The sequence below is a fragment of the Vibrio sp. SALL6 genome (assembly GCF_002002385.1).
In the GTDB taxonomy this organism is placed as follows: domain Bacteria; phylum Pseudomonadota; class Gammaproteobacteria; order Enterobacterales; family Vibrionaceae; genus Vibrio; species Vibrio parahaemolyticus.
The window spans coordinates 229,009-344,351 of the sequence record NZ_MQVK01000006.1 but is presented as its reverse complement, the minus strand read 5'-3'; the positions used below and the strand labels follow the sequence as shown (position 1 = coordinate 344,351).

Annotated in this window: 89 protein-coding genes and 1 riboswitch (1 of these 90 running past the window's edge); of the genes, 47 read left to right on the top strand and 42 right to left on the bottom strand. The window is 46.6% G+C overall.

The features are described 5' to 3' along the window. Positions 1–75: 75 nt before the first annotated feature. On the bottom strand, positions 76–1,158 hold the full coding sequence (locus tag BIW15_RS03455) for a type I restriction endonuclease (RefSeq protein ID WP_024701019.1): 1,083 nt from the start codon (positions 1,156–1,158) through the stop codon (positions 76–78). 118 nt (positions 1,159–1,276) lie between these two features. Continuing rightward, positions 1,277–1,747 (bottom strand): GNAT family N-acetyltransferase, encoded by a 471-nt coding sequence (locus BIW15_RS03450; RefSeq protein WP_077280580.1) that lies wholly within the window; start codon positions 1,745–1,747, stop codon positions 1,277–1,279. Between the two features lie 132 nt (positions 1,748–1,879). Between BIW15_RS03450 and BIW15_RS03445 the strand changes: the two genes are divergently transcribed. From BIW15_RS03445 to BIW15_RS03395, 10 genes are all read left to right on the top strand, one after another. Continuing rightward, positions 1,880–3,070, top strand: coding sequence for an MFS transporter (locus BIW15_RS03445; protein WP_077280579.1), 1,191 nt, complete (start codon positions 1,880–1,882; stop codon positions 3,068–3,070). Then, positions 3,045–4,013 (top strand): HTH-type transcriptional regulator YidZ, encoded by a 969-nt coding sequence (yidZ, locus tag BIW15_RS03440; protein WP_020841488.1) that lies wholly within the window; start codon positions 3,045–3,047, stop codon positions 4,011–4,013. The genes BIW15_RS03445 and yidZ overlap by 26 nt, the downstream gene beginning before the upstream one ends. A gap of 141 nt (positions 4,014–4,154) precedes the next feature. Continuing rightward, on the top strand, positions 4,155–5,024 hold the full coding sequence (locus BIW15_RS03435) for a DMT family transporter (RefSeq protein ID WP_025587794.1): 870 nt from the start codon (positions 4,155–4,157) through the stop codon (positions 5,022–5,024). 388 nt (positions 5,025–5,412) lie between these two features. Continuing rightward, positions 5,413–7,587, top strand: coding sequence for an FUSC family protein (locus tag BIW15_RS03425; protein ID WP_077280578.1), 2,175 nt, complete (start codon positions 5,413–5,415; stop codon positions 7,585–7,587). Positions 7,588–7,597: 10 nt separating this feature from the next. Then, positions 7,598–9,241 (top strand): TolC family protein, encoded by a 1,644-nt coding sequence (locus BIW15_RS03420; protein WP_005462727.1) that lies wholly within the window; start codon positions 7,598–7,600, stop codon positions 9,239–9,241. Further along, complete coding sequence (locus BIW15_RS03415) at positions 9,241–9,444, top strand: DUF1656 domain-containing protein (protein ID WP_005462724.1); 204 nt, start codon at positions 9,241–9,243, stop codon at positions 9,442–9,444. The genes BIW15_RS03420 and BIW15_RS03415 overlap by 1 nt, the downstream gene beginning before the upstream one ends. 12 nt (positions 9,445–9,456) lie before the next feature. Further along, entirely contained in the window at positions 9,457–10,347 is an 891-nt protein-coding gene (locus BIW15_RS03410; RefSeq protein ID WP_005499907.1) for an HlyD family secretion protein, read from the top strand. A 16-nt stretch (positions 10,348–10,363) separates the two neighbouring features. Further along, positions 10,364–11,050, top strand: a complete 687-nt coding sequence (locus BIW15_RS03405) for a potassium channel family protein (RefSeq protein WP_005462716.1) — start codon at positions 10,364–10,366, stop codon at positions 11,048–11,050. After that, entirely contained in the window at positions 11,043–12,188 is a 1,146-nt protein-coding gene (locus BIW15_RS03400; RefSeq protein WP_005484213.1) for an AI-2E family transporter, read from the top strand. Before BIW15_RS03405 ends, BIW15_RS03400 begins: the two co-directional genes overlap by 8 nt. A 278-nt stretch (positions 12,189–12,466) precedes the next feature. Further along, positions 12,467–13,138: a DUF2057 domain-containing protein gene (locus tag BIW15_RS03395; protein ID WP_021450537.1), complete on the top strand. Its 672-nt coding sequence runs from the start codon at positions 12,467–12,469 to the stop codon at positions 13,136–13,138. Positions 13,139–13,171: 33 nt separating this feature from the next. On the opposite strand, the gene BIW15_RS03390 is transcribed toward BIW15_RS03395, so the two are convergent. Both BIW15_RS03390 and BIW15_RS03385 read right to left on the bottom strand, forming a co-directional pair. Beyond that, positions 13,172–13,660 (bottom strand): RDD family protein, encoded by a 489-nt coding sequence (locus BIW15_RS03390; protein ID WP_005462711.1) that lies wholly within the window; start codon positions 13,658–13,660, stop codon positions 13,172–13,174. Positions 13,661–13,811: 151 nt separating this feature from the next. Continuing rightward, on the bottom strand, positions 13,812–14,576 hold the full coding sequence (locus tag BIW15_RS03385; RefSeq protein ID WP_005480112.1) for a ferredoxin--NADP reductase: 765 nt from the start codon (positions 14,574–14,576) through the stop codon (positions 13,812–13,814). A 210-nt stretch (positions 14,577–14,786) separates the two neighbouring features. Between BIW15_RS03385 and BIW15_RS03380 the strand changes: the two genes are divergently transcribed. Next, positions 14,787–15,239: a thioesterase family protein gene (locus BIW15_RS03380; protein WP_005480116.1), complete on the top strand. Its 453-nt coding sequence runs from the start codon at positions 14,787–14,789 to the stop codon at positions 15,237–15,239. A 111-nt stretch (positions 15,240–15,350) separates the two neighbouring features. Here the strand turns inward: BIW15_RS03380 and BIW15_RS03375 are convergent, their stop codons facing one another. Then, positions 15,351–15,569, bottom strand: a complete 219-nt coding sequence (locus BIW15_RS03375; RefSeq protein ID WP_005396617.1) for a VF530 family DNA-binding protein — start codon at positions 15,567–15,569, stop codon at positions 15,351–15,353. A 150-nt stretch (positions 15,570–15,719) separates the two neighbouring features. On the opposite strand from BIW15_RS03375, the gene BIW15_RS03370 reads away from it, so the two are divergent. Then, positions 15,720–16,643 carry a LysR family transcriptional regulator gene (locus BIW15_RS03370; protein ID WP_020838235.1) on the top strand — a complete coding sequence of 308 codons (924 nt, stop codon included), beginning with the start codon at positions 15,720–15,722 and terminating at the stop codon, positions 16,641–16,643. Here the strand turns inward: BIW15_RS03370 and BIW15_RS03365 are convergent. Next, positions 16,640–16,930 carry a putative quinol monooxygenase gene (locus BIW15_RS03365; RefSeq protein WP_017634435.1) on the bottom strand — a complete coding sequence of 97 codons (291 nt, stop codon included), beginning with the start codon at positions 16,928–16,930 and terminating at the stop codon, positions 16,640–16,642. The two genes, BIW15_RS03370 and BIW15_RS03365, sit on opposite strands and share 4 nt — an antisense overlap. A 69-nt stretch (positions 16,931–16,999) precedes the next feature. Continuing rightward, on the bottom strand, positions 17,000–17,653 hold the full coding sequence (locus BIW15_RS03360) for an oxygen-insensitive NAD(P)H-dependent nitroreductase NfsB (RefSeq protein WP_005480118.1): 654 nt from the start codon (positions 17,651–17,653) through the stop codon (positions 17,000–17,002). 167 nt (positions 17,654–17,820) lie between these two features. Here BIW15_RS03360 and BIW15_RS03355 point away from each other — a divergent pair, with 167 nt between their 5' ends. Then, positions 17,821–19,284: an AraC family transcriptional regulator gene (locus tag BIW15_RS03355; protein WP_179115216.1), complete on the top strand. Its 1,464-nt coding sequence runs from the start codon at positions 17,821–17,823 to the stop codon at positions 19,282–19,284. Between the two features lie 129 nt (positions 19,285–19,413). Beyond that, complete coding sequence (locus BIW15_RS03350) at positions 19,414–22,071, top strand: alpha-amylase family glycosyl hydrolase (RefSeq protein WP_179115215.1); 2,658 nt, start codon at positions 19,414–19,416, stop codon at positions 22,069–22,071. 84 nt (positions 22,072–22,155) lie between these two features. Here BIW15_RS03350 and BIW15_RS03345 read toward each other — a convergent pair whose 3' ends face one another. Next, positions 22,156–23,313, bottom strand: a complete 1,158-nt coding sequence (locus BIW15_RS03345) for a D-alanyl-D-alanine carboxypeptidase family protein (RefSeq protein WP_077280577.1) — start codon at positions 23,311–23,313, stop codon at positions 22,156–22,158. A gap of 210 nt (positions 23,314–23,523) precedes the next feature. On the opposite strand from BIW15_RS03345, the gene BIW15_RS03340 reads away from it, so the two are divergent. After that, a complete protein-coding gene (locus BIW15_RS03340) occupies positions 23,524–24,819 on the top strand; it encodes an alpha/beta fold hydrolase (protein ID WP_077280576.1) in 1,296 nt (431 codons plus the stop codon). A 75-nt stretch (positions 24,820–24,894) separates the two neighbouring features. On the opposite strand, the gene BIW15_RS03335 is transcribed toward BIW15_RS03340, so the two are convergent. Next, positions 24,895–25,383, bottom strand: a complete 489-nt coding sequence (locus BIW15_RS03335) for a GNAT family N-acetyltransferase (RefSeq protein WP_005462686.1) — start codon at positions 25,381–25,383, stop codon at positions 24,895–24,897. A 325-nt stretch (positions 25,384–25,708) separates the two neighbouring features. On the opposite strand from BIW15_RS03335, the gene BIW15_RS03330 reads away from it, so the two are divergent. Both BIW15_RS03330 and gbpA read left to right on the top strand, forming a co-directional pair. Beyond that, positions 25,709–26,689, top strand: a complete 981-nt coding sequence (locus BIW15_RS03330) for a rhodanese-related sulfurtransferase (protein WP_005499922.1) — start codon at positions 25,709–25,711, stop codon at positions 26,687–26,689. A gap of 426 nt (positions 26,690–27,115) precedes the next feature. Continuing rightward, a riboswitch (cyclic di-GMP riboswitch) is annotated at positions 27,116–27,220 on the top strand. A gap of 100 nt (positions 27,221–27,320) precedes the next feature. Further along, a complete protein-coding gene (gbpA, locus tag BIW15_RS03325; RefSeq protein ID WP_020841500.1) occupies positions 27,321–28,784 on the top strand; it encodes an N-acetylglucosamine-binding protein GbpA in 1,464 nt (487 codons plus the stop codon). Positions 28,785–28,854: 70 nt separating this feature from the next. Here gbpA and BIW15_RS03320 read toward each other — a convergent pair whose 3' ends face one another. Next, a complete protein-coding gene (locus tag BIW15_RS03320; protein ID WP_005484185.1) occupies positions 28,855–29,727 on the bottom strand; it encodes a patatin family protein in 873 nt (290 codons plus the stop codon). A gap of 181 nt (positions 29,728–29,908) precedes the next feature. Continuing rightward, complete coding sequence (locus tag BIW15_RS03315; protein ID WP_005458325.1) at positions 29,909–30,550, bottom strand: MarC family protein; 642 nt, start codon at positions 30,548–30,550, stop codon at positions 29,909–29,911. 195 nt (positions 30,551–30,745) lie between these two features. Here BIW15_RS03315 and nfsA point away from each other — a divergent pair, with 195 nt between their 5' ends. After that, positions 30,746–31,468, top strand: coding sequence for an oxygen-insensitive NADPH nitroreductase (gene nfsA / locus BIW15_RS03310; RefSeq protein WP_077280575.1), 723 nt, complete (start codon positions 30,746–30,748; stop codon positions 31,466–31,468). Positions 31,469–31,537: 69 nt separating this feature from the next. On the opposite strand, the gene BIW15_RS03305 is transcribed toward nfsA, so the two are convergent. Further along, a complete protein-coding gene (locus BIW15_RS03305; protein WP_021484121.1) occupies positions 31,538–32,437 on the bottom strand; it encodes a hypothetical protein in 900 nt (299 codons plus the stop codon). 454 nt (positions 32,438–32,891) lie between these two features. Here BIW15_RS03305 and BIW15_RS03300 point away from each other — a divergent pair, with 454 nt between their 5' ends. From BIW15_RS03300 to BIW15_RS03290, 3 genes are all read left to right on the top strand, one after another. Next, positions 32,892–34,010: a polysaccharide export protein gene (locus tag BIW15_RS03300; RefSeq protein ID WP_077280574.1), complete on the top strand. Its 1,119-nt coding sequence runs from the start codon at positions 32,892–32,894 to the stop codon at positions 34,008–34,010. 128 nt (positions 34,011–34,138) lie between these two features. Beyond that, the gene (locus BIW15_RS03295; protein ID WP_023584497.1) at positions 34,139–34,579 is read left to right on the top strand and encodes a protein-tyrosine-phosphatase; all 441 of its coding nucleotides are present in this window, start codon (positions 34,139–34,141) and stop codon (positions 34,577–34,579) included. Between the two features lie 53 nt (positions 34,580–34,632). Beyond that, the gene (locus tag BIW15_RS03290; protein WP_077280573.1) at positions 34,633–36,804 is read left to right on the top strand and encodes a polysaccharide biosynthesis tyrosine autokinase; all 2,172 of its coding nucleotides are present in this window, start codon (positions 34,633–34,635) and stop codon (positions 36,802–36,804) included. Positions 36,805–36,868: 64 nt separating this feature from the next. On the opposite strand, the gene BIW15_RS03285 is transcribed toward BIW15_RS03290, so the two are convergent. Further along, on the bottom strand, positions 36,869–37,240 hold the full coding sequence (locus BIW15_RS03285) for a hypothetical protein (RefSeq protein ID WP_025520864.1): 372 nt from the start codon (positions 37,238–37,240) through the stop codon (positions 36,869–36,871). Positions 37,241–37,247: 7 nt separating this feature from the next. After that, positions 37,248–37,556 carry a monooxygenase gene (locus tag BIW15_RS03280; protein ID WP_005499937.1) on the bottom strand — a complete coding sequence of 103 codons (309 nt, stop codon included), beginning with the start codon at positions 37,554–37,556 and terminating at the stop codon, positions 37,248–37,250. Between the two features lie 109 nt (positions 37,557–37,665). Here BIW15_RS03280 and BIW15_RS03275 point away from each other — a divergent pair, with 109 nt between their 5' ends. The 3 genes from BIW15_RS03275 (at position 37,666) to BIW15_RS03265 (ending at position 41,813) form a co-directional block, all read left to right on the top strand. Continuing rightward, the gene (locus tag BIW15_RS03275; RefSeq protein ID WP_015313639.1) at positions 37,666–38,556 is read left to right on the top strand and encodes a LysR family transcriptional regulator; all 891 of its coding nucleotides are present in this window, start codon (positions 37,666–37,668) and stop codon (positions 38,554–38,556) included. A gap of 280 nt (positions 38,557–38,836) precedes the next feature. Next, positions 38,837–40,108 (top strand): DUF1835 domain-containing protein, encoded by a 1,272-nt coding sequence (locus BIW15_RS03270; protein ID WP_077280571.1) that lies wholly within the window; start codon positions 38,837–38,839, stop codon positions 40,106–40,108. A 400-nt stretch (positions 40,109–40,508) separates the two neighbouring features. Further along, positions 40,509–41,813 (top strand): dicarboxylate/amino acid:cation symporter, encoded by a 1,305-nt coding sequence (locus tag BIW15_RS03265; protein ID WP_005458380.1) that lies wholly within the window; start codon positions 40,509–40,511, stop codon positions 41,811–41,813. Between the two features lie 104 nt (positions 41,814–41,917). On the opposite strand, the gene BIW15_RS03260 is transcribed toward BIW15_RS03265, so the two are convergent. From BIW15_RS03260 to BIW15_RS03245, 4 genes are all read right to left on the bottom strand, one after another. Then, positions 41,918–42,292, bottom strand: a complete 375-nt coding sequence (locus BIW15_RS03260; protein WP_077280570.1) for a YkvA family protein — start codon at positions 42,290–42,292, stop codon at positions 41,918–41,920. A gap of 171 nt (positions 42,293–42,463) precedes the next feature. Further along, entirely contained in the window at positions 42,464–43,588 is a 1,125-nt protein-coding gene (locus tag BIW15_RS03255; protein ID WP_047706266.1) for a M20 family metallopeptidase, read from the bottom strand. 9 nt (positions 43,589–43,597) lie between these two features. Continuing rightward, complete coding sequence (locus tag BIW15_RS03250) at positions 43,598–44,065, bottom strand: YjiG family protein (protein ID WP_077280569.1); 468 nt, start codon at positions 44,063–44,065, stop codon at positions 43,598–43,600. Then, positions 44,065–44,802, bottom strand: a complete 738-nt coding sequence (locus BIW15_RS03245; RefSeq protein ID WP_005480162.1) for a nucleoside recognition domain-containing protein — start codon at positions 44,800–44,802, stop codon at positions 44,065–44,067. The genes BIW15_RS03250 and BIW15_RS03245 overlap by 1 nt, the downstream gene beginning before the upstream one ends. 448 nt (positions 44,803–45,250) lie before the next feature. Between BIW15_RS03245 and BIW15_RS03240 the strand changes: the two genes are divergently transcribed. Next, a complete protein-coding gene (locus BIW15_RS03240; protein ID WP_029834638.1) occupies positions 45,251–45,538 on the top strand; it encodes a hypothetical protein in 288 nt (95 codons plus the stop codon). 96 nt (positions 45,539–45,634) lie between these two features. Next, positions 45,635–46,351, top strand: coding sequence for a DsbA family protein (locus tag BIW15_RS03235; protein WP_077280568.1), 717 nt, complete (start codon positions 45,635–45,637; stop codon positions 46,349–46,351). Between the two features lie 67 nt (positions 46,352–46,418). Here the strand turns inward: BIW15_RS03235 and BIW15_RS03230 are convergent, their stop codons facing one another. The 5 genes from BIW15_RS03230 to BIW15_RS03210 all read right to left on the bottom strand — a co-directional run bounded on the left by BIW15_RS03230 (position 46,419) and on the right by BIW15_RS03210 (position 56,703). Then, positions 46,419–48,479 (bottom strand): alpha-amylase, encoded by a 2,061-nt coding sequence (locus BIW15_RS03230; RefSeq protein ID WP_077280567.1) that lies wholly within the window; start codon positions 48,477–48,479, stop codon positions 46,419–46,421. A 180-nt stretch (positions 48,480–48,659) separates the two neighbouring features. After that, positions 48,660–49,337: a monofunctional biosynthetic peptidoglycan transglycosylase gene (gene mtgA / locus BIW15_RS03225; protein ID WP_077280566.1), complete on the bottom strand. Its 678-nt coding sequence runs from the start codon at positions 49,335–49,337 to the stop codon at positions 48,660–48,662. Between the two features lie 151 nt (positions 49,338–49,488). Further along, on the bottom strand, positions 49,489–51,684 hold the full coding sequence (glgB, locus tag BIW15_RS03220) for a 1,4-alpha-glucan branching protein GlgB (RefSeq protein ID WP_373270240.1): 2,196 nt from the start codon (positions 51,682–51,684) through the stop codon (positions 49,489–49,491). Between the two features lie 267 nt (positions 51,685–51,951). Then, a complete protein-coding gene (gene malQ / locus BIW15_RS03215; protein WP_005480181.1) occupies positions 51,952–54,132 on the bottom strand; it encodes a 4-alpha-glucanotransferase in 2,181 nt (726 codons plus the stop codon). Between the two features lie 117 nt (positions 54,133–54,249). Then, entirely contained in the window at positions 54,250–56,703 is a 2,454-nt protein-coding gene (locus BIW15_RS03210; protein WP_077280564.1) for a glycogen/starch/alpha-glucan phosphorylase, read from the bottom strand. 753 nt (positions 56,704–57,456) lie between these two features. Here BIW15_RS03210 and malT point away from each other — a divergent pair. The 9 genes from malT to BIW15_RS03160 all read left to right on the top strand — a co-directional run bounded on the left by malT (position 57,457) and on the right by BIW15_RS03160 (position 67,572). After that, entirely contained in the window at positions 57,457–60,165 is a 2,709-nt protein-coding gene (gene malT, locus BIW15_RS03200; protein WP_021450511.1) for an HTH-type transcriptional regulator MalT, read from the top strand. A gap of 590 nt (positions 60,166–60,755) precedes the next feature. Next, positions 60,756–61,673, top strand: coding sequence for a DUF368 domain-containing protein (locus BIW15_RS03195; protein ID WP_077280562.1), 918 nt, complete (start codon positions 60,756–60,758; stop codon positions 61,671–61,673). 246 nt (positions 61,674–61,919) lie between these two features. Beyond that, on the top strand, positions 61,920–62,345 hold the full coding sequence (locus tag BIW15_RS03190; protein WP_031818437.1) for a hypothetical protein: 426 nt from the start codon (positions 61,920–61,922) through the stop codon (positions 62,343–62,345). 9 nt (positions 62,346–62,354) lie between these two features. After that, entirely contained in the window at positions 62,355–62,969 is a 615-nt protein-coding gene (locus BIW15_RS03185) for an SCO family protein (RefSeq protein ID WP_029810164.1), read from the top strand. Then, positions 62,959–63,420, top strand: a complete 462-nt coding sequence (locus tag BIW15_RS03180; protein ID WP_025607727.1) for a copper chaperone PCu(A)C — start codon at positions 62,959–62,961, stop codon at positions 63,418–63,420. The genes BIW15_RS03185 and BIW15_RS03180 overlap by 11 nt, the downstream gene beginning before the upstream one ends. Before the next feature lie 176 nt (positions 63,421–63,596). Then, on the top strand, positions 63,597–63,893 hold the full coding sequence (locus tag BIW15_RS03175) for a glucose PTS transporter subunit EIIB (protein WP_005480175.1): 297 nt from the start codon (positions 63,597–63,599) through the stop codon (positions 63,891–63,893). A 313-nt stretch (positions 63,894–64,206) separates the two neighbouring features. Further along, positions 64,207–65,283, top strand: coding sequence for a ribosome small subunit-dependent GTPase A (gene rsgA / locus BIW15_RS03170; protein WP_077280561.1), 1,077 nt, complete (start codon positions 64,207–64,209; stop codon positions 65,281–65,283). 355 nt (positions 65,284–65,638) lie between these two features. Then, positions 65,639–66,856, top strand: a complete 1,218-nt coding sequence (gene sstT, locus BIW15_RS03165) for a serine/threonine transporter SstT (protein ID WP_077280560.1) — start codon at positions 65,639–65,641, stop codon at positions 66,854–66,856. Positions 66,857–67,077: 221 nt separating this feature from the next. After that, positions 67,078–67,572 carry a hypothetical protein gene (locus tag BIW15_RS03160; RefSeq protein ID WP_053302374.1) on the top strand — a complete coding sequence of 165 codons (495 nt, stop codon included), beginning with the start codon at positions 67,078–67,080 and terminating at the stop codon, positions 67,570–67,572. Positions 67,573–67,621: 49 nt separating this feature from the next. Here BIW15_RS03160 and pdxY read toward each other — a convergent pair whose 3' ends face one another. From pdxY to BIW15_RS03130, 6 genes are all read right to left on the bottom strand, one after another. Next, positions 67,622–68,491, bottom strand: a complete 870-nt coding sequence (gene pdxY / locus BIW15_RS03155) for a pyridoxal kinase PdxY (RefSeq protein ID WP_005499985.1) — start codon at positions 68,489–68,491, stop codon at positions 67,622–67,624. A 101-nt stretch (positions 68,492–68,592) separates the two neighbouring features. After that, positions 68,593–68,781 (bottom strand): AbrB/MazE/SpoVT family DNA-binding domain-containing protein, encoded by a 189-nt coding sequence (locus BIW15_RS03150; RefSeq protein WP_005458312.1) that lies wholly within the window; start codon positions 68,779–68,781, stop codon positions 68,593–68,595. 147 nt (positions 68,782–68,928) lie between these two features. Further along, the gene (potE, locus tag BIW15_RS03145) at positions 68,929–70,239 is read right to left on the bottom strand and encodes a putrescine-ornithine antiporter (protein WP_005374814.1); all 1,311 of its coding nucleotides are present in this window, start codon (positions 70,237–70,239) and stop codon (positions 68,929–68,931) included. A gap of 61 nt (positions 70,240–70,300) precedes the next feature. Further along, positions 70,301–72,481: an ornithine decarboxylase SpeF gene (gene speF / locus BIW15_RS03140; protein WP_011106546.1), complete on the bottom strand. Its 2,181-nt coding sequence runs from the start codon at positions 72,479–72,481 to the stop codon at positions 70,301–70,303. A gap of 410 nt (positions 72,482–72,891) precedes the next feature. Then, a complete protein-coding gene (locus tag BIW15_RS03135) occupies positions 72,892–73,338 on the bottom strand; it encodes a helix-turn-helix transcriptional regulator (protein WP_005458369.1) in 447 nt (148 codons plus the stop codon). A gap of 697 nt (positions 73,339–74,035) precedes the next feature. Further along, positions 74,036–75,232, bottom strand: coding sequence for a tetratricopeptide repeat protein (locus BIW15_RS03130; RefSeq protein ID WP_077280559.1), 1,197 nt, complete (start codon positions 75,230–75,232; stop codon positions 74,036–74,038). A gap of 543 nt (positions 75,233–75,775) precedes the next feature. Here BIW15_RS03130 and pulA point away from each other — a divergent pair. Continuing rightward, on the top strand, positions 75,776–79,765 hold the full coding sequence (gene pulA / locus BIW15_RS03125) for a pullulanase-type alpha-1,6-glucosidase (protein WP_077280558.1): 3,990 nt from the start codon (positions 75,776–75,778) through the stop codon (positions 79,763–79,765). A 113-nt stretch (positions 79,766–79,878) separates the two neighbouring features. On the opposite strand, the gene BIW15_RS03120 is transcribed toward pulA, so the two are convergent. The 5 genes from BIW15_RS03120 to BIW15_RS03100 all read right to left on the bottom strand — a co-directional run bounded on the left by BIW15_RS03120 (position 79,879) and on the right by BIW15_RS03100 (position 86,574). Continuing rightward, the gene (locus BIW15_RS03120) at positions 79,879–81,495 is read right to left on the bottom strand and encodes an endonuclease (RefSeq protein ID WP_077280557.1); all 1,617 of its coding nucleotides are present in this window, start codon (positions 81,493–81,495) and stop codon (positions 79,879–79,881) included. 345 nt (positions 81,496–81,840) lie between these two features. Then, a complete protein-coding gene (locus BIW15_RS03115) occupies positions 81,841–83,451 on the bottom strand; it encodes an alpha-amylase family glycosyl hydrolase (RefSeq protein ID WP_077280556.1) in 1,611 nt (536 codons plus the stop codon). Between the two features lie 121 nt (positions 83,452–83,572). Next, on the bottom strand, positions 83,573–84,079 hold the full coding sequence (locus BIW15_RS03110) for a hypothetical protein (protein ID WP_005500002.1): 507 nt from the start codon (positions 84,077–84,079) through the stop codon (positions 83,573–83,575). A gap of 313 nt (positions 84,080–84,392) precedes the next feature. Continuing rightward, on the bottom strand, positions 84,393–85,202 hold the full coding sequence (locus BIW15_RS03105) for a MalM family protein (RefSeq protein ID WP_077280555.1): 810 nt from the start codon (positions 85,200–85,202) through the stop codon (positions 84,393–84,395). 100 nt (positions 85,203–85,302) lie between these two features. After that, complete coding sequence (locus BIW15_RS03100) at positions 85,303–86,574, bottom strand: maltoporin (protein ID WP_023623778.1); 1,272 nt, start codon at positions 86,572–86,574, stop codon at positions 85,303–85,305. Positions 86,575–87,018: 444 nt separating this feature from the next. Between BIW15_RS03100 and glgX the strand changes: the two genes are divergently transcribed. The 3 genes from glgX (at position 87,019) to BIW15_RS03085 (ending at position 91,104) form a co-directional block, all read left to right on the top strand. Further along, positions 87,019–89,010: a glycogen debranching protein GlgX gene (glgX, locus tag BIW15_RS03095; RefSeq protein ID WP_025506352.1), complete on the top strand. Its 1,992-nt coding sequence runs from the start codon at positions 87,019–87,021 to the stop codon at positions 89,008–89,010. 244 nt (positions 89,011–89,254) lie between these two features. After that, positions 89,255–89,899 (top strand): recombinase family protein, encoded by a 645-nt coding sequence (locus BIW15_RS03090; protein WP_025626438.1) that lies wholly within the window; start codon positions 89,255–89,257, stop codon positions 89,897–89,899. Then, positions 89,896–91,104 carry a multidrug effflux MFS transporter gene (locus BIW15_RS03085; RefSeq protein WP_077280553.1) on the top strand — a complete coding sequence of 403 codons (1,209 nt, stop codon included), beginning with the start codon at positions 89,896–89,898 and terminating at the stop codon, positions 91,102–91,104. The genes BIW15_RS03090 and BIW15_RS03085 overlap by 4 nt, the downstream gene beginning before the upstream one ends. Before the next feature lie 80 nt (positions 91,105–91,184). On the opposite strand, the gene BIW15_RS03080 is transcribed toward BIW15_RS03085, so the two are convergent. Continuing rightward, positions 91,185–92,912 (bottom strand): hypothetical protein, encoded by a 1,728-nt coding sequence (locus BIW15_RS03080; protein ID WP_053806328.1) that lies wholly within the window; start codon positions 92,910–92,912, stop codon positions 91,185–91,187. A gap of 473 nt (positions 92,913–93,385) precedes the next feature. On the opposite strand from BIW15_RS03080, the gene BIW15_RS03075 reads away from it, so the two are divergent. Both BIW15_RS03075 and BIW15_RS03070 read left to right on the top strand, forming a co-directional pair. Continuing rightward, positions 93,386–94,339 (top strand): M23 family metallopeptidase, encoded by a 954-nt coding sequence (locus BIW15_RS03075; RefSeq protein WP_005455166.1) that lies wholly within the window; start codon positions 93,386–93,388, stop codon positions 94,337–94,339. Beyond that, entirely contained in the window at positions 94,243–94,695 is a 453-nt protein-coding gene (locus tag BIW15_RS03070; RefSeq protein ID WP_020838276.1) for a polymer-forming cytoskeletal protein, read from the top strand. Before BIW15_RS03075 ends, BIW15_RS03070 begins: the two co-directional genes overlap by 97 nt. Before the next feature lie 57 nt (positions 94,696–94,752). Here BIW15_RS03070 and BIW15_RS03065 read toward each other — a convergent pair whose 3' ends face one another. Next, entirely contained in the window at positions 94,753–97,500 is a 2,748-nt protein-coding gene (locus BIW15_RS03065) for a pitrilysin family protein (RefSeq protein WP_077280552.1), read from the bottom strand. A gap of 415 nt (positions 97,501–97,915) precedes the next feature. Between BIW15_RS03065 and BIW15_RS03060 the strand changes: the two genes are divergently transcribed. Next, positions 97,916–99,802, top strand: coding sequence for a methyl-accepting chemotaxis protein (locus tag BIW15_RS03060; RefSeq protein WP_077280614.1), 1,887 nt, complete (start codon positions 97,916–97,918; stop codon positions 99,800–99,802). Positions 99,803–99,920: 118 nt separating this feature from the next. Here BIW15_RS03060 and fecE read toward each other — a convergent pair whose 3' ends face one another. From fecE to BIW15_RS03030, 6 genes are all read right to left on the bottom strand, one after another. Further along, positions 99,921–100,685 carry a Fe(3+) dicitrate ABC transporter ATP-binding protein FecE gene (gene fecE, locus BIW15_RS03055; protein WP_023623782.1) on the bottom strand — a complete coding sequence of 255 codons (765 nt, stop codon included), beginning with the start codon at positions 100,683–100,685 and terminating at the stop codon, positions 99,921–99,923. 2 nt (positions 100,686–100,687) lie between these two features. After that, a complete protein-coding gene (locus tag BIW15_RS03050) occupies positions 100,688–101,659 on the bottom strand; it encodes an iron ABC transporter permease (RefSeq protein WP_077280551.1) in 972 nt (323 codons plus the stop codon). Continuing rightward, a complete protein-coding gene (locus BIW15_RS03045; RefSeq protein ID WP_370685978.1) occupies positions 101,656–102,615 on the bottom strand; it encodes a FecCD family ABC transporter permease in 960 nt (319 codons plus the stop codon). The genes BIW15_RS03050 and BIW15_RS03045 overlap by 4 nt, the downstream gene beginning before the upstream one ends. A 74-nt stretch (positions 102,616–102,689) precedes the next feature. Then, positions 102,690–103,613, bottom strand: a complete 924-nt coding sequence (locus BIW15_RS03040) for a Fe(3+) dicitrate ABC transporter substrate-binding protein FecB (RefSeq protein WP_021484635.1) — start codon at positions 103,611–103,613, stop codon at positions 102,690–102,692. Positions 103,614–103,713: 100 nt separating this feature from the next. After that, positions 103,714–105,852 (bottom strand): TonB-dependent siderophore vibrioferrin receptor PvuA, encoded by a 2,139-nt coding sequence (pvuA, locus tag BIW15_RS03035; protein WP_077280550.1) that lies wholly within the window; start codon positions 105,850–105,852, stop codon positions 103,714–103,716. A 122-nt stretch (positions 105,853–105,974) separates the two neighbouring features. After that, the gene (locus BIW15_RS03030; protein ID WP_077280549.1) at positions 105,975–108,011 is read right to left on the bottom strand and encodes a TonB-dependent siderophore receptor; all 2,037 of its coding nucleotides are present in this window, start codon (positions 108,009–108,011) and stop codon (positions 105,975–105,977) included. Positions 108,012–108,258: 247 nt separating this feature from the next. Here BIW15_RS03030 and BIW15_RS03025 point away from each other — a divergent pair, with 247 nt between their 5' ends. The 5 genes in view from BIW15_RS03025 to BIW15_RS03005 are tightly spaced (at most 6 nt apart) and all read left to right on the top strand, a layout consistent with a single transcriptional unit that may run on beyond the window. Further along, entirely contained in the window at positions 108,259–109,470 is a 1,212-nt protein-coding gene (locus BIW15_RS03025; RefSeq protein ID WP_077280548.1) for an acetyl-CoA carboxylase biotin carboxylase subunit family protein, read from the top strand. Further along, entirely contained in the window at positions 109,467–111,299 is a 1,833-nt protein-coding gene (locus tag BIW15_RS03020) for an IucA/IucC family protein (protein WP_077280547.1), read from the top strand. The genes BIW15_RS03025 and BIW15_RS03020 overlap by 4 nt, the downstream gene beginning before the upstream one ends. Positions 111,300–111,305: 6 nt before the next feature. Beyond that, on the top strand, positions 111,306–112,511 hold the full coding sequence (locus tag BIW15_RS03015) for an MFS transporter (RefSeq protein ID WP_054575387.1): 1,206 nt from the start codon (positions 111,306–111,308) through the stop codon (positions 112,509–112,511). After that, positions 112,483–114,312 (top strand): IucA/IucC family siderophore biosynthesis protein, encoded by a 1,830-nt coding sequence (locus tag BIW15_RS03010; protein ID WP_077280546.1) that lies wholly within the window; start codon positions 112,483–112,485, stop codon positions 114,310–114,312. Before BIW15_RS03015 ends, BIW15_RS03010 begins: the two co-directional genes overlap by 29 nt. After that, positions 114,305–115,343, top strand: partial view of a type III PLP-dependent enzyme gene (locus tag BIW15_RS03005; protein ID WP_077280545.1) — the 5' portion only. It continues 164 nt past the right edge of the window; 1,039 of the gene's 1,203 nt are visible here — the first part of the coding sequence; it begins with the start codon at positions 114,305–114,307; its stop codon lies off the right edge, out of view. Before BIW15_RS03010 ends, BIW15_RS03005 begins: the two co-directional genes overlap by 8 nt.

The window sequence follows — 115,343 nt, the reverse complement described above, 5'->3', positions numbered from 1 at the left end:
TGAATAATAAAAAAGCCCCAACACAAACATCAGAAAAATCATGTGTTGGAGCTTCATTTGCATTTCTATGTAAGTCTATTCGTAAAGTGCTGGCGTACTTTGTAATTGCTCACTAAATTTGAAAATATCATCAATCGAGTCGATTGGATGACGGGTTTCTGTTTTAGCTTCATCAAAGAGGCCAATGTACTTTTGTTTGGTATTGAACCAAAGGCGACATAATGGCTTCCTATTGTTGTCATCAAGCAGGATACCAAAATAACTTTGCGTATCACGGGCACACACTCGCTGTACATCAACTTGTTGTCGTAATATCGCTTTAACGACATTAAAACCCTCGATCTCTTCATCTGTCGTTTGAACTTTGGGTTTATCTTGAACGGGTTCAACAGATTCTTCAAAGGTGTTAACGCTATCGTCAACCTTGATCGGTGCTTTATCATCTCCACCAATTGCAGATTTCAATCGAGCATTAATGCTGTCGTTCAAGAATTGTTTTAGAGCCTTCGTTGTAATATCCATGAACTGTGCTTTGACTTTTGCGGTTTGGACGCCATCGTACACTTTTGAAGTAAAGAATTTTACAAACTCCTCTTCAGGGTTCTGAAACTGTTCATGAAGTGCTTTTTTAATTTGATTGAGGTACTTGAGCTCACCGGCAGCATCAACTACAGACTCAACATCAAAAGAAGACTTGGTAAGCTTTTTCACTTCGGGAATTACGTGCTCATCAAGATTGGCAAGATCCAAAGTCAAAAACGGCTTTTCATCCATTTTATTTGGAGCGTCTAAGTCCGTAAAAAACTGATATTCAGATCCATTAGTTAAAATCGCAATACGTGCATTGGTTACTGAAAAATACCGAAACAATTGATTAGCATGTTTAGTGGCCAATGGCTCACCAAATTTTTTACACTCGATAAGAATTTGTACAACCCCATCTTTAATCAGCGCGTAATCTACTTTTTCTCCCTTCTTCGTAGCAATGTCAGCAGTAAACTCAGGGATAACCTCATTTGGATTAAAGACATCATAACCTAATACAGAGTGCAAAAATGGCATTACTAATGCGTTTTTTGTTGCTTCTTCTGTAGCTAAACTCGCTGATACTTGGGGAATTTTTTTGGAAAGAGCTTGAACTCGTTCTATAAAATCCATAAGACACTCCATCATATTGTTCATTTAAACACTTAAAGTATATATGACACTGGTATCTTAAAATGTTGTGTAGTTAAAAGTTTGAATGCCATATGCAAACACTCACCCAACAGCGAACTTAAAGCGGTTGTCTCATAATGTGCTGCGGTCCAACGGGGCCGCCGTGGTAAAGCTCATTGGTATCTTCAAACCCTGATTTTAAATAGCACTGATAAGCAGGTATGTTGCGGCAATTCACGGTGAGATAAAGCGCCTCAAACTCGGGATAATGGCGTTTGGCGAAATCGGCAAACTGTTGAATGGCTTGCTTGGCGATGCCTTTGCCTTGATGACGGTGATCCACCAGCAAAGCACGTACGCCTAAACTGTTTTTAGGGCAAAAATCGTATTTCTCGCTGTAAGCTGCATCAAATAGAAAAAAGCCAACCACGTCATCGTCCGCCAGGATCAGATGCGGAAGCTCTGTAGGTTCAAGACGTGTAAGCATTTCACCCACATCCGAGACCGTAAACTGCGATTGCTCTTCTAGCACGCTAAGTTCGCAAGTTTGTTCATGTCGCTCAGGCGAATACTTTTCAATAGTAATCATAATCTTCCTTGTTGTTTTTATGCTCAATTCATACAGGGTATGTCGTAAATAGAAATACCTAGTGTCGTATTTCCCACTCGCAGGCAAACGTTTAGCCCTCTATTATCCTCGCCATTCGATAGAGAGGTTTCCATGTCCCGTTTTTTACTTTGTAGTTTTGCATTCGTTTTACTCTACCCTACTGCCATTGATTTGTATCTTGTTGGTTTGCCTCAAATTGCGTCAGATCTCAACGCCAGTGAATCTCAGTTGCATATTGCGTTTTCGATCTATTTAGCTGGCATGGCTACCACCATGTTATTCGCGGGGAAAATTGCAGACTCTGTGGGACGAAAGCCTGTTGCCGTCGTCGGCGCGATGATCTTCGTGCTCGCATCTTTTCTCGGCGGGATGGCTGAGCAACCAAACGCTTTCTTGATTGCTCGCTTTTGCCAAGGCATCGGGGCTGGATCTTGCTATGTCGTCGCGTTCGCGATTTTACGCGACACGTTAGACGATGAACGCCGAGCGAAAGTATTGTCGATGCTCAATGGCATCACCTGTATCATTCCAGTGATCGCACCCGTGATTGGTCACTTGATTATGCTGAAATTTCCTTGGCCGAGTTTGTTTACCACGATGGCAGGAATGGGCATTCTCGTCAGTGTATTGGCCATTTTTGTGCTCAAGGAATCACTACCCAGCCAACAAGGTGAAGAACAGACAGCGCCAGAGATCCATCAAGAGACTTTCTTCGAGCGATTTTTTATCAGTAGACTGATCATTACTGCACTTGGAGTGACCACCATTCTGACCTTTGTTAACGCTTCACCAATTGTCGTGATGAGCATGCTTGGTTTTGATCGCGGTGGCTATTCTTCCATCATGGCTGGGACTGCGACGATCAGTATGTTGATTTCGTTCTCGGCGCCATTGGCATTGGGGATTTTTAAGCAGCGAACCTTAATGATGACCTCTCAAGTATTGCTCGCTTGTGCAGCCATCGTGCTCAGTGCTGCCCATTTCCATGATGGACAATCTCATTACTATGTATTCGGACTTGGGCTGATTTGCGCTGGCTTCGCTTGTGGCTTTGGCGTGGCCATGAGCCAAGCGCTCAGCCCATTCTCTCAACAAGCTGGCATGGCAAGCTCGTTACTGGGCATTGCTCAAGTTTGTAGTTCAGCGTTCTATATTTGGTTTATGGGTTTCATCGGCGTGAGTGCACTGAATATGTTGGTGTTTATCTTAGTGTTAGGTAGCGTAATCAGCCTTGCTCTAATACTATTGATTCCAAAGCCTGTTCACGATGCCCATTATGAAGAAATCCCTAGCGCGACTTGATTTAAACTTACTGTTCACTCTGCAATTATTGTTGCAAGAGCAAAGCGTCTCGAAAGCCTCGAAAAAGCTGAACGTTACGCCCTCTACCGTAAGTAAGTCGCTCAACAAACTTCGTCATTGGTTCGATGATCCTTTGTTTGTCAAAACACCTAAAGGTCTTGCGCCAACGCCTTTGGCGCAAAGCATGGAGCAAGATCTTGCAGAATGGCTGCAAATTGGCAGCCAGATTGCAGAAAAACGCAGCGATATTACGCCTAAAGGAGTGCGTTTTGATATCACGATTGAGTCGCCATTAGTGCTCACGGTGCTGGACAGACTCATCGTCGCTATCCACCAGCGATACCCTGAAGCGAAAGTAAAAACCAGTAACTGGGATTACGATTCACTCGACGCCATCATTCGAGGCGAGGCGGATATCGGTTTTACCGGCCGAGAAAGTCACCCGAGATCGAAAGAGTCGTTGGATCTTCTGCCGTATTTTTTGGATTTTGAGATTCTTTTTTATGACCTGCCGATGGTGTATTTACATAAAGATCATCCGGCATTACAGCAAGAGTGGAATCTCGAGACCTTTCTGAGCTACCAACACATCAATATTGTTTGGGAAAAAAGTGAAACTTGGGCGTTGGATGAAGTGTTAACGGAACTAGGGCTACAGCGCTCTATCGGGCTGACGATGTCCAACTTTGAGCAATCCCTTTTTATGGCTGCGCAGCCGACGCATGGCATGATCACCACCGCGCCGCACTATTGCAAAAGCTACACAGAAAAGCTGCATCTCGATTTGGTGTGCTTGCCAATTCCGTTAGACCAAGCTCAACAAGACAAGTTACTGATTCCATTTACCATGATTTGGCATAAACGCAATGCGTACAATCCCAAATTGCTATGGTTGAAAAACACCATCAAGTCATTGTATGAACAACCTTCCCTACCACAGTAACACTTAGGCTAAGGTCAGGTTTTCTCTGGTGATTTTTGATGATTTTCTCACTCTGACAGCTATAACTAATCACTTTATCAACTAATGAAAAAGGTCGTTTGACGCTACACTCAATCCATATTTCTGCGTTAAGGGCCAAGGATGTCGACCTTTTTACTCACTGCTATTACGATGCTGGCGTTCGCCGCCAATTCATTATTGTGCCGACTTGCATTGGCCGAAGGGTTGATTGATGCAGGAAGCTTCACTCTCGTTCGATTGATATCTGGCGCGATTACCTTAATCGCATTGCTTGTCGTGAGAGGTCAGTGGAAAACCGATCGGCCAACTTCTCGCTTTCGCTTTTTTGCTGGCGTGGCGTTATTTGGTTACGCTGCCCTTTTCTCTTTCGCGTACTTACAACTGGCGACAGGAACCGGTGCTTTGCTTTTGTTTGGTGCCGTGCAACTTACGTTACTGGCCATCTATTGGTGGCAAGGTGAGCGCTTTCAGTTTCTCGAAATCATCGGTATCGGCCTTTCGATTGTTGGCTTTGTTTGGTTAATGTTGCCATCTGCCACTCGCCCCGATATCAGTTCTGCACTTCTCATGTTGATTTCTGGCGTTTGTTGGGCTGCGTTTACTGCGCTCGGCAAACAAGCGCCTTCTCCAAGTAGTGGCATCACATGGGGGTTTATCGCTGCATCTATGATTGGCATACTCCTATCACCGTTGATGCTGTCCTCAATTTATCTCTCTTTGAGCGGAATCTTGCTCGCTATCACGTCTGGCGCCATTGCATCTGGCCTTGGGTATACGCTTTGGTATCAAGTCATGCGTAAGCTCTCTTTACTTCAAGCCGCCGTCAGCCAACTTTCCGTGCCAGCCATTGCTTTGCTACTAGGTACCGTCGTACTCCACGAACCTCTTTCGCTGCATACACTTTTAACCAGTGGCATCATTCTTGGTGGTATCGCTTTGGTTTTTTTATCTCGATCCAAAAAAACAAGCGAACAATCGGCAAGCCGATAAAAAATAATAACTTTCCCTCTCAAATACCCATTCATCATCTATGCTTTTTAAAGCAGCAAAGCTCATTGCAGATGGTACGAGTGGCCTGCTTTAGTATCAGGCGAAGGATATAAGGTGAGAATTGGCTCACGCAACACGACGATTTTGTTTCAAAAGTGAGAATCGTCACAGATCGCGATTTTGCTCGTTTTAGGCGTTTCGTCAATAACGCCAAGGGCTAGCGCGAGATCGAGCCAAATACGCACTTTGTGTTTTGACAAAGGGTTTACAAAGCACACTTTTTCACCCGCTATATTCCGCCCCCCGAATTTATTCAGAACAAGATTCTGATTATTCACATAAGAAATTCATCAACTTATAACGATAAGCCTGAGCAAACTTTGACACTATGAACGACAAAATAAAATTCGCTATTAAAGTATCGCTTAGCCTGACTCTGGCTTATCTGATCCCGTTTGCCATGGGTTGGCCGCAAGCATCGACGGCCGCAACCACAGTGATGCTGATTGCATCCACAGGCAGTCGTCGTGAATCCCTCGCCAAAGGTACCTTACGCGTGTTCGGTACGTTGGTTGGCGCCGTCGTTGGCTTGTTACTGGTGGGATTGTTTGCTCAAGACCGCTTGCTGTACATGCTGAGCGTGTCGGTTGTGGTCTCTTTCATTTTTTACTTCCGTAATGCCTATCAAAAAGATCCAACGCTACTCATGCTGACCGGTGTGATGACGCTGATGATGTCCAATGGCGGTGACGCAGAGGGTGCGTTTCTTTATGGCGTTGACCGCGCTTATATGACGGTGTTTGGAGTGGTGGTTTACACACTCGTGGGGACTTTCTTATTCCCGACCAAAACAGAACAAAATCTAAGACAGCTCATCGAACAACTCAACCAAGCACAACGCGCGCTGTTCACCGCTATCTTGCAAAATTTCGAGCAAAAATCGGCAGGGCAAGTCTCTACTCAAGAAGAGGGAGAAGAAAATCCAGAAGCAGGAGAGCCACAACCCAGCGTGGATTCTCTTATCGAACAGATGTTCGCCGCCCAAAACGCGCTCGAACAGCGTTTTGCCACAGTCAGTGTGGAATGCAGCGACGTGTCGGCCTACATGAAAGAGTGGCGCTTGGCGGTTCATTTGAACAAGCAGGTAACGCAACAATTGACCGTTGCGGCGCACAGCCACTTTAGCCACCAGCAAGACCGTGAAAGCATCAGCAACTTTGATCAAGCCGTTGCGGAAATTGACACGCTATTTGATACCTGCCAACAAGTCTGGGACGAAAAAGATCCCGCTTTTCGTGCTCAAGAGTTCAAAGTCGAATACAACCAAGCGTTGCTTGAAGACGCAGCGCACCTAGAGAAAGGCTCTGCGCTTATGCTGGGGCACCTCTTGGGGCTCATGCATCAAAACTTGTCGCGTTTAGCGGAGAGCATTAGCTGCATTGACTCTGTGACGAACAATGTCTCCTTTGACGTACCGCTGCCGAAACCGAAAGGCAAGTTTTTATGGTGGGACGCAGAAAACTTTAAAACCGCGGTCAAAACCTTTGTCACTTATTGGGTTACAGGACTGATTTGGATTTATTTCAATCCACCAGGCGGCTACTCGTTCGTGGTCTTCTCGACCATGTTTATGTCTTTGCTGTCGTTCGTGCCTGTGCACCCGATTTTGTTGCTTGTGCTGTTCACTTTCGGTTTTTTGTTCGCGGTACCTTCTTACGTCTTCATTCTTCCCCAATTGGATCTCGGGTTAGAGCTTGGCCTATTCATCTTTATCTACACTTTTATCGGCTTTTATCTGTTTAACGGGCCAGTGACGATTTTCTACATGGTGGGCTTGTTTGTTCTTGGTTTAGACAACAACATGTTCTATCACTTCGGGATCCTCATGACGATCATGCTGCTGTTCTACATGGTGGTATTCATGATCATTTTCGCGCACTACTTCCCGTTTAGCTCACGACCAGAACACCTCTTTTTGACCATAAAAGAGCGCTATTTTAGGCACACTCGGGATCTGTTTGACTCCTATCAGAAGCAGTCCAGCTCGATTATCACTCCGCTCAAACGGGCCTTGCACTTGGTGACGCTCAACGTTTCATCGAAAAAGCTCAAGGTGTGGGGTTCGAAAATCAACCACAAACACTTTGACAAAACCACGCCAGAAGCGATTGGCGCGTTTAGCAAAGCGTGTGATGTACTCAGTAATCACATCAACATCTTAATGGCCGCCGAGAAAAAGTTGATGACCAATCCGCTGATTACTCAGCTTCGCCAACAACACCGCGATTCCATCATTCCTTTGATGGCGGGCGCTTTAGCCAGCCACCAAGCAACACAAGAACTCGACTCCGTATTCGACCAATACAGTCAGGATTACCAAACATTCGAAGATAAACTGGAAGATTTTTTTAGTGAGTTGGATTTATCTGACTACGCTTATTCTGAGATAGCCGGTTTTTATATCTTGCTGAATTTAAAACGGAACGTGTTCGAAGCAATCAAGCATTGCAAGCAAACCTACGAGGATATCGATTGGGTGAACTTACAACAGAAGCGGTTTTAAAGGTGGGGATATGATGCTTCCAAAACTAACCAAACCAAGCCTCGCCATACTTTCCCTGCTCGGGCTCAGTGCGTGTACCACTGTGGGGCCAGACTACGTCCACCCACCGCAAACGCCATTGCCAAGCGATTGGTCGGTGCAAAAAGCCGCCAAAGATACGCAGCAATCCGAGCAACAATTACAACAGTGGTGGCAGCAGTTTAACGACCCGACGCTCAATCGATTAGTCGAGTTGGCGAATGAGCAAAACCTAGACATAGAAGCCGCGGGGCTGCGCATTGTCCAAGCTCGTTCATTACTTGGCATTTCGACCGGCTTGCAATACCCGCAAGTTCAAACCGTGTCAGGAAATCTAGCGCGTGCCTACGTGAATGATCAGGGTGTAAACAACGCCGCTCTGTCGTTTGATGCGGCGTGGGAAATGGATATTTGGGGCAAATACGCTCGTGGTATCGAATCTGCAGAAGCTGGTTATTACGCATCCATCGCGTCGTATCACGACATCATGGTCACCATCACCGCCGAGGTGGCGCGCAATTACATCAACTATCGCACATTCCAAGAACGTATTTTGCTGTCTCGCCGCAATATCGAAATTCAAGAACGCGTTGTGCACATCACCCAAGTTCAGTTTGATTCCGGCAACGTAACAGAGCTAGACGTACAGCAAGCGAAAAACCAGCTTTACACCACAAAAGCCGCGCAACCAAGCCTAGAAGTCGCGATGAAGCAATCGCGCACGGCACTGGCTTTGTTACTGGGCGTACTGCCTGAAGAAGTAGAGAAATTGCTGCAATCGGACGGTTTGACGCAGCAAATTGCTGACTATGAAGCGCAGTTCAAATCGACAGGCAGAAAATCGGCGCTATCGGGTACCGACGAGCACTCCATTGTGCCGCGCCCACCGCTGTTGGATACCCAAGTGGACGCGAACTTAGTGATGCGCCGTCCGGATTTGCAAGTCTCTGAGATGCAAGCTCGCGCGCAAAGTGCGCAGATTGGCGTGGCGGAAACGGCTCTGTACCCAAGCTTTTCGTTGTTCGGTTCCATCGGTATCGACAGTACGGTTCCCGATGGCAGCAGTTTCAGTTTTAGCGATTCGCTCACCATGGTGGTTGGCCCAACGTTCAGTTGGAACATTTTCCAATACGGACGCGTGAAAAATAACATTCGTTTCGAAGATGCTCGTTTCCAAGAAACGCTGACCAACTACAACAAAAAAGTGCTGCAAGCCGTGAACGAAGTGACCAATGCCATCGAAGCGTATGACCTGTATTTGCAGCAAAAAGATTTACGTTTGCAATCGGTCAACTCTTCCATTCGTGCGTTCAACATCTCCATGACGCAGTACGAAAACGGCCAAATTTCTTTTGAGCGACTGCTCAACTCAGTCGAAAAAATGACCCGCGCGGAAGACAGTTACGCGCAAATTAAAGGCAATGTCGCGAACCAAGTAATAGCGCTGTACAAAGCGTTGGGCGGCGGCTGGCAGGCACAAACGGGGAAACCATTCCTTGAAGAATCCATCGCCAAGCAGATGCAAGATCGTACCGATTGGGACGGTTATCTGGATGAAGAAAACCGCACGTTGCCACCTTTGCCTATCGAAACACCGACGGAAAACGGCGATAAGAACAAAACGGAGGATCTCTAATGCCTCATGAACTCTCTTGGGGAGACATTTACTTTTCTCCCACGCTACTGGTGCTCTTTCTCGCCGTCACGGCAACGTGGATAACGGTGATGATATTGAACAAGACACGTTTGTCGCGCTTCATCGCTTTTCCGTCTCTGACGTTTATTGCCATCATGGTCGGTTATGTGGTGGCCATCGACAGCTTTTATATTCAATTTTAGGTGCCAAACAAGATGAAAAAACTATTCGTAATCGCACTCAATCTTGTCATTCTTGGTGGCGCAGCTTGGCTCGGCTATCAAAAATTTGAAGAGTATTTTAATAACCCATGGACACGCGATGGCCAAGTACGCGCGAACGTCATCAAGGTCGCACCGCGAGTGTCTGGCCCAATTGTGAATGTTTCGGTGCAAGACAACCAAGAAGTGAAAACGGGCGATTTACTGTTTGAAATCGACCCAACCACTTACGAAGTCGCACTATCTCAAGCCGAAGTGGCGTTGGAAAAATCCATCGTGAGCTCTCGCGGTAAAAAAATCGAATACGATCGCCTTAAAGACATTCGCGCGAAAGACCGCGGCGCTGTTTCTCACAAGGATCTGATTCGTCGTGAAATCGCTTACGAGGAATCGCTACTGCAAATCAAATCTGCAGAAGAGCAATTAAAGTCAGCGCGCCTTAACCTCAGTTTCACCAAAGTTTATGCGACCGTCGATGGTTTTGTGTCTAACCTCGATATTCGAAACGGTACACAAGCGGTCGCAAACCAACCGCTGCTCGCACTGATCGACAAAAACAGTTTCTGGGTATTTGGCTTCTTCCGCGAAAACCAACTCGCGCAAATCGAACCGGGTAGCCAAGCACGTGTCACCTTGATGTCTCACCCAGACACGCCTATCGACGCGACCGTTGACTCTATCGGTTGGGGTATTGCGCCAAAAGACGGCACGGTCGGTTACAACCTTCTTCCAAACGTGAACCCTGTTTTTCAGTGGATTCGCTTAGCACAACGTATTCCGGTACGAATCTCCATCCAAGAGCTTCCTGAAGATGTTGATCTTCGATTCGGGCTTTCTGCGTCCATTATGGTGATGAAAGATTCATCGGCAGAAAATGAACAGTAACTAAGTGAGAAGAACCATGGTCATTGGTAAAAAACTCAAAAACATTAATGAAGAAAACAACTTCTTCTATCTAACCTTAGCGCTGGTGATTTTGTTGCTAGGGAGTGCGATGGCACAAGTGGTGGGTGAAGGGACGATTGAACACATACTGCAGGCGTTCACGGTTCTCACGTTCATTGTCTGTTTTGCCAGCCTTCGCTTTGACAAAACGTGGTCTCGATTCCTCTATACCCTGTTTGGTGTTTGGGTACTGGTGATTGTGATCAAGACCGTTTTTAACATCCGCGAGATGAATGTGGTGATGCTTGCTCTCACCTTCGCGTTCTTTTTCGGCACTTTTAAATCCATCGCAAGACAGATTCTTTTCACTGGCCACGTCAACAGCAACAAAGTGATTGGCTCGGTCGCGCTTTTCTTGCTGCTTGGTCTGATGTGGGCGATTGCCTACCTCATTCTGCTTGAGTTCTCGCCTGAAGCCTTTACCGGTATGGAAGCGATTTCTTGGGGGCAGAACTTCTCCAATGCGGCGTATTTCAGTTTCGTCACCTTAACCACGCTCGGTTATGGCGACATCAGCCCTCTAACGCCACTGGCTCAAGTCGTGGTGTATTTAGAGGCCATTACAGGTGTGTTTTATATGGCGATTGTTGTTTCAAGTCTCGTCAGTTCCAACATTGATCATCAGGTAAACAAAAATGGATAAACAATCGGAAAGAAATGAAAGTAAGCTTTTCATCAGTAACATGGTGGAATCAGCGATACGTATTGGCTTGATCTTCGTATTGCTGATGTTTACGTACGACATCATCAGGCCTTTCATCCTTCCAGTGATTTGGGGTGCCATCATCGCGGTAGCGCTACTACCACTGACCAAAAAACTGCAACGCGCTTACGGCGGTAGACGCGGCTTGGCTGCCACGACAATCGCACTGCTGGGTATCGCCCTGCTGGTAACGCCACTAGTGATGGTGTCGGGCTCTATCGTGGATGGTGCAACACACGCGTTGGACGTACTGCAAAATGGTCAGGTAAAAATCCCTGGACCTAAAGCTTCTGTTGCTGATTGGCCTCTTGTGGGTGACAAACTTTATGAAGTATGGACGCTCTTTGCGACTAACTTAGAGCAAGCAATACAAACCTTTATGCCACAAATCAAGTCAGCATTAACCTCTTTGCTTGGCATGGTTGGCGGCGTGTTAGGTAGCTTGTTGCTGTCTATCTTGTCACTGGCTATCGCTGCTGGCTTTATGACGTATTCAGAGTCGTTGGCATCAGGCCTACAAACTATCGCGATCCGTACCGCTGGCGAAAACGCGAAAAGCTGGACAACACTTATCGCCGCGACCATTAAAAGCGTGCTGCTGGGCGTAGTTGGTGTGGCAGCGATTCAAGCGCTATTGATCGGTGCTGGCTTCTTTGTGTTTGGCGTTCCTGCTGCTGGTTTGCTCACTCTGATTCTGATGATTTTATGTATCGCTCAGCTTCCTGCGCTGCTTGCCGTATTGCCAGTGATTGGCTACATGTACATGACGCAAGACAGCACAACCGCGACCATGTTTACCGTGTGGGCGGTTGTCGGTGCGCTGTCTGAGAACTTACTAAAACCAATGTTTATGGGCCGTGGTGTAGACGTACCAATGCCAGTGATTCTGCTTGGGGCCATCGGCGGTATGCTTTTCTACGGTATCGTTGGCCTGTTCCTAGGTGCGGTTATTCTGGCGATTTGGTATGAGTTGTTCGTTTGGTGGTTGAGCATCGAGAAAGCACAACAGCAAGAAGAAATGGCTGAACTCAAAGAAGAAGAGGAACAAACAGAATCTGGACATGGTGCCGGCATTTAAATTACCAAGGTAATGCCTTCTCTTTGACCGAATAAAACAAACCGTTGCCCTGCAGCGGTTTGTTTCTATTTAACCTTAGCTCACAGTTTCATCGCAACGGATGAGATAAAAATGACGTTCTTGTTAAATTTTCATACTTCTTACACTTGAGAGTTGCAATCAAGCACTTAACGATGCAATCTCGTTGATCGCTATACCCAAAGAATTCCAAGATCCCCCTACATTTGAGCGACCGATCTTGACGAATTGGGACAATTACAAAGCTTAGGATAAAAACAATGAAATTGATCAAGCCTTTAACTTGCGCGCTTGCTCTAGCAATGAGTGGCATGGCATTCGCAGACGTTACGGTTAGCGTTCCTGACGACGTTTCAGTATTGGCAGCAAACGGCGAAAAAGCGAAACTTTCTGGCGGTTTTTTTGCATCTGAAAAAACATTGACGCTACCGGATGGCGTAAACCAAGTCGTTTTCCGCTACGCACCTTACTTCAACCAAGGTAATGACCGTCTAAGCGTAGAAAGCGACGTTATTGTGGCACGCTTCGATACTGCAAATGCAGAGTTGACGATTGAAGTTCCAAAATACCGCAACATGCGTGACGCGGAAGAAAACATCAAAGATCTCGATTGGAAACTGGTTGATGGTTCAGGCAAAGCAGTCGCAGTTGACCAAGACAAGCTGATCAAACCGGGTATGCAAATCGGCCGTGATTACGTGCGTGAAATCGAAGATTACAACCGTGCTGGCGGTACAGCAGCCGTCGCTTTTGCTGGCGCAGCGACCATGCAACCAGTCACGCTTCCTGCAAAGATTCCTGAAGACATGAAACAAGCGCGTGCAACCGCAGTGAAAGCAGATTCTACGGCAGAAGAAATGCTGCACTTCTGGTATCAAAAAGCAGACGCAGAAACAAAAGCGCGCTTTAAAGCGTACATCAATCAGCAATAATCGTTGATTGACTGACCTGATTTTAAAAGCCACTTAATGTGGCTTTTTTTGATCATGCAAAATAGACAGCAGCAAGTCAGGTGCTTGCACAACTTTTGTCTTGGTGAGGAAATCATGCAACAAACGTCGCTCTGGATGAAAAACAAGCAACACAAGGTTCACCAACGGAACGCCAGGAATAAACATTTCGAGTAGATAGCTAATGCCAAGCCGGATGGAAACCGTCACTTTGGTCGCGGCACGACCATTTTTCATCACCACTTTGATACCAACAAAACGCATGCCGATGGTTTGCCCTTCCTTCAACCAATACCAGTTAATCACGAGAAGAATGGGAACAGTAAGGAGGTACACCGCGTGGGTGTCGTAAACAAGCGTGAAGTTTTCTTGCAGGGATAAACGGAAGTCATAGAGCCAAAAATTGATACCCAACGCGATAACAACGACAACGCTAATGACGACGAACAGATCAACGAAACCGCCTATAAGCCGCTGCATTTTGCTCGCAATTGAAGAGTACATATAACCACCTACAACAACAGTGAACGCAGTCTAGGCATTGTTGTATATGTGCTCAATTGATAAGTCTATAAATTCGTATCATGTCTCAAAAGTGATTTTTAATTTACACCGATATAACTTAGTTATCTCGGTTTCAGCGATGAGTGGATACTTACCAATAACGCTCATAGATAACGTGACCGCCTGTTCGAGTTCGATACTTTTCTAACCCTAACTCTTGCAGTACCGGCAAGGTATCTTTAATCATCTCTGGGTTACCACACAGCATCACAAAGCTGCTTTGCGGAGAGAAAGGCACATCCACTTTATTGGCAAGCTCACCAGACGCAATCAATTCTGGGATTCGACCTTGCAGTTTTCCGAGTGACAATTCACGACTCACGATTGGCACGTACTTTAAGCGTCCTTCATATCGGAATTGAAGATGCTCAATCAGGTATTTGTAGACCAAATCTTTTTCGTAGCGAACACCATGCACCAGCACGATACGATCATTGTGAGGAAGCAGGTTAATGTCATCCAGCAAAGATAGAAACGGGCCAATGCCAGTCCCTGTCGAAAGCAACCATAGATCACTCGCTTGCTTAGGAATGGTGTCGTGAATGAGATCGCCATGCGCGGTTTCACCCACATAAATCGGGTCACCCGCTTTTAGCTTTTGCAACCTTGGAGAAAGTTGCCCTTGAGGATCTGCCACAATGAGGAATTCGAGCCACTCGTGTTGCTCGCTTGGTGCATTAACCACAGAGTAAGCACGGCTGATAGGCTTGCCCTCATCATCTAGCAAAGCAAGCTTGGTGAACTGGCCAGCTTTAAAGGTAAGAGGCGCGCCTGAGACCCTTAAACTGAACAGCTCGCCAGTCCAGTCAATGCGTTTTTCCACCTTGGCTAGATTGAAACCTTTCAGCTCAGTCATAAGACACCTCCTGTTTGGTTACTCTTAGTTAAACTTACGCTTTCAACTCGATTATGTAAAGTTTCTAGTTTACATAATAAGATTGCCATTTCATTTCACATTTTAAAAACAATTTTATTACATATTAAATGATTACATCTAGAATAAATGCTCAAAGTGATAAGTCGCGTCGCAATTTGTGGCAATGCAGATGAAAAAGGAGCACTAAAAATGGACACACTGTTAAAGGACTTTCCCGTTATCACAGAGATCAAAGTCGCATGGGGTGAAATGGATGCTCTGCAACACGTCAATAACGTGGTCTATTTCCGCTACTTTGAGACGGCGCGTTTAGATTACTTCAACAAAATTAATCTGCTGGTCGACCTGCAAACCTCGCAAATTGGGCCAGTACTCAGCGAGACGCAATGTCGCTACAAACTGCCTGTCACTTACCCAGACACGTTGCTGGTCGGCTCGCGCGTGATCGACATGCAAGAAGATCGCATCACTATGGAATATCAAGTATTGAGTAAAAAATGGGGCAAGATTACGACGGTCTCAACCGCGACAGGCGTGATGTTCGATTTTAAAAACAACGAGAAAGCGGCCATTCCTGACCATGTGCGCCAATCTATTCTTGAGTTAGAAAGCACGGTTGGCAGTACGCATCATTTGGAATAAATCGGCAGCGGACAGTAAAAAGTCAGCGAAGAAACAAGTACAGTTAGAAAACAAAAAGGTGGCTCATGACCACCTTTTTTGATTCGGATTTTTTAGCTGAAAGCGTAACGCTTAGCAAAACGTCTCGATATACAGCGCTTCGACTTTGTCTCGCGCCCATTGCGTTTTACGCAAAAACTTCAGAGAAGATTTGATCGACGGATCTTTCTTAAAACAGTTCACTCGAACGCGCTCATACAGGCCATTCCAACCAAAGTGTTCAACTAGTCGGGTGACGATTTTTTCTAAACTCAACCCATGCAGAGGGTTATTCGGCTGTTCGTTGCTCATGTTGTTGATCCAGTAACGATGTAAATGGCGGGCTAATCTAACTCAAAGTGACCACTTAACCTAATGTTTTCACCTTCCAAGGCGTTTAGCTTGAATTACTTTGCTCATCTCCCCTATAGTAGCTCAAACTTCACAAACATCCTTTTCACGATGAAAGCCCTCAACGACCTCAATATTTTTGTCGAAACCGCGCGCCAAGGCAGCTTTTCAAAAGCCGCTAACAGCATGGACATGACACCTGCCGCCATTAGCGCATCGATTAAGCGTCTTGAAGGGCAAATCGGTTTCCCGCTGTTTGTGCGTTCCACCCGAAGCCTGCGTTTAACCTCAGAGGGCGAACTGTTTTTAGACAAAACCACGCAAGCATTGGCTACATTGCAAGAGGGGTTGGATCAGATCTCAAGTGCGCGTGGTGAGTTATCTGGTCAACTGCACATTACTGCGCCCTCCGATTTTGGTCGCAATATGTTGCTCGATTGGGTGGATGAGTTCATCGATCTCTACCCAAATGTTTCCATCAAACTAGAGCTGTCCGATAGCTTGACGGATATGTACACCAAGCCTGTCGATATTGCGATTCGCTACGGCGAGCCGGCCGACTCCAATCTGGTCGTGTTGGCATTGTGTGGGGCAAACGAGCGGATCTTATGTGCATCGCCAGAGTACGTAGCCACACATCCAGAACTCACCTCTCCTGCCGATTTAACGCAACACAACTGCTTGTGCTACATGGTCGCGGATTCGGTCTACAACAAATGGACGCTCACGCGTGACGGCGAGAAAGAACAAGTCGTGGTCAGCGGTAACTTGATGAGCAACGATAGTGACTTGCCACATCGGTTAGCGATCAAAGGCAAAGGCATTGCGAATAAATCGTTGATGGACATCAGCCGAGACTTAATCGAGGGAAGATTGGTGCGAGTGTTACCAGAGTGGGATTGCGGTCCAGTACCGCTCTACATGGTGTGCGCCGATCGTCGCTTACTGACGCCAACGATTCGGACTTTCCGCGACTTTATCCAACAAAAATGCTGCCAGCAACGCGCCAACGTGCTGGCAACCTTCTGTCATTAGGCGATAAATCGTAGAGGACGAATCTGGGTATACTCAACCCAATCGTTCTCTTCCAATGTTTCAAGAAACGTCGCCATGTGTGGGCTTTGCAAATGCTTATCCAAGGCCTCTTGCGATGCCCAAATTTCTTGGAACATAAATAGGCCATCAACTTTTTCGTCGAGATACAACTCGTATTGGCAACAGCCTTCTTCTTGACGAGTTGGCTCTAGTAAACCAGCAAGCAAATTCACCACCTGATCCTTGCTGTCTGGATAGGCTTTCACTTCTGCAACTAAGTGGATCATCGTTTTATCACTCTTTTGCGATTTATATATTGATTACAGGGTTCTACGTAACCAGCAAGTAAGCTCGAATTAGATCTCGGTGAATACGGTTTCTGCGTCCCAGCGAGACTTTGGCGTTTTCGCGTTGAAGTCATCTTCCGCGTGGTAGCCCAGCGGCACGATCACAACGCTGGTGTAACCTTTTTCACGCAAGCCAAATTCTTCATCCAGCACTTTGGGATCAAACCCTTCAATTGGCACTGCATCAATTTCTAGCGTCGAAGCACCCAACAACAACGTACCCACGTTGAGGTAAACTTGTTTCTCCATCCAATGATTCGCATCTTTCAGATCAAAGCGGTGCATGTTCACAAAGTAGCTACGACCACCACGCACAGCCGCTTTCGCTTCTTCGGTTGGGAATCGGCCATCTTTTTCTTCTTGCGCCATTAGCGCTTCAATGTAGTCGTTATCAATGCCTGTTTTCGCACAAAACACCAATACGTGAGAAGCGTTGAGAATCTTCGCCGCGTTAAACGCGTAGTTCTCTTGCGCCGCTTTAGCGATGCGCTGTTTGCCTTCTTCTGTGCTTGCCAGAATGAAATGCCAAGGCTGGGAGTTCACACTCGATGGACTAAAACGAATCAGCTCTTTAACTGCGTCGATTTTTTCTTGAGGTAGCTTGCGTGTTGGGTCAAACACTTTCGTTGAGTAACGAGATTTTGCAGCTTGTACGATATCCATGAGGTTCTCCAATTAATGAACTTAAGCTGTGTAACAGCATAACCTCATGAGATAAAGGGAAAAACCGATTTCGATTAAAAACATTTTCAAAATAAATTTGAAAATAAAACGATAAGAAAGGCTTTGAGCGTTCTCACTGAACTTCTTCATCTTTTCGGCAATAATGCATGTTTGCTCGCAACCAAACTCAACTCATGCAGCCTCAAGATAACGTTATTACATCCTTTCTGTGCAAAAAGCTCGGTCACAATCATCTGAGAATTGCCGGCGAATATTGGCACATTGAGAAGTTGGTTGCCTTGCAATGCATGATGTTGAAAGAAGCGCCTAACCTCCAAGAAGGGCTGCTTTGGTGGAGTAAAAGTGTTTCATTATTCGACCGCCGTTTGTACGTCACATTTCAACATGGTGATGCCCAAATCCATCTGCAAGTCGAATGCAGAACGGCCGATATGCCAAATTGGGCGGAGTCGGTGTTTGGCTTGCTCAAAATGCAATTGGAAATGCTTGAGCTAAGCGAATCAATACAGGTACAAGTTCAAGCCAGCAATCCACTCGCGGCCGATATTTTTCTAGGGGAAACGCGAGATTCTAAAACGAGTTCAAGCGTGTTTGACCTGGTGAAACATGTTTATTTGCTGCTTTCTCACCAGCCAATTGAGCAACCAGAATTACTGAGTGTTTTGAACGCCTTGTTCATCAAAAACAGCAATTACGCGCTCAAGTTAGAGCAAGCAGCAAGGCAACTGGGCGTCTCCAAACGCACCTTGCAACGTCGACTGCAAGAGAAGCAAATGAGCTACTCTCAATGCGTTGATTTCGCTAAAAGAAAGCAAGCACTCACTTTGCTTGCCGACACCCAACTCACAACGCAGCAAATCGCCTATCAACTCGGTTATGAAGAACCATCGAACTTTCACCGCACTTTTCGTCGTTGGTATCCGTTTTCACCCATGCAGTATCGCCAACAATGTTTGGATAACCGAACTCAGCTAAATCAGCAACCGATCCGCTTGTACTACGCCAAAGCCAATACCTTCGACGATAATCACATCGACCAACCTGTCGGCAAAATCTGGATGGAAGTGGACAATATTGCGTTTGAAAAAGTGGTCTCGGTAGAATGCCGTGACCGTGATGGCGCATGGCGGCGCTATCCCGCCTTCTTCGAGCGTTTTTTAAGTCATGGCACCGAGCTCTGGGCAACGACCGAACTTCCGGTGGCGCATCCCCTTACCTTTCGCCTGTGTTATGAAGTCGATGGAGAACGTTACATTGAGAACAACCACCAGCGTGATTATGTGGTTTCTAAAGGGCTTTTAATTGGCGCAGCGGAATATATTGTCCCGACTCGGCAACTTATTAACATTGGGGCGCAATATACGCTCTTTATCGAACTGGCATGCCGACTTGAAAACGTTGCGAGGATTGACTGTTACGCCGATGATGACCCCACACCTCACGCAATGCGCTTGACCCAACACTCGCAACATTATGCTTGTTGGGTGCTGCAATTATCGCTCACTCAAACTGCAAAGCAGTGCCGTTTCCGCCTTTATGATGAATCCGGCAACGAGCTCGCGAAAGAGCATTACCCGATACAATATCCTATTGTGCAACCGCTCAATTAAAACTGTCGGTCAGATCAAAACCATCACTTCGTGACATCATTTCACGTCTTTTTTGGCGTGAAATGACACTCTCAATTTCAAACCTTTGCTTTATCGTTTCTGCATTGCTGCATAACGGAGGCAAAAACTGTGTTTGAAACTCTACCTAACCCAATGAATAAAATAAAAATACTTCCTTTAGCGATCGCTCTTGCTCTTTCTGGCTGTGGAAGCGACGAAACCACACCAGTCGATACAGGCAGCCACGTGGCATCTCCTGATTGGCAAGATCAAATCATTTACTTCCTGATGATCGACCGTTTTAACGACGGCGACAGCACTCTTAATGATCAAGGGCAAAACGAATTCGATCCGACTTCGGATAAAAAATTTAGCGGCGGCGACCTCGTTGGTGTGAGTGATAAGTTAAGCTACATCGAAGATCTCGGTGCCACATCGATCTGGATTACTCCGCCAGTTGCTAACCAATGGTGGGATGCAGAGCAAAACTACGGCGGCTACCACGGGTACTGGGCGCGCGATTTCCAAAAAGTGGATGAACACTTTGGTGACATGGAAAGCTACCAAGCGTTAGCACGCGAAGTGCATGCGCGTAACATGTTCTTAATTCAGGACATCGTGACCAACCATGTAGGCAACTTCTTCACCTACGATGATCCTTACAGTTATGATCCAAGCCTACCTTGCCAAGGCTTCCGTTTGATAAAAAATGCACTACCCGCCGGGCAAGAACTGCCGTACCCACTCAACATGAACGAGTGTAAAACAGACGGCACAGGCAGCTACCACTGGACGCCAACCATCACCGACCACAACGATCCGGTACAAGAAAAAACCTGGCAGCTCTCTGATTTGGATGACCTTAATACGTCCGATCCTGAAGTACGCGCTTATCTAAAAGAGAGCTACCGAAAATGGATTCGCGAAGTCGGCGTCGACGGATTCCGTATCGATACGGTGAAGTTTGTTGAACACGACTTCTGGAACGACTTCCTACATGCCGACGATGGTGTGATGACGCAAGCGGTTGATACCGGTCGTGACAACTTCCTCACTTTTGGTGAAGTATTCGAAACATCTACGCCTTACCACACCGAAGGCGAAGAGAAGATGCTGACTTACATCGGTGAAAGTGGTTCGCCGAAACAGCTAACCTCGGTACTGAACTTCCCATTGCAAGCGACCATGACGCGCGTATTTGCATCAGGACAACCGACCGACTATTTACGTTTCCGTCTTGAGAAAATGATGGAGATGTTCCCAAATCCATACATCATGCCGAACTTCATTGATAATCACGACATGCCGCGCTTTCTGTCGCAAGGTAGCGTGAATGACATGAAACAAGCACTGATCACCATGATGAGCGTACCTGGTATTCCTGTGATTTACCAAGGTACAGAGCAAGCAATGTCAGCGGCGCGTGATGCGATGTTCGCCGGAGGGTATCGTGAAGATGGCAACTACGTAGACTCGTTCGACCAAAACAGTGAGATGTACTTGTTTATTCAAGAACTTGCCAAGCTACGCACTGAAAACAAAGTCATGACACGCGGCGAAATGAAAGTGATTGGCAGCGATAAAGCGGGCGCGGGCGTGTTCGCCTTTACTCGAACGTTGGATAACGACGAAGTCTTGGTTGTGATGAATACATCCAACTCGCCGATGTTGATGAACCAACTCGATGTAGAACAAGTTGGCGGCACCGTCTTCCAACAACAAATCATGTCGAACTGGGCAGAAGCTCCAGAACAGTTAATAGCAGATGAAAATGGTCACGTAACCCTTGAGCTACCAGCCAAGTCTGCAGTGATTTACTCAAAAACAAGCAGCAACCAATCTGTAGATACGCCAGACCTCAACATCCAATTGGCGCAAGATTGGGAAGGACAAACCATCACTGGTGATATTGTTATCGCGGGTAGTGCGAACGCCAACGAGAAGTTGAACCTTGTCGTCGATGGTAACTTGGAAACAGCGCAAGCCATTACTGTAGGCGCTGATGGTCAGTTTAGCGTCACGCTGTCGACTCGTCACTTTGCTATTGGCGAACAACAGCACCGCTTCGCGATTTATTCCACCGAGAAAAAAGCAGGCATCGAGGACGTGAATTTTGTCTCGAACCTAAGCTGGTCAAGCTCGCCAGACGACACTATTGATGACGCGGGTGATGCGCAAGATGGCATGGGCGGTCCTAACGGTAACTATTCGCTACCAACGGATCCAACATTCGATAAAAACAATAGCCAACTCGCAATCAACAAAGCTGAGGTATTTACCGTTGGCAGTAACGTACGTTTGACCTTCACCATGGACAAGATCACCGACACTTGGTTACCACCAAACGGCTTCGACCACGTAGGTTTCACCATCTTCATTGATTTACCTGAAGAAGCCGCAACCAACTTGTCTGAGCTACCGAAGATCAACGCTTCTATGCCAAGCGGAACCTGGAGTCGCAATGCGGTTGTTTTTGGCTGGCAAAGCTCTATTTACAACACCAAAGGAGCAAATGCGACGACATGGGGAGAAGCCGTAACGCCAGCACCAACAGTGACAGTAGACAAAGCCAACAACACCATTTCAATGGACTTTGCTAGCGATGCACTAGGCCGCCCAGATTCGCTCGATGGTATCCGCTTCTATGTCACAACTTGGGACTTAGACGGCCTTTCGGCAACTTACCGTCCGCTAGAACAAGACAAAGGCCCTTGGAACTTCTCCGGTGGCGCATCGGATGAAAGTAAGATTTGGGACGATTTACCAATCATCACCTTGTCGGAATAAACCGTTAAATAAAACACCGCCCAACGTTTAGCTGGGCGGCCATCAACAAAAGAATGCAGAAAGACACTTCTGCTCGTTTTTATTCTAGTTAAAGAACGATTTCACCCACAGCACCAGACTGTCCCAAAGCTGACCGAACCACGAGCCCTCTTCTACCGCTTGGCTGCTGACCAAGGGATAACTCGCCACGGTACTGTCATCGCTTTTCCAAACGACCTTACCAATCTCATCTCCTTGCGCGATCGGCGCAATCAACGGTTCATTTAGCACCACACTCTTATCAAGCCCAGCCGTCATTGAACGAGGCAGAGTGAGATAGGCATCTTTAGCGAAGATCGCTTCAACTTGATTAGCATTTCCCTTCCAAACGCGAACTTTAGACTCAACTTCTCCCTGTTTAGCAACTTGCTTGGTGTCATAAAAGCGAAAACCATAGCTGAGTAGATTCTTCGATTGGCTGATCCGAGCCTGTTTACTTGGCGTGCCCATCACCACCGAAATAAGGCGCATTCTTCCTTCTTTGGCCGAGCTCACCAAGCTGTATCCGGCATTGCTGGTGTAGCCGGTTTTGCCCCCGTCGACATCAATGGAATTGTCCCACAACAACTTATTGCGGTTGTACTGCGTAATGTCGTTCCACTTGAAGACTTTCTCACTGTATAGCGCGTACACATCAGGAACATCGCTGATGATCGACTGCATGAGTTTTGCCATATCGGTTGGTGAGGTTTGGATGCCATCACTATCAAGACCATGGGAGTTCACAAAATAGGTGTCTTGCAGTCCTAATTTCTCCGCCCAACCATTCATCAAGGCGACAAAGCCGCGTTCGCTGCCTGCAACGTGCTCAGCCAGTGCAACGCACGCATCATTTCCTGATTGGATGATCACGCCGCGCATTAAGTTCGCAACACTAATTTCATCTTTCGGTTTGATGAACATTTTAGAAGAACCGGGAAACTTGGCCGACCACGCGTTTTCGCTCACGGTGACAACATCATCCCATTTCAAACGCCCCGCTTTGATTTCTTGTCCAACTACATAAGCGGTCATCAACTTGGTTAAACTCGCTGGAGCAAGGCCTGCTCGCCCGTTATGCTCGGCAATAACGGCACCGGATTGAAAGTCCATTAATACGTAGCCTTTTGCCTGTAACTGAGGTGGGTTGGGCGTAACAACGGCAAAAGTAGGTACGCTTATTAAACAAGTCACAATTATCCATCGAGCCAGTGACACTTTCATCCGACTTCCTCCATGCTCTTACTTTGTCGCAACTCTATTGAGCATAGCTCACTCAACCAGTTGCACCAGTCGCTAATCGTTTCATTTTCTTGAACTTACATTGATTTGACCAAGGTATAGAACTGAAGAGGCGATTGGGAAATAGCATTGGTTCTTCATGCCATTCGCAGTAAAGTAGCGCTACCCCTCAATAAGGAAATAAAGATAACAATGAACGCTCAATCATTTATCGACGCAGGATTGCATTACACTCCCCACAGCTTTACCGTTCCTCTGGATTACCAAGACGCGAGTAAAGGCACCATTGAAGTCTTCGCCCGTGCGGTTTGCCTAGTCGGCGATGAAGAATCGACCAAACCTTGGTTGGTTTACTTTCAGGGCGGGCCGGGCTTTCCCTCTCCGCGTCAAAACGGCAATAGCGGTTGGGTAAAGCGCGCGCTGCAAGAGTACCGAGTTTTGCTCCTCGACCAGCGCGGTACGGGCAATAGTTCGGTGATTAATCATCAGACTCTGGCTCATTTCACACCGCAGCAACAAGCAGACTACTTGAGCCACTTCCGCGCAGACAACATTGTTCGCGACGCGGAGTACATTCGTGAGCAATTTGGCGTCGAAAAATGGGCGATCTTAGGTCAAAGCTTTGGTGGTTTTTGCTCCCTCACCTATTTGTCTTTGTTCCCAGACCGCTTGCTACAAAGCTACATCACAGGTGGCATGCCATCAGTCTCGCGTCATGCCGACGATGTGTATGAAGCCACCTTCAAACGCACCATGGAGAAAAACCAAGCGTTCTTCCAACAATTTCCAAGTGCGCAACAACTTTGCCAAAACATTGCGAATCACTTGCTGGAAAATGAAGAGTACCTACCAAATGGTCAACGCTTCACGGTGGAGCAATTTCAACAAATCGGCATCAACTTTGGTGTGAGTGATACTTTCTTGCCAACTTACTATTGGCTAGAAAGCGCGTTGATTGAAGTGAACGGCAAACCACAACTTCGTTATGAGTTCTTGAACGATATGTTGGCGCAGCAAAACTTCCAAACCAACCCGATCTACGCCATTTTGCATGAATCGATTTACTGCCAAGGCTTTGCGTCGAATTGGAGTGCACACCGTGTTCGCCAAACTCGACCAGAGTTTAATTATGAACCTGGCCAGCCATTTTACTTTACGGGGGAAATGGTCTTCCCGTGGATGTTCGACCAATACGTCAACCTCAAGCCACTAAAAGACGCCGCAGAAATATTGGCCGCGAAAGACGATTGGGCTGCGCTGTACGATCAAACACAATTGGCTCAAAATAAAGTGCCTGTCAGTTGCGCCGTTTACGCCGATGATATGTTTGTTGAAATGGATATCAGCCGAGAGACGCTCGCGTTAATCCCAAATTCAAAAGCATGGATCACCAACGAGTACGAGCACAACGGTTTGCGTGCCGACGGTGAACGCATTCTCGACAGGCTCATTGCCATGGGAAAACAGACCGCAGCTACGTTGAAATAAGCACGACAGACGTTAAAAAACGCCTTTTTAGTATTTGGTGAAAAGGCGTTTATAGCGGCTTATGAACTATGGCGATCAGTCTTTCACTCTTTTGCTCATCATTTTGGTCATCACGCGATAACCCATCTTATGATAGAAATCTTCACCTTCATGATTAAACGATGCGACGGTTAAACCAATTTCTTCAATACCTTGATTGCACAAATCGCTTTCGATTTTATCCATGAGCGACAAGCCTATTCCTAAGTTACGATGACTTTCCGAGACCACCAACTCGTTAACGAAGCCAACGCGCTTTGCAACAGAAACCATCGAGTCAATATCTCGAACGGTACCAGAGATAAATCCAACGACTTGTCGATGTGAGCAAGCGATAAAGGCGATCATGCTGTCATCGAAATACTTGTCAAAGACGCCACGTTCTTCCCTTAGCTGCGCCATTTCTTCGGGTGATCGGTAGAAGTTAGGCTCGGCTTCATAGTGAGAGGTATCGAGCTCTACCAATAATCCTTTGAGTAAAGGGATATCTTCTTCTCTCAGCCTTCTGATGTGAAACTGCTGCATGTCCTTTTCCTGCTAACTGATGGTTTTATTGTCATTTTGGCTTTCGCTCATAACCTATTTAGGTAGAAATATAAAGCATAGCCACAGTACAAATTTCAACCAACCATGTCGAGTTTGATTTCCCTTTCCTCCTTTTGTTTTTGCCAAGAGTTTGAACACATACCGGATTTGTCTCGCTGCCGAGCGCTTTGCCATCCAGCATCGCCTCTCTTCTGACAATAATATCCGTAAATTTTGTCCGTATTTCCGACTAATTTACTCAGGTATACTCCGAGCCGCTAAAATTTAAAGGTCATCGACCACCTGTTTTTATAAAGGAAATCTCATGAGTCAGTATGTAGTCTGTGCGCTGTACAAGTTTGTGGAGCTGAATAACTATCAAGAGCTACGCGAGCCATTACTTGCGTTGATGGAAAAACACCATATTCGCGGCACGTTACTGCTGGCTGGGGAAGGTATTAATGGTACGGTCGCCTCTGACCGCGCGGGTATTGATACGCTGCTTGAGTGGCTAAATACTGAGCCTCGTTTAACGGGCACGGTCTACAAAGAATCTTACTCTGAAACGCAACCATTCAACCGCACCAAAGTGAAGCTGAAAAAAGAGATCGTGACATTGGGTGTTGAAGGCATCGACCCTCGCCATGTGGTAGGTACGTATGTGAAACCTCAAGATTGGAACGATTTAATCGCTGATCCAGAAGTGTTTGTGGTGGATACTCGCAACGATTACGAAATCGAAATCGGCACCTTCAAAGGGGCTGTAAACCCAAATACTGAAACGTTCCGAGAGTTCCCAGACTATGTGAAAGAAAACATGGATCCGGCAAAACACAAGAAAGTTGCGATGTTCTGTACAGGTGGTATCCGATGTGAGAAATCAACCGCTTACATGAAAGAGCAAGGCTTTGAGGAAGTTTACCACCTAGAAGGCGGCATTCTTAAATACCTTGAAGAAGTACCACAAGAAGAGAGCATGTGGGAAGGCGATTGTTACGTGTTTGACGGTCGTGTGGCTGTCAACCACCAGCTTGAGAAAGCCGATTACGATTTGTGTAACGCTTGTCGATTACCGATCACAGACGAAGACAAGCAGTCTGAATTGTTCGAGCAAGGCGTGAGCTGCCCGAAATGTCACGGCAAACATTCAGAAGAGCAAGTTGCGCGATTCCGCGAGCGCGAAAAGCAAGTTTCATTAGCCGATCAACGAGGCGAGCAGCACGTTGGTGGTGAAAGTGCTAAGCAACGTGCGCAGCGACGCGAAGCAAAGCTAGCGAAAAAAGCAGCTCAACGTAAACAAGCTTAAGTGACTCAATAGGCTTTCGGCGGGCCGTAACCCATACGGCTCGCCCTCTTTTTTACAATCACTATTTATTCACTTCCCCACTAACATTCAAGCAAAACATTTACGTTTCAAATCGAACTCGACAACAGTAAATACACCTAAAAAACCTCACCAAGAGCACAATCGCACTTAGCCCTGAGCACTTCCCCCTCTTCAGTGTTAGCAGCAAAACAAACTCAAAAACCATACCAATAGAATGCCCAGAATTTCATTCATAAAATCAATAACAAATACCTAAAAACAAACATTTTCAGATAGTTAAATTACACACGATTACAAAGGTCATTCGTTTATTTAGCAAATAGATATTAAATTGCGAGAACGATTCCACAAGGAGATGAATTATTTTTATTTGCGCAGATTCATACGCTACATTCCGAGTGCTCAATCACATTTCGGCAAACCATTCGAAAGGATGGGACGCAAAGCTTCCGGTCTTCCAGCACTGCTTAACTAGTCAACACTAGTGCTTAAGATAGCGGGGTTGCCACTTTCTATCTGTATCTAATGAGTTCCAATCAGATGCGGACGAGAGTGCTCTGCATGCGCCGAGTTGTGGCATTCATTTGTCAGCCAAACAAGAGGACGTGTAATGAAATCATTCCCTAATAAATCGCTCGTTGCCCTTGCTATCGCAAGCATGAGCTCTGGTGTCTTAGCACACGGTTACGTATCGGAATCCAACGACGGCGTCGCAGCAAGTCGTGCAGCGCTGTGTAAGTACCCAACATCGGATACCAATGAAAGAAACACTAACTGTGGCGCAATTCAATATGAACCACAAAGCGTCGAAGGCCCAGATGGCTTCCCAGAAACAGGCCCTCGCGACGGTAAAATTGCCAGTGCAGAAACGGCTCTAGCAGCTGCACTAGACGAACAAACCGCCGACCGCTGGGTAAAACGTCCGATAAAATCTGGTACACAAACGTTTGAATGGACTTTTACAGCAAACCACGTGACTCGTGATTGGAAATACTACATCACAAAACCGAATTGGAACCCGAACGCTTCATTGTCACGCGACTCGTTCGATCTCAACCCTTTCTGTGTAGTTGACGGCAATATGGTTCAACCACCAAAACAGATGAGCCACCAATGTAACGTGCCTGAACGCGAGGGGTACCATGTCATCCTTGCGGTATGGGATGTGGGTGATACCGCAGCATCATTCTACAACGTTATCGATGTCAAATTTGATGGTGACGACCCTGTGATTCCTGAGTGGACTCAAGGTGGCCAAATCATCCCTACTATGAATCTAAAGGTTGGCGATTCGGTTTACACTCGCGTGTTTGATCAATCTGGTGAGAACGTTGCGTACCGCACTGAACTAGCAATTAGTAACGACGCACTCACTCAAGCGAAAAACTGGTCTTACGCCTTGGCGAGTAAAATCAACCAAGAGCAAACTAAGCTTCAAGCTGGTCAATATTCGGAAGACAAGTTCACGCCAGTGTACGGCACGAACCCAATTTACCTGCAATCAAACAGTGGCCTTGAGCGTGTTGAAATTGGCTACAACATTGAAACGCCAGTACCTGACTATTCACTCACGGTTGATGGTCTTGCTAGTGAGTACATAATTGGTACAGAGCCAACCGCTTTAGACCTCACTCTTACCGCAGAGGGCGACTTAACCGCCGAGTTAACGGTTTACAATCATCATCGCGAACCACTAGCAAGTTGGACGGGTTCAATTCAAGATGGTGCAAGCGAACAAGTAGAACTCACGCTGAGCAAATCAGAACCAGGGCACCACATGTTAGTAACCCGCATTAAAGATACCGATGGCAACCTTGTCGATCAGCAAACTCTGGATTTCCATCTAAAAAGTGAGGAAGTCACCCCACCACCATCAGGCGAATACGACTTTGTATTCCCTGAGGGGCTTTCTAGCTACACAGCAGGTACAAAAGTGTTAGCAAGCGACGGCGCGATTTATCAATGTAAACCATTCCCTTACTCTGGCTACTGCGTACAGTGGAGTGAGAGTGCAACACAATTTGAGCCAGCGACAGGCTCACACTGGGAAATGGCTTGGGATAAACTGAACTAATCTCGCGGACGATAAACGTAAAGAACCCCGCCAATCGCGGGGTTCTTTTTACTTTATCAATCACTGCGAGTTAAAGACAAAAGTGGCAGTTTTCTCGACTTAAACCATAACCACCAGACAGATTGGTGATATGAGTTCTGCCTTCGTGAAGCCCCATTTCATACCCTTCGAGTAGAACGGATTGGCGCATCGACAAGCGTTGCACATGAAATTCATCCGGCGGTGCAATCACTCTCACACGGGTTCCTTGTGGGGGATTGCGGATAAATTCCAAGGACTCATTGTAGTTCTCTGAACGATGCAACATCGCTTCTGCCATTTTGGGATGTTCAGCAAACAACTTGTTCATTAACCAAGTATTTTTTACTGGTTTTTTGGAGTAATTCAGCGGGTGCGATAGCACAACCGTGATGTCTCGCGCTCCTCTTCGGTAAGCTTCTCGAACCGGAATAGAATCCGCCACACCACCATCGGTATAACAACCACCAGAAAAACACGGAGTATGTTTGTAAGCAATCGGCAATGCTGTTGTCGCTTCTATCGCATGATGGAAATTTTCTCGCGTCACTCGATAGTAGTCCGCTTTACCTGTGTCCACATTCGTGGTGGCCGCAAAAAAAGGAATGCCTTCAAAAAGCTTTTTCTCATCGACGGGATACAAACGGTTGGACTCTTCAAACAGCCATTTTACATCAATCAAATCGCCACCTTTGAGGAAACGGGTCGGATCGAAAAAGCGCTTGCTGGTCGCGAGCTTTGTAATCACATTTATACTGCGATGCGGGTAATCGGTCAGATAACCAATCAAATTAGATGCGCCTGCCGACACACCAATCGCAAAATCAAATGGCTTATAATCTCGCTCTAGAAATGCGTCCAACACGCCACTGGCAAAGACGCCGCGCATCGCTCCACCTTCCACTACAATTGCTTTCGTTGCCATGTTTCCCCCATTAATTTCTCGGAAAAGAGTAATGAAATTCGTGCATTAGCAACAATTGGTTATTCTTATTATTGAGATAGGTGAAGTCTATGTATTTCTGCCTTAGAAAGTGAAAACTAAAGATCAAAAAATCCACACTTATGACGCAACACAAGTGTGGATTTGGGAAATATAGGAAGAGTTAGGCAAATACGGTTTTGTAGGCTTCGCCAGCACCATCGATGAACATTTGGGTGCCGATAACTGCCAAAATCAGGCCCATCATTTTTGTCACCACATTCAAAGCACTAGGCCCTACCGCTTTGACCAGTTTGTCCCCAAACAGGAACAATATGTAGGTGATGATACAAAGAACCGCAAATGAAACGATGGTAATAATGGTTTGGTCAAAACCACCTGTGGTCGCAAAGTTCATCGCTGTCGCAATCGTACCCGGCCCCGCGAGTATTGGCATCGCCAACGGTGATACGGCAATACTCAAGGCTGCCTGTTGCTGCGCAGGCGAATACGCTTTTTCCTTGGTTTTTTGATGCGTGGAATCTCCTTGCAACATATTAAAACCTATCATGAAGACTAAGATTCCCCCAGTAATACGCAACGCATAAAGGGTGATACCAAAGAGGTCGAAAATCACTTTTCCTGCGATGGCAAAAATAGCCACGATGACAAAAGCAATAAACACCGAACGAAGTGCTATTGATCGAACGGTCTCTTTATCTTCATCCGCCGTGAGGCTCAAAAAGATAGGAATATTGGCAATGGGATTCATAATCGCAAAGAAGCCCATGAACACCGTGACAGTATGAAGTATCAGCTCTTTCATCTTTCCAACGCAGATAAACTATTGATTCTAAAAACAGTATATACCTTCACAAACAGAATGCGCGCCGTTTCCCCAGTCTGAACTCAAACTTATGCTCTAAGGCACAGTTTTTCTTTCGCGATAGTTTACCCATTCATTAAATACCGCTAAGGTGAACGCTCAGCCTAAAAATAGAACAAAGGATGTTAAGTCATCATGAACAGTACGATCCAAACCATTCTTGGCCACCGTTCCATTCGTAAATTTACCTCACAGCCTATCGATAAAGAGCAACTGGAAACCATCCTTCAAGCGGGTCTTGCCGCATCCTCATCCAGTATGTTGCAGGTAGTATCAATTGTTAGAGTCACGGACACAGAGAAGAGATCGCAACTAGCGAAATTTGCAGGGAATCAAGCATACGTTGAAAGCGCAGCAGAGTTCTTGGTGTTCTGTATCGACTACCAGCGTCACACCAGTATTAATCCTGATGTTCAAGCCGATTTCACAGAGTTAACGCTAATAGGCGCCGTAGACTCTGGAATCATGGCTCAAAACTGCTTACTGGCAGCAGAATCGATGGGTTTGGGAGGCGTATACATTGGCGGCTTAAGAAACAATGCCCAACAAGTGGATGAGCTACTGGGGCTACCCCAGAATACCGCCATCCTATTTGGTATGTGTTTGGGCCATCCAGATCAAAACCCAGAAGTTAAACCTCGCCTACCTGCGCACGTGGTGGTGCACGAGAACCAGTACCAAGATCTCAACTTAGATGACATTCAAGCATACGACCAAACGATGCAGAACTACTATGCAAACCGCTCAAGCAATCAAAAACAAAGTACGTGGTCACAAGAGGTTACGAGCAAGTTAGCTGGTGAGTCTCGTCCGCATATTCTACCTTACTTAAACAGTAAAGGGCTCACTAAAAGGTGATGATCACAGTACGATAGGATCAAAAAAGGCCTCTGAAGAGGCCTTTAGAATTTATCAGCAAAAACTCGCTTAGTTACCGCCTGTCGCGCCAGTACCATCTCCAGGTTGTGGTTCTGGTTTAATTGGCTTACCAGGTTTCGCTTCAGGAATTGTAGGAACAGTTGGTTTAATTTGATCTGCAGGTTTTCCTGCAGCGATATCTTTTTCAACCTGCTCAACAACGTTCTTTGTATCTTCTTCAGAAATCTCTACGTAAATCACTTCATCAGAACCCGCGCTAGCTTTAGGGTAATGTGGATTTTTCGCAATCACTTCTTCGGTAATCGATTTTGCAGCAACTGCTACAGCTTCAGGTGCAGCTGTTGGGTTTGCTTTAATGATATCCGATACAACGTTCGCTGTAGCAACTAACTTCGTAGCAAGTGCACTATTACCGCCTTCACCTTGAAGACCTTCAACTACTGACTCTGTATCACGAAGGATTTCATCAACCGTTTTACCACTTGCATTGATATCAATACCTAAGTTCTCGAATACTTTTTCGGCGATATCAGAAGAGTAAATCTCACCTTCTTTCAAAGAGTTAGAAACCAAAGTCGTAAATGGAGAGCCTGTTACTAATGAATCCGCCTGCGCTAAGCCTTGAGGGATTTTGTAATCAGATGTAATAGGTTTACCATTTGATGCGTCTTTACTCTCATCAGTATGCGTCAATACGAAAGCACAGTCACCTGGCGCATTTACGACATTGATATTTTCAAAACGCGCTTCACCAACCATACCTTCATAGTTTGTTGTATTTTCAATCGCGTCGTATGTTTCACCACCACATACAGCTTGAACCTTCATGCCGATAACAGCTGGATCATAAGCCTGAACTGAGTAAGTTTTCACTACTGGGTCACTGTCACTACCACAACCTGCCAGCAGAACCGCAGCCACACTTGCCGTTAAAAGTTTGATTTTCAAAATTAGCTCCAATAATTTGTTGTTATATCCGACCGCAACAGGAAGCATAACGGCAGTTGCATATGGTGTAAATAGGATGCATACAACTTTGGCATGAGTTTTTTCACATTAATCTCTGTTTACCTGTGCAAAATCATGCATTCGTCTCAATAACTCTAGATAGACACATTTTTGTCATATATTTGTCAGTATTTTTTTAAGTATCTAGTTGCCTTTATTGCAACCAGATGGATAATAGTTGTCTATTTTTTGTGGGTCAGTTTTCAACCTTCATTAATAAAACTAAAGCTCTAAGTCGCAAGCAGCCATTTGGAGTGCTTATTACATAAATAATTCTGAATGGACTCGTTTTCTACAGGCTTAAACTGCAGTAAAACATCAATATTGATGACATGCAGCTCAACTAGAATGATTCAATTTCAGTCGGCAAATTTCTTTCGGTAGCTATAAACCAATGAATACACTTAATAAATTTTTGGGGATAACTGTACTTCCTATCGTCCTTTCAGGCTGTACACTTCCTGGTAGCCATCTTTCTGTCAGCGATAAAACGGTAATGACTACCGAATCCAGTGACATAGAGTCTCAAGTTACCGTTTATCCCCTAACTTTGGAGCGAGTCACTTCTTTAAACTCTATTGAGCCTTTCTCGAAACCAAACCCAGAGCTAGATGTGGAAATAGCCAAATATGAGTATGAGGTTGGCCCCGGTGATATTCTGAACATCACGATTTGGGATCATCCAGAGCTCACTATTCCTGCGGGTTCGTACCGTAGTTCTGCGGAAGCTGGGAACTGGGTGCATTCTGACGGCACCATTTTTTACCCATACATTGGCGTTGTAAAAGTGGAAGGCAAAAACGTTCGACAAATTCGTTCTGATATTGCAAGCCGTTTAGCAAAATACATCGAAAGTCCTCAAGTAGACGTTAGCGTCGCAGCTTTTCGCTCTAAAAAAACCTATGTTACAGGTGAAGTGAACAAGCCAGGCCAACAAGCGATCACTAACATTCCACTAACACTTCTAGACGCAGTAAACCGCGCAGGTGGACTTGCTCAAGAGGCAGACTGGCGCAATGCAACTCTTACACGCAATGGGGTGGTTGAAAACATCTCACTTTATGCACTAATGCAACAAGGTGATCTCACTCAAAACCGTCTTCTAAAACCGGGCGACATTGTCCACATCCCACGTAATGACGCACAAAAGGTATTCGTGATGGGTGAAGTCAATGATCCAAAACTGCTGAAAATTGATCGCAGTGGTATGAGCCTTACTGAAGCACTGAGTAACGTCGGTGGTATTAATCAAATTTCGGCAGACGCCACGGGTGTTTTTGTCATTAGACGTTCAAAAGAAGAATCTAAAATGGCAGACATCTACCAGTTAGATGTGTCTGATGCATCTGCACTCGTTATTGGTACCGAGTTTGATCTAAATCCATATGATATTGTGTATGTTACCACCGCTCCGATTAGCCGTTGGAATCGTGTAATTACACAGCTAGTGCCTACGATTTCAGGCTTTAATGAGCTAACAGAAGGTGTGCTACGCATTCGCACTTGGCCATAGAATTAACATGAGCACAAGAGTTGAACCTTGTGCTCTTTTCTAATACCAAAAGAACCGTTGTTGCTCTTCAGAACAAGATAGAGCATGTAGATTCGATTATTTAGCAATAGCTTAAATAGGGTGAGAACTTGTTTTCTAATATTCTCGTTGTCTGTGTAGGCAATATTTGCCGCTCCCCGACCGGGGAAAGACTTTTACAATCTTTGCTTCCTAATAAGCAAGTGGCTTCAGCAGGCTTAGCTGTCCACAAAAGTCATCTATCAGGAAAGCCCGCAGATCAAATGGCTGCAAACCTCGCCAGTGAACACGGTATTAGTTTAGACGGGCATGAAGCACAACAATTAACACCAGAGCTCTGTGCTCAGTACGATCTTATACTGGTAATGGAAAAAGGCCATTTAGAAGCCTTAACAAAAATTGCTCCGGAGGCTCGTGGTAAAACCATGCTATTTGGACAATGGATCGAAGAAAAAAATATCCCTGACCCATACAGACAAAGCAGGGAAGCATTCGAGCATGCTTATGCGCTGATAGAAAAAGCTGCATTGGCATGGTCAAAAAAACTATAAGTCGAAAGACTATACATAAACGCTAATGGCAAGGTATTCAAGAAGTTAAAGTAATGACAACACAAACTATTAAACAATCACGTCAAGTCGACGATGAAATCGATTTGGGGAAGCTCTTTGGTATCATTCTTGATGCTAAGTGGCTCATTTTATGTACCGTCGTCCTATTTTCTATTGTAGGTGTCGGTGTTGCCATTCTATCTACACCTATCTACAAAGCTGATGCTCTGATTCAAATTGAAAGTAAGAGTTCAGGTGGTATTTCTGCAATGGTTGGTGATATGGGAGAATTGTTCTCCGCCGAATCATCTGCCACTACTGAAATTGAAATCATTAAATCTCGTATGATCTTGGGTGGCACTGTAGATAAGTTCAACTTAACAACCGTTGCATCTCCTAACTATATGCCAATCATTGGCAAAGGCTTAGCACGAATCCAAGGCGAGCAAATTAGCATTAACGTTACTCGTTTTAACGCTCCATCCTATGCGGTCGGAATTCCTCTAACATTAGAAGTTGTAGATGCAGAGCAGAAAGCATTCAAGCTAACTGAGGATAATGGCAGTGTCATACTTGAAGGAAAAGTTGGTGAACTGCTTGAGAAGAATGGATACCAATTTTTAGCAACTGAATTAGTGGCTCAAACTGGTGACTCATTCACGGTCAGCAAAATCAGCAAGCTAGATGCAATTAACAAACTTCAAGAAAACCTTTCAATCAGCGAGCGTGGCAAGCAAACGGGAATTATCTCTTTAAGCTTCTCTGGCGAAGATCGTACTAAAATTCAGGCCATCCTGAACGATATTAGCCAAAACTACTTCTTACAAAATGTACAACGTAATTCCGCAGAAGCAGAACAAAGTCTTGAGTTTTTGAAAGGCCATCTACCAGATATCAAAACTAAACTGACGGCATCTGAAGATGTACTTAATCGATTCCGTCAAGAAAATGAATCCATCGATTTAGGCTTAGAAGCTCAATCAACATTGAAAGTGATGGTTGAATTAGAAGCGCAGTTGAACGAGCTTACATTCAAAGAAAGTGAGATCAGCCAACGCTTCACTCAGGATCACCCGGCATACAAATCGCTGCTTGATAAGCGTCAAACCTTGCTTAAAGAAAAAGAGCGCCTAAACAAACAAGTTCAAAAACTACCTAAAACTCAACGTGAAGTATTGCGTATGACACGTGATGTAGAAGTTAACCAACAAATCTACATCCAGCTATTGAACAAGGTGCAAGAACTCAACATTATCAAAGCAGGAACCGTTGGTAACGTTCGTATTCTTGATAGTGCTCAGTCATTTTCTAAACCAATAAAACCGAAAAAAGCACTCATCGTTGTTTTGGCGACGTTGCTAGGCGGTATGGCTGGCGTTGCATTCGTATTGATTCGCGCAGCCTTCCACCGTGGTGTAGAAACGCCTGACCAAATCGAGCAAATGGGCATTCCGGTATATGCAAGCGTGCCTAAGTCTATTCAGCAGCTAGAGTTTGCAAGCAAACTGAAGCGCAATAAAAGCAAAGGCAACAATGAGTTGGTTTTACTTGCTGAAGCGAACCCTGCAGATTTATCTATCGAAGCTCTTCGAAGCCTACGTACCAGTTTGCACTTCGCAATGATGGAAGCGAAAAACAACGTGCTTATGATTTCCGGTCCAGCGCCTTCTATTGGTAAGACATTTGTCTCGACCAACTTTGCAGCCGTTGCTGCGAAAACAGGTCAAAAAGTGCTTCTTATTGATGCAGATATGCGTAAGGGTTACCTACAACAATGCTTCGGCCTACGTTGGGATAATGGTCTTTCAGAATACCTGAGCGGTAAAGTAGCACCTAGCAACATCATTAAATCGACGTCAATAGACAATCTAAATGTGGTTACTCGCGGTCAGGTTCCACCAAACCCTTCCGAGCTTCTTATGCACCCTCGCTTTAAGAGCTTTATTGATGATATGTCCGCTGAGTACGATCTAGTCATCATCGATACACCGCCTGTACTTGCAGTAACGGATCCAAGCATCGTTGGTGCACTCGCTGGCACCACATTGATGGTAGCTCGCTTCGACCAAACGACATTGAAAGAAATTGAGGTAGCACGTGGTCGCTTCGAGCAATCAGGTGTAGAAGTTAAAGGTGTGATTCTCAATGCGGTTGAGAAAAAAGCATCTAACTCATACGGCTATGGATACGGCTACTACAACTACGCGTACAAAAGCGAATCATGAATTAATCTAGATCGCTAATTTGACCAAATATTAAAAAGCCCTGCTAGAAACAGCAGGGCTTTTTCTATTGCACTCTTAATTGCTTGTACGTCAACAAACTGAGCGAGACAAAGAATATTGGGTCACTCCAACCAAAACCGACAAATACTCCTGTAATGCTGGCATAGGTAGTAATCACTGCCCCTAACCCATTAGTAATCAATAATGCTTTAAACAGCTGTTTCGCAGTCTTACCAGATTCCACATCACGTAACATCAAACTCACCGCAGCGATTCCACCTAAAAAGATCGACGTATGTTGCGATAAAAACAGCGCGTATTGGTCGTTAATTTGTACGCCATACATCGGCCACATCATGGTTGGTACAAAAAACAACGCAAAAGCGAATACCGTATATATGACACCATGAACGGTTAGAAAAGTGCGGTTGGTCATCATCTCCTTATCCTCCAATAGGCCCTTGATTGATCGTCGTTAACGGCACATTGATATCGAAGATTTGACCTCGTACTTCGACTACGCCCATTTTTCGTAAGCGTGCGGCATGCATTTCGAGATAAGCTTGCGCCGTGGCTTCATCTTCAAAAAGATAGATACCACCACCGAGTTTGTCTTTTTCGCTTTCCGTCCAAATTTTCCAAATCATGCCCGGCTCTTGGTTAATCGACTTAGCTAAGTCGACCAAAGCATTCGACATCTCTTCACCAAACGGACCATGAAATTCAAAATCAACTTGCAATAATTTCGCCATCTTGAGTCTCCTCTTCTTACTGACTCGCTTTCGATGACAAGATTATTACCTTTATAAAACTGACAAAAAAGTTCATAATTTTGCCATTAACTGTCTAAAAAATTGACTTATGAGACTAAAAACGACCTTAGAACAATGGCAAACGCTACAAGCGATTGATCAAGAAGGTAGCATTCAATCTGCAGCTTTGCTGCTCAACAAGAGCCATACCACATTGATCTACTCGGTGAGGAAGTTAGAAGACCAACTTGGTATTCAACTTATCGAAGTACGAGGGCGCAAAGCAGGTTTGACTGAGCACGGCAAAACCATACTGCGTCGTGCACAATCCATGCTTGAACAAGCGCGGGAACTGGAAGTCATCAGCGAGCAGTTAAAAAGTGGGGTGGAATCTCAAATCACGGTCGCAATAGATCATCTTTGTGACCCTTGTTGGCTTTATGCACCACTCAGTCAATTTTTGGAGGACAACAACACGACCTCCGTTCAAGTGGTTGAAACGTCACTGAGCAAAACAACCGAAATGGTCGTAAATGAGCTCGCTGACATCGCAATCATCAACTTACCGATAACCAACTACCCTGCCGAAGCATTTGGCGTAACAACCATGCTGCCTGTAATCGCAGCACACCATCCACTCGCTAAAAAGCCGCATGTTTCCATCGACGATTTTGCAACCACCAGCCAAATTGTCATCCGTGACTTAGGCAATTCAGACAAAACGAAAAGAGATGTGGGTTGGTTACGCGCACGTCAGCGTATTACCGTCGATAACTTCGACCACGCTTTTCACGCCGTAGAGCAAGGCGCTGGATTTTGTCGGCTACCAGCGCACTTAGTCGCAGCCCGCAAGAGCGATAAAATTAAAGTATTGGAGATCGAACACTCCCATCAATATCAAGTTGCGCTGCACCTCACTTTGCCCAAAGGAGCCAAAAGTGGTCCTGCGACTCAAGCGCTTTATCGTACTTTACTCAAAAGTGTAGAAACTCGAGCCTAGCGACAGTGGTATTGAGTTGAATCGCTAGTGTTATCGCCTATTAATTCTCCCTAAATATAGAGAAACGGCCATTTTGTGACGCTACACTCTCACAAAAGGTTGCACGAAGGATAGCGACCACCTACTATCACTCTGCTCATGCCTAAAGCACCCAACACTCGCGGAAAGAACTCGGTTCACGGCAATATCCTCACCTGCTTGGTTTAGCAGGCACAATCTGTTTTTACCTTCTTTTTAGCTTCTATTTAGGCGAGTGTGGAAGAAATAAGAAAGGTGAAATATGAACTCTACAAATAGCTTCTCGATCAATATCAATCAGCAAAAATCCATTGCTAAAAAAAGGCTCAAAGCTATCCGCCTATGCGATGACGCTACGTTGGAGTTAGTTAAGCGATTTCACTCCAAACCAGAATCTTTGGCTCCCAATACAATTCAATTGGCTGACGTTCAACATGCACTCGCAAGAGAACTGGGCTTATCCAGTTGGAGTAAACTAAAAGCTCATGTCGAAGAGCTAGAAGCGCACAAACTAGCCATCAAAGAACAAAAACCGCCACTAGATGCGAAAGTAAAAACGCTACACGTTCGTTGTGGCCACGACATTCAACAACAACTTAAAGCCAGCGGATTTGAAGGGAAATTTTTAGCCCTGATCGATCCGCTTTGTATTGGCCCCATACCAGCAACACCGCAGAACTTCCTTACCATTCGTGCCCAATATGTCGTAGAAACTCTGCTGCCCGTGATGAAGCGTGAAGACTCGATTCAAGATATAGTCACATTGGAACAATCAAACCTCGAACTGTTGCAAAGTGATGTATTTGAACGAATCGTCTTTTGGGTCGAACATGACAGCTATGATCAATTGATGCTAATTCGCGCTCTAACACAGTTAGAGAATGTAGAGAATAAAGTGATAGAGATCATTGAGTTGAACCAGTTCCCGGGCACTGAGCGATTCATTGGCTTTGGGCAGTTGCCTGAAGAAGCTATTCGTTCTTGTTGGCGATACCGTAAACCCGTATCTGCTAAGTTATTGAGCCAAGCAAAGCAGTGTTGGCAAGCAGTGTCATGTTCCTCACCAAAAGCTATCGTCAGTTTGATAGAGCAACATCAACTGGATTGCTTACCGAACATGTCCGATGTGCTTAGGCGTCTCTTGCAAGAACTGCCTCATACCAATAGCGGTTTGAGCATGACTCAACAGCTTGCTTTAAATGTATTGAGTTCACAGCGTTCACCCATCTCTGTAACAGAGTGGTTCAAGCGGTATCAGCAAATTGAAGCGCTACCTTTTTTAGGTGATGTCATGTTTTACGCCCTACTGTTACCACTTACTCAATCCGAAGCGCCGCTTTTCACTATCGACTCAGTAGAGAAAAATTGGTGGGAACAAAAAGTTACTCTGACCGAATTTGGCAAAGCGTGTTTAGCAGGCCAAAAGCGAGCAAAGCAATGTTACTGGGTGGGCGGAATGCGAATAAACGAACATAGTCATTGGCGTTGGGATCACCAACGCATCTCCTCACTATCTCACTACAAAAAATCGTAATTACGCAACCTTGAGCTGTGATGCTATTGACTGTAGTGAGCATTAGCATCGCCGTCTGGATCCAAATCCTATTACGACCTATCACCTATTTCACACTGCATAAACCGTAACTATTTATGCAAAAATCAGTTTCCGCCTCGAAGATATGCACATCATTCCTTATTTAACCGAAATGTAAGAATTCATTTCTATCGGTTGTATGTTCGATAAAAGTATTAAAACTTGAAGTTTTCAACCATTCATTTCGTTACAATTTAGTTAAAGTTCTATTTTTTATAGTGACAAAGTTCACATCTATTAATCAATCAGAGGATTATTCTTTCGTATTTTCCCACTCCACTGCTACTCTGCTCGCCGCTTTGAAGTGAACTCAAGGTGCATAACTATAAGGAGTGTTCTCATGAATACCAAGAAACCGATGTCGCTCACTAGCCGAGTAATTTTAGGTATGGTAGCGGGTATCTTGACAGGATTTGCAATTCGCACACTTTTTGCCGACAACGGATTTGTCGACGCATACATCGTTAATGGATTATTTGAAGTTGGTGGGCAGATCTTCGTCGCCAGCTTAAAAATGCTTGTCGTACCACTAGTGTTTGTTTCACTGGTTTGCGGCACGAGCTCTCTAAAAGACCTTTCTACATTGGGTCGCATGGGTGGTAAAACCCTTGCTTTCTATATAGCAACGACCGCTATCGCTATCACACTTGCGCTTACAATGGGCACGCTATTCCAACCGGGAGCTGGCGCTGATCTGACAGCAGCAAGCTCATTTAAATCGGCAGAGGCGCCTTCTTTGGGTCAAGTGATCATCGATATGTTCCCAACCAACCCAATCAGCGCGATGGCGGAAGGTAAAACCCTGCAAGTGATCGTGTTTGCGGTTCTGTTTGGTGTCGCGATCAGCGCAGCAGGTAAGCCTGGTGAGCGAATTGCAGCATTCTTCTCTGATCTAAACGAAGTGATCATGAAGCTTGTAGCAATTTTGATGAACCTAGCTCCATATGGCGTGTTCTTCTTGATGGCGAAGTTGTTTACTGGTCTTGGCTTAAGTGCCATCGTCAACCTAGCCGAGTACTTTGTTGTGTTAGCGGGCACACTATTGCTTCACGGCCTAGTGACTTACAGTCTAATGCTAAAAGGCTTTACTGGCCTTAGCCCAATTACGTTCCTACGTAAGATGGAAGACGCAATCATGTTTGCCTTCTCAACGGCATCATCAAACGCGACCATTCCAGTGACAATGGAAACAGCAAAACACCGCATGGGCGTAGATAACCGTATTTCATCATTCACTGTTCCTCTAGGTGCAACCGTGAATATGGACGGCACAGCCATCATGCAAGGTGTCGCAACCGCATTTATTGCTCAAGCATTCAATATTGATTTGAGCATGGGCGATTACATGATGGTTATCATGACCGCAACACTTGCCTCTATTGGTACTGCGGGTGTTCCTGGTGTTGGCCTAGTAATGCTAGCCATGGTATTGAACCAAGTTGGTCTGCCGCTTGAAGGTATCGCGCTCATCATGGGTGTTGACCGTCTTCTTGATATGATTCGTACCGCGGTAAACATCACTGGTGACAGTGCAGTAACCGTCATTGTTGCGAAATCAGAAGGTGCATTGGATGAAGCTCGCTTCAACGACCCAATGGCAGGAGTTGCCGAAGAAGAAGTGCATCTTAAACGCGCTGACGCCTAAATCGTTCTACGATTACCATTCTGAAATTACATAGTCCTGTCTAAAAGAAAGCCCCGATGGAAACATCGGGGCTTTTGTTTTTTCCGCGTCTAGAAATGCTCTTTCTAATCCGCCATCGAATTCAGTTTTTCTCTAGCTTGTGCTTCGTGTTCTTTAGTGATGGCATTGCCGGCAGAGTTAGCGGCTAACGTAAGTGCTGCCATGTCATCGGTAAAGCCGACGCCTGCTAGTACGTCAGGCACCATATCGGTTGGTAATACAAAGTAAGCCAACGCGCCACCTAAAATCGCCTTATGGCGAACGGCGGTGTTGGAATCTGTCATCGCGAGCCATGATTTGATGCCCATTACGGCAATTTCTTCACCCGCTTTCTTAACCGACCCTTTCATTTTTCGCCAGAAGGTTTTCTCATCTGGCGCTTGCATCGTTTGATCTTTGGCGTATTTCGGCGCCGATTTTACAGACATTGTTGTGGTCATCGTTGCCTCCGAAATTTATGACTGTGGCCAACATATTAATAAATCGAACCTGAACGCAAGATTAATAACAAGAAATGATAGTAAAGTGAAACAAAAACACAGATAGAAAAATCCCCAAACCGAAGTCTGGGGATCGTGATGTTGGGAACCAAGCTTTAGAAGGAGAATGCCTTATTGAGCAATCTTCTCCAGTACACGCATCAGCATTTTGATTCGTGGCTCGATAGACTCAAGCAACAAGTACTCTTGGTCACTGTGGAAACCTGCACCGATAGGTCCTAGACCATCCAAAGTTGGAACGCCAAGAATTGCCGTATTGTTTGCATCAGAGCCACCACCGACTTCTTTCCAGTTGATGTCGATCGCCAGTTCACTTGCCGCTTCTTCAACTAATGTCATTAAGCATTCTGTTTGTGGGCTTGGCACCATAGAAGGCTTATAAGCTTCACGAACCAATTCGATACTTACGCCATCAACGAATGGTGTTTCCAGCATGCCATTTAGCTTGCTATCGACATCATCGTATTCTTCGTTGCTCCAGAAACGTACATCCACAATCGCTTCAGCGTGCTCAGGAACGATGTTTGCGCCGTTACCGCCAGAAACAATACCGACATTCAGCGTGGTACCAGATTCAAAGTTGGTCATTGCATTGACAGCCAGAATCCAATTCGCCATCTCAGTGATTGCGCTGCGACCGTTTTCTGGCTCGTTACCTGCGTGAGCAGCAACGCCATTAAAGGTCATTTTGTAGCGAGCCATGCCTTTACGCGCTTTCACTAAACCGCCATCTGCACGTGCTGCTTCTGCAACCAGTACATTCTTAGCGTTTTTCGCAACTGATTGAATCCAATCAACAGAATCCAGAGAACCTGTCTCTTCATCTGGGTTCATGCAGATAGCGATAGATAACTTATCCAACACCGCTTGGTCGAGGTTACGCATCGCGTACACAATATTCAGCAAGCCAGATTTCATGTCCGAGACACCCGGACCGTACGCTTTGTCAGGGTCTTGAGACATAGGACGTAATCCAGCGGTGCCGACAGGGAACACTGTATCCATGTGACCAATCAGCATCACGTCAACTTGCTCAGCCTCAGGCTTGTTTCGAACTTCAAGACCGATACCCGCTCTGCCACAGTCGATGCGTTTTACGCTCCAACCAGACATCGCTTGGTACTTCCCTTCAAATTGAGAAGCGATGAAGTCAATGCCATCAGTGGTGTACGTGCCACAATCGACATTGATCAGAGGACGAAGTTCTTCGAGATATTCATTAAGAGAAAACTGCATGATTGCCCCCTAAACAAACAAGTTCATGACTAGCATTGCGCCAAATGCGTTCAATACGGAAATCGCAATCATAATTGGGATATAACGACCTTCAGTACCGATAGGTCCCATAATTCGACCCATGTACTGAACCTGAGAGCCCATTAGGTAAATTGCAGGTGCAAGAATCGCGATGTGCGTACCGTTCAAGATGCCTTGGTCAAACAATGTGATAACCACGCCAACTGCCCCGCCCATCGACATCCAAGCACCAATCAGCACCGCAGCCGCTTCACCTGGCAAACCAAAAACCGCCATTACTGGAGAAAATACCGAGCCCATCAAATCCAACGCGCCAGTAATCTGCAACGCCTTAATGATGACAAACGCCATAAGAACGTTAGGCACGGTTGATGTTGTCGCAATAACCCAGCCTTTTTTAGCGCCTTCAACGAAAATATCCGTCACCATCGGCTTACTTACTTTTACTTCACTCATTACGCCGTCTCCTCTTTTAAGTTCTCAGATTTGCTTTGCTCTTGCTTGTCTTCTTTACCTTCTGTGATGTTTAGGTAGATACGGAATAAGTTCGCACCCACGATTTTAAACAAGAACATCACCACAACCGCCAAACCAATAGAAGACGTTACGGCAAGCGAGCCATCCGCCATCGTCAACGTAAACAGCACCGCCCCTGAGGAGAAAAAGTTAACAATGGTGGCACCAGCGGTGAACTGGAACATAGTGAACACATCGGTTTCGCGTTTGGTAAGATGGCCTTCATCTTTAAGCTGACGAGTCATCGCAGCGCCCGCGTCGGTACTTTGCAGCGAAGCGATAAGAGCCAAACCAGAGTTACCCGGAATACCCATAATTGGACGAAGAAGCGGCGTTAACAGTTTGCGTGCTGCTTCTAGTGCGCCATAGTGCTCAAGTACATTGATCATACCCAGTGCGAACATAACGGTAGGAATCAAAGTAAGTGCAAAAATGAAACCGTCACGTGCACCGCTACCACCAGTACCACGAAGCGACGTTGTTGCAACTTGCACACCGTCAGCCGTTTCGGTGACACCATAAGCCACCTTGCCAAAAGAGCCATTCAACGTGGTGAAATCAAATACGCCATACCATTCGTTCGATTGCATGAGACCAGAAAAGAAGACGACCGCAAACGCCAGTGCAACGTAGCACCCCAGCGTAACCTTGCGCTCGGTTTGAACAGGATTTTTCATAACATTACCTACACATGTGAGACAGGACACATATGTTCACCCGAATAATGTGCTAGAGAGATGATCAAAATCAATCCGCCTGCCGAACATTCTGGCGACGCAGTTATGAAGTTTTGTTTTATGATTTCAATCACATTTGAAAGATAATAAAAATTTGTGCTAACAATTAGGTATATTAATCTATATCGATACCTCAGGACTTCTTCATCAATCCGACCAATGATTCCAACGAATATTGCTTTCTACAACATTCATGACGTACTTCATACTTTGGCATTGAGGCGATATCGATTAACTCGAAAGTAACATTCCATAATGAAATTTAGGTTAGGATTGTCCGGTCATATGCAAACGGCATAAACCAGAATCGACAGGACTAGGCAGCCCATTGTTACGCTCACAACCTAAAATAGCCAAGTGGACACTCGCCCTCGTGTTTTGGGTGGTGATGGTATGTTTGAGCCAAAACTCCGGCTTCTCGAAAAGCTGCCCTAAGGCTCACCAAATACAGGATCAGCAAAATGAAAGCGTGAATTTATCACCATCTTGCGACCTTTCAGAGAAGCTGGTTCAAGCGTACCAACACCAGTTTGATCATATTCTTATTCCATTTTTTCTGTTTGCTTTGATTGTGGCGCTGCCGATGGCATCCACAGCAATTCGTTATCTGGAATACACAGAGCCGATACGGGAAAAGTATCGGGTTCACCTAAAACTTTGCGTGTTTAGAGAATAAACCTAGCAAGGCGAGAGGCCTCCTCGCCTGACTTTTGTACGTATTTTATTCGCTTCACATAACAAACAACGAAATCTAAAAGTTTTAGGAAATATTATGACATTCACTCGTACACTTTTGACGTTAACGCTGGCTATCGTACCTGCCGTATCTTTCGCATCAGAAAAGACCTCAGAACAAAAGCTAGAGGAAATTACTCAGATACTAAAAGAGAACCCTCAAATTCTTGATTCATTGCACCAAAACCTGCAAGAGTACATTGCGTATCAACTATCATTTGGCGACACCTTGAAGGAGGTTCGTCACTATCTAAATGATGGCAAACATTCCTCTTTTGGTGCTGAAACCCCAGAGTTAACCATTATTAACGTAACGGACTACAGTTGCCCTTTTTGTAAACGTTTAGAAGGAGAACTGGTCAAAGTTGGTAAGGAATATCCGCAGATAAAAGTGCTTAACCTCAATGTCTCTTTTAAAGAACAATACGAGAAAAACGGCTACAACTCGGCAAGTTACGCATTAAATGTTTGGCAAAACCAGCGAGATAAGTACGAACAAGTGCATGAGTTATTGGTGAAAAAACCGGGCGCACATGATGCACGTTCGTTAAAACAAATCGCGCAGAAAACGGGGACAGAAGCGCAACTTGTCGACGACAAAGAGACCAAAGCGCTGCTTGATAAAAACTATCAGTATTTCACGCAACTTGGTTTACGCGGCACGCCCGCGTTGATCATTAATGATCAGATCATTCCTGGTTATGTGCCGTTTGACGAGCTAGAAAAAGTCATCGACCAAGAACTGGCGAACTAAAACAATAAAGCCCTTCCCTGATAACTCAAGGAAGGGCTTTATATTTACCGACATAAAGAGCGTTTAGTTACTTATCACGTCCTACAAACGCCACGACGACTTTGTCATTGCCAAGCGAACGGGAGAAAACGTACGCGCCTTCCTGTTCAATCACTCGATGCTGACCTGCGCCAATGGCAGGGTGTGCTTGACGGAACTGACCAAGGGTTTGCCAGTGTTTCAGCAAAGCTTGTTTGTCATCAGATAGCTTCCAAACCATGTCTGAACGTGTGCCTTGGTGGAAATCATCCGCATAAGGGCCAATGTTACGGCCTACTTCATCGCCATAATAAACCTGAACCGCTCCTGGGCTAAGGAGCAATGCGTTCGCGGCATTACGTTGCATGCCGTAATCTTTAAAACGTGAGAAGAACAACTCCGTATCGTGAGAAGACATGTAACTGACTGGGTTGAAGTCTTTCTCGTTCGCGATAGTGTCCGCATAGCTTTGGTAAGTGTCTGCCATTTGGCTAAAGCACGCCGCGCCTTTGTCTAGCTTCTTCTGCATATCGAAGTTGATCAACGCGTCAAAACCATCATCGAAATAAGGGCTGCGATACGCGGTGTGTCCCCAGACTTCGCCCATCATCCAGAACGGCTGACCTGATTTGCCATTTTCTTTACGCCATTGTTCTAGGCTGTTCGATGCTTCCTCTTTTAGACGCTTCCAAACTTCACCTTCGACGTGCTTCACCGTATCGACACGGTAACCATCAATGCCAAAGCGTTTCACCCAATCAGTTTGCCACTCAATTAGGTAGTCCGAGACGGTGTAATTGTCACGCGCCTCAACGCGAGTACCAGGGTTATCCAATAGCCACTGCGCGGGCTTCACTGCTTTGTCTGATTCAGTGATGAAATCTGGCAAGCCAGCAAGAGACATCGTAATGTCGCTACTGCCCGGAGCTGGGTAACCCGGCAAGCCGGTTCTTACCCAATCGCCGCCCCACCACTTCGCCCAGTTCGGACTCTGATAATCAATGTTCTGGTGGTAGCTATGCCAATTTTCGCCTGCTTTTGGTTGCCAGTCGCCCCATTTCTTGGGCAGTTCGGCATTAGGCTTTAACACATCGATACCGTCGAACTGTAGATCTGCCAATGTTGAGTAACCAGAATGGTTGATAACCGCATCCATCAAGACTTTGAGGCCACGCTTGTGCGCCTCTTCCACCAGCGTTTTTAAATCTTCTTCGTTACCGAAGTTCTCATCAATCTTGGTGAAATCGCGCGTCCAGTAGCCATGGTAAGCATAAAACGGGAATGAGCCACTATCACCACCACCGACAAAGCCGTGCACTTGTTCAACGATTGGCGACAACCAAATCGCATCTGTACCTAGGCTCTTGATGTAATCCAATTTCTCAATTACACCTTTAAGGTCACCGCCGTGGAACGTGCCAACTTCATCTTTGCCGTCTTTTTTACGACCATAACTGTTGTCGTTACTTGCGTCTGCGTTGTTGAAACGGTCAACCATCACGAAGTAAATGTTCGCGTTTCGGTAATCAAATGGCACCGCCTCTTTGGTTTTCTGCACAGGCTCTAGCAGCACTAGGCCGCCTGAGTCTTTACTTGGCGTCAGTGATACTTTCTGCTCTTTCACTTCAACCATTTGACCTGAATAAGCATCGCGTAACTTGGTGCCTTCAGGAAAGCTATCCCCCAGAGCGATCGTCACTTCTCCGCCTTGGTAGACTTCACATTGCACTTGCGGGATCGGGCGTTTAAATTCGGTTTTTGCTGCTTTTTTCGGCTCTCGCTTAAACAGCAACGTCTTAGCCGCGTCGTCATAAGCGAAGGAATAGTCGCCAGTAAAGCGAACTTTGAGTGGCAGTTCGGTCGGCTTGCCACAATTTAGCGCGATAGGTTTATTGAACTTCACTTTCTGACCATCGGGTGCAACGCAGTCGCCTTCAACGCCCGAGATTTTAAGCGTGTATCCGTCTTTGGTTAAAGGCACAACCAAAGGCTGCTCTGCACTTAGCGGGAAGTCACGGCTGTTGGTCGTGGTAGAAATGGTGATGTTAGGCTCGGCGATGGCACTTGCCGACGCAAGCAGTAAAGTAGTGGTAATCAGGTTCAGTTTCATCGTTCAGTCCATTGGCAGCACATGGTAACCATGCACATTTATTAGTTTTATTCACACTAATTGTGCCTAGATAAGAAACTGAACACATCATTCTAACTGCCTACGCCCCAAAGGTTGTGACGCTTCACATTTTATTGATATAGGGGCGTAGTTCTATTTAAGCGTAATGGATTGAGGGAGTTAAAGTTGCACGCTGCCAAGATTGCTCATTTGATTCATCGCCCATCTTGTGCGGCGAGCAGTGTAATCACTTTGTGGATAGACTTTGATTCGATATGGGTTTGGCAACACCACGGCTAAACGCGCTGCTTGCCACTTCGAGAGTTGCTTTGCACTGACACCAAAATAATTCTGCGCCGCCGCTTCAGCGCCGTAAATACCGGGACCAAATTCAACCACATTTAGATACACTTCGAGAATGCGCTCTTTACCCCACATCGCCTCCATCAGCAAGGCAAAGTAAAGCTCATAAGCCTTGCGAACGTAGGAGTGAGACGGAAACAAAAACACATTTTTCGCAGCTTGTTGGGTAATGGTGCTCGCGCCTCTCGACGGACCATGATCACCTGCCTCGGAAATCACGTCGAATAGAGATTCGAAATCGACACCATAATGATGAGGGAATTTTTGGTCTTCGGTCGCAATCACCGCTAACTGCATATTTTTTGAAATACGCGACAAGGATACCCATTCGTGTTGGCTGCTGCCTGGATAGTTCTTTGGTGGCGCAACAATGCGGCTTAACTTCCATCCCCACATTGGTGGATCGACATATTTCACCACACCAACCAAAACGATTGGGGCAACCAGTAATATCAACACCATTTTAAACAGAAATGACTTAAGCCTTTTCAACATGTGTGGTTCCCCAATGCATTAGCGATTGATGATAAACAAACCAGCGAGCTTGCCTGATTCAATCAGGAACAACAAGTTTTTGAGGTAAAAAATAGGTCAAAAAAAGCCCGATTTACAATGTAAAACGGGCTTAGAATTTGATTAGACTGAATTATTTATTCAGCTTGTAGAACACGGTTGAAAGTGGTGGTAAACGAAGCTCAAGTGATTGAGGCAGTGATTCACTTTCGACTTTTTCCGTTTTCACACTGGTCAGCACTTTAAAATCGCTGCCGCCGTATTTGCTGTCGTCCGTGTTCAGCAGCAGTTCGTATTGACCTGCATTTGGAACGCCTAAACGGAAACGCTCGTGTGGTACGGGCGTAAAGTTGGTGATGATGAGAATACGCTCACCTTCTTTACTGATACGCTCGTGCGCTAGGATACTCGCATCCGCTTCGTCTTGTAAACGCCACTCAAAACCAGCAGGAACACAATCTTGATCGTGCATCGCCGCTTCATTTCGGTACAAGTGGTTCAAATCTCGCATCAGCTTTTGGACACCTTGATGACGCTCATATTCCAGCAAGAACCATTGCAACTGATCATCGTGGTTCCACTCCGCCGTCTGGCCGATTTCCGCACCCATGAAGTTCAGCTTTTTGCCCGGTTGACCATACATGTAACCGTAGTATGCACGTAGGTTTGCGGTTTGCTGCCATTCATCACCCGGCATCTTGTTATGGATAGAGCCTTTGCCGTACACCACCTCATCGTGAGAGAGAGACAAGACGTAGTTCTCGCTGTGCGCATAAACCAGCGGGAATGTGATGGTATTGTGGTGGTATTTGCGGTGAACAGGATCTTCTTTGATGTATGAAAGACTGTCGTGCATCCACCCCATATTCCACTTGAAGCCAAAACCTAAACCACCCATAAAGGTTGGCGCAGACACCCCAGGAAACGCCGTTGACTCTTCCGCAATCGTCATCGCATTCGGGAAGTGCTTGTACACTTCTTCGTTCATCCATTTTAAGGTTGCGATTGCGTCGTAGTTTTCATTGCCACCGTCGACGTTCGGTACCCACTGATCGTGACTACGTGAATAATCGAGATAGAGCATCGATGCGACTGCGTCCACGCGAATGCCATCAATATGGAATTGTTCAAACCAGTACAGCGCATTCGATACAAGGAAGCGACGCACATGTTCACGACCGAGATCGTAGATGTATGAGTTCCAATCTTGGTGCCAACCGCGACGTGGATCCGGGTCGTGGAACAACGGTGTGCCGTCAAAGTTTGCTAAACCGTGGTCATCCGATGGGAAATGCGCCGGAACCCAATCCAACACCACACCGATACCTGCTTGGTGACACGCATCCACGAAGAATTTGAAATCATCAGGAGAGCCGTAACGGCTGGTTGGCGCAAATAAGCCAACGGGTTGATAGCCCCATGAACCATAGAATGGATGCTCAGACACAGGCATCAGCTCAACGTGGGTGTAGCCCATATCTACAAGGTATGGCACCAACTGCTCTGCGAGTTCGCGGTAGTTGAGGAAATCACCTTTCTCGTCGCGTTTCCATGATCCAGCATGCAGCTCATAAAACGATAGCGCTTCATCACGCTTTTGTGTCACTGCGCGGTTTTGCCACTTCGCATCTTGCCATTGGTAACGCTTGTGATCGTAAGTAATGGATGCGAACGATGGGTATTGCTCAGCGTAGAAACCCCAAGGGTCTTGTTTGTGTGGCAGCCCTTCCCCATTTGGCCCTTTGAGCTCAAATTTGTACTGAACGCCTTCTTCTAAGCCAGGAATGAACAAACCCCAAATGCCATAATCTAAACGTTGCATTGGGTGACGACGACCATCCCATTGGTTAAAGCAACCCACAAGGCTAACAGCCGATGCATGCGGAGCGTAGACAAGGAAACGAACACCGGAAATGTTTTCACCGCCACGTTCTAGCGTGACAAAGTGCGCGCCCATGTAGTGATACATGTCTTTTGGCGTATGCAGATGCTCGTACTCTTGGTAGATATTGTGGTACTGGTACGGGTCATCAATAATTTGTTCAACACCATTCCAATCGACCGCTAAACGGTAGTGGGTCAGGTGTAAGTCGCGTTGCTCTTTTAAGATAAAACCGCTGTCGCCATCGCGTTCAAGCGCCACGCGAGGTTCACCATTAACAAGCAGTTCAACCTTGTTTGCGCCCGGCATCCACACTCGCAGCGAACCTTCGCCGTCATCAATGAATGGGCCCAACGCCGCAAATGGATCTGAGTAAGCCGCCTCAGCAAGCAGTTCGTACGCGCGTTCGTGTTTTTTCTTTATTTTCTTTGTTTTGGTGATTTTCAAATCTTTCTCCCTAGAGCCAATATTCGTTTGAACCGAATGTTGGTTTCTCCACAGCCAACGTTGTGAACTCACAAAAGACTCCGCTTCTCACGTTCGTCGCGTAAACGGCGTCAAAATACAAAAATGCCCGCTATTGTCGCGGGCATAATAACGGTACTTCATCCTAACGGATTGTGTGGGTTGAATGAGTGACCTAGACGGAACTTTCGTACCTCTGAGCTAACAAAATTAGTAATCCGCTCATTCATCTACGTCACTCTACGCATCTTATTTGCTCGCCTGTGCGCGAACTTCTGTGAGGCGTTTAGAAATGCGATTCACGTCTTCACGACTGAAGATTTCATCTAGGTTCATCGACAGCTTACGACGCCAGTTTGGATACTCATCAACCGTGCCAGGAATGTTGACCGGTTGATCCATTTCTAACCAGTCTTCAAGCTGAACGCTAAGCAGTGCAGAATCACCCGCCGCAACGTGTAATTGAAGCGCTTCGCTTAGGTATGAATCCATTGGTACGAACTGCGCATCATGGCCAATGCCTTCTGGCAAGTAACCGTGCCAACGAACGCTGTCTAGGATGCCTTGTTTGCACTTCAAACGGTCAGCGAATAAGCCTTCCAACTGTTTTTCATCTGGGTACAGACCAATCTCACGACCCATTTTCAAGTCATCACAGTGCCAGAAACCGCGTAGGGTTGGCATATCGTGCGTACACAATGCCGCCATAGACTGCTCTGCGTAATGCTTCGGAGAAATAAAGCCGCCGTCCTCTTTTGAGGTTTCGAAGAAGAAGACTTTGTACGAATGCACGCCCGCATCACGTAGGATATCAACGATTTCATCTGGTACAGTACCTAAGTCTTCACCAATCACAGAGCACTGATGACGGTGCGACTCAAGCGCTAGGATTGCGAGCATGTCTTCCACTGGGTAGTACAAGTACGCGCCTTCTGTCGCTTTCTCGCCTTTTGGAATCCACCATAGACGCAATAGGCCAAGTACGTGGTCGATACGCAGTGCGCCACAATGCTTCATGTTGGCACGTAGCAACTTGATATACGCATCGTAGCCTGTCGCTTCCAACACTTGAGGGTTAAGCGGTGGCAGACCCCAGTTTTGACCTAGAGGGCCAAGAATATCTGGTGGCGCACCGATGCTTGCATCCAGCACTAGGTTGCCTTCATCCGCCCATGTTTCACTGCCAGAATCTGCAACACCAACCGCAAGGTCGCGGTACAGACCCACAGCCATGCCTTTTTCTTCAGCTAGGGCTTGCGCTTCTTTGATTTGATCGTCTGCGATCCATTGTAGGTACATGTACAAGTGAACTCGATCTTGGTTGTCTTTGATGTATTTCTGAGTGCCAGCCGCGTCGAATGTGCGGTATTTCTCAGGGAATACAGGCCAACCCCAAACGCCAGAATCTTCAGCGTGCAAATCTGCGTGAAGCGCATCAAATGCCGCTTGGTGCAATAAACTTTCGCCGCCCTTCTCTACGAAATCTAAGAATGCGCGAGCGCGGTCCGTGTTTTTATCGAGATGACGAGCCTTGAACTCACTAAACAGCAGCGGCAATACGCTCATTTTTAGTTGAGAAACTTCGGTGTAGTTCACCCAATGTGAGTCACGCGCTTTTTGTAGACGTTGTTGGAACTCTGCGCTGCCCACTCGCTGTTGTGCTTCTGCACTTAGCGCAAACTCAGGTACAGAGCTTACGTCGATGTACATGATGTTCAGCCAGCGACGAGAAGATGGGCTGTATGGGCTCGCGCCTTCTGGGTTCGCTGGGAAAAGGGAGTGAATCGGGTTCAAACCAATGAAATCACCACCACGAGAGGCAATGTCACTCACCAACTGTTTTAGGTCGCCAAAATCACCGATGCCCCAGTTATGCTGAGTACGCAGTGTGTAAAGCTGAATGCTTGGCCCCCACAGTTTTTTGTGTTGGTTTAGGTCTTCTTGTTTGAAACACGCTTTCGGTGTGATGATCAATGACATCTCGTAAGGCGTTTTACGACGCTTACGACTAATGATCAGTTTGTGGTAACCCCATGCCAAGTTCTTTGGCAATGCAAACACTAGAGGGCCACCCTCAGCACGCTCATCACGAACAATTTGAGACTGAAGATAGCCTTCAAGTACCTCTCCTTGTTCTGTTTCTAAACGCCAGCTGAATTCACTCTCACGAGCACTCGTACCTAGGTTTAGTTCCACTTCGACTGGTTCGCCGTCGCGTAAAACAAGAACAGGGGCTAGTACGTCTTTCTTATGTTTCTTTTCAGCGGAAGCCAATAGTTTTTCATCGCTGCTAGTATCGTAGCCTAGTGAAGTGAGCAAGCGGCGTAGAGTCTCGTCAGAAACTTTTGCCTCGTCTCCCCACGCGCTGACGTAGCTATCAGCCAATCTCGCCATTTCCGCGACTTTCTTTAATGCTGTTTGTTCTTTCATCGCTTTCTCCGAAGGTAATACCAACACCTTCCATGTAGGGTTTTATTGTTATCAATAACGTAAGTTTGCAAATGACCAAAGGTAGCGCTTGGCTACCTTGGTCTTAACTCTGTTCTATTAACGGTGAACCGCTTCTAGTTTCCAGATATTGTTCACGTAGTCGCGAATTGAGCGGTCTGAGGTGAACTTACCAACAAGGGCGGTATTAAGAATGGCTTTCTTCGCCCAGCCAGCTTGGTCTTTATATTGTTTGCCCATCTCTTCGTGCGCTTTCACATACGATGCGAAGTCCGCAAGACATAGGTATGGGTCACCGCCATCCAGTAGGCTATCGTACGTTGCACGTAGTAGGCCCGGTTGACCTGGAGTGAATTCTTCACCCAGTAGTAGGTCCATGGACGCTTTGAGTAAGTGATCCGCGTTGTAGTAGTCAAATGGGTTGTAACCTTGAGCTTTTAGCGCTTTCACACCTTCAACGTCTAGACCGAAGATGTAGATGTTTTCATCGCCCACTTCTTCACGAATTTCAACGTTCGCACCATCCATCGTACCGATAGTTAGGGCACCGTTTAGCGCCATCTTCATGTTACCCGTACCTGATGCTTCTTTACCCGCTAACGAGATTTGTTGAGAAACGTCAGCCGCAGGGATGATGATTTCAGCCATGCTCACGCGGTAGTCAGGAATGAATACCACTTTCAGCTTATTACCGATGCGAGGGTCGTTGTTCACCTTGTCTGCAATCTTGTTGATTGCGAAGATGATTTCTTTCGCTAGGTGGTAACCCGGTGCGGCTTTCGCTGCGAAGAACACTACGCGTGGCGTGCACTCAAAACCTGGTTCGTTAAGAATACGGTGGTACAAAGACAGTACGTGTAGCAAATCTAGATGCTGACGTTTGTACTCGTGCAGACGCTTGATTTGAACATCGAAGATAGCATTAGTATCGAGCTCGATACCCATGTGCTCTTTCACCCAAGTTGCTAGGCGTTCTTTGTTCTCTTTCTTCACTGCCATGAATTCTTTTTGGAATTTCGCGTCAGTCGCGTACTTAGCAATGCCTTCTAGCTGCTCAAGTTTCGCTGGCCATTCTGGGCCGACTTTCTCAGTGATAAGCTGAGACAGACCTGGGTTACAGAATTTCAACCAACGACGTGGCGTGATGCCGTTTGTTACATTGTGTAGACGTGTTGGGTACATTTCATGGAACTCTGGGAATAGGTCTTTCTTAACCAATTCAGAGTGAAGTGCCGCCACGCCGTTTACTGCGTAAGAGCCGATTACACATAGGTTTGCCATGCGAACCATGCGGTGGAAACCTTCTTCGATGATAGAAAGCTTCTGTTGCTTAGCGACATCACCCGGCCACATTGCACGTACGTCTTGTAGGAAGCGGTGGTTGATCTCGTAAATGATCTCCATGTGACGTGGTAGTAGGTGCTGGATTAGCGACTCTGGCCATGTCTCTAGTGCTTCAGGAAGTAGCGTATGGTTGGTGTACGCGAATGTCTTAGAGCTGATTTCCCAAGCCGCTTCCCAAGTTAGACCTCTTTCGTCCATCAGGATGCGCATTAGTTCAGGAATCGCAATCGTTGGGTGCGTATCGTTAAGCTGGATAGTCTCTTGCTTAGGTAGATCCGCTAGCGAGTAGCCTGCTGCTTCGTGGCGACGTAGGATGTCGCGTACAGACGCTGCTGAGTGGAAGTACTGCTGCATCAGACGCAGTGTTTTACCTTTCTCGTGGTTGTCGTTCGGGTAAAGCACTTTGGTGATGTTACCTGCGTCGATCAGTGCGTGTTGCGCTTCGAAGTAATCACCGTTGTTAAAGCTTGCTAGTGAGAATGGTGCAATCGCCTGACATTCCCAAAGACGTAGCGGGTAAACTGTATCTGATTCGTAACCTACGATAGGCAGATCCCAAGGCATTGCTTTTACAGACATGCCAGGAACCCATTTGCGAACTTCTTTACCGTCTACATTAACAACTTCAACGTGACCGTAAAAACCGATTTCTTGCGCCAGCTCAGGACGAGCCACTTCCCAAGGGTAGCCTTCCACACCACGCCATGCATCTGGTGCTTCTTGTTGGCGACCGTCTTTGAACGACTGCTTAAACAGGCCGTATTCGTAGTGAAGGCCGTAGCCCACAGTTGGGAACTCTTGAGCAGCACATGAATCCATGAAACATGCAGCCAGACGACCAAGACCACCGTTACCAAGTGACGGATCGCGCTCTTCTTCTAGAAGGTCAGTTAAGTTATGACCTAATTCAGCCATTGCTTCTGTTACTTGTTCGTACAGACCCATGCTGATTAAGTTGTTGCCCGTTAAACGGCCAATAAGGAATTCTAGTGAAAGGTAGTTAACGCTCTTCGCTTGTTGGATGCGAGGATCGGTTTCTGTAGCAAGCAAATCAAAAGTAGTGAACTCAGCCAGTGCGCGACCCATTGCTAGGTACCATGCGCGGCTGTCTGCGTTTTCAACCGTGTGAGCGTAAGTTACTGAAAGGTGTTTCTTAACGCTGTCTTGGAAGGACTTCTTGTCAAATTGTTTCTGTTGAGTAGGTTTCATTACGAAATTCTCACGTCTTTTAGTAATTCATCTGCCATACATCGTGCATTTACCTCTGTGAATAAACATCCTCCTAATTCTCCTCCTTTGCAGGAGGAGGGGTGAGGGCGTAGAGGGGGGACCATAAGGAAGTTAGTGATCCAAATCTCAACACGACGTCCTTGGCTCCTATTCTTAGTGATTTTGATCACAACCAAATATGAGAAAGGTTAAAGATTGTTCATGACGCTTTTTATTGCCCTTTTCGACTATCATGCAAAAAGTGTCTTACCGATCACATTAGCTTCGTTAACATCGGGAAATTTTTCGCAAGAGATGTGCAACACAATCTTAATAGCACCAACACCAAAGACATTTAAGTGACAAAAATCACAAAACAAGGGCGTAGTTGATGCCAAATCCATCAACTCTTGAGAATTAGGAAGTGGATCAAAGTAACGAGCATTTCTGATGTCGTACCATCCCTCTCGGCTTACAAGATTGAGCGATTTTTATACAAGCTAGAATTATGCGGTGTGAGTCATTTCTAGTTTTGCTAGCTTTTATACCTAAGTGACCTCGGGAGATGGCATTTTGTGTGGATATTGCCAAACCCAAAACAGGGCAGTGCAAAGTGAAAATCACGCTTAATCGCCGAAACATTGATGGTTGTTTAACGATGTCGCTGGACGAGAGGAAGACTTCGAGAGGGTCTCTTGTTAAAAACAGTGCGTTGAAGTCACTTGGGTATCATAAATAAGGACATAATTACTAATGTGGATTCCATCTAAACTTACTCGTCCCGGCCGACTACACAATGCCATTGTGCGCCCACGAGTGTTGGACTTACTACAACAAGCGCCTTACTACAAATTGGTTTTGTTCCGTTCTCCAGCAGGTTACGGAAAAACAACGATGGCCGCTCAGTGGCTATCCGATAAGCCAAACGTCGGTTGGTACAGCATTGACGACAGTGACAATGATGGCTTTCGTTTCGTCAACTATTTACTCCAAGCGCTGAACAAAGCGACCAACTTCAGCTGCTCGAATGCGCAAAAGCTGGCCGAAAAGCGCCAGATTTCCTCTTTACGTTCCCTGTTCAGCGAAGTATTTGCCGAAATGGCAGATTTTCATCAAGAGTGCTACGTGGTACTCGACGACTACCATTTGATCACCAACGATGAAATTCATGAATCCATGCGTTTCTTCCTCAAGCACATGCCAGACAACTTAACGGTTGTCGTCACCAGCCGTGCAGCGCCACCTCTGGGCACTGCTAACTTGCGTGTGCGCGATTTAATGATCGAAATCGGCAACGAAATGTTGGCGTTTGATACTGAAGAAACCACCCGCTTCTTTAACCAACGCATTGCCGATGGCATTGATGAAGACATGGCGAACAGCCTAAGAACCTACGTGGAAGGTTGGCCATCTGCGATGCAGCTGATCGCGCTGCAAGCCCAACATCAAAACCGCACATTGGCGCAAACGGTCGAGTCGGTATCGCAGTTCAATCACGCGCATTTGTGGGATTACCTAGTCGAAGAAGTATTCGACCTGCTCGATCACGAAACTCGTCACTTCTTGATGCAAGTTTCTGTGCTGGATCACTTTAACGATGAGTTGGTATTTGCCCTCACCCAACGCGAAGACGCGCTGGGTCTGATTGAATCGCTTAACCGTTACGGCTTGTTCATTTACCCACTTGAAGGCGAGCATAACTGGTTCCGCTTCCACAACTTGTTTGGCGAGTTCTTGTCTCACGAGCGTCAAGCACGTATCCCTCAACAAGAAAAAGATCTTCACCGCAATGCGGCGGTCGCTTGGTTGCAACAAAAATCGCCACACCAAGCCATTCATCACGCACAAAAGTCCAACGATAAAGACTTAGTCGTTGAGATTTTGAATGAATTCGGTTGGAAGATGTTCAACCAAGGCGAATTAAGCACACTCGAGCATGCCATCAATAAGCTGGATGCAGAGCTGCTCTTTAGCCACCCTAAATTGACGATGTTACGTGCATGGTTAGCGCAGAGCCAACACCGATACAATCAAGTTGGCCAATTGCTTGAAGAAGCCGAAGAAGAGCATAAAAAACGTAATATCGAGCTCGATATTCATTACCAAGGCCAAGCTAACGCGCTGCTTGCTCAGGTCGCGATTAACAGCAACCAACCCGAGAAAGCGCTTGAACTTGCGGAGCTGGCTCTCAGCCAACTAGACAACACTATTTACCGTAGCCGAATTGTCGCGACCTCAGTCGTAGGCGAAGTGAACCACGTGCTAGGTAAACTCGACCGCGCGTTGCCGATGATGCAGCAAACCGAAAAATTGGCGCGCCAGTATCAGGTTTACCATCAAGCACTGTGGGCGATTTTACAACAAAGCGAAATCTTGATTGCTCAAGGTTACGTGCAAGCGGCCTTTGAGCTGCAGGATTCAGGCTTTCGTCTGATTGAAGATCAGCAATTACAGCACGTTCCTCTGCACGAGTTTTTATTGCGTATACGCGCGCAAGTTTTATGGTGCTGGAACCGCCTAGATGAAGCCGAAGAATGTGCGTACCGAGGCCTACAAATTCTCGAAAACCATTCGCCGAGTAAGCACTTACATAGCTACTCAATGTTGGCACGCATTGCGATTGGCCGTGGCGAGCTAGACAAAGCCGGTAAATTCATCGAACACATTCAACATTTAATGAAGCAGTCTACGTACCACGTAGATTGGACCGCCAACGCCTCTTTATCGTTGATCTTATTCTGGCAAGCGCGTGGCAATACAGAAGCCATGCAAGAATGGTTGAACACTGCGGTTCGTCCAGAATCGGCATGTAACCACTTCTTGCAACTGCAATGGCGCAATATAGTGCGTGCACACATCAATTTGGGTCAGTATGAAGAAGCGCGCCAAGCGCTAAACTTCCTGCAAAGTGAAGCGCGCCGTACCAACCTCATTACCGATACCAATCGCAACCTCGTTGTCGAAGCAGTCTTGGCCGCACGCCAAAAAGACGAAGATCAAGCCAAAGCACTGTTAAAAGAGGCGCTAGTGATGACGAACCAAACCGGTATGGTCGGAAACTTCCTGATTGATGGCGCTACGATTGGTGGCCTGCTTGAGAAACTCAGCCTGCGTCATGAGCTGGGTGATCTAGAACGTCACCGCGCTCAACAGCTAATGAAAGACATTTCATCGAATCAACGCAGCCGCTCGATTCACTTTGATGAAGACTTTATTGAAAAGTTGGTGAATCACCCGAATGTGCCGGAGCTTGTACGCACGAGCCCGTTAACACAGCGCGAATGGCAGGTTCTAGGTTTGATTTATTCTGGCTTTAGTAACGAGCAAATCGCACAAGAATTGGATGTGGCAGGTACGACAATCAAAACCCACATTCGCAACTTGTATCAAAAGCTCAACATCGCTAATCGTAAAGAAGCCATTGTAACTGCGGAGAATTTACTGCAATTGATGGGTTACTAAATCAAATAACCTTAGTAAAGAAATGGGATTTTAGTTGAAAACAACAATGGGTTGGCGTTATGCGTCAGCCCTTTTTTATAAGCCGCCAGTGGGAGAAGTGCAATTTGCAAAGCACGTAAGTAACGTTGTTCATATACGACAGGCAAAAAAATAGCCAACCGCAATAATCGCGATTGGCTCATATTTATTGTGAACAATCTATATTCACTAACAACGTCAGTTGGCTAGGTGACCCTCGGCTTAAGAAGGGTCGAGAAGTATTATGCATTAATCATGCCAATTTTCAAAGCTTTATTTTTGGGCACAAGATCTCATATAAACTGATATTTCCTATATAAATTTTTGCAAAAAACAAAACCTAATTGCATTATGCAATTTCAAAATGCAATTTAGGTAATTTATTAACAATTGAGTTAGTCAAAATGTAAATGAAAATAAAATGTTAACGAGTTGAAAGTTCGCTGTTCTCGCCTTTTCCTGGGATTGATTCATAAGCAACCACTCAAATATTAACTACGACACTATTTCATACTTTTTTCGCAACAATCTTTGTATACTCTGTGCCAACTACATGACTTAGCACTAAAGAAATGAACTATCTAATTACTTTCTTCAAAGGAATAGCCATGGGTGCAGCCGACGTTGTCCCTGGCGTGTCGGGCGGTACTATCGCATTCATAACTGGCATTTACGATACACTGCTTGAAAGCATTCGTCGTATTAACCCGTCTCTTTTCTCTATCTGGCGAAAAGACGGTTTTAAAGCCGCATTCAATCATATTAACGGCTTTTTCCTTATTGCTCTGTTTGCTGGCATCTTGTCGAGCATTGCAACCTTAGCGAAGTTGATCACATGGCTGCTAGACACTCATCCGATCCCTATTTGGTCGTTCTTCTTCGGCCTCATTTTGGTCTCTGTGTATCACATCCTCCGTCAGGTAGAGAAACGCGATGCGATTCGTTTCGTGACTCTTCTACTGGGCGTCGGCTTTGCGTATAGCATTACGGTGCTGAAACCACTGCATCTTGAACCTACCGCTATTAATACGCTGATTGCAGGTGCGATAGCAATTTGTGCGATGATCCTCCCTGGTATCTCAGGCAGCTTCATCCTGCTACTGATCGGTATGTATACTCCGGTACTTGCGGCCGTAAAAGGCTTCCAAGTGGATACGTTGGCGCTATTTTTATCGGGCTGCGTGATCGGCCTACTTTCTTTCTCTCATCTGCTCTCGTGGTTACTGCGCAAGTTCCGCGACTTCACGCTGATGTTCTTAACTGGTTTGATGATCGGTACACTACCTAAAATCTGGCCTTGGAAAGAAACCCTAACATGGCGTACGAACTCGAAAGGCGAACAAGTACCGTTACTACAACACAACTTGTCTCCAACTGAATTTGAACACATTACCTCTCAACCATCGCAGCTAGTGATTGCGGTTGTCATGATGCTGGCTGCTATTGCGTTGGTTTTAGGTCTCGAAAAGTTCGCAGACTCTGACAAATAAACCGCGAAGCACATTCATAGAAAACGGAGCCATTGGCTCCGTTTTTGTTTTTAGGACGTAGAAGAAATCCAACAATTCGGTAGTTCGGCACACGCTCTCAACCTAAGTCCAACTCACTATGAGTCGTTAACTCATTCATCTCAAAATCATTTAGGTATAACGCACAAATTGTCGAGGAGACGCCTTGGCGAGTTACACATATGTGCTACGATGCGGTTAATGTTAAGTGATAAATGCTGAACCTTAATGAAAGTGTTAAAAATTGCCGCCATTGCGGTCGCACTCGTTGCGGGATTCTACGCCCCGACGCTGCTCAAGAGTTTCTCTTCTTCCTCGACAGTCAAACCACTTGATGAGTACTGCCTGCTCTCGACAACGGCATGTGTCCAACAAGATGTCACCATGACACTCAATGTCGATAACGCTCAGCCCCTTATTCCTGCTAAATTCGATGTCGAATGGAACAAAAGTGACGCAGAGCAGTTGGTTCTGAGCCTTTCAGGAAGAGAAATGGAAATGGGTGAGCCGAAGTTTCTCCTCAAGAAAATAGCACCTGGAAAATACTCTGGCGAAGTCGTGTTGCCCGTTTGCACTCAAGAATCGATGACGTGGGTCGGAGAACTGACCGACGGACAATCCACCATCTATCCCGCCATCAAAATGCAAAGATAAGGAATCATTATGAGCCGCAATTGGTCTCTCTTTCTCGTAGTCGCATTCGTACTGGGTTTCGGTACGAAAACCTATTTAGATAGCCTAGATAAACCCGCAGACGTTTCAGAAACAGCCTCGTCAGAACAAAGCGTGTTGTTTGGCGAAAACAATCAACCAGTCAACGTCTTTGATGTGAACGACCCTCGTATTCGTATCGTGTATTTCGGTTTTACTCGTTGCCCTGATGTCTGCCCAACGTCGCTCGCGATGCTGGCAGGTGCACTAAATCAAATCAGCGATGAGCAAAAAGCGCAGCTGCGCCCGATGTTTATCTCTCTCGATCCAGAACGTGATGAAGCGGACGCGTCCGCAAAATATGCGCACTACTTCCATCCTATGATTGAAGGCCTATCTGCGCCGTTGGACATCACGACGCCACTTGCTCACCGCTACGGCGTTATTTTCCGTAAAACCGAATTAGAAGGTTCGGAACTGAAGTACACCCTTGACCACAGCTCTTACTTCTACTTCCTCAAACCGGACGGCACGTTGATCACCAAAGTGCCACACACGCTAACGCCTGCGCCGATTGTTGAAGCAATTTCAAAACTCACCACTAAGGAAGGCTCGAATGAAGACTAATCAACTGTTTAAAACCTTGGCTTTGGGGGCATTACTGCTCAGCCCTTTAGCTCAGGCTAAGCTCGATGTCATGGCGCACGAACCGTATGCGCGTGCTATGGCTCCGGGTGCAACCACCAGCGCCGTCTTCGTAACCTTTGCCAACCGCAGCCAAGACGACATCAATATCGTTGCCGCAGAAACGCCAGCAGCAGGCAAAGTCGAATTACACGATGTCATTAAAGACGGCGATGTGATGAAAATGCGCCAAATCGACCGCATCACGCTAGGCGCAAAAGAGACCACCGAGCTAAAACCAGGCAGCCTACACATCATGCTGTTTGATTTGAAAACGCCGCTCAATGAAGGGGATGAAATCGAAGTAACCGTGACTTACGATAACGGCCAAAAGCAGAGCTTTAACGCGCCAGTGAAAAAAGTGATGGCAGGGATGAAACATACAGCCCACTAAAATCGAATTAGGCTCCTCATTAGGAGCCTTTGTTTTATTCGCTCTCTCGCAGCGCAATGGCGATTTTATTTAAAAATGTAAATCTGTGCTTTATGCCCCATACAACACACCTCCCTCTTCGCTATAACTCTATTTCCTTGTTTCCACATCTAACCCTGTTCCCGAGATAACTCTTTATGTTTCAAGCTCTCAAACGCGTTTTCAGTTTTTTGACTCAAACCAATCCAAATGTCGAGCAAGACGTGGACACCATTATTGCCGCAATTGGTGGCCTCGATAACGTGGTGGAAACCGGGGCGTGTGCAACGCGGCTAAGACTCACGCTGCGCTCTACTGCTGTCGTAGATAAAGAGGCTTTAAAGAAACATGGCGCTCATGGCGTTGTTGTGTTGGATGAACGTCATATCCAAATCATATACGGTTTGAAAGCCAACACGTATTCGCAGATCATGGAAGAACGAATGACAAGCTAGGCGCTCGTAGCAACTCTCCTAGCAAACTAAGCGGTGATTTTGCTACCCACAAATAAAAAGGGCAGCTATACTCTCCTCGTTTCATTAACCAAAGAATGAACTCACCAACGTATCAACTAACAAAGAGGACACATGATGATTGTATTGAATAGCACTAACTGGGCATCGCAAGGGTAAACCTAACCGCACCAACTCTGTGGCATAGCCACAACTCCCCTTCTCTGCCCGGTCTTCACCGGGGTCAACTCTATCCGAATTAGACCCTAATGCGATTTGTATTAAGGCGCTTTGTTGCGTCTGGGATAATTCAACAATGAATCAAACACATACTTTTTGTGACACATTAATTTCTACTTCAAACCCATTAAAGCAATTGGGTTGGAAACCATTTTTTCAGCAACAACTGACACTAGACGACTACGACAATACGATCTTTGCACGCGTGATCGCGCATCACCGAAGTGGTTATTTATTGGCAACAGAAGCAGGGCAAGTTCACCTTAATGTCCACCACTCTCTGCCCAATATGACCGTCGGAGACTGGGTGATCTTAAATGAAGATCAGCAATTTGTTCGCTTACTGGATCGCTTGAGCCTCTTTAGCCGCAAAGCGGCGGGCAACAAAGTGGCAGAGCAACTCATCGCGGCCAATGTCGATACGGTGTTTATCGTCTGCTCACTCAATCACGATTTCAACTTAAGCCGTATTGAACGTTACTTAGCCTTAGTTCACGAAGCTGACGTCGAGCCCGTTATCGTACTTTCCAAAGCCGATTTGTGCGACGACGTCGATGAACTCAAAAGCCAAGTACAGAAGCTAGACCCTCTGCTAGTCATTGAGACGGTCAACGGCTTAGATGCAGAAAGTACTTCTAAACTCATGAGCTGGTGTAATGAGGGGCAAACCGTTGCTTTTATCGGTTCATCAGGGGTGGGTAAGTCAACGCTGGTCAACGCGTTACTTGGTCAACAAGAACAATCGACAGGGCATATCCGTGAAGACGACAGCAAAGGACGCCATACGACGACCTCGCGATCGATTCACCTATTACCTGCGGGCGGGATTTTGATCGATACTCCAGGAATGCGAGAAATCCAACTCGTCGATTGCGAAGCTGGTGTCAGCGAAGCCTTTGCTGACGTTGAAGCGCTTGCCGAGCATTGTCGATTTGGTGACTGTAAACACCAAACTGAGCCCGGTTGCGCCGTTCAAGCGGCCATTGAAAGTGGCTCTCTTGAAGTTCGCCGTTTCAACAATTATCTAAAACTGCTGCGAGAACAAGCCTTTAATGGTGCGACCTTAGCAGAGCAACGAGCTCAGAGCCGACAATTTGGCAAACTCACTCGCAATGTGATGAGTGATAAACGCAAACGTCAGCAAAGTTACTGAGTTGTTAGATTTGAGTTGTCAATAAATTCAAAGGAGACTTTCGTCTCCTTTTTAATAACTTTATTAAAAACCATTACTCATAACCAACGAGATTTTTCAACATAAAAATCTCGTTTAGATAACATCGAGCAAACATTTAATCCAAAAACAAACTAAAACTAGACACAAAATATTACCAAGCTAAGATATGTGATATTCAGCAAGAAAATGGCTGAATTTATAAAAACAGGATAATTGATAATCATGTTCTTAGCGCACAGAAGCAATGCTCATTCCTTGTTCATCAAGGGCATTATCGCCGTGTAATGTTTGGCTATTGCCCTGCCGCTCTGACATAAAATTGCAGGAATGACGTATGCAACACAACAGCCTCGTTGCCCGATATGCTCGCGGTAACCTCGTTCTCCAGATCCTTGTCGGTATTGTCTTTGGTATTTTGCTCGCAACAGTTTCACCAAGCCATGCTGAAAGCGTTGGACTGATTGGTAGCCTTTTTGTAGGCGCTCTTAAAGCCATCGCACCGATCCTAGTGTTTATTTTGGTTGCCGCTTCAATCGCGAACCAAAAGAAAAACCAACACACTTACATGCGCCCAATCGTTGTTTTGTACCTAATGGGTACGTTCTTCGCAGCGCTTTCAGCCGTGGTTCTAAGCTTCCTTTTTCCGACCCATCTAACGCTTGTAACCGGCGCTGAAGGTGCAACGCCTCCTCAAGGTATTGCAGAAATCCTACGAACATTGCTGTTTAAACTGGTTGATAACCCAGTAAACGCACTAGTAGAAGCGAACTACATCGGTATTCTTGCTTGGGGTGTGGGTCTTGGCCTTGCACTTCACCACGCATCAGCAACAACGAAAGCGGTATTTGAAGACCTAAGCCACAGTGTTTCTCACATTGTTCGCTTCATCATCCGTCTTGCACCATTTGGTATCTTTGGTCTGGTTGCTTCAACTTTCGCGACAACGGGTTTCAGCGCGCTAGCAAGCTACGCTCACCTTCTTGCGGTTCTACTTGGCGCAATGATGATTATCGCGCTAGTAGTAAACCCAGCGATCGTATTCTTCAAAACCAAACAAAACCCGTACCCATTGGTATTCCAATGTCTACGCGAAAGTGGCGTAACAGCGTTCTTCACTCGCTCAAGTGCAGCGAACATCCCAGTAAACATGGCGCTATGTGAGAAGCTAGACCTAGATGAAGACACTTACTCAGTATCTATCCCTCTGGGTGCAACCATCAACATGGCTGGTGCAGCAATCACTATTACAACGCTAACGCTGGCTGCAGTGCACACAATGGGTATTGAAGTTGACCTGATGACAGCGCTACTTCTAAGTGTTGTCGCGGCGGTTTCTGCATGTGGCGCTTCTGGTGTTGCGGGCGGTTCTCTACTGCTTATCCCTCTAGCGTGTGGTTTGTTTGGCATCTCAAACGACGTAGCAATGCAGGTGGTAGCGGTTGGTTTCATCATCGGTGTGATTCAAGACTCTGCTGAAACAGCGCTAAACAGTTCAACAGACGTTATCTTTACCGCTGCTGTTTGCCGTTCAGAACAGCAAAAAAGCCAGTAAGATAAACATTGAATAATAGAAAGGGGAGCCTGTTGGCTCCCCTTTTTCGTTGTCGATAATTTATTGTCGACAGAATATGCATTCGGTGTCACTTATTGATCACCAATAAACTTTCTGTCGGTTTTTTCTGAAACACGGGATTTACCCTTAAACTTTCGAGATTCGATGCGTAAAATGCCACCCCATTGTATGAATGGTCGATTTAATTTAAGGGCAAACGAATGAGATGGTTGTCTAGTTTCTCATTGAAAGAGTGGTTGTTCGCTGCTGTTTTACTAAGCGGAATCTCTGCTTATGCACTCCACCATTCGAATCAGCGCACGTCCGACGCCCGCTCTGCTGCCATTCAAGTTTTGTTTGCCGACATGCAGTACTACGTCTCCATTCTCAACGCCAATGCGAAAGCGTTCAACCAAGAGAATGGCGCAAACCAATGTGTCCTGACGGCTGTGGGCTATCAAGAGTTTTACAACGGCTACCCAGAAACGCAAAGCGAATGTGGCGAACACCTTGGCTTTTTTGACAACATGACGATCTCAGACGAAATGAAGCAGGCGAACTTGGTGTTCATTGAAAACAACACTTATTCGATAGTCGGCTACGGCCCTAGTGACTCGCCAGAAGCTTTGATGCAAGGCAAATGCTACGCCTATTACCGATTGGAAGGCGCAGGAAAAGACGGACACAGTTTTAAAGTCGATACGTCCCAATGTTAGCGATCAAAAAAGGAGCCGCCGGGCTCCTTTTTTGTGTTCGAAAATAGCGTTACGCCATTTCTAGTTCCACTTCTTCAATTGGGAAGTGTTTGCTTGGTTCAACAAACTCTTGCTGCGCTGCGATGGTTTGCAGTTCCCATTCGCCTGCATGGTAAGTGGCGCTTAACACTCCGTAACACGCGTCGTGACAATGTTGGAAAGCTTGTTTAGGAGACCAACCTTTCAGCAATCCTGAAGTGAAGATCGCCGAGATAAGGTCGCCCACGCCAACAGGTTGTTTAGCAAACTCAAATTGAGGACGCTTCGCAAGGTAAATGCCTTCTTGCGTTGCCAGTAGCATGTTGAAGCTGCCATTTTCTAGGCAGTAAAGGTGCTTAACTAGCACAACTTTTGGACCTTTCGCTAGCGCACGTTGGCATGCGGTGATCGCATCGTCTAGTGAGTGGATTTCCATCTCAGCAAATTGACTTAGCTCGAATTGGTTCGGAACGATCACGTCCGCCATTGGCATCAAACGAGTCAGAAGATTTTCAGCAATACCCGGAGCCACAATGCAGCCTTTGTCTGGCGCGCCCATCACAGGGTCGCAAACATAAAGTGCGTTCGGATTCGCTTGTTTCACTTTCGTCACAGTATCTTCAACAGCAAGGCACTGCTCTGCGCTGCCTTGGTAGCCGGTCAACACCGCTTGGCATTTTTCCAATGCACCGATGTTTCCAAGACCACGAACTAACTCGCTGATGTCTTCAGCCGCAAACGCTCGCCCAGTCCAACCTTCTTGATACTGCGTGTGGTTAGAAAATTGAACGGTATGAATCGGCCATACTTCGAAACCCATGCGTTGCATTGGGAAAACGGCACTGCTGTTACCAGCATGACCAAAAGAAACATGAGATTGTATAGAGAGGATACCTTGCATAGTACCTTACCTCTTATTGTTGTTATCGATAGTTCAAAGACAGCGGCAAGCGCCAGTTTTGCGAAACCAGTAGTGTATCCGACAAACCAAGATTCTCTAACTCAATTCTCCTCAATATCTTCAGAGTAAGTTGGAGTGCTGGTTTTCAACACCATCTTCTTAATTTCCATTTTGTCTTTATTCAGTGCGATTTCTAGGGTATCTCCTTCCCTTATCCCGAGCTGAGCCAGGATTGCGCTTGGAATGACTACGGCGGTATCGTCACCGATTTTAACAGGTTGACTTATCATCTTTCGTCCTCCAAATGTCGAAAATGAGTTTTCACGTCATTGGATGTCTAGTCTCAAATACATTGAGCTGACTTGGATTTGGCGTAAATGCCTAAAAACAAAGAGCCTTCCACACCGCGTTTGGGAAGGCTCTTTCAGTATTATTTTTTAATTTGCTAAAGGCTCATGCTTCGCAGCAATCAGACCGTAAGCACTCCAGCCTAGGAAGGTTACGATAGAGCCCCACATCATCGCTTCGTAGCCGGAGCCGTAAAGCGCGTAGAAACTGTACAGAGAGCCAATCAGAGCGATAACGTTGGTGGTTTTCATCTCGCGCTCCGGCACGTGCGCCACTTGCTGCATGATGAAGATTGCGCCCATACATAGAATGTAAGGAATAACGTTTGTTACTACCGCTAGGTTAACCAGCGCTTCGAACTGCTCGTTCAGCGTTGGAGAGATCGTCATTAGAGACAATACAGATTGGATAATAGTAATCGCGATCATACCTTTGATTGGCGTACCACGTTTGTCCACTTGAGAGAACAATTTAGGGAAGAAGCCAGCATCAGAAGACGATTTGAACACTGACGCGATAGTGAATTGCCAACCCAATAGAGAGCCCGCACAAGCCAATACCGCCATACCCGCAACCACTTTACCAGCAGCTGAACCTAACATCACTGTCCATACGGTTGAGAATGGCGCTGTAGATGCAGCAAGCTCAGAGTTTGCAACGATACCAGAACAGATGTTTGTCGATACAATGTAAACCACAGCCGCGATTAGTGTACCGCCCAGTACTGCGATTGGTACGTTCTTCTCTGGGTTTTCTACCGCTTCAGAGTTCGCACAAGCTGATTCAAGACCAAGGAATGCCCATAGCGTCATCGCAATAGAAGCACTCACTGCTTCACCAAATGGCAAGCTGTGTGGGTTCCAAGCTTCAATGTACATGGTTGGGTTAAACCAGAACCAACCAACAATACCCAATGAACACACTGGTAAGATTACGCCCCACACGGTGAATGTACCAATTTGACCTGTGATTTTCGCACCACCGAAGTTAGCGAAAGTACAAATCCAAAGAATGGCGATGGTGTACAAACAGGTTTCGACCGGAGATAGGGTCACTTCAAAGAATGCGGAGCCGTAACCCACACAAGTAATCGCGATCGCAATGTTCGCAATAAGGAGCGACAATCCGTAAGTCCAGCCCGCCATAAATGCACCCGATTTACCGAATGCATAAGACGCGTAACCGTTCATACCGCCGTCACGTTTACTAAAGCGACCACATTTTGCGAACACGTAAGCCAACGCCAAAGAGCCCGCCGCCGTGATCAGCCAAGACAACACAGAAATGGTGCCCACTTGCGCCAGTTTACTTGGCAGCATGATGATACCGGAGCCGGCCATGTTGATGAATGTCAGAATGGTTAACTGCACCACCGACATTTTTTTAGTTTCAGTACTCATAAATTATTCTCCACGAATAAGCGGTTCGCACCGACGCCGGAGCGTGGTGCGAACGGGTAGATTAATCTTTTAGGACATAACAATGTGCGGTAGTGCGACCGTTAACATCTTCAAGGTACACACCTTGAATTTCTGGCGCGAAGCCTGGGAAGCGGTTGATGCCTTCTTCTAGAGATAGGAAGTAATCCACCACGTGTGGGGTCCAGATTTCACCAGTGATCACACAGATGATGCCTGGAGGGTAAGGAAGTGCACCCTCAGCGGCTACGCGACCAACGGCCTCTTTAAGTGGTAGGTAATCGCATTCACCACGGAAGTATTTGCGTGTCGCCACGTCTGGTTTGTGAACCATTTGTGGGAAGTACTCGCTGCGGAACATCGCTTTTTGTAGCTGTTTCACGTTCAGCTCTTTGTACATGTCATGCATTTCCTGACATAGCTGACGGATGGTGTAGCCACGGTAGCGTTCTTTATTCGCTTCGTAGACGCTTGGAAGTACGATACTTAGAGGCGCATCATCACGGATGAATTTTTCGAATCGGTTAATTTGAGCCACAAGGTGACGGATCTTACCCATATCTTCCGCAGGAGTGAGTAGGAACAAGATAGAGTTCAAGTCACACTTCTCAGGGATGATGCCGTTTTCACGAAGGAAGTTCGCCAATAGCGTTGCAGGAATACCGAAATCTGCGTAGCTGCCGTCTTCTGCAATACCCGCAGTAGTTAGCAACAATTTACATGGGTCAACGAAGTATTGACCTTCACCGTAACCTTCAAATTTGTGCCAGCTTGCGTTTGGCTCAAACATGAAGAATTTCTTGTTAGTGGCGATCACGTCAGTGTCGTAGCTGCCCCAAGGTTGACCTTCGACTTCGTCTGGAATGAACGGACGAATCAATTCACAACTCTTAAGGATTTCTTTACGCGCTTCGATACCAGTCTTAACCGCATCGCGCCATAAACGCAGACCTGCTTCGCCATCGTGGATCTTCGCGTTCACATCAAGCGCAGAGAACAGTGCGTAGAATGGTGAAGTCGATGCGTGCATCATAAACGCGTTGTTAAAGCGTTTGTGGTTACAGTAACGAGCTTGACCTTTGATATGGCGGTCTTTTTTGTGGATTTGCGATGTTTGAGAGAAGCCAGCTTGTTGTTTGTGAACAGACTGAGTCACGATCACACCTGCGTCTTCTGGTTTCAAATCCAGCAGCAGTGGTGAACAGTCTTTCATCATAGGGATGAACTGCTCATAACCAACCCACGCAGAGTCAAACAGGATGTAGTCACAAAGATGACCGATCTTATCCATCACGTAACGAGCGTTGTAGATAGTACCGTCGTAAGTACCAAGCTGGATAATAGCAAGACGGAAAGGACGTTCATCGCGTGCACGTTCTGGATCCACTTTCGCGATTTGAGCACGAATGTATTCTTCATCGAAACAGTGCTCATCCATACCACCGATGAAGCCCCAAGGGTTACGCGCCGTTTCTAAGTAAACTGGCATACCACCCGCTTGGATTAACGCACCGTGGTGGTTCGATTTGTGGTTGTTACGGTCGAACAGTACCAAATCACCTTCAGTTACTAGCGCGTTACACACCACTTTGTTTGAAGCAGAAGTACCGTTGAGTACGAAGTAAGTTTTGTCCGCGTTAAATACTTTTGCAGCGTGCGCTTGCGCTTGGTGTGCAGAACCTTCGTGGATCAGCAAGTCACCTAAATCCACGTCCGCGTTACACAAGTCACTACGGAACAGGTTTTCGCCAAAGAAATCGTAGAATTGTTTACCAGCTGGGTGTTTTTTGAAGAACTGACCACCTTGGTGTCCCGGACAGTCAAACGCTGAGTTACCCATCTCAACATAGTGCGTTAATTGCTTGAAGAAAGGAGGAAGCAGACGACATTCGTACTTGGTTACTGCTTCGTTGATTTGACGACAGTAGTACTCAATAGATTGTCTTTCTAAATCGATAACGCCAGTTAGCCAAACGTAATCTTCTGCCGAAACTGGGTTTTCATCCGTTACTAAGAAAACTGGAATACCGTAACCCGTTTCAGAAATCATTTTATGCAGACCTGCTTTAATGTCTGCTGAAGTAATAATAGCCGCACCAACGTCGGTTAATTCAACTTGCTCTAAAGGTTGTAAATGACGATTAAATTGTTCATCTAAAGATTCAGCTAATAAACTGAAGTCTTCTGGCATGTAATTACTAACACCTATAATTAAACGTTTCATTTGGAATATCTCTTTTTTGTTCTTTAAAATTGACAGGTACAGATATTACAAACGAAAACGATATTTAAAATTCAAAAAACAAATTTCGTGATTAAATTTTCATATTTAAAAGTCTTATTTTCTCGAATTAAAATTTCGCGATCTTCATCACTTTCCAATTGATAGCCCAATGATATTGAAACCAGACTTAAAAGGAAAAATAATTAAAAATTGTGTGACCACAGCCATTGTTGTTAGAAATAAAATATCAAGAAAATAAATTTTTGAGATTTCTATCACTATATAATTAGTAGGACTATATTATTAGGGATAATAAATATTATAATTTTAACTAAATTTAAACACATAATAAAAAAGCCATCAACACATGTATTGATGGCTTTTTACTTTAGGTGCAAAGGAAACACAATTCAATTAAATAAATGACTATCTAGCTTTACGCCATTGTTGGACCACTGTTGATAGCGTTTTACCGCGATACCAGACGAGTACATGGTATGCTTACAATCCATGCACTCGACAAAGTACAGCCCGCTCATTCCTGCCATAACGTGCAGTCTACGGCTATCGCAACGCTTACAGGACAAGCGTTGCACCTTAGAGTTCACATCTATGCGTCGGGCAAAGTTAAGAGTCTCATGAGAGCAAAGGGCTTCCACTGCGCTTTCCTTGAACGGATGCTCACTGAGTAAATGATTGATGGCGTAATCGTACACCGGGGGAATCGAAGATTTGCCACTTTCAATATTGGTTATCTTAGCTACGGAAACTCCCAACAAAGACGCAAACTCCGCTTTGCTGTATTCCAAGATGAACCTTGAAGAGATGAACTTATCTGCACTAATGATTCTCAACATACACAAATCTCTAATAGAAATAAAACAGAGCAAATGGAATATGCTCCATTTTCTGTTGAAACATGTAATGAAAAAGTTACTTCCGAATGTTTTTATACGCATAGTATGCGCTATTTTTATTTGCTTATTATCTTGCGCCTAATTAAGAATAAAATCAACAAATCAAACCTTAAACCAAAAATATAAATTTAAATTTAGAGGTACAAATTTTAATTAATATTATTAGATAAAGTAATGAGTGTATTTTTTAGCCTTTTATTTATAGCCACGAAATTAATTTCCAATTCCAGTTAATTAGATATTGGAAATGTTTGATTTGAGCTTAATAACCATCTCTGAAACAGGGGGGATTCCCCTCCATTTTTAGGTTTCACTAGAAAGTCTGAACTAAACGTACAAAATCTGTTGAGAAATCGAATAAATAATATGCAAATGAATAAATTAAGATCTTCGCAACACTCAACCATGACCGCTTGGCCATGTTTGCAGCGTTAGTACATATAGAAGCGAACATCGTGATTCAGGACTCGATGCGATGAGAAAACACGCAAACGTCTTAAAAACGGTGTACTCGTCTCTATATAGAGATTCTTGTAAAAACAGGGATGGGAAGAGAGAGGGTGGCATCGCCTAGAGGAGCTTGCCAGTAGCTGTTATCAGGCAATAAAAAAGCCTCATTACTGAGGCTCTTCGAAGATTAAGGTTGTAAAAAATTCTGCGTAAAATCGAGCACATCTTTGGAAGGCGTTTTCTGCTCAGGTGGTTTCGCTGATTGATCTTCTGTTGTGACCGTTGTCATATCCGGTTCGAAGTTTAGCTCCGTCGTCTCCTCCCACGTATTCCCCCCAGATTTGTGCTCGTCACTTAACACTTCGTTAAGCTCTTCTTCGCCAGGGAAATATACGTCACGTTTGTACACCTTGTTCAGCGCACGAATGATCGAGTGCTTTTTCACCATGCCAGATGCTAGCTTTCTTTGCAGAGGCTTCGCAATGGATTGAAGTCCAACCACCACATCCACACCGATGTTCGCCGCCACTTCATCGCGAAGGGTGCGAGCTGGTTGATAACCCATATTGGCAGAAAGAAACAACCAAACATACGCAATCGCATTGCCTGTTTTTCCTCTGTCTTTCCATGCTTCGCCTGCATGGTACATCGCTTCTGCGCTGCCGCCCTCAGCAGCACGTTCCAGCCAATAGCAACCTTTCACCATGCTCTTGTCTGCACCAATGCCGTTTAGATAACACAAGCCGACTTGAATTTTTCCTTCTGCACTGTCTTTTTCTGCCGCTTTCATAAACCAGTAAAGTGCATCGGCTTTATGGCCTGAAGTATTTTCAGGCGAGAGCTGCCACTCTCCCATGTAAAGCATCGCAGCAATGCAACCTTCTTCGGCCGCCGTTTCGATGAGTTGATGGCCTTTCGGGATGTTCTTCTCTACCCCTCGACCAAACACCAGTGCTTTACCTGTCGTGAACTTCGCTTCAATATCACCTTCCATGCCCGCGATGGCAGTTCGCCAAAAGTTCGCCTGCTCTTTTAAGATCACATCTTCTCGCATTCGCTCACTAAGGCGCACAATGCCGTACATGCCTGTCACGTTATCCAACTTCGCCGCTTTGTCGTACCAATACAGCGCTTGTCGAACGTTGTCCCGCTCAGCTTCTTTCGCTAAAAACAAAATCGTCGGGATGTGGCCAGTTTCTGCTTTAAACTCACGCTCTTTGCGTTCTTGCTCGCGCGCCTTTTGCATCGCTTTACGATACGCAGCTTCACGCGCTTTCCTCTCGGTCTCCAGCCGTTGCCTTCGCATCGACAATGAGATCATCCAAACAAATATCAGGACGAGTGAAAGGCCAGTTGCCGCAATGGCAATGCCCATACTACTCATAGATAGCCTCTTTTTTAGTCAGGGCCCAAATGAACTCCCTACCGGGGAGTCTTGAAAATCACATGCCGACCAATATCGGCAGCCTTTATTATATAACGACCATTACCGCAAAATCTGAAGCTTCTAAGTGTCTGTTGGCGTTATTTTATTCAATATCAGCGTAACTTATTTTTAAAGGCAAAATATCACCCCATTTTTTATAGAAGTTAATCACAGTTTTGGGGCTGAGATATTCTCCTCCCCTATCATCCCCCCTTACTCCTCCTATAAAAATTTACATTTTGATGGTGTGCGGAATATCTCACTATGCGACCGTTTTATTATTTATTTTGTGAACAAAATCGACTGTGACAGAAAATTTTTACTTGTAAAAAACTTAACAGCCTGCTCTCACATTTTGCTGATGATTCAGTGTATTAGCATCTAGTTGAACATTTCCTTTTCGGCATCTTGCCCCAAATAGGGCGTGTAGCGCTTCGAGCTTTAGAGCCACGAAATACCGCACGTCCGTTATATCAATTCAATAACAATGGATTTGTAAACGTGGACAATAAAACATTCAAATTATCAACGATTGCCAAAACCGTACTGCCTTTGATTTCCATCGCGGTCATCAGCGGTTGTGGCAGCGATAGCACAAGCGACGACACCACGAACCCAGGCTCTGGCCTATACCCTGCGGGAGAGAACGAGGTTGTCATTTACTACAAGCGCGATATTGCATCCGCATCAACGGCAAGCGACTACGAAGGTTGGGGCCTGCACTTGTGGAACGGCGAAGGCTGTACCAGCACCGACTTAGAAGCCATGGGCATTGCTGGCACAGGTACGGACTGGTCTGCACCGCGTCCATTCGACGGCATCAACGACACCTACGGCGCTTACTACGTACTGAAAGTGAACCCAGATGCGTCTGATCCGCACGAATGTATGAACTTCATTCTGCACAAAGGCGATGAGAAAGCCTTCGGTAGCTCGAACTCAAAAGTGGAGCTGACCAAAATTGGCGACTCTAAAGGTCTATTTGGCTTCCACGGCAGCAGCGAGCTTTACTACGAGCCAATCGAAGAACGTCCAGTCGATATTGATGGTCAAAAAGCGCATTGGTTAGATGCCAACACTATCGCATGGGAAGCGGCAGCCAATGCTGATTCCATGAAGCTGTTCTACAGCTTGACCAACGACATCCAAATGGATGAAGACAAGCAAATCTCTGGCGGTACAGCTGTTGAGCTGACCAAAGCGGGCGATTTGTCTGACGGTCTTAAATCTCGTTTCCGCCACCTTGCAAGCCTTCAAGCTGCTGGCATTGATGTGGACGATGCAACCCTACGTACGATTCTGAAATCACAAATCGTCATGGTGGCTTACAACGCAAATGGCGACGTTATTTCTGCAACTGAAGTGCAAAAGCCGGGCGTTTTGGATGCAGTGTTTGCCGATTCCAAGGCAGGTGACGCAATTAGCCAAGAACTCGGTGCGATTGTGGAAGGCGGCGCAGCAACCTTCAAACTTTGGGCGCCAACAGCGCAAGACGTTGCTCTGATCATCTATGACGAGAATCTGAAAGAAGAAACAACCGTTGCGATGAAAGAAGATTCAGCAACTGGTATCTGGGTTTCTGAAGCGCAAAGCAACGTCGTCAACAAATACTACCGTTACCAAGTTAAAGTTTACCACCCAACAACGGGCGTCATCGAAACTCGCTTGGTCACCGATCCATACTCTCTGAGCTTATCGAAAAATTCGATGTACTCTCAAGTAATCGATTTGGATGATCCAAGCTTGATGCCACAAGGCTGGAGCGACTACGAACGCCCAACCGTTAAAAAAGATGAAGACCACGTACTGTACGAATCACACCTTCGTGACTTCAGCTTTAACGATACAAAAGGCACCAAAGAATACAACGGTAAGTACTTAGCACTCACAGAAGCAGACCGCGAATCGGTCTCTCACTTGCAAGCACTAAAAGACGCAGGTTTAACAACGCTTCACATCCTGCCAGCGTTCGACATTGCTACGGTTGATGAAGAAGCGGCGAACCGCGTCGATATTACTGACACCGTAGGTAAATTGTGTGGCATCAAACCAGAAGCGTCTGTCTGTGACGAAGTTGATGGCGCGAAAGTGATTGAAGATGTGCTGAACAGCTACGATCCAGCCACCGGTTCTGCGCAAGCACTGATGAACGATTTGCGCATGCTAGACAGCTTCAACTGGGGTTACGACCCATTCCATTACACGGTGCCAGAAGGCAGCTACGCGACCGATCCAAACGGCTCAAAACGTATTCTTGAGTTCCGTGAAATGGTGCAAGCAACGCACAAAATGAAGCTGAAGCTGATCATGGACGTGGTGTACAACCACACCAATGCCTCTGGCATTAACGACAAATCCGTTCTAGATAAAATCGTCCCAGGATACTACCACCGTCTTAACGTCAACACTGGCGGCGTAGAAAACTCAACCTGTTGTGACAACACTGCAACAGAAAACTTGATGATGGGTAAACTGATGGTTGACTCATTGAAAGTGTGGGCGGACGACTACAAAGTTGACGGTTTCCGTTTCGACTTGATGGGCCACCAGCCAAAAGATGTGATGGTCTACGCGCTTGAGCAAATCCGCAAGATTGACGAGAACACCTTGTTCTACGGTGAAGGTTGGGACTTCGGTGAAGTGTCTAACAACGCTCGTTTTGATCAAGCCACTCAACTAAACATGGCTGGCACTGAAATCGGTACGTTCTCGGATCGTCTGCGTGACGCTGTTCGTGGCGGCAGCCCATTTGATGGCGGTGTCGATTCAGAAGGTAAGCACCCACTTCGCTTCAACCAAGGTTTTGGTAACGCGGCTTACGCGAATGAAGAAACCAAAGTGGATGCAGAATCAGTGAATGGTCGTCTACACAACCAAGATTTGGTTCGTCTAGGCATGGCGGGTAACTTGGCTGACTTCGTTCTTCTAGACTACAAAGGCGACACAAAACTAGGTAAGAACGTTGATTACAATGGTGCGCCAGCAGGCTACACAAAAGTGCCATCAGAAAACATCTCGTACGTGTCTAAGCACGATAACCAAACACTGTGGGATAACAACGCGTACAAGATTGCGACTGCGACTCCTTCTGCAGATCGTGCGCGCATGCAATCTGTCTCGCTATCAACAGTAATGCTTGGCCAAGGTATCCCATTCATCCACATGGGTTCTGAGCTTCTGCGTTCTAAATCGATGCAGCGCGACTCTTACGATTCTGGTGACTGGTTCAACCGCGTCTTCTTTGACGGCAGTGACAACAACTGGAACGTAGGTCTGCCTCGTGAAGACAAAGACGGCGCAAACTGGGAGCTGATCAAGAAGATCGTTTCTGATACGACAGCGAAGCCAGATACAACCGATATTGAGCTAACCAAACAACAATTCCTAGAACTACTAAAAATCCGTAGTTCAAGTGAACTGTTCCGCTTAGATACCGCTCAAGAAGTCATGAACCGTGTTGACTTCCGCAACGTTGGTAAAGACCAAGTGGAAGGCTTGATCGTTATGTCTATCGACGATGGTAAATCAGCTGGTGCCGATTTGGATTCGAAATACGATGCGATCGTTGCTGTGGTGAACTCAACATCAACAGAGAAATCATTTGTCGTGAAAGGCGCGACAGGTTTCGAGCTGCATGAAGTTCAACAAAACTCTGCAGATGACATCGTGAAAGGCGCAAGCTTCGCAAATGAAACCTTCACTGTGCCAGCACTGACTACTGCGGTATTCGTACAGCCACAAGACGGCGCGCAAGGTGTGGGTCTGCCAGTCAATACGGACAACAAAGACGTATCGAGCATTCCTCCTTTCGGTGAAACCGTGGTTTACGTGAAAGGCACAATGAACAATTGGTCAGACAACAGCGACTGGGCAATGACTTTCATTGGCAACGGCATGTACTCAGTAACAGGCGTACTTGAAGCAGGCAGCCACGAGTTCAAATTTGCAGACACAGGTTGGGCAAATCCGAACATCGGTTGTTCTGTGGCAACAGTGGGCAGCGGCTCTCTGGAGCTAGGTGCAGACGAAAACTGTAAACTCACCGTCGCAGAAACAGGCAAGTACAACTTCACACTGAACGCGCTATACGTTCAAGATGAGAAAGTGGAAAAACCTGTGGTTTCCGTAACCAAATCTGCGGATGCACCAACGTTTGGTGAAACAGCACTGTACCTACGTGGCACCATCACAAGTTGGGACACTCCGGCGCAAGATTCAGCAGCGAAGTTCAGCTACGTCGCCAATGATGTTTACTCGCTAGACATTGACCTAGCTGCGGGTAGCTACGAGATGAAGATTGCAAGTGCAGACTGGGCAGCAGACACCAACTTCGGCGGCGAAGGCAGTGTTGAGCTTGGTAAAGCACTGACGATGGAAGTCGGTGGCGGTAGCGCAAACCTAAAAATTGCGATTGCAGAAGCAGGAAATTACAACTTCCACTTCAATGCGGCTGACAAGTCAGCGCCAATCGTAACCGTCACGAAGAACTGAGTTCTCCAGTTTTCACAACATCCGTAAATACAAGGGGAAGCATTATGCTTCCCCTTTCTTATTCTCAATGGTTCGCCGTGAGATTGACTCGCAATGTTGAAACCAATTGCGCGTTAGTTCCCCCAAATTTGCTCAACAAATTCAGGATGATCGATAAACGGGTTGCGGTTCCCTTGGAACTCAAACACCAAGTCATTGCGACGGATTTCTTTCGCGCTAACAGGATCATTTTTGTGCCAACGTTTCAGCATGTTTAGCATCCAAGGTTCAAATACGTTCGTACTGGTGCCATCCAACACCGCGTCAGAGTTGCTCGTGTTGTTCTCCCAATTGCCAATCACGTTCTCGTAACGGGTTGCCATGTAAAAATACGCGCGCGCAAAATCGCCTTTAAACTCATCAATCGGCTCAAACACGGTGCCTGAATAACCCAGTGCTGTGCTCGCTTGACCTAGCTTAGAACCATTGCTGGAAACATAAGTCGAGGTGCCCACTTCGCCAAATGGCCAGTTGCTACGTTTGGCGTTTACATAACCATCGGTGGCAAACAAATGGTGACCGTCTGAGTTCATCGGTTCAACTTTGCCACCAAACCAGCTTTTTGGGAACGAGTGTTCACGGTTGTAGCAATCCCCTTCTTGACTGTATTGACCGCATTGGTCGGTTACTTTCGTGAAACTCACTGTGTCGTTGCCCGCAGGCTTCTCTGAATACATATCAAGAATGGAGCCGTCTTTCTCGTAGTAGTTGTCCAAATCTGCGTCTTTAACCAAAGTCCAAATCGCTGAATAGCCACGGCTGGAGTGATTATTGATGATGTTAAACAACGCCGTTTTGAGTGCGTAGCCTGTCTTGCCAGACGCGGCTTGATAATACCCATCAACCACTGGTGGAGTCGTAGTGGTGTCACCTAACGTAAAATCAGTGGTTTCGCTTTTGGCGAACTCAGCGCCAGAAGCAAGAGTCTTGGCTCCTTCCATCAACGTGTACGAACCCGCGCCACTTCCACAACAAATGCCGTCACCATACTCATCTTGAATGGTGAGCTGGTAGTCCCCGTCGGCTAAACACATGCTTTTTTCAACGGTGGTTGCCGACTCATAACCCTGACCAGAGAACAGTACTTCGGCTTGGCTGTTTTTCAGCGTCCAACTCGTTTCAGAGCCGTAGTTGTCGGTCGTGAGAGTCAAGACCACTTGGTGATCACTACAGCTCTCTACGGGAGGCTGCGTGCTTGTCTCGGTCGGTTGGAAGTTATCGACATAAACCACTTCTGAGCCGTCAAAGCCCGCTTCATCATAAAAACGTAATCCCACATCGATGGTTTTCGTGGTCGTCGCGGTGTAATTGAGTGTGAGTTCTTGCCACTGATTCGTTTGCTGCGGATTGGAGTAGCCGTGATAACCGTCTGCCACCAATCGAGCTTTTACATGCCCTTCAGTGTGATACACCGAGACAGAGAACGGATAGGTTTTCCCTTGCTCCACATTAATGGTTTGCAAAAAGTCGGTGTTGCTCTGGGTACCCGTGTTCACGACGACTTGAGCAGCCAAGCCGCCCGATTTGATTTGTTCGCTGCTTGGCGACACCGCGATGCCAGCGTCAATCACTGACCACTGCGTAGGTGCATTGCCATTCCACTGTTCAAAGTCACCATTAAGAATTTGGCTATACGCGAGCGGAGAGCTAACGGCAGCAAGGAGACAAAGAGGAGCTGTGATGGATTTCATTATACTTTTCCATTAGTTATGTAAATCCCACACACGATAAACATATTAGTTAGGCATAAATAACCCATAAGTCACACTTTTACGTTGCACGAGTGTTAATTTGCTTTTTAATGTGCAGCTTATCTCACAAATATCGTACGGATTAACAGCAAAATACCAGTGCAAAACGCGAGGTAGCCAGTTATCCGCACTTTGGTAAAAACCATTGAGAAGTTGAGAAGAAAGGAGAGAAGTAGAGCGAAAAAAGCCAAGTGTGCACCTATGGGGGTCAGCAACAACACTTGGCTTGTGTATTAGAAAAGTTCTGTGCAGCTCAACCGATGAGCGGCAATGCTGGATGATTCCTTAGGGAGTTACCGCAAAGAATCGCCCTTGTAATGGCGACATCGGAAGTTGATATTGACCATTGCTCGGAGCAATTTTTTCATTCGTGAGTAAATCCACCAGCTCACCTGTGCCAACACTCTCCTGAGCAAGAATGACGGTTCTCGCGCTCTCTAAGGTATTTAACGCAAACAAGACTTTGTCTGAACCAGATTGTTTCAAGTCCACATAACTGCCGTTGCTCGCAACTAAATTCGTGCGTGACCCTTGATAAAGAGCGGGATGCGCATCGCGCATTGTCATCAGCGATGTCACATAAGCTTTGAGATCGGCTTGGTTTGCATCAAGCGTCGCCGTCACGCCTTCAATTTTCGCACTGCTGCGCGCAACGTGATCATCGCACAAACCTTGAATAGCACAGGTGTTGTTGTCTTCTTTTGCGGCAAAACCATCCACTTGATCCCCGATTTCATCGCCGTAATACAACGTGATTGGCCCAGTGTACGCAGCTTGGAAAGCAAACGCGGCTTTATGGCGTAACCAATATTCTGCATCATTCACATCCGCCAAGTTTCCGCGCTGCAACAAGTCACCAAAGCGCACTAAATCGTGGTTGCCGATCATCAAATTCGGCTGCGCATGTGTTGGATATTGGTTGTGTGTGCTGTAGCCGTTGTCTAGCCAATCCACACCGCGACCACCCACGCCACTCTCATTCACAGCCAAAGTTTCAACGATGCGATAGCGCATAGGGAAGTCAAACGCAGAGCACAATGCTGGATCGCTGTTCGATCCATACGCCTCATTCGCGATCTCAGACTCCCCTTTCCAAATCTCTGCCACCATGTAAGCCAACGGATTCACTTGATCGCCTTTGCTATTGGTGTACGTCACACTTTGTGAGGCTTCATCGACGGCTTTACGAAGTTGTGTCCAAGCGTCTGTCGGAACTTGATAGGCTTGATCTAAACGCCAGCCGTCAATCTTGAGTTCTTTGATCCAATACGTCGCCACCTCTTTGTAGAAATCGAGACTGGCTGGGTAATCCACGGGATTGCTTGAGCCTGAAGGCAACAAGCCGGAAGGCGAGGGTTTGATCAAACCATTCTTATGGTGGCCAAATACGCCATCAAAAAATACGTACAAACCGCGTTTGTGTGCTTCTTCGACTAAAGTTTTCGCGGTCGCTAAGTCACCAAATTTGGGGTCGATTTTAAAGTAATCTGTCGCAAAATAGCCGGTGGCGTCCAAACGATCCGACCAATGATCTTGTCCTGCTATCGCTTCTGACTCAAAAACTGGCGTCAACCAAATCGCATTCATCCCTAAGTCTTGGATGTAATCGAGTGAATCAATCACCCCTTGCAAATCACCATTGTGATGGCTGGTACCATAACCTGTACCGTGACCAATGCTTGCATCACCATCAACAAAACTCTCTACCATGATTTGATAAGTACGAAGTTGGTTACTTTGCGTCATGACATTGGCTTGGCAAGCATAACTCGTATCCGGTAGCGGCGTGCTGCTATTACTGTCGCCACCAGAAGAATTACACGCAGATAAAGCACCCATCACACTTAACGCAAGCAACGATCGATACAGGCGATGGTTACGTAGAACATTACGCATTTTACTCTCCCTAATTTACTCAAATAACCTACAAACATTTGAGTAATAAAATTAACCCCAACATGTTTTCCATGTAGGGGTTAATAAATAAAAAACAAATTTTAAATAACTGAATGGAATATTATTGGCACTTATTTACCATGACATGAACAGGTTTGCCTTTTCCTTCAAACTGAAGGCTCCAGACATATTTACCATCTTCTTTAATATCCACAACCGTATCAGTACCGTAACCACCAAACGTTAATGGTGTTAATTCACCAACATTCATTCTATTTCCTTTTGCAGTAAATTGTGGGAACCACAACTCGGTCGCATACTGCATTTTGTAGGAGCCTACTTTTTCTTGAACCACCGCTTGGTAGAAGTTATTCCCTTTGTAAGTGTATTGACGCTGAGGCACGTGTTTCCAATCGGAATCCGCAAACGTACCCACCACAAATAGTGGTTTAGAAATTGGTCCTTTCGCCGTGCTATCTGGGTTGTCACACGCTTTCATGAAAGCAACCACTTCGTCTTGAGACATATTAACAACTGGCTCTGCGGCCGCTTCAGGTTCTGCCGTCGATTGACAACCTACTAAGGCAACAAGTAGGGCAGCAGCAAGAGAGGTCTTCATCATGTTCATTTCACGTAATTCCTTTTTAGTATATCCAAAGCAAAATAAACTCAACGACTAAAATAAATATTAATCGTTATTAAAATGGGAATATCGAACGCTAAATATCGTCGGCTTGAGAATTTAAATCACTTCGAGAGTTTTATTTATTTCCTAAGCTAAAAATATAAGTTAGGAACTGTCATTAATTATTGATCTAACCAATATAAAAAACAAAGCAATAAAAATAATTATGTGAATAAGGTAACTCTATGTAGGGGTATTTTTATTGGTTTATTTTCTATGAAAAAAGGCCAGCATTTCGCTGACCTTTTATATTCGATTATTTTTTATTTACGGCTTTCACAAACACTTCTTGTACGCCTTCAATACCTAGCTCTTTTGCTTCATCAAGCAAGGTGAGTGCTTTCGGAATATCGTTCGCTGCGACTGCCGCTTCAATAGAGCTGTGGTAGTAGCTAGTGAGATCCGAACCTTGAGGAATGTTGTCGTTTTTCGCAACAATCTTGGTATTCACGATATCATTCGCGGATACCGAAAAGCGGAACTGACCCAATGGGCTATGTTTCGCGAGAGGGTCTGCAATATCTGGCGGCTGAGTATGGCGCGCCATGGCGAAGGCTTTTGCAGGGTGTAGAACTTGTGTACTTCCTTTTAGATCGGCGGAAGTCGTGTAAACCAATACATGCAGATCATTACCTGTCATGTCTGGAATCACATTGAGATCAAGTACGAATTTATCGTTGTCCAACAGTTTTGCTGGTTCGTACTTAAACTTTGAGAAATCGGCTTGGTAAATGGTTTCTCCTGCCGAGTTCATTACTGCGACATTTGGAGCATAAAATTGAAGTTCTTTACTTACGAATGTCTCTAATTTGATATCGAGACTGCCACGATTGCCCGGAAGAGCGAACGCTGCAATTGCGCCAGCACTGTTGCCATCCAACAGCATTTGGCTTTTATCAGTCAAAGCGAACTCAGTAACCACAGGCACATTAAGCGGTACCCATTGAATATCACCCGATTGAGTGATTACTTGTTGCTGACCTTTTGGACTCATCTCTACTTGTTCTACAGACGCACAACCAGTAGCCAACATGCCCAGCAGTACGGGAGCAAGCCATTTTCTCATTACTGTCTACCTCGACTCATTATTGTTTTTGAAATAAATACAGCCAGATAGGTTCTGGCTGTATCATTCTAGGACAATTTAGGACTTAGTGGTTAGATGATTACCACCAAGCTTCAGCTTGTACACCGAATTGGAACGTATCGTCTGAACGACCGCCGTTAAATACTTTTGAGCTGTTGTCATCATCAGCTGTTAGGTATGTAGCGTATAGACGAATCTCTGGACGAGCCCAGAAGCTAGAACCAGCAGACCATGCCTGCGCCACTGTGAACTTACCGTAGTCACTTTCGAAACCATCGTTATCGTCCATACCGTAACCTGCTTCGAAGATAGTCTTGTGGTTATCATCCCATTTGTACATAGGGCGAACTACTACAGATGCAGTTTTCCATTTTGATGACCAAGAACCCATGTCTTCGCCTACACCGTACACTAACTGGTGACCCATTTCCCAGTTTTCACCCATGCCGATTACACCCCAGTTGATTAGGCGGTAACCTGAAGCACCATCTTTAGTTTCTGCAGCGTACCAGCTACCACCACCGTAGAATGCCATTGTCTGTGCATAACCTTCAGTACCATACTGAACTACTGTTTTGTTGAAGCCAGAATCTAGACCTTGAGTCAATTCAGCAGTGAACATTACGCCGTCTTGTGCGTCTTTAGCACCAGTAGATGCATCATCAGATTCGTTTAGAAGAGCGTAGTTAACACCAACTTCTAAAGAGCCATTTTCCCACACTGGAAGACCAGCATAACGTACGTCTAGAGTGTTTACGTTTAGAGAGCCACTCTTATTGCCAGAATCTTCAAGAGAATCACGGTCGTTACGAATCCATGCAAAAGATAGTTTACCAGGACCAGCTTCGATGTTTTCTACACCAGCACCTGCACCAGATGTATCCCAGTAATAGAAGTCAGAGATATGGATGTCATGACGTTGGTAGTAACGCTTACCTGCCCATAGTGTCGCTTCAGGAGCAAAGTTTAATACGCCTTTAGCTTGAACATTGAACTGACGTAGAGCAAATTGTGCATCATCTTTACAAGTTAGGTTTGAACCACTAATGCTACAATTAGTTGCAGTGCCTTCCCAGTCGTTAGAACCATCTGATGTCATAGCGAACATAGAGTCTACGTAGAACGTTTTACCGTTGTTGTTGTAAACTTCTTTACCTAGTTGGACTTCACCATAAACGTCACTTTCGTTACCTAGACGACCGATTTGACTCTTTTTGAAATCGATCTGTTGGCCACCGTCAGCGTTAACGCCAACACCAGCACGCATGTAACCATGAAAGTCCACTGCGAAAGCAGAACCAGCAGCTAAAGTTGCAGCAACAGCAGCAGCAATTACACTTACTTTTTTCATTCTTAACTCCATTAAGGGTATTTATAATTCTGTCTTCCCTGCTCGCCCTTAGGTGAATATAGGCAGTAAAAACGCACCTAAAGAAAGAGAGGTAAGATGGGAACGAATCCCCGTTTGTTTCAACAGTTATAAGACTACCCGAGGGGGACAAGGATGACTTCCTCCGCCCCAAACTAATTTAGGGGGGATGAGAAGGGAGTAGAGAAATTACCGCATGGTGTTTTTTCGAGTCAGATCACCAATCTAGGGAGGAATTAGTAAGTTTCTTCGGTTTTGAGCCGCTACAAAGTGATAGCTAATTCATATTTTGGACCCGAAGTCGTCATCTAAAGTAATTAAATTACACGAATATTTTTCTATTTAAGGTGGTTGACCTTAGTAAGACAAAGTTTTTAACTTATAGTTTCCTAAAGGTAGCAATAAATAATAAATAAAGTATCTCCGATGACACGACTTTTCTCTCGCCCCTACCCCCTAGGCGCAACGTTAAATAAAGAAGGCTGTAACTTCTCTATTCATGCTCCGGGTGTAAAAGATATCCAGCTGGCATTGTTTGCAAGCGATGGCAGCTATAGTTTGCATGACTTACCCAATGAATATGCGGGTATACGTCATACCTTTATTCCCGATATCAAACCGGGGCAAAAATATGGTTACGTTGTCACACATAGAGATGAACCATTACTCATCTCCGATCCTTACGCCAAATCTTTAGACAAAGCCCTTCACTACCATCCTCCTTATACTCCAGCCAAAAGTTTTGATATGCCGAAATGCGTCGTGATTGAAGACACTTTCGACTGGCAGGAGACGGATCATCCTCGTATCCCGAGAGAGGACATGGTGCTGTTTGAAACGCACGTCAAAGGGCTTACCCAATTACATCCAGAAGTCAGTGCAACCACCAAAGGGCGGTATCTTGGTCTTGCTTCACCTCAAATGCTGGCGTTTTACAAACAGCAAAACATCAACACGTTGCAATTGCTACCTATCGCAGCGTGCATGCATGAGCCACATTTATTGGAGATGGGCAAAGTCAATTATTGGGGTTACAACCCTTATTTGTTTATGGTGCCCGATCCTCGTTACGCAGAAAAAGATGCGGTAACCGAGCTCAAAACCACCATTCGTGAGCTGCACAAGCATGGGATCGAAGTGATTCTGGATGTGGTTTATAACCACACAGCAGAAGGAGGCGAAGGCGCAACGGTGTTTAATCTCAAAGCGCTCGATTCTCGCTTTTACATTAAGCACGGCAATCACTTTGCCAACTACACTGGTTGTGGCAACACGGTCGATCTCACCTATCAACCAGCATTAAACCTGGTTATGGACACGCTGCGTTACTGGGTTAGCGAATTCAAAATCGACGGTTTCCGTTTTGATTTGGCCGCCACTTTGGGGCGTCAAGGGGATGACTACAACCCGGAAGCGGCATTTTTCAAAGCCGTCGCTCAAGACCCGATTTTGCGTGAAACTAAATTGATTGCCGAGCCGTGGGATATTGGCCCTAATGGCTATCAAGTTGGTAACTTCCCATTTGGTTGGAACGAATGTAACGACAAGCTGCGCGATATTTCTCGCAGTTTTTGGCGTGGTGACCAAGGCTATTTGAAAGAGTTTGCCACTCGCCTTATGGGCTCTCGCGATATCTACAGCGCCGCCAACTGGCCATACAAACTCACGGTAAATTACATCACTTACCACGATGGCTTCACGTTGCAAGATTTAGTCTCTTACAAGCACAAACATAACGAAGCCAATGGCGAAGAGAACCGCGATGGCCACGGTGACAACCGCTCAGAAAACTACGGCGTAGAAGGCGAAACGGAAAACATCATGATCATCGCCACGCGTGAGAAGCAAAAACGCAACCTGATTGCGAGCTTGCTCTTTGCGTTTGGTATTCCGCACATTTTGACCGCCGATGTATTGTCACACTCGCAAGGTGGCAACAATAACGCCTACTGCCAAGACAATAAAACCAGTTGGATCAACTGGAGCGAGACGGAGCGCAAAGCGCACTTCAAAACTTGGATGGCGCAAATGGTCGCAAACCGTCACCAATACATGGTGCCTTTCATCCGTGCTTTCAGCGGCGAAAATCGCAACAACAACCGCATTTTCTGGCGTCGAACCGATGGCCGATTAATGGAACACGACGACTGGAACCGATTAAGCTCCGTAGCGCTTCACTTAGGCATTGGTAAAGACGGGCAAGAGTTGGTTTACCTCATCAACCAAACGAACGCTACAGCGCGATTTAAGCTGCCAAACGAGCGTAATCAAGAATGGGTAACGATTTGTGACACCAATGTGCGCAACCTCAATCCTGGGCACGCAGAAGGCGAAGTCTTGCTGTCACCGACCTCGATGGTGATTTTGCATTACCAGCCAAAGCCAAATTCGCCACAAGGTGAGCCATTGCAAAGCTAGCCAATACAACACCTAAAATAAAAAGCCGATACAAATATCTGTATCGGCTTTTTTCATTGCTTGCGGACAGATACCCCAACATACATCTTTGAACACCAATCAGCCATAAAACTCATCACCTAGATCACGGGGATATGGCTCTAAGAAAACCCAAATGGTTCATTTAGTGTTGTAAGCATTAATGAACCCTTGTATATTTATGGACCATTACAGTATATGAACCAACCCAATGAGGAATGCGGTCATGACGACTTATATCTACACGCGCTACTCTCCAAAAAACAAAGCCCACAGTGAGCACCTTGCCGCGTTGCGCGAGGCCGCTCCTGATGCACTGCATTTTGAAGATAAAATTCGTGGCTGCGTTCCCCCTTCAGAAAGAGAAGCGTTTCAAAAACTTAGCAATACTATTCAATCTGGCGACACCATCGTGATGTGGTGGCTGACAGCATTTGGTCGCGATTTTAGTCAGGCTCTCAACGCCATTCGAGCCTTGCTTGAAAAAGGCGTCACACTAAAAACCGTATGTGAACCATTGACGTTTGAACCTGACTCAGAACAGACGAAAACGTTACTCGCTTTGCTATCAGGTTATGGAAAGGTGCAAATTCAGCATCGGTTGTTCGCGGCGGAGCAAGGCCGCCAAGCCATTAAAGATCAACCAGATTTGTGGAAACAGAAGTTCCGTGGCCGCCCTGCTGACCGGGAAAAACATCGACTCATCGCGGCGTTACTATTAGAAGGGAACACGCTGTTGAGCGTGGCAGATCAATGCGATGTCAGCTTGTCGACGGTTAAACGAGTCAAAGCAAAATTGAGCGAGTTTGATGAAGATGGCGCTCTAAGAACGCGAAAAAATGCCGGATTCGCTGATGGTGAATCATCATGAACCGTCCCATCAATTTCCGCACGATTCTATTGGCATGTTTGATCATCAGTGTTGGCCAACTGAGCATGGGTTTAGTGATGCCTTCTCTACCTTGGATCGCCAAAGACTTCTCAGTTTCACTCGATCAAGCGCAGCTCCTCGTGAGTATTTATCTACTTGGATTTGGCCCTTCCCAGTTCATCTATGGCCCAATGTCCGACGCATTAGGGCGTAAGAAAGTGCTACTCGCTGGTTTGCTGATCGCAATGTCCGGCTTGCTGATGATCATTTTCTGGAGCCATACGTTTACTGGCATGGTCTTAGGCCGCTTTTTGCAAGGCTTGGGGACGGGTTGCTGCGCGGTGTTGGCTCGGGCTTCTACTCGCGACCAGTTTAGCGGGAATGAGCTTCCCGTCGCGATGTCTTACATTGCTATGGCAGCGTCCATCACGCCGTTGATTGCTCCTGTGATTGGTGGGTTCATTAACTTCCACTTTGGCTGGAGTATGGTGTTCATTTCATTGTTGGGTTACGTGTCGCTCGCTTGGATCATCATCGCGTTTCGATTCAAAGAGACCATCACACGACGCTCTGCAATCCCCTCTCCAGCCAAAATGTTGGTGCAGTATCGTGATTTGCTCTCGTCTCGATATTTTATGAGCTTTGCGAGCATCAGTTGGCTCAACTTCAGCTTGATGATCACGACCGTCTCCGTGATGCCTTTTATCATGCAAGACCAAATCGGGATGACATCGGACGAATACGCCATGTGGGCCCTGATCCCCGCGTTAGGTATGCTCGGCGGCACAACCATTTGTAACCGCACCCGCCCCGTCATCGGAAATAAGAAAATGCTGCTTTGCACGCCTGTTTTGCATATCAGTGCTGCACTGTGGTTGTTTTTCTGCCCGGTAGAACCCTTGTATTTGATGATTGGACAATTGTTGATGATTCTTGGCAATGGCATTGCGTTGCCTTGTGCACAAGCACTTGTGATGCAACCATACAAAGAGCAAGCGGGCGCGGCGGCAGCCATGTCTGGCGGCGGTCAAATGGTGGTCTCTTCCTTGGTGAGTATGACGCTGGTGCAACTTGGATTGAGTGAAGCGTGGCATTTGTCGTTGGTTGTAGTGCTGTTTACCGCCATCACCTTGACCAATATTCTACGTGGATTCAACACTGAAGAAGCGCATCAACAACGAGAGGCGGCAGAGAAAGCCAGCTAATGTCACCGACTTAATTGAAGAAAGAAAAACGCCCACAGCATTCCGTGGGCGTTTTCGTAGGGTTTCAAGTCTTGTTGCGTTTACTGCTGGGCAACGCTCACCTTTTTGGTCGAGCTGCGGTAATCAAACTCAAAACCGATGCCTTTGTCAGTGACGTCCATCTTCATGCCACCCGTTAGCTCGTTTTGGAAGCTCACTAGCACGTCTTCAGGAAGAGGCTGACCTGTCGCCATTGATGCTTTTTCTAACACTTCCAGAATACGCTCTGAGTCCATGCTAAAGCTCAACAAACCGTTTGGCTTCAACTCTTGAGCCATCACGTCCTTGCTTGCTTCTGCCGCGTACTCGCCGCTGTATAGCGTTAGGTGGCTGCCATTTAAGCGTGCAAACACGTCCATCTTCATGCCAGTGTGCATCTCTAACAAGTCACTAACGTTCACAGGTTGATTGTCTGGTTGCAGTTGAAGCTGCGCCAATTCAGGAACTAGCATTTGCGCAGTTTGAATCAACATGTTTGGATCTTTCGCAGACAGAGTAAACATGCCATCCATTTGGCTAAACACTTCGCCAAACTGTGCATCAGGATTGATGTTCAGATCGAACAGTTGCATGCTCAACCCTTTCAACCCATTCAGCATGCCAGAGCCCATACTCACCGCTGCCGCCGGGTTTTGTCCGCCCATGTCTTTTTGCATTTGGCTCAGCAGCGCACATTGGTATTGTGGCTGAGTTATCTCTGTCCAAATTTGACCAATCGATGGCGCAAGCGTATTGATGTCGATGCCTAGCGCCAAGCTAAAGAAGCTCTTATCGCTGTTAGACTCGGTTAACACACCACGAATCGATTTAAGCGCATCGACGATCACTTTATTCTTCGACTCAACAACAAAGCCGCCTTTGATTGACGCTTGCTCACCGTTTAGCTTGTACTCCGCAAACGCCACCGATTGAGGCCAGTTTTCTGCAATTTGCGTAAACTCGTTATGACAAACTGGTGTGCGCATTTCCGTAATGTTTGGATCGACATTAAGACGAGTTAATTGACGAGCAAACATGTTGCCATCAACAGTGGTTAAACCTTTGATGATTTCACGATGGTCGATGTAGCCAAAAGAGTTGTTTTTTTTGCCATACTGAGTTTGGATGGCTTCAGCACGACCGCTATCCGCTAATGATTGGGTTGGAGACTCAAGACCCAGCGCCATTTTCAACGGATTAAGATCACCCAACTCCGCGATATCCACCGTCACGGTTAGCACGTTGTCGATAACCGCCACAACTAAGCCAATGCCATCTTGCGGATCTACTGCATCCGTCATTTCATAACGACGGTACTCCACCGTACCCAGCTTCACTTTTTCGTGTGTCACGCCGCTCATTTGCTCTTCGTGATCCAACGTTTTCCAAAGCGCCTCTGGATTCTCGATTGGCAGTTTGTAAACTGGCACCATACCGAGCGTGTAAAGCACTGGGTTGATCTCATCGCCTGTACCTAAGTACGCTTTCAAAGTTTCTGGCGACGCAGCACTTTTTAAGTATCCGTCAAACAGATCGATCGCAAACTGCTCTTTTGGTGACAGCTGCTCACCAACAAACATATCAGACATGGTCATTTGATTGGCAGAGCCAAACGCGTTCACATATTCGTAGTGTTTGAAAGGTTCTGTTTGGAAAGTAACTACGAGCGAATCGGCTGGGATTTGCGCCAATAGTGAGCTTGAACCGCTCTGAGGAAGGTTATTTTGGTACAGGTACCCAGCGGCCCCCGCTGCTGCGACCACTGCTGTAGCCAATAATAGTTTTTTCACGACCAACTCCGTTGTTAGTTATATCGGTTCGTAAATGCGTTTTGCATTCGAGTTTTAAGCCTTAATAAATCGAGTTCTGTAGAGACGAATTACAGTTCTCCTACACCGCCAAACACTGGCTAATGAGTGCTCTATCGGCATATCAACCGTCATCATAAAGATCCGTCGCCAGTTATCAATTTAATGAATATTAATTTCTTAAAATATCCGCAATTTATAGGATAAACCGTGAAGTATGTTGAATTGCACATTCATACTATTGGTAATTTCGTCACTCTAAAGTGCCAAACATGCAACACCGACCAAAATTAACCCAACATTAAATCCGCACTGAGTCTTTTATCAAATATCGGAAAACGGCTCACGACCTGACACTTCTTTCCAATTTGCCTCTGGCAGTCCCCTGTGGTTTTCCTTACAGTCGAGCTCACTCAGTGACGAGGCTTATACCAGAATACGATCATTACGACATGATGAAAGACCAACTGACGATCTCGATATCAACCATCAATGGCTCCAAGCATTGGTATTTCAGTAAACGGATGCAACGCAACCTAAAAACCTTTTTAGGGCTATTTGTACTGACTTTGGCAGCTACCGCCATTCTCATAAACCATCTCTACGCGCGGGTCGATAGCGCAGCGATGAAACAAGCGCAGCTCACCGAGCACTCACGCAGCATGGGCGAAGAGCTCAGTACATTAAAGGCGTTGAAGTCTGAACTAGAAAACGACCTTTCAGAGCGAGAGGAGCGGGTTCAGTTGGTTTCCGAGCGCTTAGGCGAGCTAGAAAAAGTGCTTGGCGTGGATAATCACGCCACCAATGAAGATTTGGATACTCGACTAGATTCAGCAGCGATCACTTCGAATGTACGAACGCTGATGCTCAATCAAATTCCAAACGGTTCGCCAGTGGGTAAAGTTCGACTATCATCCGGTTTTGGCAAACGTATTCATCCTGTCACCAAGGTAGCGAAAATGCACCGCGGATTAGATTTCGCGGTGAACATCGGAACAAAAATTTATGCCCCTGCCGATGGCGTGGTGGAAGTCACTCGTCGCAGCAATACCGGCTCTGGCAACTTTCTGAGGCTACAGCACTCTTTCGGTTTTACCAGTTCTTACTCGCACTTAAAGAAATTCAAAGTGCAAAGCGGTCAATTCGTAAGAAAAGGCGATTTGATTGGGATTTCTGGCAACAGTGGGCTCTCTTCTGGCCCACATCTGCACTACGAAGTGCGCTTTGTCGGACGAGCATTGAACCCAAAACCGTTTGTTGATTGGAGCCTTAATAATTTTGAAGATATCTTTACTAAGGAGCGAAAAATACGATGGGAATCTTTGATAAAAACCGTGGAACAACGAGTAGCTCAGCAGCTTCAACTCTCATCGCCAAAGGCTGTACTGTTAGCGGAGAACTCAAAGTAGAAAACGACGTCCAGATTGACGGCATCGTCGATGGTCAACTGAATGTCGAAGGCACGTTAGTCGTTGCAGAAAGCGGTAGAGTCACTGGCGATGTGTATGCCAAGCAGCTGATCATCAATGGTATTCTGGACGGAAACTGTCACGCAGAGCACATCCAAGTACTCACTAAAGGCCGTGTCAGTGGCAAAATCTGGAGCAACAATCTGAGCATTGAACCGGGCGGTAAGTTCTTCGGTGAAGCAGCAGAATTGCCAGAAAAAGAAGTGGTCAGCCTGAAAGGCAAAGCGCAAGAAAGCGCAACGGCGAAAGACAACAGCGCCAACACTGAAAAGCGACTCGCGCGCAAAAGCGCATAAAAAAGACGGCGATTAAGCCGTCTTTTTCGTTTTACTGTTTGCATCCAATGTCTGGTTTTACATCGGGTTGAGAATCAGCGCAGAACGCTTGGCATTCGGACCAAACGCCGATGCCGCACGTGCTTTCACTTCTTCTAGTGTTACGCTCTTAGCGGCTTTCTCCACATCCAGCACAACATCCAATCCGTAGTCGTGCGCGAGGTAGCGGCTGTAAACCCAAGCGCGAGAACCAGGGTTGTCACCCAATCCTTGCATCGCGACAGCAAGCTGCTTGGCCGCGGTGTCGACTTCTTTCTGGGTAATGTTGATCGCGAGATCGTCGAAAACCTTATCCAACAGTTTATCCATCAAACCCACATCTTTTGGATCCACCTGCGATTCAAACAACCAGTCCGAAATCGGTTCACCATCTTGCGTCATCGTATAAATGCTAGGGCTGTAATCTAAGCTTGATTCTTCACGGAACGTCTCCAGTACTCGTGCGGCACTGATGCGCTCCAGAATGTCTTCTATCACCGTGTCTTTTGCCGTACGGTTGTACTTGTCGGTGTTGGTAAAACGCAGCAGGTAAAACGATGAAGGCTCGTGACCATCAGTGACGACCAAGCGCGCTGGCAGCTCATCATTAAATGACACACTATAATCTACAGCTTTACCCGGCTTCATCTTAATTGATGCCACGTATTTGCGTAGAAGCGGCGTAATTTGCTCAGGCTCAACGTCTGCAACAATCACCATTTTGTAACCATGATCGGTTTTAAATAGTTGATCATGCACTGCAAGAATCTGCTCTGGCGTGACGGTATCGGCACCATCACTGCTCAGTAAACGATGACGACTATCCGGCATGTAAGCGCTGGTGTTCGCTACTTGGATAAGCGTACCCATAGGCGATTCCAAGAAAGCGCTGCGCTCTTGCTTAAACTCTTGTTTCACCGCGGCAAGCTGACGCTCATCAACCTTGATTTCGGTCGAAAGGTTGTACAAGCCATTCAAAGCTTCAACTAGACGATTTTTTTGCGTCGTAACCTGAACGCCATGCACTGTTGGCTCAAGTATTGGACCAAAAGCGATGTTGTTCGTACGTAAGTAGGCATCCAGCTCTGAGCCAGAAAACTCTCCTAATCCACTGCGAACGGCGGTCATGGCAGCCAGTTCGTAGGCTGGATAAAGCGATTTATCTAGAGCGGCTTTACCCCCTTGGCTAGTGAAGTAGATGTAAGCGCGGCCACCGGCTTTTGCGTCTTTTTGGAACCAAACATCCACACCGTTTGATAAGGTGTAAACCTGAAAACCACCCGGAGCTTGACGCATACTAACGATGCTGCCTTCCTCTGCTGGTTGCAGGAAGCCTTCTGCTTTGGCGTTCATGTCAGAAGGCTTTTCACCAGCTTGTAGGTAGGCGCTGTTAAGCGCAGTGAATACATCAGCAAATTGCGCTTGCGTTTCACTTTTGCCCATGCCAATCACAAAGCTTGGTTGATTAGACAACAGCTCTTTTAACTGCGCATTTACGCTCTCTAGCGTCGTTTTATCCAAAAAAGCTGCCAAGCTTTGCGCATAGCTCTCTTTCGATTGGCTTACGCTGTCTTGCTCCAATTGGAAAATACGCGCTTCCGCGTAACTATTTGGCTTGCGTTTGCTCCAATCAGAATCAAGATTTGCCAGTTCGCCATACCAGTTAGATGTGATGCTCTCTAGCTCAGCTTGTGTCACGCCGTAATCGCGAAGTGACGTCAACGCACTGATGAAAATTTGGTGCATTTGTTCACGGCGGTCAGGCGAAAATGAGATACCCGCCGACATCAGGCGTTGGTAGTTCGAGTAGTAAGGCTGCGCATAAACGTATTGGTAAGGTTCGGCGGCATCATTGAGAAGACTGATCAAACGCTGTTGAATCAGTTGAATGGCCACTTCGTCTCGCCATTCTGCGTGTTGCTGCTCGACCGTTTCGCGACGAAGATCGCCGCGTTCAATCACCAAATGCAAGCTTGGTGACTCCATCGAGTTGCTTGGCAGAATTTCGTCTTGAGTATTGAGTCGAATGTCACGACGCTTTTCGATGACGATATCTGAGGTACTTTCCCAGTTCGAGAACTTGTTCTTGATGATGTTAGCAAGCGACTTAGCGTCCACATTGCCCGTGACGATCAGCTCGGCATACTGCGGCTGATACCATTTCTCGTAGAAGTTTTTCAGCCCATTTGACGTCGCGTTCTCAATTGCATCACGAGTACCGATTGGATCATGCTCGGCGTAAAGCGTTCCTTCAATCGAAGCCTCATACGCGTGCATTGAAAACGACTTATCATCTGGATTGGCGCGTCGCCATTCACCCAAGACAACACCTTTCTCTTTTTCAACTTGAGCAGGAGCGAACTCTAAACCGTCGCCAATGTCTCGCATCCAAGTCAGGGCATCTTCAAGCTTATCGTTATTGGCCAAGTCAAGCTTATAGGAGGTTTGCTGATAGGTGGTAAACGCGTTGATATCTGCGCCAAAACTGCCGCCAGATTGCTCAAAAAGCTTAACAACGTCGTTGCCGGTAAAATGCGTGCTGCCATTAAATGCCATGTGCTCAACGAAGTGAGCGTAGCCTTTTTGATTGGCTTCTTCTTGGAACGAACCAATGTGCATCACCAAACGAACCGAAACTTCTTGGTCTTGAGTTGGATAGATGTGGTATTTCATTCCATTGGATAGCTGATTAACGTGCCAGTTGGCATCAGGCTGAATCGGCGTGGATTGTTGTGTCAGAGCACACCCTGACAACAATAACGCGGGGACTAACAATATACTGCGCATAACTATTGCCCATAACTATGATTAAGCCGATCAATATAATCCTCGTTCCATGACCTTCACATTTTTAATGGATTATTTACCGCTCAAATGTGATCTATATCACCATTTAATGAAATCAATTATCATTTACAAAACGCGACAAATCCTTACTTTACAAATACATAAAACAAACCGCTCTCGTATTAGGTTCTTATTTCTTATAAAGCTCAAATTCGCGACATAGCGCCAGTATTTATTTTGAGCAGTAAAATATAATCAATCGATGATTTCGGCGTCAAAACCGCTTTTCAGCGACGACGCCGAATCATGTACGAATGAAAATAACCAATAACAAACTACCCCGCGCTTTAGGTAAATGGGCATTAAGCCCGACACTTAACGCCGCATGGGTACAAAAAATCTATTAATCGCTGCTATGTTCAAAAATTTATCACTGAAGAATAAACTGGCTATCTCGGCCAGTGCTGCCATCATCCTTGGGGGCGTGTTAGTCGAAGGCTTGTCTTTTCGAGATTCGTTACAACGATTGGATGCGGAAGTTGCCCAACGTCTGGAAAGCACCAGCGCGTCATACAACCAGTACGTAAGTGACTGGCTACTCTCTAAAGAGCGAGCACTCACCTCCCTTTCTGCTGAGTCAGAAAAACGAGCCATCGTGACGCACTTGAAGCAGGTACGAGATTCTGGCGCGTTCGATAACGTCTTCCTCGCTTACCCAGACGGCTCACAAAACAACGCCAATGGGGTGATTTTACCGCCAGGCAATAATGACCCTCGCAAGTGGGGCTGGTACACCAACGCCATTGCCAATCCATCGAAAGTCTTTATGGATAACCCGACCGTTGCTGCTGCAACTGGTGCGAATGTAGTGTCGCTCGGTAAGGCGTTACAACTGCACGGCCAAACAACTGTACTGGGTGCAGATGTCGAAATTGGAGATATTTTAAACAGCCTCAACCAAGTAATCCTACCGGGTGAAGGCTACATGTTTATTGCCAACAATCAGGGCAATATTTTCACCCATAACGACAGCAAGCTCCTAAACCAACCGGTTAGCAAACTGGGCTTAAACAACAACGACATCACCAACGCTGCACGCTCAGGCACTGAACGTCGCGTGTCGATCAGCGGCACCGATTATGTGATTTATGCGCGTCCAATTGAGGGCACCAAGCTCACGACGGTAACGGTGTTGGATCACAACTCGTTGGTTGCACCACTTTACGATGCCGTTTGGGATCAAATTATCGCGACGGCTATCGTGGTTATCATCTGTGTGGCTCTGTTTAACCTGCTATGTAACATCTTGTTCCGCCCACTCTACAACGTTTCGAATGCGCTTTCGCAAATCGCTAACGGTAGCGGCGACTTGACTCAACGCATCAAAGTAGAAAACCGTGACGAAGTTGGTGAGCTGGCTGAAAACTTCAACCAGTTTGTCGAAAGTTTACAGCAGCTTATTGGTCACATTCGTCACCAAGCGGAAGAACTCAGCCAACAATCAGAGCTGAGCACGACTCGCGCGAATCAGTCTGTTTCTGATCTGAACCATCAGCAACAAGAAATCACTATGGTGGCGACCGCTGTGACTGAAATGGCATCGGCAACGCAAGAGATTGCAGCGCATGCAGAGCAGACGGCTAAAGCCGCTCAAGACTCTTCAGCGAGCACACAAAATGGTCATGAGTTAGTGATCAACTCCAAGTCATCCATCAACAATTTGTCTTCTGAAGTCAACCAAGCGAGCGTTGTCATCGGCGAGCTCAACCAGCACGCGCAAGACATCTCAACCGTGCTATCAACGATTCGAGACATCGCAGAGCAAACCAACTTATTGGCTCTTAATGCGGCGATTGAAGCGGCGCGTGCAGGTGAACAAGGTCGCGGCTTTGCCGTTGTTGCAGACGAGGTTCGCGTGCTATCACAACGCACACACACCTCAACCGAAGAGATTCGCTCGACGATCGAGACTTTGCAGCAAACCACACAACGCGCTGTAACTATCATGGATAAAAGCTCTCAGCTGGCGCAAGGTTCGGTAGAAGATGCTGATCGCGCAGCACTGGCTCTGGATGAAATCAACGCGGCCGTTGCGCTGATCAGCGATATGGCAACACAAATCGCGACCGCAGCCGAAGAGCAAACGCACGTAACCAATGAAATCACACAAAACGTCACGTCAATTAAAGATGTGACCGATCAGTTGGTGGTTGGCGCAGAAGAATCGATGAATCAATCTGCTGAGTTGAAATCGCAGGCAGAAGACCTCAACTCGAAAGTGGCGACGTTTAAACTGGCTTAAACGGTCAAATCTACAACGCTCTCTAAAACAACAAACCCCGCTAGCAAATGTATTACTAGCGGGGTTTATTTTTATGACGCTGCGTTTTATTGCCGATAGCTTTCGAAAGACGTAAGACCTACACCGCCACACACATCGGCGTGCCTGAGATTGGATCGTTAAATACTCTCGCTTGTAAATCAAACACCGATGCCAACATGCCTTCTGTCAGTACCTCTTGCGGCGTTCCCTGCGTGACTAACTGACCTTTTTCCAACACCACCAAATGATCGCAGTAACGGCAGGCTTGGTTTAGATCGTGTAGCACTACGACCACTGTTTTGCCTTTGTCGTTCATCTGCCTCATGAGTTTCATCAGCTCAACTTGGTGAGAGAGATCCAAGTAAGTGGTTGGCTCATCAAGCATCACTACGTCGGTATCTTGCGCCATTACCATCGCAATCCACGCCCTTTGCCTTTGACCGCCAGACAGAGATTCAACTGGCTTGTCAGCAAACTCAATCACGCCAGTATCTTGCATTGCTTGCTCGACCAACGCTTTATCTTGCTGACTTAACCGCCCCCAGTGAGAGAGATAAGGCGAGCGGCCATATTCGACCAGTTTTCTGACTGTAATACCTTCAGGACTGACAAGAATCTGCGGCAGTAAAGACAACGAACGCGCCAAGCGTTTATCACCGTAGCTGCTTAGTGGTTTGTCGCCATACAACACTTGGCCAGAAGCTGGTTTATTGATGCGTACCAAGGTTTTTAATAGTGTCGACTTACCGCAGCCATTTGGGCCAACAAGCGCGGTAATTTTACCTTGAGGAATCGACAAAGAGAGATCCGGAATGATGGTCTGTTTGCCGTACGCGACGGATAAGTTCTGCGTTCGTAACATGCTTACCAACCTCGATAACGATACAAAAGAAAAATGAAATATGGTGCGCCAATAACAGAAGTCAGCACACCCGCTGGCAACTCAATTGGTGGCTGTAAGCCTCTCGCTAGACCATCGGCGCAAATCACCAACAGCGCGCCAAGGGTTGCAGAAGCAGGAATCAACAACTTGTGGTTGTGACCAAACAGCAAACGCGCAAGATGCGGCGCAAGCAGGCCAACAAAGCTGATCGTGCCTGCCACAGACACGCTGATGCTCGCCAATAACACGGCAGCAATCAACGCAAGAATTTGAATCTGTCTTGGTTTCGTGCCAAGTGTAGTGGCGCTTTCTTCTCCCAGTCCCATCACATCTAACCGCCATGCCAGCCAAAACGCCAATGACAGTAGCAGCAATAGAGCACTCCAAATTAACGGTACTTGTTGCCAGTTTCGTCCCCACAAACTGCCAGTTAGCCAGACCATCGCCGTGTTGATTTCAATAGGGTGCACAATCAGAAGAAAGTCGATACCGCTGGCTAAAAATGCGCTGACAGCAACGCCAATCAGCGCCAAACGCGCAGGTGTTGGCTTCGACCAATAAGCCAGTACAGCAATAAAGCCTGCAGCAAGCAAACCTCCCGCCATAGCGACCATCGGCAACATTGCCACCGGCGCGTTCGGATACAACACCAAGCAAGCGGTAGCCGCCAGCCCTGCCCCTGCGCTTATCCCCATTAAATCTGGGGAGGCAAGTGGATTACGGATGACGCCTTGCACTAAAACGCCTGACAGCCCTAACCCAGCGCCCACGCCAATGGCGAGCAACATTCTCGGCAGTCGATATTGGTGAATCACAAAGTCCGAATCAGAGAAAGAAAACAACAATGCAAAAACCTGTTGAGCCGACAGATTCGCCGCACCAACAAACAGCGTGAGAGACGACGCAATCAGCAAAAGCCCAAGCAGTGCCATCAGTTTGGTTTGATTCATCATGATGACTTCCTCATTGCAATCGCGATAAAGCAAGGAGTGCCCAACAGTGCGGTAATCACGCCCACCGGCGTTTCGGCCGGAAAGGCAATCGCGCGTGACAAAGCATCTGACCACGTCACCAATGCCGCGCCACACAAAGCGGAAACCGGAATAAGAATGTGATAGTTGTGACCAACAATCGGGCGTACCAAGTGCGGCACTAACAACCCGACAAAGCCAATTGGCCCAGCAATCGCAACGCTAGTACCCGCCAACAGCACAACCGCTAAACCACTGATTAAACGAGTAAGACGAATGTTACCACCCAACCCGACAGCAACTTCGTCCCCCAACGCGAGTAAATTTAAGTTTCGCGCTAATCCCATGGCGAGCACCAAACCTAAAGTCGCAAAAGGCCACAGTTGCTGCCACTGCTGAGAATCTACCGCAGAGAGTGAACCCGTTAACCAATGCAACACGCTGTAAGCCATGTCATCCGCCAAAATTACCGACGCACGAGTTAACCCTATCAGCAGCGCACTGATGGCAATGCCTGCCAGCACCAAACGCAATGGGTGAGAACGCGCGGAAAAAAAACCACCCAACAACATGACCGCACCACCACTTAGTAGCGCACCGAATACTGCGTTGATGATGGGGTTCAATTGACTAAAGAATGGTACGCCGATGGAGGCCAAGGCCATAAAACACGCCGCACCAGCATTAATGCCGAGAATGGATGGCGACGCCAAAGGGTTACGAGTTAACCCTTGCATCAGCACACCGGATACCGCAAGCGAAGCACCAATCAATAACCCAGCATAGGTGCGAGGAGCGCGCAACGTCGCAAGAATTTGATGAAGCATATTGCCCTCATCAAACGCAAACCAATAGCTTGTCAGATCATTAACACTCAAGGAAAAGTTAGACCAGCCAATCATTGAGGCGGTATAGCCTGACAGTGTACACAACGCCATAGCACAGACAAACAAGCTCGCTTTCCAATGCGGTTTTCTAACCGAAGTCGGGCTTTCTGAGATTATCGACGCACTCATGAGCGCCCCAATAACGCTTCAAGGTTGCGGGCAATTTCTTCCGCCGCCAACATGCCACGATTTAATGACCACAGCTCCGGAGAGACTTCGACCAGTTGTCGCTTTTTCGCCGCAGTTAACAGCTTAAATAATGGATTTTTGCGCCATTCATCCACGATATTTGGTTGAGAGTAAAGTCCAACTAGTAACCAATCAGGGTTGGTTTTTAGTAAAAGTTCGAAGCTGGTTGGGATATAAGCATTTTGCTCAGACGGAGCCAGAGGGCTTTGGATGCCTAGTGTACTCAAAACGCCACCAGCGTAAGAAACCGGGCTATGCAGCCACATCCCTTTATCGGAAACCACACCAAACTGAATGGTTTCTTGTGTCGCAAAATGCTGTTTGAACTCCGCCATGGTCTGTTTGTGCAGCTCGATTCGTTGCGTCATTTGCGCTTGCTTGCCAATTGCAACGCCGATTTTTTGTGCGGATTCGAGATTTTCTTGATATGTCTCTCCACGGCTTTTTAGCAGCAAAGTTGGCGCAATTCGCTGCAAATCCTGATAAATAGCGCGATGACGTTCGGCATCGGCAATGATCAAATCAGGCTTGAGCACCGCAATCGCCTCTAAACTCGGTTGTGAGCGCATGCCGACCGATTGCCAAGGTTCGATCTTGGCACGAACAGCAGGGATGACTCGTATGGCATCGTTGTCATCGGCAACGCCTACCGGTGAGACATCGACGGCCGCCAGAGCGTCCACAAACGAAAACTCCAAAACCACAATACGTTGAGGTATCGCTTCTAGCTCAAAAGTGCCTTGCTCATCTTGCACGCTGCGCGCCTGAGACAATGCGCTAAATGACATAAAAACTGAGCTCAACAGCATCAGCAAAACGGTTGAAAAGTGTTTGATCGTAAATTGTTTTTTATTTTTCATCTTGCTTTTTCCAGTGCTAAGAGTTTTCCATTACCTAAGATCGGCAAAGTCGCCAAGGTAAATTGGCGACTTTTCTTTTCAAACTCGGTGAACGAAACGCTTAAAACTGATAGTTCAGATCCAGTGTGTAAGAGCGTCCCGGAGCTGGGTATCGACCAACTGGGCTGGTATCAATCCCACGGAAGTAATACTCCTCGTCAAACAAGTTGTTCACCGCAACATTCATGCGTAACTTGCCTTTGTCGTCTTTGTATAAATCCGTCCCCAAGTTGAAGTTCCACACCATGTAAGACGGCACTTCGCCCGTTGCACCTGTTGCGTCTTCGGCACTGGTATTGGCGTTATCGGTATACGAATCACTGAAGTAGAAGCCCGACAGCGTGGTGTCCATGCCGTAAAACGCGTAGGTCGCATCCCAACCAAGTTGATGTTTAGAGGTGTAAGGCAGCTGGTTACCTTTATTCGCACCTTCTTCTTCAAGCGTGGCATCGAGGTAGTTGTAACTTGCGCCCAAGCTCAGAGCAGGTAGAACTTCTGGCACGTAACGAGCAGAAAGTTCTAAACCTTGGTGAAGTGTTTTTCCGATGTTATCGAAGGTCTGCGTTGAGCTTTGCCATTGCAGTTGGTCTTCAAAATCGATGCGATAAAGTGCAGCGTTAAAACTGGTCGCATCTTGGGTGTAACGCGCGCCAACTTCGTAGTTCCAAGCCAGTTCGCTCCCTTCTTCACCCAAGCCTCGGATGTAGGCAATTTGTGGCGCACGAAGTGATTTTTGCGCGTTCGCATACGTTACCCATTGGTCAGTCACGTTGTATGCCACCGTCAAACCCGGCAGCCATTCGGTCACCGTGTTGTCTGCCGTTTGCTTTTTACCGCGATCGGTAAACGTCATGCGAACCGATTCAACACGCAGCCCTGGCGTTACCTTCAACGTGTCATTGAACAAGCCAATCTCGTTACTGACGTAACCAGCAAACGCATCCGTATCTAAATGCCAATCACGCGGCACTTTGGTTGCGCCACCAGCGATTGGAGTCTGAGTGAGTTTGTAGTCAATGTCTTCGTTAACATAACGAGTACCCACGATCCAGTTTTGGGTAACGGATTTGCCTTCACCAAAATACATCGCCATTTTCGGCTCTATGCCGTACACGGTAAATTCACGTGGAGAGGTACGAACGTCCGTCGCAGGCAGAGCCGGATCCGCCCAATGGCCACCCGCACTGTTAAAGCCCCACTTGAAAAGACGCTCTGATTTGTGACCAAACGTGAGCACTTCTAGCTCGGCACTGTCGGCAAATGGCAAATCGTGGATGTACTTAACACTCCAGCGCGTCGACTTACCTTCATAATCATCGTACGGGCGTTTCGATTGATGACGATCTTGCTCGTAATCTTGTGGCGAAAGTGCACCCGGCATTTGCGTTTCAGCATCGTAACGTTGCAGGAATGCTTGAATCTCTTGAGTATCACTCAGTAGCCATTGTGCTTTAGCTTGAAAGTTCTTCACGTCCGTATCGGAATGTTCACGGAAGCTTTCACCTTTTAGAAAGTTACCTTCCAACTGCAGCGCGAATGTGTCGCTTAACCAACCACCCGTGCGTAGGTAAAAATCATTCAGCGGCGCATCACCACCGTCAAACACGGTAAGGCGGTTGCTGATTTCAGTTTGCCAAGTGTGTGGAATCGGTTTAGTCACTAGGTTGATCACACCACCGACGTTGTTTGGGCCGTACTGCACTGCGGCACCACCGCGTACAATGTCAATACGATCAAGCATCGACAGCGTTGCTGGGAAGATAGACTGACCAGTATGGCCGTATGGCGCGAGCGTTAGCGGCACACCATCCATCAAGAACTGAGCATGACCACTGCGGCTCGCTTTCAAACCACGTACGGAAATGTTAGGCAATACGCCCGTTCCGCTTTCATCCTGAACTTTAATACCCGGAACGCGCTGTAGCGCATTATCAATCGAACCCGCTGCGGTTTTCTCAATTTGATCACGGGTAATGACGGTACGAGCACCTGGGTACTCTTTGACGTCTTCAATGTCAGAGTTGCCAATCACGCTGCCAGTGACAACCACCGTTTCCATCACGGTGGTTTCGTTTTTTGCGGCAGGAGCGGCAACCGCGCTCATGGAGGTGGCAGAAGCGATAGCAATCGCGAGCACACTGTAAGTGGTAGACAAACCAGCACGTACACGCACTTTACCATCCAAATTCTGGTAAGACATTAAGGTCTCCTTTGCGAGAAATTGAGCCTCGGGCAGAACATTTCCCGTAGGCTCTCGGGGCTAAAACATCCTCAATAAGAGGCAAAAAATCGGCTAACGTGCGCCAACTACGCACAACAAGCCTAGAACTGGTATCCGTAGCTAAGCATGAACTCGGCTGGTGCGCCGTAGCCAATCTGGTTTAGGCCAGACGTGCCGTTTGTTGCGCCAAGAATGTATTTCTCATCCAAAATGTTGTAAGCGTTCGCTTGGATCTTGTGACGACCAGTGGTGTACGCCGCCATCAAATCCACCGTGGTGTAATCGCCAAGTGCGACGGCTTCGTCGTTACCTGCATAACGGTCGCCCACGTATTTCACGCCGCCACCCAAACGCCAGTTGTCATCCAATTGGTAAGTGCTCCAAAGGGAGAACAAGTGATCTGACACATCATTCGGCTTTTTACCTGTGGCTTTGTCTTCTGCGTCCAAGTAGCTGTAACCAACAGAGATATCCCACTGTTTGGTGATTTGGCCGCGAGCTTCTAGCTCAATGCCTTGGTGACGTACTTCAATTTTGTCGATGACATCGCCGTCTACGTTGGTTTGTGGCTGCTCTTGGTCGATCTGGAACAGTGCCGCATTCAACATTAATGCGTTATCCAGCAGGTACGCTTTCGTCCCCACTTCTTTTAAGTCGGTATGGAAGAATTCCGCCAACTTTGGATTGATGTAGATGCCTGCGTACGGCAACTGCCAAGAGCGCGCTAAACTGGCGTAAACGGAGGTGTCGTAATTGATGCGGTATACCAAACCAGCGCGGTAGCTGACTTTGTCATCGTCCAATTTTTCCTTACCTGAACCCGCTTTTTGTTGTTCGAGTTCCATCGAGTCGTAACGCACATTACCGATCACAGAAAGGTCGCCCCACGTGTACACATCTTGTACGTACACACCCGTGGTTGTGGTGGTATTGTCACGGAATGGTTTGAAGCCCGGATCGGGTGTTGGGCCCACAACTGGGTTGTAGATATTTTGCGGAGGAAGCGTTTTGTCACTTGCCAACGTCAGGTCGATATCAATTTGGTTGAAATCCGCGCCCAACATCAATTGGTTGTCGTTGGTTTCCCAAATCAGCTCAGATTGCAAAGTGGTTGTAGTACGAGGGTCGTAGCCAAAGTTATTCACGGTTTGAGACACTTCATTGCCCGTCACTTTGCCCTGACGCGTGCCTTTTTGCTCAAGTTCGATATGGTTGAACGCCGCTCGGTTGTTCCATACCCATTGATCGTTCAAACGCCATTCGTAGTCCACTGCAACGCGAAGACTGTCCGACTCCTGATAATCGTTCGTGCCACCAAAGTAAGTACTCACTGGCAAATCAACTGGCTTGCCATTTTTTGATGGCACACCACGATATGGCACTAATTCTTGATGGGCGTATTCAACGTCAATATCAATGGTGTGACCGTCCGCTGGCAACACGCGAATGGTCGGCGCGATGAAGAAATCGTTCGAATCAACATGATCGACGTAAGAATCGGCCTGACGGTATTCCAAGTTAATACGTCCGTTGACCTTGTCAGAAAATGCCATTGAGCTGTCGACTTGACCAACATATTGGCTGTTGCTGCCCACACTGCCTTTTACGTGGGTGAAGTTCTCTCCGTTGGCGCGCTTCGTCACCAAGTTGATGATGCCACCTGCCGAGCCACGACCATACAGCGCGCCCGCCGGGCCTTTCACAATTTCAACGCGCTCAACGTTCGCCAAGCTGCGGTAAGACTGCAACGTACCGTCGTCTCGCATGCCGTCACGGTACATATCATTGAGTGAATCAAAACCACGGATCATGAACTGATCGCGGCTGCCTTCACCCAAGGTGTTATTGACCCCAGCCACCCCATCTAACGCATCCACTAAGCGCACCGCGCCGCGATCTTGCATTTCCGTTTTGGTCACCACCGAGACCGATTGCGGCACATCAAGCCACTCGACGTCCGTTTTGGTGCCCGATTGAGGCATATGTTCAGCGTAGCCTTCGTACTGATGTCCGTAAACTTGAATGGTTTCGGTTGCCGATAGGGTTGAGTTTGTCTCTTCTGAAGCCACTGCGCTTGGTACCACTAGTGAAGAACCAATCGCGACCGCCAAAGGGGTCAGGGTCAATAATTTATTCATTCCATAATTCCGTTTAGTTGTTATAAAGCCAACGGATAGAAATAAGAACAAATATTATTTACATTTGCAATATTAATTTTATGCTCTATATTTATTTACCCTAAAAACACAAGCAACAACAAAAAATCAAACACAATAACAATAAAGACCAAACCTTCTGCCCCGTAGCCTCGCGAGAGGCACATTGGAAGCCGACTGTGAGCAGACAGTATCAACGTTAGGAAATGTTAGAAAATTAGGAAAGCTCATGAAATCTACGATGATTATCGTAAGTCATGTCGTTAATGATGCAGTCACTCACGGCTTCGTGCCTGCAGCTAAAGCGATGGACCTCCACGTCGTTCTTATCACCGATCACAAGCTCAGCCATTTAGAGCTGGCAAGTCGTGATAGTCACTTTAATCCGGATGCCATTCTAGAGTGCGATGTCTTCAATCCCTTGGAGATCATCGAAACCATCACTGAGAATGAGTTAAAACCCGACGCTATTTTCAGCAATAGTGATCACTTACAAACTTCCACCGCCATCTGCGCACAATTTTTTGGTCTACCGGCCAAAGATTGGTCTGTCACGTTAAAGGCCAAAAACAAACACTTAACTCGACAAGTGTTGAATGAAAAAGCCCTACCCAACACACAAAGCTGTTTGTTGCACCGCCATTCGAATGTGGCATTAGGCATGGCCTTCCCTGTCGTAGCAAAACCCAAAGAAGGCGTGGCGAGTTTAGATGTGCAGCGCTGTGACACCCAAAGCGAGCTCGACACATACTGCGATGCGTTTTGGCAAAAACACCCAAACGCCGCCATTCTGGTGGAGCAATTCCTTCAAGGGCCTTTGGTTACGCTAGAAACTTTAGGAGATGGTGAGCGCCTTATCGCCGTCGGCGGTTTTGATGTGTCGCTCTCTGAACCGCCTTACTTTATCGAAACGGCCGCAGACTGGAACGGGCCAAACGGCATTGCTCACCGAGAAGCTTGCTTGGCTCAACTGAAAGCGTTCGGCGTTGGCTTTGGAGTTTGCCACAGCGAATTTATCATCACGGAAAACGGCCCAGTTCTGGTGGAAATCAACTATCGCAGCATTGGAGATGGTCGCGAATTATTGCTCAACAATCTCGCTCACTTCGGTTGGTTTAGCACAATTTTGGGTCTGCATTTGGGCCGAAGATTGGATGGCGATTACCAAATTCATGGCTCAGCACACGTGCACTATGTGGTTGCGGAACGCAGTGGTGTGATTGATGGAGATTCGACCTCCTTCATCCAACACGATGGCGATGTCATCACCCAGCAACAGGTACTAAAAACCGGGGGAGAACTCTTCCAACAGAGTTATTCCAACAAGGATTATCTCGCCCGAATTTCGATTGTCTCGCCATCGGGGCGAAACCTCGACCAAGCACTGCAGAACGCGCTTAACAATTTCAATCTAGCTCCGACTCGCGAGGTGGCAGCATGAATCACAACGCTTTATACCTAACCCAACGATTGATCGATACTTGCCTGCGCGAAGACATGTTTGGCATTTTATCGAACGCCAAGTTCAGTAGCGCCGCACCAAAAGGGGTTATTGTTCCTCAACGCGAGCAAGTCTGGCTAACCTTTGATAATCCGGATTTCACGCTCTATTTACCTGTTGTGCCAACGTATTACATGCAGCATTGGTGTTACGGCCAAGCCAATGGCGAAGCGCCGCTAGGTTGGTGGGTGGAGAGAAATGGCCAAGTCGAGCATCAGCAGCATTATCAAGAGTGGATTGCGCTACTAACGACACTGGCGCATGAGAGCTCTCACGAATTGTTGGCGGGGTATCTTCAAGAACTGGAATGCGCAGAGAAACACAAAGCACTGTGTGACCAAGCGTTTTGTCACCACGCCGACCACATTTCACAACCAATATCCGAGCTTGGTTCTTGGCATAAAAAGCTACTGCTTGCCGACCAGATCGCTTCTTACCTTGACCACCCGTACTATCCAACTGCGCGGGCGAAGTTTGGTCTGAGCGATGAAGACCTTGCTAAGTACGCGCCCGAGTTCGCACAAAGCTTTGCTCTGCATTGGATTGCGATTGAAAAATCACTGGTGACATTAACCAGCGAACAACCTGATTGCTGGCCGACGATGGAGCAAGTTGGGCTTCCTGCTGATTTTGCACTGAGCCACGTACTGTTCCCTGCGCATCCGCTCACCCTTCGCTCTTTAGAAGCCTTACCCGAAGGCATGATCGAAGCGCCGTTTACGTACCTAGACGTGACGCCAACGCTTTCCGTTCGTACTGTGGTAGTCAACGACGCGCCGCATATTCACATCAAAGTTCCGCTGATCATGCGATCGCTGGGCACGAAAAACATTCGCTTAATCAAGCCTTCAACACTGTATGACGGCCACTGGTTTGAACGCCTACTCAGCCACCTTGAACAAACGGACGCCGACTTAAACAGTCGCTTGTTCCATTGCAACGAAAAACACGGTGGACACGTCGGCGAGGATAAAACCTTCGCGTACATCGTACGTGAGTACCCACTTACTCATTGCGAAGACAAAGCGTTAGTTCCGGTTGCCGCACTGGCAAGCCCAATGCCTGACGACCGCTTGTTCTTAGAACATTTGGCGGAGCAGTACTATCAACAAGATACGCTGGCGTGGTTCCAAGATTACGTCGACCTTCTTTGCCAAGTGCACCTCACCTTGTGGCTTCGTTATGGCATCGCATTGGAGTCCAACCAGCAAAACGCCATCGTTGCATTTGATCAACAGGGCAAAATGACGCTCGCGATGAAAGACAACGACGCAGCGCGAATTTGGCCAGAGCGCTTCCACTTTGCAACAGAGCATGCCGCCCAAAAACACGGCGCAGGAACAATTCCAGTGGATTGCGATGAACTGCTCGACCAACGCATCAAAGTCGACAATGAATTGGCGCTCGGTCAGATGTTTACCACCATCACATTACAATTGGATATCGCAGCGATTGTAGAAGCCATGGCAGCGAAGGGCATTGCCTCTTCAGCATCGCTTTACGCCATCGTGGCCAAAAGCATTGCAGAGCAACTCAACCGATTGGAAGGCGAAGGGTTAGAAACAAAACTGGCACGCGAGTTACTGCAAGAGGCACCTGATTTGTACGCCAAGTACTTGTTGAGTTCTGGCAGTTTGCTCTCGAAAGAAGCCTCCGGCGCGAGTGACATCAATAAGTTCTATGGTTTGTCGGCTCCGAACTTCTTGCTGCTTTCTAGCGAAGAAGCGCAACGCGCCTACTTAGAAGCCATCAAAAAAAGCGTACGTTAAACGATTATGACCAAACTCATCTACAGTGTGTTGTTGTGCCACTTTATCGCTGCGTTTGCCGCGTTAGGTATGCCGCTATTTCTACCCGTCGTGTTGCCAACGTTAGGCGCAAGCATTGATGCAGACTGGGCAGGGGTATTGTTTATCCTACCTACGTTTTGTACTGCGTTGGCGGCGCGATTTTGGGGCAACTTTGCTGATCGCTACGGTCGCCGCCGCTCACTCTTGCGTGCACAACTTGGCCTTGCAGCAGGGTTTGCACTGTGCGGCTTGGCAGACAACCTCGCCATGTTTGTGTTTGGTCTTATTGTTCAAGGAACCTTTGGCGGCACCATGGCCGCCTCAAACAGCTACTTATCTAGTCAAATTAAAGAAGCCAAAACACTCGGCAAGTCACTCAATAAAACCCAACTATCTGCTCGCTTGGCGCTGATCGTTGCGCCCATTGGGCTCGGCTGGAGCTTGTCCGAAACCAACCCGCTCAACGCGTACCTGTGGTTATGCGTTTTGCCTTTAATTGCGATGGGCATCACGCTAACACTGCCAGCGGATAAACCCGCCGAACAAAACCTCGAAAAGCCAAACTCAGAATCTCAGCAAGAACAACCTGTTGCAAAGAAAAACGCAATGCATGCCATTCGTTGGATCTTCTTTGCTCAGTTCGGGTTTGCGTTTTCTATGGTGGTGACCTTTCCTTATTTCTCGCCGTTTGTGCAGCAATATGGCATCACTCACCACGCATGGATCGGTTTTTTGTACGCACTGCCGCATGGCGTCTATCTGTTGCTGGCAGGCAAAATCCACGTGTTGTCAGATGGGCTGAATCGCCATCAACCGCTGCGCACGTTGTGGCTCGGGTTTGCATTGCTTGCCGTGAGCTCTGCTTTGCATTTGATTGCGTCCGAAACCGCACTCATTGCTGCGAGAATTATCTTCGGCATCGCGATGGTGTGTTGTTATCACGGATTGCATCAGCATCTTGCGAGCAATCTGGATCGCAAACTCAGTGGCAAAGTATTTTCTCGCTTTGATGCCATGTCCAAATGGGGTGGCGTGGCGGCGGGATTTTGCGCTTCTTTCATTTCTAGCTTGGGGCTACTTGAGGTTCCTTTCCTACTTTCTGCGATAGTCAGCGTAATCACCTTGATCGCGCTGGTTCTCCATTCAAAATTTGGAAATCAACATGTTACAAACTCAATCCTCTCAGACTAGCGAGTTGCGCGCGCATGATGTGCAGCTCAATCGTGAGAAAGCCCAACTCAACACGATAATGGGTGTTCTTAATTGTTACTTACGTGAATTTGCGCTACCGAATCAACAAGTGGAATGGCACTACCAATCGACATCGCTACCCCAAACGTTAAAACGCAACTATTCCGCCAAGCAACGGGTAGCCGTTCATCTTTCTCAACAAAATGGCCTGCTGGTTTTGCCGATTCACTATGCGAGTAAACTGGGAAAAATCAAATTGGCAGAACTGCCTTGGGCGAAAATGCCGGGCTCTGGTTGGGCGAAATTGGATGCCACGCAAACTCTTACGCTTTTGCTTAACTATCTCAAGCAGGTGTTGGCGATCCCATTTAACCATGAGCTGATCGAACAACTGGAAAATAGCGTGCTGGTTACCGAGCAGTTTCTCAACGTCGCGCCCAAATCGCATCACAACGAGTTTATCGCTTCGGAACAGTCTCTGATTTGGGGGCATACTTTCCATCCGACCCCGAAAAGTCGTTCGGGCGTCACCATGGATGATCTCTTGGCGTTTTCTCCAGAAGTCGGCGCGCAAGTGCCGTTGTACTGGTTTGAAGTGGATACGTCCTTACTTGATGTGCTGAATTCAGACGGAGACGCTAACCCTGCGCAGCGCATGCTACAACAGCTCGCGCCACAACACGCCACCAGCAACGGGAAGACCCTCTACCCTTGTCATCCTTGGGAAAGCTACACCATTTTGAGCAACCCAAGCGTGAAGCGTGCCATTGAACAAGGCAAGATCACGCCACTGGGTTTAGGTGGTGAAAAGATGCAGCCGACCTCTTCAGTTCGTACCCTCTACCACCCAGACATGGACTGGTTTGCGAAATTCTCCATCAACGTACGATTAACCAATTGCGTGCGCAAAAACGCGTGGTACGAACTCGACAGCGCCGTGCAGCTCACGTCGATTCTCAAACCAATTCGAGAAAACGAACAGCTGCACAACCCCGTATTTAAAGTGATGACAGAGCCTTACGCCACTACGTTGAATCTAGAAAGTGTCGCTGAGCGTAATTGGGATGACAACACCAAAGCGCGCGAATCGTTTGGGATTTTGTATCGCGAAAATTTCTCGCTGAGCGAAGTCGACATCTTAAAACCCACCCTCGCAGGCGCTCTGTTTGCTTACGACAAAAACGGCAACAGTTGCATTGCTCAACGCCTTAAACACAAAGCGCGTACTACGCAAAATCGCTATTCCGACATCGCGACACTGTGGTTCGAACGCTATTTGCATTGCCTAATTCCGGGTGTATTTAACTACTACTTCAAACACGGGGTGGCGTTTGAGCCGCATTTGCAAAACACCTTGATTGGCTTTGAACAAGAGATGCCGTGTTGTGTTTGGATTCGTGACTTGGAAGGCACCAAGTTACTGCCGGAGTTTTGGCCAGCAGAAACATTAACTGACTTGTCTGAACGCGCGCGACAATCGGTTTACTACAGTCGCGAACAAGGCTGGAATCGCATCGGATACTGCACCTTTATCAACAACATCAGCGAAGCGATTTTCTTCATCGCAGAAGGTGATGAGCCACTAGAACAAACGCTGTGGAATGCGGTGCAAAGTGCCATTGTGCGTTGGCAATCAGTGAATGGAAAACAGCCAGAACTAGAAGCGTTACTGAATGACGGTCACTTCCCAAGCAAAAATAATTTCACCACGCGTTTGATGCAAAAAGCCGATAAAGAGTCGGGCTATACCCAAGTCGCCGCGCCTTGGCAACAACACGAAAAAGGAGCGCAACATGTCTAATTCCCTCTCTCTACCGACACGCGTTAGCCAACAAGTTCACACGCTCGCACAGCAGCAAAATCAACCCTTGTGCGCGTACGTGTATGACCTAAACGCCTTAGAAGAACACATCAAACAACTGCGTCACGTTTTGCCGAAAAATGTCGAGCTATTTTACGCAGCCAAAGCCAATCCATCGGGCCCGATTCTCAAAACGCTCGCGCCGTATGTCGATGGTTTTGAAGCGGCATCTGGCGGGGAGTTGACACACCTCCACCAGCAACAACTCGATAAGCCATTGATCTTCGGTGGCCCAGGAAAAATGCCAAGTGAATTGCAACAAGCGATTGAGCTGGATGTTGATGCAATTCATGTCGAAAGCCTCACCGAGCTGCAACGCATTGGAGCACTAACCGAGCGCCTCAACCGCCCTGCTTCGATCTTTTTGCGTATGAACATTGATATTGGCGACATCACGCTCAGCAAGTTGGCGATGGGCGGCAAGCCGACTCCTTTTGGTTTGGACGAGTCCGAACTGAGTAATGCTTTGATGTTGCTGCGCGATTTCCCGCAAGTGTCACTCAAAGGCTTCCATTTTCACTTGATGTCGCATCAGCTCGATGTTGAACGTCACTTAGCGTTAATGCAGCGCTATTTCCAAGTCGTGAAAGCATGGCAACAAGAGTTTGAACTCGGTGAGCTGATGATCAACTTAGGCGGAGGCATGGGGATTAACTACCAAAAACCTGAGCAACACTTTCCGTGGATGGAGTTTTGCGACAAGTTGGAATTCCTCATCGCCAAAGAGCAAGTGCAAGACTGGACACTGCGTTTTGAATGCGGACGTTTCATCACGGCAGCATGCGGTTATTACGTAATGGAAGTGCTGGATATTAAGCAAAATCTTGGCGAAAACTTTGTCATCGCACGCGGGGGAACTCACCATTTCCGCACGCCAGCAGCGCAGAGCCATGATCATCCATTCGTCATCCTGAAAAGCGAGCAACACCATGAGATTTCTCATCCAATTCAGCATGCACAAGCAACTTTTG

What these genes read in the sequence shown, in the direction of transcription:
- BIW15_RS03265 (WP_005458380.1), top strand. Translation starts at nt 40,509, where the DNA reads ATGAATACCAAGAAACCGATGTCGCTCACTAGCCGAGTAATTTTAGGT.
- malT (WP_021450511.1), top strand. Translation starts at nt 57,457, where the DNA reads ATGTGGATTCCATCTAAACTTACTCGTCCCGGCCGACTACACAATGCC.
- yidZ (WP_020841488.1), top strand. Translation starts at nt 3,045, where the DNA reads ATGAAGAAATCCCTAGCGCGACTTGATTTAAACTTACTGTTCACTCTG.
- BIW15_RS03415 (WP_005462724.1), top strand. Translation starts at nt 9,241, where the DNA reads ATGCCTCATGAACTCTCTTGGGGAGACATTTACTTTTCTCCCACGCTA.
- BIW15_RS03150 (WP_005458312.1), bottom strand. Translation starts at nt 68,781, where the DNA reads ATGATAAGTCAACCTGTTAAAATCGGTGACGATACCGCCGTAGTCATT.
- BIW15_RS03245 (WP_005480162.1), bottom strand. Translation starts at nt 44,802, where the DNA reads ATGAAAAATCCTGTTCAAACCGAGCGCAAGGTTACGCTGGGGTGCTAC.
- pdxY (WP_005499985.1), bottom strand. Translation starts at nt 68,491, where the DNA reads ATGCAAGGTATCCTCTCTATACAATCTCATGTTTCTTTTGGTCATGCT.
- BIW15_RS03135 (WP_005458369.1), bottom strand. Translation starts at nt 73,338, where the DNA reads ATGTTGAGAATCATTAGTGCAGATAAGTTCATCTCTTCAAGGTTCATC.
- BIW15_RS03190 (WP_031818437.1), top strand. Translation starts at nt 61,920, where the DNA reads ATGAAAGTGTTAAAAATTGCCGCCATTGCGGTCGCACTCGTTGCGGGA.
- BIW15_RS03015 (WP_054575387.1), top strand. Translation starts at nt 111,306, where the DNA reads ATGACCAAACTCATCTACAGTGTGTTGTTGTGCCACTTTATCGCTGCG.
- BIW15_RS03070 (WP_020838276.1), top strand. Translation starts at nt 94,243, where the DNA reads ATGGGAATCTTTGATAAAAACCGTGGAACAACGAGTAGCTCAGCAGCT.
- BIW15_RS03010 (WP_077280546.1), top strand. Translation starts at nt 112,483, where the DNA reads ATGTTACAAACTCAATCCTCTCAGACTAGCGAGTTGCGCGCGCATGAT.
- BIW15_RS03115 (WP_077280556.1), bottom strand. Translation starts at nt 83,451, where the DNA reads ATGCGTAATGTTCTACGTAACCATCGCCTGTATCGATCGTTGCTTGCG.
- BIW15_RS03410 (WP_005499907.1), top strand. Translation starts at nt 9,457, where the DNA reads ATGAAAAAACTATTCGTAATCGCACTCAATCTTGTCATTCTTGGTGGC.
- BIW15_RS03370 (WP_020838235.1), top strand. Translation starts at nt 15,720, where the DNA reads ATGAAAGCCCTCAACGACCTCAATATTTTTGTCGAAACCGCGCGCCAA.
- BIW15_RS03355 (WP_179115216.1), top strand. Translation starts at nt 17,821, where the DNA reads ATGTTTGCTCGCAACCAAACTCAACTCATGCAGCCTCAAGATAACGTT.
- BIW15_RS03365 (WP_017634435.1), bottom strand. Translation starts at nt 16,930, where the DNA reads ATGATCCACTTAGTTGCAGAAGTGAAAGCCTATCCAGACAGCAAGGAT.
- potE (WP_005374814.1), bottom strand. Translation starts at nt 70,239, where the DNA reads ATGAGTACTGAAACTAAAAAAATGTCGGTGGTGCAGTTAACCATTCTG.
- malQ (WP_005480181.1), bottom strand. Translation starts at nt 54,132, where the DNA reads ATGAAAGAACAAACAGCATTAAAGAAAGTCGCGGAAATGGCGAGATTG.
- BIW15_RS03235 (WP_077280568.1), top strand. Translation starts at nt 45,635, where the DNA reads ATGACATTCACTCGTACACTTTTGACGTTAACGCTGGCTATCGTACCT.
- BIW15_RS03250 (WP_077280569.1), bottom strand. Translation starts at nt 44,065, where the DNA reads ATGAGTGAAGTAAAAGTAAGTAAGCCGATGGTGACGGATATTTTCGTT.
- gbpA (WP_020841500.1), top strand. Translation starts at nt 27,321, where the DNA reads ATGAAATCATTCCCTAATAAATCGCTCGTTGCCCTTGCTATCGCAAGC.
- BIW15_RS03050 (WP_077280551.1), bottom strand. Translation starts at nt 101,659, where the DNA reads ATGATGAATCAAACCAAACTGATGGCACTGCTTGGGCTTTTGCTGATT.
- BIW15_RS03360 (WP_005480118.1), bottom strand. Translation starts at nt 17,653, where the DNA reads ATGGATATCGTACAAGCTGCAAAATCTCGTTACTCAACGAAAGTGTTT.
- BIW15_RS03315 (WP_005458325.1), bottom strand. Translation starts at nt 30,550, where the DNA reads ATGAAAGAGCTGATACTTCATACTGTCACGGTGTTCATGGGCTTCTTT.
- BIW15_RS03340 (WP_077280576.1), top strand. Translation starts at nt 23,524, where the DNA reads ATGAACGCTCAATCATTTATCGACGCAGGATTGCATTACACTCCCCAC.
- BIW15_RS03185 (WP_029810164.1), top strand. Translation starts at nt 62,355, where the DNA reads ATGAGCCGCAATTGGTCTCTCTTTCTCGTAGTCGCATTCGTACTGGGT.
- BIW15_RS03445 (WP_077280579.1), top strand. Translation starts at nt 1,880, where the DNA reads ATGTCCCGTTTTTTACTTTGTAGTTTTGCATTCGTTTTACTCTACCCT.
- BIW15_RS03450 (WP_077280580.1), bottom strand. Translation starts at nt 1,747, where the DNA reads ATGATTACTATTGAAAAGTATTCGCCTGAGCGACATGAACAAACTTGC.
- BIW15_RS03085 (WP_077280553.1), top strand. Translation starts at nt 89,896, where the DNA reads ATGAACCGTCCCATCAATTTCCGCACGATTCTATTGGCATGTTTGATC.
- BIW15_RS03045 (WP_370685978.1), bottom strand. Translation starts at nt 102,615, where the DNA reads ATGGCGTTGTGTACACTGTCAGGCTATACCGCCTCAATGATTGGCTGG.
- sstT (WP_077280560.1), top strand. Translation starts at nt 65,639, where the DNA reads ATGCAACACAACAGCCTCGTTGCCCGATATGCTCGCGGTAACCTCGTT.
- BIW15_RS03230 (WP_077280567.1), bottom strand. Translation starts at nt 48,479, where the DNA reads ATGAAACTGAACCTGATTACCACTACTTTACTGCTTGCGTCGGCAAGT.
- BIW15_RS03090 (WP_025626438.1), top strand. Translation starts at nt 89,255, where the DNA reads ATGACGACTTATATCTACACGCGCTACTCTCCAAAAAACAAAGCCCAC.
- BIW15_RS03345 (WP_077280577.1), bottom strand. Translation starts at nt 23,313, where the DNA reads ATGAAAGTGTCACTGGCTCGATGGATAATTGTGACTTGTTTAATAAGC.
- BIW15_RS03180 (WP_025607727.1), top strand. Translation starts at nt 62,959, where the DNA reads ATGAAGACTAATCAACTGTTTAAAACCTTGGCTTTGGGGGCATTACTG.
- BIW15_RS03120 (WP_077280557.1), bottom strand. Translation starts at nt 81,495, where the DNA reads ATGAAATCCATCACAGCTCCTCTTTGTCTCCTTGCTGCCGTTAGCTCT.
- BIW15_RS03425 (WP_077280578.1), top strand. Translation starts at nt 5,413, where the DNA reads ATGAACGACAAAATAAAATTCGCTATTAAAGTATCGCTTAGCCTGACT.
- BIW15_RS03385 (WP_005480112.1), bottom strand. Translation starts at nt 14,576, where the DNA reads ATGACTGAGCTGAAAGGTTTCAATCTAGCCAAGGTGGAAAAACGCATT.
- BIW15_RS03210 (WP_077280564.1), bottom strand. Translation starts at nt 56,703, where the DNA reads ATGAAACCTACTCAACAGAAACAATTTGACAAGAAGTCCTTCCAAGAC.
- BIW15_RS03040 (WP_021484635.1), bottom strand. Translation starts at nt 103,613, where the DNA reads ATGAAAAATAAAAAACAATTTACGATCAAACACTTTTCAACCGTTTTG.
- BIW15_RS03300 (WP_077280574.1), top strand. Translation starts at nt 32,892, where the DNA reads ATGAATACACTTAATAAATTTTTGGGGATAACTGTACTTCCTATCGTC.
- BIW15_RS03390 (WP_005462711.1), bottom strand. Translation starts at nt 13,660, where the DNA reads ATGTACTCTTCAATTGCGAGCAAAATGCAGCGGCTTATAGGCGGTTTC.
- BIW15_RS03420 (WP_005462727.1), top strand. Translation starts at nt 7,598, where the DNA reads ATGATGCTTCCAAAACTAACCAAACCAAGCCTCGCCATACTTTCCCTG.
- glgX (WP_025506352.1), top strand. Translation starts at nt 87,019, where the DNA reads ATGACACGACTTTTCTCTCGCCCCTACCCCCTAGGCGCAACGTTAAAT.
- BIW15_RS03285 (WP_025520864.1), bottom strand. Translation starts at nt 37,240, where the DNA reads ATGACCAACCGCACTTTTCTAACCGTTCATGGTGTCATATATACGGTA.
- BIW15_RS03110 (WP_005500002.1), bottom strand. Translation starts at nt 84,079, where the DNA reads ATGAACATGATGAAGACCTCTCTTGCTGCTGCCCTACTTGTTGCCTTA.
- BIW15_RS03160 (WP_053302374.1), top strand. Translation starts at nt 67,078, where the DNA reads ATGAGATGGTTGTCTAGTTTCTCATTGAAAGAGTGGTTGTTCGCTGCT.
- BIW15_RS03060 (WP_077280614.1), top strand. Translation starts at nt 97,916, where the DNA reads ATGTTCAAAAATTTATCACTGAAGAATAAACTGGCTATCTCGGCCAGT.
- pvuA (WP_077280550.1), bottom strand. Translation starts at nt 105,852, where the DNA reads ATGTCTTACCAGAATTTGGATGGTAAAGTGCGTGTACGTGCTGGTTTG.
- nfsA (WP_077280575.1), top strand. Translation starts at nt 30,746, where the DNA reads ATGAACAGTACGATCCAAACCATTCTTGGCCACCGTTCCATTCGTAAA.
- BIW15_RS03275 (WP_015313639.1), top strand. Translation starts at nt 37,666, where the DNA reads ATGAGACTAAAAACGACCTTAGAACAATGGCAAACGCTACAAGCGATT.
- BIW15_RS03065 (WP_077280552.1), bottom strand. Translation starts at nt 97,500, where the DNA reads ATGCGCAGTATATTGTTAGTCCCCGCGTTATTGTTGTCAGGGTGTGCT.
- BIW15_RS03100 (WP_023623778.1), bottom strand. Translation starts at nt 86,574, where the DNA reads ATGAAAAAAGTAAGTGTAATTGCTGCTGCTGTTGCTGCAACTTTAGCT.
- BIW15_RS03405 (WP_005462716.1), top strand. Translation starts at nt 10,364, where the DNA reads ATGGTCATTGGTAAAAAACTCAAAAACATTAATGAAGAAAACAACTTC.
- BIW15_RS03435 (WP_025587794.1), top strand. Translation starts at nt 4,155, where the DNA reads ATGTCGACCTTTTTACTCACTGCTATTACGATGCTGGCGTTCGCCGCC.
- BIW15_RS03330 (WP_005499922.1), top strand. Translation starts at nt 25,709, where the DNA reads ATGAGTCAGTATGTAGTCTGTGCGCTGTACAAGTTTGTGGAGCTGAAT.
- speF (WP_011106546.1), bottom strand. Translation starts at nt 72,481, where the DNA reads ATGAAACGTTTAATTATAGGTGTTAGTAATTACATGCCAGAAGACTTC.
- BIW15_RS03075 (WP_005455166.1), top strand. Translation starts at nt 93,386, where the DNA reads ATGAAAGACCAACTGACGATCTCGATATCAACCATCAATGGCTCCAAG.
- BIW15_RS03030 (WP_077280549.1), bottom strand. Translation starts at nt 108,011, where the DNA reads ATGAATAAATTATTGACCCTGACCCCTTTGGCGGTCGCGATTGGTTCT.
- BIW15_RS03020 (WP_077280547.1), top strand. Translation starts at nt 109,467, where the DNA reads ATGAATCACAACGCTTTATACCTAACCCAACGATTGATCGATACTTGC.
- rsgA (WP_077280561.1), top strand. Translation starts at nt 64,207, where the DNA reads ATGAATCAAACACATACTTTTTGTGACACATTAATTTCTACTTCAAAC.
- BIW15_RS03130 (WP_077280559.1), bottom strand. Translation starts at nt 75,232, where the DNA reads ATGAGTAGTATGGGCATTGCCATTGCGGCAACTGGCCTTTCACTCGTC.
- BIW15_RS03320 (WP_005484185.1), bottom strand. Translation starts at nt 29,727, where the DNA reads ATGGCAACGAAAGCAATTGTAGTGGAAGGTGGAGCGATGCGCGGCGTC.
- BIW15_RS03175 (WP_005480175.1), top strand. Translation starts at nt 63,597, where the DNA reads ATGTTTCAAGCTCTCAAACGCGTTTTCAGTTTTTTGACTCAAACCAAT.
- BIW15_RS03255 (WP_047706266.1), bottom strand. Translation starts at nt 43,588, where the DNA reads ATGCAGTTTTCTCTTAATGAATATCTCGAAGAACTTCGTCCTCTGATC.
- BIW15_RS03455 (WP_024701019.1), bottom strand. Translation starts at nt 1,158, where the DNA reads ATGGATTTTATAGAACGAGTTCAAGCTCTTTCCAAAAAAATTCCCCAA.
- BIW15_RS03240 (WP_029834638.1), top strand. Translation starts at nt 45,251, where the DNA reads ATGGTATGTTTGAGCCAAAACTCCGGCTTCTCGAAAAGCTGCCCTAAG.
- BIW15_RS03195 (WP_077280562.1), top strand. Translation starts at nt 60,756, where the DNA reads ATGAACTATCTAATTACTTTCTTCAAAGGAATAGCCATGGGTGCAGCC.
- BIW15_RS03400 (WP_005484213.1), top strand. Translation starts at nt 11,043, where the DNA reads ATGGATAAACAATCGGAAAGAAATGAAAGTAAGCTTTTCATCAGTAAC.
- BIW15_RS03335 (WP_005462686.1), bottom strand. Translation starts at nt 25,383, where the DNA reads ATGCAGCAGTTTCACATCAGAAGGCTGAGAGAAGAAGATATCCCTTTA.
- mtgA (WP_077280566.1), bottom strand. Translation starts at nt 49,337, where the DNA reads ATGTTGAAAAGGCTTAAGTCATTTCTGTTTAAAATGGTGTTGATATTA.
- BIW15_RS03025 (WP_077280548.1), top strand. Translation starts at nt 108,259, where the DNA reads ATGAAATCTACGATGATTATCGTAAGTCATGTCGTTAATGATGCAGTC.
- BIW15_RS03280 (WP_005499937.1), bottom strand. Translation starts at nt 37,556, where the DNA reads ATGGCGAAATTATTGCAAGTTGATTTTGAATTTCATGGTCCGTTTGGT.
- fecE (WP_023623782.1), bottom strand. Translation starts at nt 100,685, where the DNA reads ATGTTACGAACGCAGAACTTATCCGTCGCGTACGGCAAACAGACCATC.
- BIW15_RS03260 (WP_077280570.1), bottom strand. Translation starts at nt 42,292, where the DNA reads ATGACCACAACAATGTCTGTAAAATCGGCGCCGAAATACGCCAAAGAT.
- BIW15_RS03375 (WP_005396617.1), bottom strand. Translation starts at nt 15,569, where the DNA reads ATGAGCAACGAACAGCCGAATAACCCTCTGCATGGGTTGAGTTTAGAA.
- BIW15_RS03270 (WP_077280571.1), top strand. Translation starts at nt 38,837, where the DNA reads ATGAACTCTACAAATAGCTTCTCGATCAATATCAATCAGCAAAAATCC.
- BIW15_RS03105 (WP_077280555.1), bottom strand. Translation starts at nt 85,202, where the DNA reads ATGAGAAAATGGCTTGCTCCCGTACTGCTGGGCATGTTGGCTACTGGT.
- BIW15_RS03395 (WP_021450537.1), top strand. Translation starts at nt 12,467, where the DNA reads ATGAAATTGATCAAGCCTTTAACTTGCGCGCTTGCTCTAGCAATGAGT.
- BIW15_RS03290 (WP_077280573.1), top strand. Translation starts at nt 34,633, where the DNA reads ATGACAACACAAACTATTAAACAATCACGTCAAGTCGACGATGAAATC.
- BIW15_RS03380 (WP_005480116.1), top strand. Translation starts at nt 14,787, where the DNA reads ATGGACACACTGTTAAAGGACTTTCCCGTTATCACAGAGATCAAAGTC.